This is a genomic window from Agromyces chromiiresistens (assembly GCF_029167465.1).
GTDB lineage: Bacteria > Actinomycetota > Actinomycetes > Actinomycetales > Microbacteriaceae > Agromyces > Agromyces chromiiresistens.
The window spans coordinates 1,368,152-1,481,872 of record NZ_JARFNL010000004.1 but is presented as its reverse complement, the minus strand read 5'-3'; the positions used below and the strand labels follow the sequence as shown (position 1 = coordinate 1,481,872).

The window sequence follows — 113,721 nt, the reverse complement described above, 5'->3', positions numbered from 1 at the left end:
CGTTCGGCTCCTCCCCCGTCGTCGACGAGGCGGGGGTGCTCGGCGGCGACCTCGACGACGTCGAGCGCGCGCTCGGCGACCTCGCGGACCGCAGCGGTCGCCAGCTCTTCGTCGCCTACGTGGGCGAGTTCACGAATCCCGCGACGGCCGAGGCGTGGGCCGAGCAGACGGCGATCGACAACGGCCTCGGCACCGAGGACTACCTGCTCGCGGTCGCGGTCGACGGCCGGCAGTACTACCTCTCGGCCTCGAGCGACGCCGCACTGAGCGACGCCGAGCTGCAGCGCATCTCGACGCAGGTCATCGAACCCGAGCTCCGCGCAGAGGACTGGGCCGGCGCCGCGATCGCCGGCGCGTCGGCGATCGCCGACGCGAACGCCGACGGCGGTCCGGTCGCGCCCGGAGCCGATCCCGGTGACGAGCCGTCGACGGGACAGGGCGGGGGCACGGGCGCGATCTGGTTGCTCGTGATCGCCGGCGCCGCAGTCCTCATCGTCTGGTTCGTCCTCGCCCGTCGCAAGCGGCGCGCTGCGGCCGGCTCCGGGAAGCCCGGAACCCCGTCGGCACCGCCGGCACCGCCGGCACCGTCGATCGACGAGCTGCGGCGCCAGGCCGGCACCGCGCTCGTCGAGGCCGACGACGCCGTGCGGACGAGCGAGGAGGAGCTCGGCTTCGCCGTCGCGTCGTTCGGCGAGCAGGCGACGGCCGACTTCCGCACCGCGCTCGACCAGGCGAAGGCGAAGCTCGGCGAGGCGTTCGCACTGCAGCAGCGACTCGACGACGCCGAGCCCGACACCGACGACGAACGTCGCGGCTGGTATCAGGACATCGCCCGACTCGCCGGCGAGGCCGACGGCATCCTCGACGCGCAGGTCGAGCAGTTCGACGCCCTGCGCGACGTCGAGCGCAACGCCCCGGAGGCGCTCGCCCGCGTCGACGCCCTCGCCGGCACGGTCGAAGCCGGCATCGCACCCGCCGGGCAGCGGCTCGCCGAGCTGCAGGGCGTCTACGCCGCCTCGGCGCTCGCGCCGGTCGCGGACAACCCGGCACAGGCCGAGGCGCGCATGGCCTTCGCCCGCACGACGCTGGCCGAGGCGACGGCGGCGCTCTCCCGTGGCGAGTCCGGCCCCGCCGCACTCGGCATCCGGACCGCCGAGGCGGCAGTCGACCAGGCGAAGCTCCTCGCCGCAGCGGTCCACCGGCTCGCCGACGAGCTCGCCGCGGCCGACCGGACGGTCGCGGCGGGCGTCGACGAGCTCGATGCCGACGTCGAGACGGCCCGCTCGCTCGGCGCCGACGCGGCTGCGGTCGCCGAACGGGTCGCCGCCGAGGCATCCGCCCTGCGAACCGCGGTCGCCGCGACCGGGCGAGACCCGATCGAGCTCCAGGCGCGGTTCACCAAGGCCGATGCCGAGATCGACGGTGCGATCCAGGGTGCCCGCGACGCCGCCGCTGCAGCGGCGAAGCTCGGGACGCAGCTCCAGCGGACGCTGCAGGCCGCGAGGGCCCAGGCGCAGTCGGCCGAGGACTACATGGTCGCCCGGCGCGGCGCCGTCGGCGCCGACGCGCGCACCCGCCTCGCCGAGGCCGGCCGCCTCATCGTGCAGGCCGAACAGACCGCACCGACCGACCCCGCCGCCGCACTCGCCACCGCCGAGCGCGCCCAGCAGCTCGCCGCCTCGGCGTTGGCCATCGCCCAGCAGGACGTCGGCGGCTTCGACCAGGGCGGGGCCGGCGACTTCGGCGTCGACGGCGGTGAACTGCTCGCCGCCGTGATCGGCGGCATCATCGGCGGCTCGATGGGCGGCGGCTCACGCGGCTCCCGCAGCTCGGGCGGGTTCGGCGGGTTCACGGGATCGGGCGGGTTCGGCGGCTTCGGCGGCTCGGGCCGATCGCGCGGATTCGGCGGCGGCTTCGGCGGCTCGGGCTCGAGCGGCCGCCGCGGAAGCGGAGGCCGATTCTGAACCGCCACGCATCGCCGAGCACGGCATCACCCCACGGCCGCCCAGGCCGCCCGACGACCGAAACCAGCCAACGAACGAGGGAGTAACCATGACCAAGCAGTCCATCTTCGGACGGATCTCGCAGCTTGTGCGAGCCAACATCAACGCGCTCATCGACCAGGCGGAAGACCCGCAGCTGATGCTCGACCAGATGGTGCGCGACTACACCAACTCGATCGCCGACGCCGAAGCCGCCATCGCCGAGACGATCGGCAACCTGCGCCTCCTCGAGGACGACCACCGCGAAGACGTCGAGGCCGCCCGCGAATGGGGCGAGAAGGCGGTCGCCGCGAGCCGCAAGGGCGACGAGCTGCGCGCCGCTGGCGATGCCGCGGGCGCCGACAAGTTCGACAACCTCGCGAAGGTGGCGCTCAGTCGCCAGATCTCGTCGGAGAACGAGGCGAGGGCCGCCGAACCGCAGATCGCCGCGCAGACCGACGTCGTCGACAAGCTCAAGGCGGGCCTCAACGGCATGAAGGAGAAGCTCGTCCAGCTGCAGAACAAGCGATCGGAGCTCGTCGCCCGGGCGAAGACCGCGCAGGCGCAGAAGCAGGTGCATGACGCCGTCAAGTCGATCGACATCCTCGACCCGACGAGCGAGATCGGCCGCTTCGAGGACAAGATCCGGCGCGAGGAGGCCGTCGTTCGCGGACAGGCCGAGCTCGCTGCGTCGAGCCTCGACGCCCAGTTCAACGAGCTCGACGACCTCGGCGAGCTCACCGAGGTCGACGCGCGGCTCGCCGCGCTGAAGGCGGGCGGCTCGCAGGGCGCCATCGGCGGCTGACGCACGACGAGCGACGGGGCGGATGCCTCGGGGTCGGCCCCGAGGCATCCGCCCCGTCGTCGGAGCCGTCGGCCGCCGATGCGATCGTGTGGCCCGCCCCCGATGGTCGGCGACATCGGCCGTCGCGCTGGTCGTGCGGCGCCAGGCGGCGCGATACTGGAAGGCATGCCAGCAACCTTCGTCGTCGTCCCGCTCTGGCAGGGCTCGGTGTCGTCCCGTGCGATGAGCCTCGCCGACGGCGCGGCCGCGATCCTCGGCGACCTGCCGAGCTCCGCGACCGTCACCGTCGACGTGCCGGTCGAAGCGGGTGAATCGCTCGGCACCGGGGTTCGTCGCTACAGCACCATCCGGCGGGTCCGGGATGCGGCGGCCGAGGCGCTCGCGCTCGTGCCCGACTGGGCCCTGACGATCGGCGGGGACTGCGGCACCTCGCTCGCCGCCGTCGCCCACGCCGTCGAACGCACCGGTGGCGACCTCGCCGTGCTCTGGCTCGACGCGCACCCCGACCTCAACACGCCGGAGAGCTCGCCGTCGGGCGGCTTCGGCGGCATGGCGCTCCGCGCCATCACCGGCGAGGGCGCCGACGGACTCGCGCTCGACGAGGCGACCCGGGTGCCCCCCGCACGGCTCGTGCTCGGCGGCGTGCGCGCCATCGACGACGAGGAGCGCCGGTTCATCGACGAGCACGAGATCCCCGTGCTCACGGTCGAGGACCTCTCCGACCCGACCGTCGTGATCGGCGAGCTCGAGGCGACGGGGGCCTCGCACGTCTTCGTCCACGTCGACCTCGACGTGCTCGACCCGTCGGCGCTCGCGGGACTCTCGTACCCGATGCCGTTCGGTGTCGGAGCCGCGGAGCTCGCGACCCTCCTGCGCGAGGTGGCCGGCCGGTTCCCGCTCGCGGGTGCCGCCATCGCGGGCTTCACCCCTGCGAGTCCGGAGACGGCGGTCGACGACCTGCCGACGATCCTGCGCCTCGTCGGGGCGTTGACGTCGGGCAGCCGTCAGGGTTCCTGATCCGCGGCGACCTGCCCCCGGGCGGGCCTAGGCTGGGGTTCGTCGGCCGTGGCGAAGGACGACTGCGGCCGCGACGGGAGGCGCCGATGACGGGGATGCAGCGCGAGACGGATGTCGTCGTGATCGGCGGCGGGCCGGTCGGCGAGAACGTCGCCGACCGGGCGAGGGCGGCCGGACTCGAGGTGGTCCTCGTCGAACACGAACTCGTCGGCGGCGAATGCTCGTATTGGGCGTGCATCCCGTCGAAGACCCTGCTGCGGAGTGCCGCGGCGCTGCGGGCGGCGCAACGGGTCCCCGGCGCGGCCGAGGCCGTGACCGGCGCGCTCGACGTGCCGGCGGTGCTGCGCCGGCGCGACGAGTGGGTCTCGGACTGGGACGACCACGGCGCCGTCGGGTGGCTCGAGAGCGTCGGCATCGCGCTCGAACGCGGACACGGCAGGCTCGACGGGCCGCGCCGGGTCGTCGTCGAGCGCCCCGACGGTTCGGACCTCGCCCTCGTGGCCCGACATGCGGTGGTGGTCGCGACCGGGTCGGATCCCCTGATCCCGGAGGTCGACGGACTCGTCGAGGCCGCGCCGTGGGCGAGCCGGGAGGCGACGTCGGTCGAGCGTCCGCCGCGCCGCCTGGCGATCATCGGCGGCGGCGCCGTCGCGGTCGAGGCGGCCACGGCCTTCGCCGGCTTCGGCACGGAGGTCGTGCTGCTCGCCCGCCACCGGCTGCTCGGTGCGATGGAGCCCTTCGTGGGCGAGGCGGTGGCCGAGGGGCTGCGCGGACTGGGGGCGACGGTGCGTCTCGGCGTCGAACCCGTGCGCGTCGCCCGCGACGAGCAGGGGGCGGTCCGCATCACGACCGACGACGGCGACGAGCTCGTCGCCGATGAGGTGCTCGTCGCCACCGGCCGACGCCCTCGAACCGGCTCGCTCGGGCTCGAGACCGTCGGGCTCGAGCCGGGCGCCTGGCTCGATGTCGACGACAGCCTGCTCGTGCTGGCGGCCGTCAACGACGAGACGCCGTGGCTGTACGCGGTCGGCGACGTCAATCACCGTGCGCTCCTGACGCACCAGGGCAAGTACCAGGCCCGCGCCGTCGGCGACCTCATCGGCGCACGCGCCACCGGTCGCCCGCTCGACCTCGCGCCGTGGGGCGCGCACACCGCGACCGCCGACCACTCGGCCGTTCCCGAGATCGTCTTCGCCGAGCCCGAGTGCGCGGCCGTGGGCATGACCGCCGAGGCCGCCCGTCGCACCGGACGGGACGTCCGCGTCGCGGACGTCGACTTCGCCGCCGTGAGCGGCGCGGGCATCCACGCCGACGGCTTCACCGGTCGGGCGCGGCTCGTCGTCGACGGCGAGCTCGGCACGGTGATCGGCGCCACGTTCGTCGGGCCCGACGTCGCGGAGCTCGTGCATCCGGCGACGATCGCGATCGTCGGCGAGGTGCCGGTCGACCGGCTGTGGCACGCCGTTCCCGCGTTCCCGACGATGAGCGAGGTCTGGCTTCGGCTCCTCGAGGCCCTCGGCCGTCCGGAGGCGGCCGAACAGGGCGTCGCGGCCGCAGCGGGAGGGGAACCGCGGGGTTCACGACGCACCCGGACGACCGACGAGGAGCCCGCCGCATGACCGCACCCGCATCGAGTCGCACCCTCCGCGTGCGACTCACCGACTCGCGGATCAGCCGCCTCGGCTACTGGTGGGCGACCGCGGTCGGCTTCACGTGGGGCTTCCTCTGGAGCACCGGCCCCGTGACCGTCCGCAACGGCCTCGTCGTGTTCACCGGCATGCCGAAGTGGACCTACGGTCGCGGCGGGTCGTGCGTCGGCGGGTGCTACCTCACGGGGTCGAACGACGGCGACCGGGTGCTCAGCCACGAGGCGGTGCACCAGGCCCAGTGGCGCAAGTACGGCATGCTGCTGCCCGTGCTCTACCTCATCGCCGGGCGCGATCCGCTGCGCAACCGCTTCGAGATCGAAGCCGGGCTCGAGGCGGGCGGCTACCTGCGCGCTACCCCTCGGCGCGGCCGAGCTTCCAGTACCCCATGAAGGCCACGCGCCGGCGGTCGACGCCGAGGCCCTTGACGAGATGGCGGCGGAGCGTCGTGATCGCCGTCGCCTCGCCGGCGAGCCAGGCGTAGACGCCGTCGTCGGCCGTGGCCTCGGGCACCTCCCAGAGGATCTCGTCGTCGGCGAGTGCGGGCAGCTCGGCATCGGCGGGGGCGGCGGCCTCCGCCCGGGCGGCGCCCCGAGCGCCGAGCTCGTCGTCGGCCCAGGCTCGGACCGCCTCGACGAGCCGGGCACCGTAGGTCGCTTCAGCGTGCTCGTCGCCACCGCGGTGCAACCACTGCACGACGACCCCGGGCGGCGCCTCGATGTCGAGCACGTCGCCCGCGGCGGGCACTTCGAGGAACGCGGCGCCGCGCGCGGATGCCGGAAGCTGCGCGAGGATGGCGCTCATCGCCGGCACCGCCGTCTCGTCGCCGGCGATGAGCAGCGTGCCGGCCGTGCCGGGGTGCCACTCCCACCCGCCGGGCGGCTCGTCGCTCGTCGCATCGGGCGCGACGAACAGCATCCGCTCCCCCGGCTCAGCACGTGCGATCCAGCGCGATGCCGGCCCCGAGTCGCCATGCGCGACGAAGTCGACGTCGAGCTCACCGGTCTCGGGGCGCGCGTCGCGGATCGTGTACGTGCGGATCGGGTTGCGCCGTTCGTCTGGCAGCGCGCGCCAGTCGCCGAACCAGTCGTCGCCCCTCGGGAAGCAGCCGAACCCGTCGTCCCCCTCCGGGACGCCTTCGAGCGGGAGGACGACCTTGATGCGCTGGTCGGGTCCGTCCCAGCCGACGTCGTTGAGATCATCGCCGCGGAAGGTCACCCGCACGAAGTGCGGCGACATCCTTCGGATCTCGCCGACGACGGTCTCGAAGACGCGGTATCCGGGCTTGGCCATGGAGCTGGCTCCTGTCGTGGGGTCGGGGTCGGATCGAGCGGGAGCGGGTCGCGCAGCGGCCCGCCGGTTCGTCAGGCGGTACGGCGCGAGCGCCAGAGCAGCCACACGAAGTACGGCGCGCCGACGACGGCCGTCACGAGTCCCGCGGGCAGCTGCCCGGGCGCGATGACGGTGCGGCCGATCGTGTCGGCGACGGTCACGAGCAGTGCGCCGAGGAGCGCCGCGAGCGGCAGCACGAGCGCATGGCGGGCGCCCACGAGGGCTCGTGCGGCGTGCGGCGCGACGAGCCCGACGAAGCCGATGACGCCGACCGCCGAGACGGCGGTCGCGGTCAGCGCGACCGCGATCGCGAGCAGGCCGAGCCGTGCGTTGCCGAGTCGCACGCCGAGCACCCGAGGGGTGTCGTCGTCGAACGCGAGCAGGTCGAGTTCGCGCCGGGTCGCGACCAGCAGGGGCAGCGCGACGGCGAGCACGACGACGAGCGGGATGAGCTGCGGGAACGTCCGCCCGTAGGTCGACCCCGAGAGCCAGGTCAGCGCCTTCGCGGCGTTGTACGGGTCGGTCGCGATGATGAGCATCGCGACCATCGCCGAGGCCGCAGCCGAGACGCCGAGCCCGACCAGGATGAGCCGGCTCGTCGCGAGCCCGCCGCGAAGCGACAGGCCGAACACGATGAGGGCCGCGGCCGCCGCGCCGACGAATCCGCCGGTCGTGACCGCGACGAAGCTCGCGAGCGGCCAGAAGGTGATGACGAGCACCGCGCCGACGCCCGCGCCGCCCGTCACGCCGAGGATCGCGGGTTCGGCCAGCGGGTTGCGCGAGACCGCCTGCACGACCGTGCCGGCGACGGCGAGGGCCGCGCCCGCGAGGATCGCGGCGGCGACGCGCGGGGCGCGCGTGTTCATGACGAACTCGACGAGCGGGCCCGCCTGCCCGGTGGCCCAGTTGAGCACGTCGCCGCCGAGCAGCTTCGCGTCGCCGAGGAGCAGCGACACGAACGCGAGGATGACGAGGAGCACGGCGGCCCCGGCGATCACGAATGCGCGCCCCCGCCGTGAGAGCCCGGTGCCGATCACGAACCCGCTCGCGGCCTCGCTCGTCGCGCGCGACCGCAGCGCGAGCGCGATGAGGAACACCGCGCCGAAGATGGTGGTGACGACGCCCGTCGGCACTTCGACGGCCGCCTCCCCGCCGAAGGCGAGCCGGAGCAGCACGTCGGCGCCCAGCACGACGATGACGCCCATGAGCGCCGCCGCAGGGATGAGCAGGACGTGCCGCTGCATGCCCGGCACCCGCACGGCGATGAGCCGCACGATCGCGGGCGCGGCGAGGCCGACGAAGCCGATCGGACCGACGAGGGCGACGGCCGAGGCCGACAGCAGCACGGCGATGACGACGCCGACGAGGCGGGTGCGCCGCACGTCGACGCCGAGCACCGTCGCGGTGTCGTCGCCGAGCGCGACGAGGTCGAACTGGCGTGCGAGCACGAAGAGTGCCGCGACGGCGACGCCGACGACCGGCGCGAGCTGCGCGGCGGGGCCGATACCGGTCTGCGCGAGGGTGCCCTGGCTCCACGCGTAGAGCCCGGTCGTCCGCTCCGGGAAGAGCAGCAGCAGCATGGTCGTGAGCGCCGTCAGGGCGAGCGCGATGGCGGAGCCCGCCAGCACGAGGCGGACGGTGCCGCCCGATCCGCCGGAGCCGCCGGTCGCGCCGCGCGAGCCGCTCGCCGAGAGCACCAGCACGAGCCCCGCGGCGGCGAGGCCGCCGATGAAGGCCACGGCACCGCCGCCGATCACGGGCAGGGAGATGCCGAATGCGGCGACGACGACGACCGAGAGGTACGAGCCGGCGTTGACCGCGAGCGTGTCGGGCGAGGCGAGCACGTTGCGCGAGACCGACTGCAGGATGAGGCCGGCGACCCCGAGCGCGATGCCGACGACGACGCCGGCCGCGAGCCGCGGCATCCGGGAGGCGAGGAAGATCGCGGCCGACTGGTCGTCGCCGCCGGTGCCCGTGATGAGGCCGACGAGTTCGGGCAGCCCGACACCCGACGACCCCTGGGTGACGTGGACTGCGGCCAGGAGCGTCGCGACGACGACCCCGACGGCCAGCAGCAGGACCGCGCCGAGCCGGGGGCGCTCACGGCTCCCGGCCGGCGCGGCGGACGACACGGTCGTCTCAGCCCGCGAGGGTGTCGACGACCGCATCGATGTAGTCGTTCATCGACGAGGGGCCGCCGAACATCCAGATGCCGTCGGGCAGGCGGTGCACGTTGCCCGACTGCACGAACGGCAGCGACTTCCAGACCGCGTTGTCGGCCAGGTCGACCGCGTATGCGTCGGCCTCGCCGTTCGTGATGTACAGGAACTGCAGGTCGCCGAGGCCGGTGAGCCCTTCGACGTCGGTCGAGCCGAGGCCGTAGTCGGCGTCGCCCTCGCCCGTCCAGGCGTTCTCGAGGCCGAGCTCCTCGGTGACGGCGGTGAGCAGGGCGCCCTCGGTGAACGGTCGGATCGAGACCTGGCCGCCCGAGGCCCACGAGTCGCTCATCATGAACGGCGTGCCGGCGAGTCCCGCCTCCTCGATCGCGGCCTTGCCCTCGTCGATCTTGGCGTGGAAGCCGTCGAGGAGCGCCTCGCCCGCCTCCTCGGTACCGGTCGCCGTGGCGATGCGCTCGAGGTTCGACTCCATCTGGCCGATCGGGTTCGAGGCGTCGGCACCGCGCACCACGAGCACGGGAGCGAACTCCTCGACCTGCGCGATCACGGTCTCTGGCAGGTCGGTCGTGGTGACGACGAGGTCGGGGGCGAGGCCCGCGATCGCGTCGACGGAGGGCTCGCCGCGCATGCCCACGTCGGTGACGCCCTCGTCGAGCGGCTCGGACTGCACCCAGGCCGTGTAGCCGGCGACGTCGGCGACGCCCGCGGGCATGACGCCGAGGGCGACGAGGTTCTCTGCCGTGTTCCATTCGAGCGCGACGACCTTCTCCGCGGGCGCGTCGAGCGTGATCTCCTCGCCGCGGTCGTCGGTCACGGTGATCGCCGCGTCGGCGTCGGTCGCCGCTTCGGGCGCCTCGGTCGTGCCGCATCCGGTGAGGAGCAGCAGGGATGCCGCGGCGACGGCGCTGAGGGCGATGGCGGGTGTTCTCATGGCAGAGGATTCCTCATGGTCGGGCGCGCAGGCACAGCGGTGCCCGCGCATGGGGGGTGGTCGGGGATTCGGGTCAGGCGACGGCGAGGCGCGGACTGCGCTGCCTGGTGTTGTAGCGGCCGATGGGGCACGTGGTGATGCAGCCGCGTTCGTCGACGTCGACGTCGACCCGGATGCCGTAGGCCGAGCTCAGCACGTCGCTGACGAGGACCTCGGCCGGGGTGCCGACGGCACGTACGCGGCCGGACTCGAGGAGCACGATGCGGTCGGCGATCGCCGCCGCCTGGTCGAGGTCGTGCAGCACGACGCCGATCGTCACGCCGTGCTCGTCGGCGAGTTCGCGGATGAGGTCGAGGAGCTCGACCTGGTAGCGCAGGTCGAGGTAGGTGGTCGGCTCGTCGAGGAGGAGCACCCCGGTGTCCTGCGCGAGGCAGGCGGCGAGCCACACGCGCTGCAGCTGTCCGCCCGAGAGCTCGTCGACGGCGTGCGCCGCGAGGTCCGCGACGCCCGTCAACTCCATCGCCCGGTCGACGATCGCGGCACCGCCGGCATCGCCCGCGATGAAGCGGCCGCGGTGCGGGTGGCGCCCGAACTCGACGAGCTCGCGCACCGAGAGCCCGCCCGGCGTCGGGCGGCTCTGGGCGAGCAGCGTGACCCGCCGGGCGAACTCGCGCGCGCTGAGCGTTGCGGCGTCGACGCCCCGCTCGGCGAGGTCGTCGGCCGTTCCCGGCGCCCCGTCGGAGACGGTGTGCGCGTCGCCGCCGGCGAGCAGCACGCGCCCCGAGTCGGGTCGGTGCAGCCGTGCGAGCGCACGCAGCAGCGTCGACTTGCCGCTGCCGTTCGGTCCGACGAGGGCGGTGACCTTGCCCGGTTCGAGGTGGAGCTCCGCGCCGTGCACGACTGGCGTGCCGTTGTAGGAGATCGTGAGGTCGAGACCGAGCATGCCTCCACTATAGGTGAGGCTTACCTAACCTCGTCAAATCCGCTTCGTCATGATGCCCAGAGGGCGGGATGCCGCGTGCTGCGGCCGCTCCGACGCTCGAGCTGCGCGGCGATCGAGAACAGCACGCCCTCGCCGCCGGGTCGGCCGATGAGCTGCACGCCGAGCGGCACCCCGTCGTCGGTCTCCGCGACGGGCACCGTGATCGCCGGCAGCCCCGAGACGTTCACGAACGAGGTGAACGGAGTGAACTGCACCTGCTGGGCGAAGTTGCGCTCGCCGTCGACCGCGTCGTACCAGCCCACCGGCCTCGGGGTCAGCGCGAGCGCCGGGGTCACGATCGCGTCGAACGACGCGAAGCGGCGGATCACCCGCTCCTCGAATCCCGCGAGCCAGGCGAGCGCCTCGGCGAGCTGCCGGGCGGGCACCGTGCGTCCGCGCTCGACCAGCCAGCGGGTGAGCGGCTCGAGCAGCGCCTCGCGGTCGCCGTCGACCGGGATCGTCGCCGCACCCGCCTGCCAGACCGTGCGGAACGCGTCGGCGTAGCCCGGTTCCGGCGAGGCCGGCACCCGTTCGATGCCGTGGCCCATTCCGTCGAGCACGCCGATCGCCTGGTCGAGCGCGGCGATCGCCGGCGCTTCGATCGAGATCTCGACCCAGTCGTCCCACGGCGAATCGGTCATCACTCCGAGCTGGTAGCGCCCCTCGCCGCGGATCGCCGCGCCGAGGAACGGCCCGTCGTCGCCCGGCGCGCGCAGTGCGTACCGGTGCGCTGCGGGATAGCCGAGCGGCGCGATCAGCCCGTCGAGCAGCAGCGCGGCGTCGGCGACCGTGCGGGCGATCGGACCCGCGACGCCGAGGCCCGCGAGGCTCGCGAGGCCCGGCCCGGCCGGCACCCGGCCGCGCGACGGCTTGACGCCGACGAGTCCGCAGGCGGCGGCCGGGATCCGGATCGAGCCGCCGCCGTCGGAACCGGGGGCGAACGGCAGCATGCCGGCGGCGACCGCGGCCGCCGCTCCCCCGCTCGACCCGCCCGCCCCGAGCTCGAGGTTCCACGGGTTCCGCGCCGGCGGGAAGGCGAGGCCCTCGGTGTACGACGGCAGGCCGAACTCGGGCGTCGCCGTCTTGCCGAGGCTCACGGCACCCGCCGCGTCGACGGCGCGGACCAACTCGTCGGACTCGTCGGGCACGAAGTCCGCGAACGCACGCGATCCGAATTCCGCAGGCACGCCCGCGCGGAGCTGCAGGTCCTTGTCGGCGAGCGGGAGCCCCCACAGCGGTCTCGACCGCGGCACGTCGCGCTCGACGACGCCGGCTCGCGCGATGGCGAGCTCGGGCGTCACCGTCGCGAATGCGCCGACCTCGGTGTTCAGCCGTTCGACCCGCCCGAGGTAGTGAGCGGCGAGTTCCGTCGGCGACACCTCCCCCGCCTGGAGCAGCCGGTACTGGTCGAGGGCGGTGTGCTCGTGCAGCTCGGTCATGCCCCGAGCCTACGGCGGTGCCGGCCCGCCGCCGGCGGCACCGTCGACCGAGCGGTGCGGCCGCGAGGCATCCGCCTTATTTCAGCGAACGCTGCATGAGGATCGTGCCGAGCCACCGGTCGAACTTGAATCCGACCCGGCCCATCCGTCCGATCTCGGTGAATCCGAACCGCTCGTGCAGCACGAGCGAGCCCTCGGCGCCCTGGTCGGCGATGACGGCGATGATCTCCTTGATGCCGGCAGCCTTCGAGCGTTCGATGAGCTCGCCGAGCAGCACCCGACCGAGGCCCTTGCCGGTCGCCGCCGGTCCGAGGTAGATCGAGTCCTCGACGGTGAACCGGTAGGCGCGCTTCGGTTTCCACGGCGCGACGAGCGCGTAGCCGAGCAGCTGCCCCGTCGGCGACTCGGCGACGATGAACGGCATGCCGAGGTCGGCGAGCTGCACGAACTTCGCGCGCCACTCGGCGAGCGTCATCGGGTCCTCGTCGAACGTGACCGTCGAGTTCGCGACGTAGTGGTTGTAGATCTCGCGGACGCTCGGCAGGTCGGCCGGAACGGCGTCGCGCAACGAGTACTCGAACGGCGCCTCGACGGGCGCGGGCTTCCGCAGGTGATGCGGGAGCACCCGGCGTTCCTGGTATTCCTCCTCGAGCATGCCGTCAGACTACGTCGGCGAGATTGCGAGCAGGTTTCGGGATGCCTCGGCGTGAGCCGCCGCAGCCATGGCGGCGCTCATGCCGGCAGGCGCCAGTCGACCGGGTCGGCGCCCTGCGCCTCGAGCAGCGAGTTCGCCCGGCTGAACGGCCGCGATCCGAAGAAGCCGCGCGACGCCGACAACGGACTCGGATGCGCCGACTCGATCACCGGGGTGTCGCCGAGCAGCGGCTTCAGGCCCTGCGCATCGCGCCCCCAGAGGATGGCGACGAGGGGGGTGCCCCGGCCGACGAGCGACCTGATCGCGTGGTCGGTCACCTCTTCCCAGCCCTTGCCGCGGTGCGAGGCGGCCTCGCCCGGCCGTACCGTGAGCACGCGGTTCAGGAGCATCACGCCGTTCCGGCTCCAGTGCGTGAGGTCGCCGTGCGCCGGCGGTGCGACGCCGAGGTCGTCGTGCAGTTCGCGGTAGATGTTCTGGAGGCTCCGCGGCACCGGTCGCACGTGCGGGTCGACCGCGAACGAGAGCCCGACGGGATGCCCTGGGGTCGGGTACGGGTCCTGTCCGACGATGAGCACGCGCACGTCGGCGAGGGGCGCCCCGAATGCGCGCAGCACGCGGTCTCCGGACGGCAGGTAGCCGCGACCGGCCGCCGTCTCGGCACGCAGGAAGTCGCCCATCGCCGCGATGCGAGGGGCGACCGGCGCGAGGGCGCCTGCCCAGCCCGGGTCGATGAGGCCGGCTTCGGCGAGCTCGCCGAGGCTCTTCGCCGGCATCACGCGCCGACCGTCGCGACGACGACACCGTGTTCGGCGGGAAGCACCCGCCAGACGCTGCCGGAACCCTCGACCCTGAGTCCGTCCTCGCCCAGGATGAGCACCGTGCGCTCGTCGATGCCGAGCGCGCCGTCGATGAGGCCCGACTCCACCGCGGCCACGATGCGGGAGAGCATGCCGCGCTGGGCCACGTGCACCTCGACGGCGATGTCGACGAGCCCGATGCCCGCCCCGATCCCGAGCTCCGAGCCCGGCTCGTCGGGGTCCTCGGGCGAGACGATGATGCCGTCGATGCGCGAGCCGCCGTCGAGCGAGCCCTCGGCGGCGATCATCGCTCCGGCCGAGACGCCGAGGTACGGCACGCCGTCGGCGACCTGCCGTCGCAGTTCGTCGAACAGCGGCTCGAGTCCCGCGCGCACCTCTTCGACGATGCCGCCGCCGACGGCGATGCCGTCGACGTCGGCGAGCGCGGCGAGCCCGATCTCCTCGCCGCCGTGCACGGCGGTCACGTGCGGATCGAACTCGCCTGCCGCGGAGATGACGTCGACGAGCACTGCGGCCCGGCCCGGGCCGTCGGGATGCACGGAGATCACCGCGATGCGCGGGCGGGTGCGACCCATCGCTCGGCCGCGTGCGGCGGCCTCGGCGACGAACGGCGCGTACAACGGAGCATCGGCGCCGGTGAGCGCACCGCCGCCGACCAGGTGGACGTTCGCACTGCTGCCCGGCCCGGCGGCCTCGGCGCCGATCGGCCCGGCTCCGGCGAGTTCGTCGAGGCGCTTCCCGGACATCACGCGCCGATCGTCGAGACGACGACGCCGTGCTCGGCGGGCAGCACCCGCCAGACGCTGCCGCGGCCCTGCACCTCGAGGCCGCCCTCGCCGACGATGAGCACCGTCTCCTCGTCGATGCCGAGGCCGCCTTCGGCGATGCCGGCCTCGACCGCGGCGACGAGACGCGAGAGCGCACCCCACTGGGCGACGTGCACGTCGATCGCGACGTCCACGAGTCCGATGCCGGGCGCGACGGTGACCTCGTCGAGGCCCTGGTCGCCCGACTCGGGCGACACGGTCACCCCGCCGATGGCCCGGCCGCCGATCAGCGCCCGTTCCGCGGCGATCATCGCGCCCGCCGAGAATCCGAGATAGGGGGTGCCCGCGGCCACGAGCCGTCGCAGTTCGCCGAACCGCGGCTCGAGCGCGTCGCGGTACGCGGGGGTGTTGCCGCCGCCGACGATCACGCCGTCGACGTCGGCGAAGGCCGACGGCGGCACGTCGCCGCCGTGGGCGACCGCCGTCACGACCGGGACGAACGCGCCGACCGCCGCAGCGACCTCGACGAGCTTCGCCGCATGCGCCTCGGCGTCGCCGTCGCGCACCGCCACCACGGCGATGCGGGGCTCGGCGCGGCCGGCCGACGCCGCCCGGTGCGCGGCCTCGACGATGAAGCGCGAGAAGACCGCGGTGTCGCCGTCGGCGGGCCAGCCGCCGCCCACGAGGTGGACGCTCACGCGGTGCCCTCGACGGTCGGCGCGGTGACCGGCGGCAGCGCCGACCAGGGGAACACGATCCAGTCGTCGGTGTCGCGGTAGCTGTAGTCGGGCACGAGGATGGTGCGCGACTTCGTGTAGAGCGTCGCCGTGCGCACGTCGGCGCCCACCTCGGTGAGCAGTTCGAGCACCTTCGCGAGCGTGCGCCCCGAATCGGAGACGTCGTCGACGAGCAGCACCTTGAGGCCCGCGAGCGCGGGCGCGTCGAGCATCGGCGGGTGCACGATGGGCTCGGGCAGCACCTGCTCGATGTCGGTGTAGAACTCGACGTTGATCGAGCCGCACTGCTTCGTGCCGAGCGCGTACGCGATCGCACCCGCGAGCAGCAGCCCGCCGCGCGCGATCGCGATCACGACATCGGGCTTGAAGCCCGAGCCGAGCACATCGCCGGCGAGCGAGCGAGCCGCCTCGCCGAACCGGTCCCAATCGAGGATCTCGCGGCGGATCTCGGGCACTCCGAGGCCGGCGTCATTCGCATCGAACGTCATCTGGAGATCGTATCGGGCCGCCGCGGCGGGCGGGTCAGCGATCCGCTCCGTCGGCCGGCGATCCGTGCGCCGCTCCCCCGCCCGACTCGTCCCGACCGATCGGGCGATCGCGCGCGGCGGCCCGCCGCGCCGCCGCCTCGACCTCGCGGTCCGACCGCGCCTGGCCGACCCGCTCGCCGATGTACGAGATGATCGTCGCCGACGCGGTGCCCACGATCACGACGCCGCCGGCCATCAGGAAGACGGCGTAGAACCGCCCCTCGGTGGTGATGGGGTACATGTCGCCGTAGCCGACGGTCGCGACCGTGACGATCGCCCACCAGATCGCATCGCCGAACGTCGTGATCGTCGCACCCGGTGCGCCCCGTTCCGCCTGCAGGGTCGCGAGCGCGATGAAGTAGACGAAGACGATCGCATAGGTCGTGCCGTAGATGATGATGTTGGCGCGCACCGCCGCACCGCTGCGTCGCTGCAGGTACGGCACGTTGCGCAACAGGGCGAGCACGCGGAACGCGCGGAACAGCGGCACGATCGCCGACAGGACGTCGACCGGATGGGAGCGGATGAACGCCCAGCGGCCGCCGCGGGGCGTGAGCGAGATCCGCACGACCACGTCGGTCACGAAGACGAGCCAGGCGACCACGAGCGCGACGAAGAGCGGCGAACCCGGCCCGCGCGGAATCCACGGAGCGAGGACGTAGATCGTGTAGGCGACGATGAAGACGACGCCGAGAACCACGAGCGGAATCGTCGTGCGCCGTTCCCATGCATCCCGACGCGGGGCCGGCCGCTCCGCTGACGCGGCATCGGTCGTCATGAGGCATCCGTTCCACGGACGGCGAGGGGGCCCTTCGTCAGCCGGTACGGCGCGGCCTGCGCGACCGGCTTCACGACGATGAGGTCGAGGTCGACGTGCCGGGGCTTCTGCACGGCGTCGACGATCACGCCGGCGATGTCCTCGGCGACGAGCGGATCCGGCACGTTCTCGTACACGGCGTCGGCCCGGGCGCGGTCGCCCCCGAAGCGCACGAGGGCGAACTCGTCGGTCTTGACGAGGCCCGGCGCGACCTCGATCACCCGCAGCGGCTCGCCGTTGAGCTCGAGCCGCAGCACCTCGGTGAGCGCGTGCGCGGCGAACTTCGCCGCGTTGTACCCGCCGCCGCCGACGTAGGCGGTGTGCCCGGCGATCGACGTGACGTTCACGATGTCGGCGACGCCGCGCGAGATCGCGCCCTGTCGCAGCAACGGCAGCAGGGCGCTCGTGACGCGCTTGAGGGCGAGCACGTTGACCTCGAACATCCACGCCCAGTCGTCGATCTCCGAAGCCTCGACCGAGTCGAGCCCCTTCGCCCCGCCCGCGTTGTTCACGAGGGCGTGGACGGGGCCGGTCGCGGCGAGGTGGTCGCGCAACGCGTCGACGTCGGACTGCTGCGTGAGGTCGGCGACGAACACGGAGGCCCCGGTCTCGGCCTCGAGCACCCGAAGGCGCTCCTCGCGGCGGGCCACGCCCACCACGTCCCATCCGGCCGCCCGGAGCGCCCGTACCGTGGCCGCCCCGATGCCCGAACTCGCACCCGTCACGACCGCACGAAGTTTCGCCATGCGCCCATTCTGCCCGCAACCGGCCGCGGTCTTCGGGAACCGTGCGCTTGAATGGAGTGATGCACACGAGGATCGACCACCCCCGGCCGACCCGCAAGCGGGTGCCGCTGTGGGACAACGCGCGCTGGATCGCGATCACGCTCGTCGTCGTCGGGCACGGCATCCTGCCGCTCATCGCCGAGTCCGACAGCGCGTACAGCGTCTACCTGTTCATCTACTCGTTCCATGTCGCGGTCTTCGTCGTCGTGAGCGGCTACTTCGCGAAGTCGGGGCCGCCGAACGCCAGGGCGCTGCGGCAGATCCTCACCGACATCGTCTTCCCGTACTTCATCTTCGAGACGATCTGGACGGTCCTCCGCTGGCTCCTCGGCGGGGACTTCGACCTCGACTTCACGACCGCGTCGTGGACCCTGTGGTTCCTCATCGCCCTCGCCGCCTGGCGCATCGTGCTGCCGTACCTCGTGCTGCTGCGCTACCCCCTGCTGATCGCGATCGTCATCTCGATCGGCGCCGGCTACACGGAGACGATCGACTCGACCTTCGCGCTCACACGCACCTTCGGCATGCTGCCCTTCTTCGTGTTCGGCTGGAAGCTCAGGCAGTGGCAGGTCACCGGACGCTGGCTGGAGCTCCGCCCGGCCGTGACCTGGCGCTGGCGAGCGGGCGCGATCGCGCTGTTCGCCGTCGTGCTGGCCGTCATGCCGATGACGATCGAGACGCTCCGCGACCTGAAGCTCCGCCGCTTCATGCTCTACGACGAGTCCTACGAGGCGATCGGCTACGACGAGCCGTGGTCGGGCGCCATCCGCCTCGTCCTGCTCCTGTCCGCGATGGTGCTCGCCGTCGCGTTCCTCGTGCTCATGCCCCGGGGCGCCCACTGGTTCACGCCCTTCGGCCGGGCGACCATGTACATCTACCTCCTGCACCCGTTCGTGCTCTTCCCGTTCCGCGAGTCGGGCATCCTCGCGGGCGACCAGCCGTTCTGGGTGCTGCCCGCGATGATCGCGTTCTGCGTCGGCATCGCGATCGTGCTCTCCCTGAAACCGGTCCGGCGCGTCTTCCGCCCGCTCGTCGAACCGCGCGCACGGTGGCTGTTCCGCCCAGAGCCGTCGACCGCGACCGGCACGATCGTGCTGCCGCCCGACCCCGAGCGGCACTGACCCCGAGCCCGCACGGAGCGGGCGCACGCCTGCCTCGCCCGTGACGCCGTGTTGCGGGCTCCGTTGCCCGACTCCACCGCCGCGCCTAACGTGACTCGACAACGCCATCGCGACTGGCACGACCAGCTCGACCCGGCCGCGCACGACTTCCGAGGAGACATCCATGACCAGCAACGCCGACTGGCGCTTCGAGACCAAGCAGGTCCACTCGGGCGCTGCGCCCGACCCCGTCACGAAGGCCCGCGCGACGCCGATCTACCAGACCACGTCGTACGTGTTCGACAACGCCGAGCACGCGCAGAACCTGTTCGCGCTCGCCGAGTTCGGCAACATCTACACGCGCATCCAGAACCCGACCCAGGCCGTCGTCGAAGAGCGCATCGCGGCGCTCGAGGGCGGCACGGGCGCGCTGCTGCTGGCATCGGGCCAGTCGGCGTCGACGTTCGCGGTGCTGAACATCGCCGAGGCCGGCGACCACATCGTGTCGTCGTCGTCGATCTACGGCGGCACGTACAACCTCTTCAAGTACACGCTCGCGAAGCTCGGCATCGAGACCACGTTCGTCGAGAACCAGGACGACCCCGACGAGTGGCGCCGCGCCGTCCGGCCGAACACGAAGCTCTTCTTCGCCGAGACGATCGGCAACCCGAAGATCAACATCCTCGACATCGAGCTCGTGTCGGGCGTCGCGCACGAGGCCGGCCTCCCGCTCATCGTCGACAACACCATCGCGACGCCGTACCTCATCCGCCCGCTCGAGCACGGCGCCGACATCGTCATCCACTCGGCGACGAAGTTCCTCGGCGGCCACGGCACCGTGATCGGCGGCGTGATCGTCGACGGCGGCAGGTTCGAGTGGTCGAAGAACGTCGCGAAGTTCCCGGGCCTCACCGAGCCCGACCCCTCGTACCACGGCGCGAGCTACACGACCGCGGTCGGCGACGGCCTCGCCTACGTCATCAAGGCGCGCGTGCAGCTGCTCCGCGACCTCGGCGCGGCGATCGCCCCGGCGAGCGCGTGGCAGCTGATCCAGGGCATCGAGACGCTGTCGCTGCGCGTCGAGCGCCACGTGCAGAACGCGCAGGAGATCGCGGAGTGGCTCGACAACCACCCCGAGGTCGCGAGCGTCAACTACTCGGGCCTGCCCTCGAGCCCGTGGTACGCGGCGGCGAACAAGTACGCCCCGAAGGGCGTCGGGGCGGTGCTCTCGTTCGAGCTCAAGGGCGGCGTCGACGCCGGCCGCGCGCTCGTCGACGGCCTGTCGCTGTTCAGCCACCTCGCGAACATCGGCGACGTGCGCTCGCTCGTCATCCACCCGGCGTCGACGACCCACTCGCAGCTCACGCCCGAGCAGCAGCTCACGACGGGCGTGACGCCCGGCCTCGTGCGCCTCTCGCTCGGCATCGAGAATATCGACGACCTCAAGGCCGACCTCGAGGCGGGCCTCGCGGCCGCTCGCGCGGCGACCGACGCGGCTCGCGTCTGACGTCGTTCCGAGGGGCGGATGCCTCGAGCCCACGCCGGCTCGAGGCATCCGCCCTTCCGGCACCGCGTCAGTGCGGTGCCGCCGGCGCCCGGGTCGTAACAATGGACGATCGGCTCGGCCGGCGCGGGAGAATCGAAGGCATGGACTGGCAGACGACGGCCGACGTGGTTCCGGCGGGATTCGTGCCCGAGGCGGGCGCGCTCGCCCTGCTCGGGCGCGCGCCGGCGACCGGCGCCTGGCGCGAGGGCGACCCCGTCGGCGATCGTCGGTTCGTCGGCATCGGCGACCTCGGGCTCGAGTCGGGCGGGGTCCTGCCGGGGGTCCGCATCGCGTACGAGCAGTGGGGCACCCTGTCGGCCGAGCGCGACAACGCCGTGCTCGTGCTGCACGCGCTCACCGGCGACAGCCACGTCATCGGCGAGGCGGGCGCCGGGCATGCGAGCGCCGGGTGGTGGCACGGCGTCGTCGGGCCGGGGCTCGCCGTCGACACCGACCGGTGGTTCGTCGTCGCGCCGAACGTCGTGGGCGGCTGCCAGGGCTCGACCGGGCCCGCCTCGCTCGCCCCCGACCGCAGCGAGTGGGGGGCTCGCTTCCCGTTCCTCACCATTCGAGACCAGGTGCGGGCGCAGATCGCCTTCGCACGCTCGATCGGCATCGAGCGGTTCGCCGCCGTCATCGGCGGGTCGATGGGCGCCATGCACGTGCTCGAGTGGGCGATCGAGGCGCCCGACGCCGTCGAACGCATCGCCGTGCTGGCGGCTCCCGCGGCCACCACCGCCGACCAGATCGCGCTCAATTCCGTGCAGATCGAGGCGATCCGCACCGACCCCGCATTCCGCGCCGGCGCCTTCTACGACGCTCCCGACGGGGAGGGCCCGACGCGCGGGCTCGCGCTCGCGCGACGCATGGCGATGCTCAACTACCGCACGGCCGCCGAACTCAACGACCGGTTCGAGCGCAGCTGGCAGTCCGGTCTCGACCCGCTCGGCGGCGAGGGCCGCTTCGCGGTCGAGTCGTACCTCGACTTCCACGGCAACAAGTTCACCCGTCGGTTCGACGCGAACAGCTACATCGTGCTCACCGAGTCGATGAACTCGCACGACATCGGCCGAGGGCGAGGCGGCGTCGCCGCGGCCCTCGCCCGGGTGCAGGCCAAGAGCCTCGTGCTCGGCGTCGACAGCGACCGCTACTTCCCCCTCGCGGGGCAGGTCGAGATCGCCGCCGGCCTCGCCCGGAGCGTGCACGGTCCGACGCCCGTGGTCGTGGAGAGCGACTTCGGTCACGACGCGTTCCTCATCGAGCGCGACGCGGTCGGCGCCGAGCTCGCCCGCCTGCTCGCCGCGTGAGCGGAGGGGCCGCCGACCGGCGCGCCCGTCCGGTGCGGGCCGTGCCGGCCGTCGCGGATTCGCCGCGGAGCAGCCCATTTCGAGCCACTACTGGACTAGTGTTCGAGATGACGGGTGCCTGCGCGGGCGCGCTCGTCGTGCCGAGGGGGTGACATGAAGCGCATCCACAAGGAGCGCGATCGGCTCCTCCGCCGAATCGCGAGGATCGCCGGACTCTCCGGCGCGATCGGGGCGCTCGCGTGCATGCTCATCCCGAGCTCGGCCGGGCCGCTCGAGCTCGGAGTGGTGGTCCTGCTCGGCCTCGTCACCGCCGTCCTCGTCGTCGTGCACACCGCGCACGGCAGCGTCCCCGCGGCGCTCGGAGTGGTCGCGAGCTCGCTCGCGACCGTGGCCGTGCTCGGGTCGGCGGAGGTCGACCCGGTCGCGTTCGCCGCGATGTCGCTCACCGGCGCGGCCGCCGCGCCGTCGGTGGCGATCACGCTCATCGTGCGTCCGGGCGGCGTGCCGCTCGTCGTGTCGCTCGGCGCGCTCTCGGTGGTCGTCGCCGGCGTCATCGTGGTCAGCGGGCACACGAAGCCGACCATCATCGTCGCGACGATCGCCGGCTGGTCGGTCGGCTCGGCGATCGGCCTCGCCCTCGACCACGGCATCGCCGGCGCCGCGGCTCGCATCGACGAGATCGGCCGGGCCCACGAGGCCGAACGCATCGCCAGCGAGACCGAGGCCCGGCAGCGGCAGGACGCCCGCGTGCTGCACGACACGGTGCTCGCGACGCTGAGCCTCCTCGCCCACTCCGGCGTCGGCGTCGGTGCCGCCGCGCTCCGGCAGCAGGCGGGCGACGACGCACGGCTGCTGAAGCAGCTCCGCCTCGGCGCCTCCCTCGACAACACCTCGAACGCGATCTTCTCGCCCGACTCCGACGAGGACCTGCTGTCGACGACGTTCGAGTCGGTCAGGCAGCGCTTCGCCCGGATGGGCCTCGATGTCAACTGGCACGGCGTCGGACAGCTCGCGCTGCCGCGCGAGACGCTCGATGCCCTGCTCGGCGCGCTCGGCGAGTGCCTCGAGAACGTGCGCCGCCATTCCGGGGTCAACGAGGCCGACGTGACCGTCAGCGACGACGACCGCACGGTTCGGGCCATGGTGACCGACGCCGGCCACGGATTCGCGCCGGAGTCCGTCGACCCGGCCCGGCTCGGCTACGCCGAGTCGGTCGTCGGCCGACTTCACACCGTCGGCGGGCGCGCCCGCATCTTCTCGTCGCCAGGCTCGGGGACGACCGTCATGCTCGAGGTGCCGAAGCCGTGACCACGGGGACGATCGAGCAGACCGGCGCCAACGGGTTCCGGCGGCCGTCGCGCACGGCGCGGGCGGTCCGCGCCGTCGGCGACGTGCGCGACCGCCACGGCGGGCGTCGACTCGCGACCGGCATCGCGGTCGCCGGCGGCGTGGTCATCCTGTGGTTCCTGGCGCGCGCGATCATCCTCGCGCCGCTCTTCCCACCGGGGCCGGGGCCGTGGCCGGCCTGGATCGCCCTCGCCGTCATCATCGGCATCGGGGTCGTCTCGCGCATCTTCTCGCGCGACCAGCCGCTGCCCGACGTGCTCTACGTCTTCCTGCTCGTCGCACTGGCCGTACCGATCTGGCTCGACGTCTCCGCGACGTGGGGGCTGCTCCACCTCGGGGTCACGCCGACGGCCGCGGCCGCGACGGGGGCCGTCCTCATGCCGGTCGCGGCGATCCGCGGCACGCGCGTGCCGCTCGCCGTCGCGATCACCACCGGCGTGGTGCTCGCCGTTGCGGCCCTCCTGCAGGCCGCGTCGGCCGGGCCGTACACGGCCACCGGCCTCGCGGTGGCCGCGGCGGCAGTGCTGCCGCTCGTGCTCGCCGTCGTCACGATCCGAGGGTTCCGCCGGCTCGTCGTGCGCGAGCTCGATCTCTCGCTCGTGCAGAGCACCGTCGCGACGCCGCCCTCCCCCGTCGGCATGCGCGCCTCGGAGGAGCTCGCGCAGCTCGATTTCGATGCCGAGACCCTGCTCGACGACGTGGGATCGGGGCGCATCGCGATCCCGCTGCCCGCCGAGGCCGCGGAGCGGGCCGGTCAGCTCGCCGCCGCGCTTCGAGCCCGTCTCATCGAGGGTCGCACCGACACCTGGCTGCGACACGCCGTGACCGAGTCCGCGTATCTGAGCGAGCACGTCGTCGTCGACGATCCCGAGGGCGCCGCCGGTTACCTCGGCAAGACGCAGCGCGACAACCTGCTGCTCGCGCTCTGGCTGCTGGGCGGCGAGCGCAGGAAGGGCCAGACGACGCCGATCTCGGTGGTCGTCACGACGTCCGACTCCGAGGTCGACGACGAAGAGCACGCGACGTCGGAAGCGGCTCGAACGGCACCGGTCGTGCTCATCGGCATCGAGATCGACGGCGTCGCACACCGACGTCTGGACGCCGCGACGTGGGACGCTATCGGTAATGTCGGAACACACGATGTCGTCGGCGGCCCCGCTGCCTTCCGCATCGACATCGAGTGCCGGGCGGACCCGACCGTCCCGGCGAGTGCGTCGGCCGCCACCGCGGCCCGTCCGAGGGGAAGCTGAATGCCCGACACCGCTCCACCGATCCGACTCGCGATCGTCGACGACCATCGAATGCTGCTCGGTGCGCTCACCGAGTGGCTGCGCGGCGCCTCGGCCGAGATCGAGCTCGTCGCGGCCGTGCCCTCGTGGTCCGAGCTGCTCGCCCACCCCGACTTCCCGGTCGACGTGGTGCTGCTCGACCTCGACCTGCGCGACAACATCCCGATCTCGCTCAAGCTCTCGATGCTGAAGTCCGCCGAAGTGCAGACGATGCTCATGAGCAACTACTCCGAACCCGCCGTCGTTCGCGAGGCGCTCAGCGCCGGTGCGATGGGCTACCTCGTCAAGTCGGAGCCCGTCGAATCGATCATCGAGGCGATCCGGTCGGCGATGCTCGGCGAGTCGTACCTGACGCCCGAGCTCGAGGCCGCGCTGCTCGACGACGGCACGGTGCCGAAGCTCTCGGCGCAGGAGCGTCGCGTGATGGCGCTCTACGGCGCCGGCCAGCCGGTCAAGGCCGTCGCCTTCCAGCTCGGCATCTCGGAGGAGACGGCGAAGAGCTATCTCAAGCGCATCCGTGAGAAGTACCGTGCCGCCGGGTACGACGTCGGCACGAAGGTCGCGCTGCGCAAGCGCGCGATCGCCGACGGCATCCTGCTGCAGTCCGACTGACGGCGGCATCCTTCATCGGTGACCTGCCCGGTGCCGCTCACCCGTTCAGACGTCGACGGCCGGGGTGGCTCCGGTCGCGTAGGGCACGTGAACACCGCGGCCGCGCAGGGCCCGGTCCATCGCGAAGCTGCAGAGCGCGAGCCCGATGCCGGCGATCGTGAGCACGAGGCCGACCCAGATCGGTGCGACGTAGCCGAAGCCGGCGGCGATCACGGTGCCGCCGAGCAGGGCGCCGAGGCTGTTGCCGATGTTCAGCGCCGAGTGGTTCAACGCAGCTGCGATCGACTGGCTGTCGCGCGCGACATCCATCAGCCTGGTCTGGATGGTCGGCGCGAGCGCCGACGAGGTCGCCCCGATGAGGAACGCGCCGACGAAGAGCCCCGCCGCGAACTGCGCGGTGAGGGCCAGCAGCGCGAGCGAGGCCGCGAGCGCCGCGAACGACAGGTACATCGTGCGACGCACGCTCCAATCGGCGAGCCGGCCGCCGACGAGGTTGCCGACCGTCATTCCGAGGCCGGTGGCGACGAGCACGAGCGGCACGGCCGCCGTCGCGAGTCCGGTGACCTCGGTCGCGAGCGGAGCGATGTAGCTGTACATGGCGAAGAAGCCGCCGAACCCGATCGCGCCGATGGCGATCGCGAACCACACCTGCGGCCGGGTGAACGCGCCGAGCTCGCGGCGCACGCTCGCCGCCGGGTCGCCGGGCTGCCACGGCACCGCGACGGCGACCGCGACGAACGTGAGCGCGAAGATCGCGGCGACGGCGAGGTAGGCCACCCGCCAGCTCGTGGCCTGCCCGAGCCACGTGATCGCGGGGACGCCGATCACGTTCGCGATCGTGAGGCCCGACAGCACGAGCGCGACGCCGCGACCGCGCTTGCCGGGACCCATCAGGCTCGCGGCGACGAGCGAGGCGATTCCGAAGTACGCGCCGTGCGGGAGGGCCGAGAGGAATCGGGCGACGAGCACGAGCCCGAACGACGGCAGCACCGCCGACGCCACGGTGCCGATCGTGAACGCGGCGACGAGGGCCAGCAGCAGTCGCTTGCGCGGCCAGCGCGCGGCCACGGCCGCGATGGTCGGCGCGCCGACGACGACCCCGAGCGCGTACGCCGAGATGATCCAGCCGGCCGTCGCGTTCGCCGCGTCGGCCGATTCGGCGTGGATGCCGGGCAGGAGGTCGAGCGCGAGGTCGGGCAGCAGGCCCATCGCCACGAACTCGGTCGATCCGATGCCGAAGCCGCCGAGGGCGAGCGCGAGGAGCGCGAAACGAACGCGGGCCGGCGACAACGTCGTCGGCCCGGAGAGATCTGGGGTCACCGACCGATTCTCGCACGGATCGAATCGATTCGACAACCCGGCCGCACCGACTGCCCCGACCAGCACGCGCGCTGCGGGCGACCACCTGCGCCCGATCCGGCGCGGTGAGGTGGGACTCAGCCGTCGAGCTGGGCCTCGAGCCGCTCGAGCTTGCCGTCGATCTCACCCGTGAACCCCGGCCGGATGTCGGCCTTCAGCACGAGCGACACCCGCGACCCGTACGCCCCGACGGCCTCGGTGGCACGACGGACGACGTCGAAGACCTCGTCCCACTCCCCTACGAGAGTTTCTAGTGGGCACATCGCTCGATGCTGGCGCACTCCCCTCTCGTCATCGAGAAAGGACGCACATGCAGATCATCGGATACGCCAGACTGAGCCGCGCATCGCGGGAGGAGTCCACGTCCATCGCACGCCAGCGCGAAATCATCGAGCAGCGGTGCGCGCTCCACGGCTACACCCGACGGCGTCGTACGCGGCCCGGACCTCGTCGAGGTCTCAGGGCGCGATGACTGGCACCCCGACACGCTGCGGTGGTTCGACGCGTGGCGACGCTCGCCTCAGGCGCAAGCGTTCCTTGCCACCGACTGGGAGCGCCTCGTCATGGTGGCGCCGCTGCGCGACGTCATCGCCCGCAACCCGCAACGCCCGTCGGCGTCGGCGATGGCGGAACTCCGCCTCAACGAGGAGCGCCTCGGTGCCACGCTCGCCGACCGTATCCGACTTCGCATGAACATCGTCGCCGACGCCCCGCTTGCCCCGGTCAAGTCCCTTGAGCCCGCCGCGCAACGCATCGCCCGCAGGCTCGACGTCTAGCCGGGACTAGGCTCCACGTTTCGCGTCGCCGATGACCCACGCGAAGAACCGGGCCGCACGCCCCTGTGGGACCTCCCGTGGAGTGTTCGTCGGGCGACGGACGCCCCGTAGATGTGCGATGAGCGCCGGGTCGGCGGCGATGACCTGCACTCGCGACGACTCCTCGCCTGCGGGCGCTCCGGCTACCACGATGGCCTTGAACCGGTCACCTGTGTCGAGAAGCTTGGCGAGCCGCGCCGCCATCTGCTTGTTCACGTAGCCGACCTTGCCGACCCCGCTCATGACCGCGATGGCGTTGCGGTCGTGCTCGTTGTCAGGCTCACGCTCGAGCCGCACGACTGTCCCGAGTGTCAAGTCCGCCGCCTTGGCGACCTCGGGTCGATACGGGACGCCACGCACACGGAACGTCCATAGACCGAGTCGGGCAAGGTGGCGATTTCCGACCGAGATGAGTTTCCCCGTCGTGGTCTCCGACAACCACAACTCCCCCCGGTACGGCACTAACCGCAAGTTCGGCGGCGTGATGCTCGGCGCGAGCAACTCGTCCCATCGGTTGCTCGACAGATAGACCGACTCTCGTCCCTCAGGCATGCGCCAACCGTAGCGGCGCCCACCTCGACAACCGCCCCTCTGGCCCGCGCGCCACGAGGGCTCTTTCGTGCCGCGTTGCGCTCGGCATCGTCCACGGCGTCATCACCGTCGTGTCGGCGCCCCATCCGCGGCGACTGGGATGGCGCGTGGCGGCCATCGGCGCCCTCATCGCGACCGCGCGGGACGGCATCGCGTCCATCGTCGGCGCCGCCGTCGACCCCGTCGGTACGCTCATCCGGTTCCGCCCTGGCTCTCCTCGGCGACGCACTCACGACCGGCGCGGGCGCGGTCGGCGGCTGGCTCGCCGACGTCTGAGATGCCGTACTCTCGACGCTCTCGGGCTGGCTCGCTGGTCTCGTCGGCGTCGGAGTCGACATCATCCGCGGGCTCACCGACGGAGTGCGCGATGCGCTCGGCATCCGCTCCCCGTCGCGCGTCATGCGCGAGCACGGCGAGGGCCTACGACGTGCGCCGGGTCTCGGTACACGCAGTGCAACCCCTGCGCCCTTGGCCGTCGATTCAGGGAGGAGAATAGATACATGAAACTCGAGGTGCTTCACATTGACGATTGCCCGAACTGGCAAGCGGCCGGTGCTCGAGCGGAGGCAGCCTTACTTGAGCACGGGCGCTCCGACATCCGCGTCACCTATCTGCTCATCGACAGCACTCACTTGGCCGCCCAGACTGCGTTCGCTGGCTCGCCTACCTTGACACTGGATGGCGCCGACATCTTCCCGTCTGAGGGACACACGAGCGATCTCGCCTGCCGGGTCTACTTCAGTCCACAAGGCATGGCTGGGGTTCCGACACAGGAACAGATTTCCGATGCACTGGGGGCGCTCCTGTGAGTGACGTCGCGTTCCTCGCTTGTTCCTGCTGTGGTCGAACCTATCCACGCAACAGGCTCCACGCGCTCGGCTCGGAACCTGCCTACATCTGTCGACGATGCGGGCTGTGGGTCGCACTCCGCATCCGAGAGGACGCGAGCGCTCGGAGTGCGTCGGGTTAGGTCGCCCAGAACCTGAACACCACAACGCCCCCGGCCCGGTCACGTCGACCGAGTCGGGGGCTTTCGTTGTTCCGCGTTGCCGCCCGCCTGACGCGTCGCGGCGCCGATAGCATCCGGAGCATGCGCCGTACCGCTCTCGTGCCCATCTTCGCCGTTGCTCTCCTCACCCTCACCCTCGCAGGCTGCGCTCCGTCCCGCGCAGAGCCGTCCGCCCCGGCGCCCTCAGATGTCCCCGCCGAGGTGACGCCGACCGAGTCGGACCGGACCGAGGTGCCATGGGAGGACTACGCGCCTGAGGTGCGCGAGGGCATCGACGCCGCGACCGAGGCCGCGGACTGTGCCGCCCTCCAAGCGGAGTTCGACACGGCGGACGCGAACAGCGAGGCGACGATGAACCGCACCGGCCACAACAACGCGGACCTCATGGCCTACATCGATGAGGCCATGCGCACGGCAGGCTGTTACTGACGCGACGCCCTAGCGCTCCGCATCGGCTCCCGGCCTTGCCCACATGTCGAGTGCCTCGGGCGTCGGGTCGTCGCTCATGGCGATCCACAACTTGAACGCCTCGCTGACTCGCCGCTCGAGCAGCTCGCGCACTTCCCGAGTGTCCGCCACGGTGACGTCGACCTCGCGCCTCGGGCGCTTGCGCGGGCCTCGGTTCGGTCGGCGGACATGCTCCCACCGCTCGGGATCATCCTTGCTCGGTCGGAGGTAGTGCATCGAGTGGACGACCTCGTGGCGCTGTTGGAGCGCGGTGACGACGTCCAAGCACCAAGCGGCCACCTTGGACCTATCGAGTTCGACGAGGAGCGGGTCCGGCACCAGCATGCGCTTGCGAACGCGTCCGGCGATGTCTGTGGCTGGGAGGTCCCGCGAGCGACGTTGTCCGCCGTCCCCGGCTGGGAGCCACCCCAGTCCGACGTCGCCCGCGATCTTGTAGACCATCTCTTCGAGCGTGGTGCCCATGATCGTCAGGCGCCCAACCTCGACGACGAGGTCATCGCTGAGCCCCCAGAACTCCCCCTCGGCGTCAGACATGGCGCCACCCTAGCGCGGCACCCTCCCGGGTCTGTCGCAACCCGGCCCCTGGCCTCGTCACCTCGACGGGTCGGGGCTTTCGGCGTATCCCAGTCGCCGCGTCCGCCAGCGCGGTGCGGACTTCCGTTCGTACCGCCCCGGTATCCTGCCGTGATGGAGAACCGTCCGTCGAAAGTGGTGCCGTTCGACTTCGCGCTGTCTGCCGCCATCCGAGGGGTTGTAGCAGAGCGCCAGTTCACCCAGAGCTACATCGGCAAGCGCTCCAACACCACGACACGTACGCTCATCCGCTACCTCAACGGACAGAGTCCCATCCCCGTAGCGAAACTCATGGACATCGGTGAAGCCATCGGCGTCCGAGCCGAGGACCTCATCGCCCGAGCCCGCGTCATCATGGCCCAACGCGAGGCCGACTGACTGTTAGAACAAGCCCCCGCCCCTACATGAGGAGCGGGGGCTTTCGGCGTTTCTACGGCGGCCCTACGGGCGCCTACGATGGCCCCAGCGGGACCCGGGCGGCTACCATCCGTCCGGGCCTCGCCCTACGGCATCGGGATGCCGCGGTCCCGTGCGACGTACGCCACGATGTCGTGGAACTCCGTGTCGCTGACGTGCGCTCCGAGCATGCGCTCGACGTCCTCGCACAACTTGATGAACTCGGCCACTTGGCTCTCCGTTTCCGGCGCCGCCTTGGCGCCCGAGGGCGACCCTAGGGCCCGCGTGACCTCGACGTCAACCTGTGTTGACAGCCGCGAGTCGACATGCATGAGTCGCCTCGTGCACGACAGGACGCAGTCACCCGCCGCTAGTCACGTCCTCCGACGTCCGCTGCACGATGAGCGCGTGTAGGCGCCGAGCGAGGAGGCGCCGGAGTCCCCCTAGGACAACTCCTTCGATGTCACCAACTTCACTCCCCGCGCCTGACAAGAACTCGGCTCGGGTCGCCGCACGAACAACTCGCTTGCCGTCCTCCGTGAACTTCACGGAAACGGGGAACCGATCCCGCCGAGCGTCGGCGATGCCCCGCTCGGGCAACGAGAGTCGCCCTACGAGTTCGAAGGTGGACGTCGGTCGTAGAGCGGGCGCGAGTTCGTCGCGCGAAGTCACGGAGCGACCGCCTGACGCGGTCCGCGTGCGCGTGGTCCGAAGTTGTAACCGGAGCGCCTCGGAGACCTCCTCGACTCGGGACGCGAGCCGGTCCAACTCGACCACGTAGAGTTCGTCCCACGCCGCAGCGCGGAGGTCCTCTATCGACGTGACGTGCACGTTGGCGCTCTGCGCGGCCTCACGTGCCCCGGACTGGTATCCGCGCTCCGCGAGCATGATGCCGCGATCGGCGCCCGTGTCGTCGACGATTGCCCTGAGCGCCAAGACGCGATCCTTGGTCACCGGTCGCGACAAGTGCTTGCACTCGACTAACCACACATGCGTCATCCCGGCGCGCTCGTACGTCACGACGACGTCAACGTCGTGCTTCGTGCGGACGCCCTGTACGGTGACGTCGGTTTCGGCCCGCAGACCAAGCGACCGGAAGAACTCCGCCGCCTCCTCTTGGTACGCCCGCCATGGCACCGACAATCGGATCGATCCCCTCTCGCTGGCCGCCACGCGGGCCCTGCCTAGAGAGTACGACCCGGTCACCGCAGCGGGAGGGAGGCACGGCCCGCGACGGGGCCAACCCGCCTAGCGGGCGGTCGCTACGACTCGTCGCCGCGCTCGAGCGCTGCCTCGAGTCGTTCGACCTTGCCCTCGATTTCCCCGGAGTAGCCCGGTCGGATGTCGGCCTTGAGCACGAGCGAGACCCGCGAGCCGTACTCGCCAACCGCCTCGGTGGCGCGGCGCACGACGTCGAACACCTCTGTCCACTCGCCCTCGATGGTTGTAAACATCGCGTCCGTGTGGTTCGGGAGCCCCGACTCTCGAACGATGCGCACCGCGGCGGCAACAGCGTCGTGCACCGAGCCATCCGCGCGGCCCGTCCCGCTCGGCGCAACAGAGAACGCAACCAGCATGCCTAGGCTCCCTTGTTCCTTTTGTGTACCATCGCACCCTCGATCTCCGTGAACATCGACGTCGTGCGGTTCGGGAGCCCCGACTCGCGCACGATCTTCACGGCCGCCGCGACGGCGTCGTGCACCGACCCGTCTGCACGGCCCGTGCCGCTCGGCGCGACGGAGAATGCGACCAGCATGTTCGACCATCCCTCCGGCGGCACGGCCCGGCGCTCACGCGATCGTCGGCGCCCCGTCCCGCCGGGAACCAGCCTGCCACACGGCTCGCAGCGCCCAGACGAGCACGGCCACGAGCAGCACGACCTTCGCGGTGAGCAGGAAGACGAACGCGGGGTTCGCGATGAGGAGCCAGCCGTACCAGTACGGGTAGATGATCTGGGTGAACAGCGCGATCGCGGCCGCGAGCACGGCCGGCACGACGAAGCGCGACGGGCGCAGCACGAGGCCGAGCACGACGGGCGCGGCGAGCCACGTCACGAACTGCGGCGAGCCGACCTTGTTCGCGAGCATGAGCACGACCACGAACGCGAGCGAGAGCGGCGCGAGCAGGAGCCCGAGGTACGCGCCGCGACGCGCCGCGCGGATGCCGAACGCGACGACAACGAGCACCCCGACGATCATCAGCGGGGTCGTGAGCGCGGCCGCGGTCCCGGCCCCCGGGCCGGCGATCTGGAACGTCAGGATGTCACGGTCGTAGACGATCGTGACGTCCTTGGCACCGGCGACGATCCGCCACAGCCAGAACACCGCGGCGGGTGCCTCGATCTGGAGTCCGCGGCCGGCCTGCTCGGCGATGAAGCCGACGGCGTTCATGCCGGAACCGGCGAGCAGGCTCACCCCGAGGATGCCGATGCTGAGCACGACGGCGACCGTGACGACCTCGAGCCGCCGGCGCACGGCGATGACGAGCGCGGCGACGAGCGCGGCCGGCCAGACCTTCACCCAGGCGCCGATCGTGAGCAGGGTCGCCGCGACGCGCGGCCGGCCGGCGGCCCACAGCAGGCCGGTGATCGCGAACGGAACCGTCACCGCGTCGATGCGCCCGAGCGCGATGGGGCCGAGCAGCGCGATGAACGCGAGCCACCACCATGCCGCGAGCCGGCGCCGGCGCGAGAGCGCAGCGCGCCCGATCAGGATCGAGAACGCGATCGCGTCGAGCAGCACGACGATCGCGAGCCAGGTCTGCGCGACGTACGCCTCGCCGAATGCGAGCGCCGCGGACATCGGCGCGAAGGCGAGGATCGGGTAGACCCACGGGGCGTCGATGCCCATGCGCAGCCAGCCGTGCGCCGCGTTCTCCGCCCAGATCCGGTAGACGCCGGTGACGTCGCCCATCGGCAGGCCCGGCGCCTCGAGGTTCAGCCACACGACGAGGCCGTGCGCGACGATGAAGCCCACCCACAGGGCCCCGCGCCCGCCGAGCCATCGCCGGAACGCGACGCCCGTCGCCCCGCGTTCGTCCCCCGTCACGCGGAAGATCCTAGCCGAGCGTCACATTCCGCCACGCGCAGGCGTAGTGTCGGCGACATCCGCGATGCTGGATGCCACGACCACCCCGGAGGCCCCCATGACCCGACGCACCTCGTCCCGGCGCCCGTTCGCACGCACGATCGCAGCCCTGGTCGGCGCCGGCGCTGCTGCGTTCGCCCTCGTCGCCTGCGCGTCGACGGGCGCCGGCGACGACGGCACCGCCGACGACGGGCACGTCACCCCCGGCAAGCTGACGGTCGGCACCGGCGAACCGGCCTACTTCCCCTGGGTGCTCGACGACGCCCCCGAGAGCGGCAAGGGCTTCGAAGCTGCGGTCGCCTACGCCGTCGCCGACGAGCTCGGCTATGCCCGCGACGACGTCGTCTGGGTGCGCACGACCTTCGACCAGGCCATCGCGCCCGGCCCGAAGGACTTCGATCTCAACCTGCAGCAGTTCTCGATCACCGACGAGCGGGCCGAGAGCGTCGACTTCTCGTCGCCGTACTACGAGACGACCCAGGTCGTCATCACGGTCGAGGGCTCGCCCGCGTCGGGCGCGTCGTCGATCGCCGACCTCAAGCCGCTGCTCATCGGCGCGCAGACCGGCACCACGAGCTTCGACGCGATCGAGCAGGTCATCCAGCCGGCCGCCGGCGCGATGGTGTTCAACACCAACGACGACGCGAAGCTGGCGCTGCAGAGCGGCACCGTCGACGCGATCGTGGTCGACCTTCCCACCGCGTTCTACCTCACGGGGGCCGAGCTCGACGGCGGTGAGATCATCGGACAGCTGCCCGAGACCTCCGAGGGCGGCGACGAGTTCGGCATCGTGCTCGCGAAGGACTCCCCGCTCACCGCCGACGTGACGGCCGCGGTCGACGCGCTCCGCGCCGACGGCACGCTCGACGACCTCGCGGCCGAGTGGCTCGGCGGCGACGACACGGCACCGGTCCTCGAGTGAGCACGGCAGCGTGACGCGCCGCCCGGCGCGCACGGGCCGATAGCGTTGCTGTCGTGATCACCACCCCCTCCTCCGGCGACGGCGCCACCGGCGCGCCCTCCGGTACCGCCGCGGCATGGCAGCCGAGCGCGCTCGAGCTCGAGCGACGCGGGTACCGGCGCCGCCAGACGCGTCGTTCGGTGCTCATCAGCGCGCTCTCGACCGTCGTGTTCGCGGTGCTGATCGCCTGGGCGCTCATCGGCTCGCCCGGCTGGGCCGCCGTGCAGCACGCCTTCTTCGACCCCGAGGTCGCCCTCGCCTCGCTGCCGCGCATCCTCCAGGGGCTGTGGCTCAACATCCAGGTGCTCGTCGCGGCATCGATCGGCGTCATCGTCTTCGCACTGCTGCTCGCGAGCCTGCGCACCCTCCGCGGGCCGGTGTTCTTCCCGCTCCGGGCGCTCGCAGCCGGATACACCGACCTGTTCCGCGGGGTGCCGCTCATCATCGTGCTCTACCTCGTGGGCTTCGGCGTGCCGGGGCTCGACTTCTTCCCGCGCGTGCCGGTCGCGGTCTGGGGCACGATCGCGCTGATCCTCACCTACTCGGCGTACGTCTCGGAGGTGTTCCGGGCGGGCATCGAGGCCGTGCACCCCTCGCAGCGCCTCGCCGCCCGCGCCCTCGGGCTCAGCCACGGCCAGACCATGCGCCGGGTCGTGCTGCCCCAGGCCCTGCGCAAGGTGACCCCGGCGCTCATGAACGACTTCGTCGCCATGCAGAAGGACGTGGGGCTCATCTCCGTGCTCGGCGCCGTCGATGCCGTGCGCGCGGCGCAGATCGAGCAGGCGCACTACTTCAACTACACGCCGTACGTCGTGGCCGGCCTGCTCTTCGTGCTGCTCGCGTGGCCGATGATCCGGCTCACCGACTGGGTGACCGCCCGCATGCGCTCCCGCGAGCAGATCGGCAGCATCGTATGAGCGGCGGCGACCCCACGATCGTCGCCACCGACGCGACCGGCACCGTGCTGAGCCTCCGCGGCGTCCGCCGCGCCTTCGGCGAGAAGGTGGTGCTCGACGGCATCGACCTCGACGTCGCCGCGCACGAGGTCGTCGCCCTCGTGGGCGCGAGCGGCTCGGGCAAGTCGACGCTGCTCCGCACGGTCAACCTCCTCGAACCCATCGACGACGGCGTGATCCGGCTCCGCGGCGACGACGTGAGCGATCCGCGGGTCGACGCCGACGCCGTGCGGGCCCGCATCGGCGTCGTGTTCCAGCACTACAACCTGTTCCCGCACCTCAGCGTGCTCGACAACGTCGCGCTCGCCTCGCGACTGGTGCACCGGATGCCTCGCCGCGACGCCGAACGGCGCGCGCTCGAGCTGCTCGCCTCCATCGGCCTCGCCGAGCACGCCCGCGCGTTCCCCGACCGGCTCTCGGGCGGCCAGCAGCAGCGCGCCGCGATCGTGCGCGCGATCGCGACCGAACCCGAGCTGCTGCTCCTCGACGAGATCACGAGCGCGCTCGACCCCGAGCTCGTCGGCGAGGTCCTCGCGCTCGTGCGCTCGCTCGCCGATGGCGGCACGACGATCGTGATGGCGACGCACGAGATGGCCTTCGCCCGCGAGGTGGCCGATCGCGTCGTGTTCCTCGACGGCGGTCGCATCATCGAGGCCGCGCCGCCCGCCGAGTTCTTCGGAGCGCCGCGCGAGGCCCGTACGCGCGAGTTCCTCGCGCGCTACCTCACCAGCTGACCGGGCTCACCCGAGCCGAGCCTCCCCGCGCGGGGTCCCAAGCCGGTCGCCGCCCCGATTCAGCTCGCGATCAGCTCGCCCACGACGGTCGGGACGACCGCGGCGATGTCGAGCGCGGCGACCGGGCCCCCCGCGACGGCCTCGCTCGCACGTCGCGCCGCTTCGCCGTGGATCCAGGCCGCGGTCGCCGCGAGGTTCGTGATGACGCCCGCGTCGACGGCGAGCTCGGCGTGGTGCGTCGCAACGAGGGCGCCGAGCACCCCGCCGAGCACGTCGCCGGTCCCCGCGGAGGCGAGCCAGTGCGTCGGCGCCGTCACCGCGATGCGGGAACCCGCCGGGTCGGCGATGCGCGTGACCGCGCCCTTCAGCAGCACGGCGACCCCGAGTTCGTGCGCGGCGCGTTCGGCCCACCCGCCCGGGTCGGCGCGCACCGCCTCGACCGTCGTGTCGACCTCGCGCGAGGTGAGCAGGGTCGCGAGTTCACGCGCGTGGGGCGTGATGACCGTGGGTGCCGTGTGCGTCCCGACGAGGTCGAGCGCACCCGCGTCGAGCACGACGGGCAACCGCGACGCCAGCGCGTGCTGCAGGTCGCCCTGCAGCACGAACGAACGCCGCCCCGGATCGATGCCCGAGCCGATCAGCCACGCCTGCACGCGGCCGGCGACCGTCACGGTCTCGGGCCTGCGCAGCAGCACCGCGGCACGCACGCCCCTCGGCCCGGTGTAGCGCACCATGCCGACGCCGGCCCGAGTGGCCGCCTCGACACCGAGGACCGCGGCCCCCGGGTAGTCGCTCGATCCCGTGATCACGCCGAGCACCCCGCGGGAGTACTTGTCGTCGTCGATGCCGGGTGCCCGCACCCAGCGGGCCGCGTCGGCGGCCGTCCAGTCCTGCCACTCGGTGCCCATGCTCCAACGATAGGTTGGAGGGTGATGTCTCCGACAGCCCTCGCCCCGATCAGCCTGTCCCCTCGAGTCGTCGTGTTCGACTACGGCGAGGTCATCTCGCGCGAGCCGAGCGGAGCCGACCGTGCAGCCCTCCTGGCCCGGGCGGGCGTCGAACCGGGTTCGGGCACCGCGACCGGCGCGTTCTGGTCGGCGTACTGGGCGCACCGCGACGGCCTCGACCGCGGCACGACCTCGATCGCCGACTACTGGCGGGCCGTCGCCCTCGACCTCGGTGTCGAGTGGAGCGAGATCGACGTGCACGAGCTGTGGGCGATCGACCACCGCGGGTGGCTCTCGGTCGACCCGGGAACGCTCGCGGTCGTGCACGCCCTCGCTGCCGGCGGCACCCGGCTCGCCCTGCTGTCGAACGCGGGCGCCGACTACGCGGGATGGCTTCGCCACGGCTCGTTCGCGCCGCTGTTCGAGCGCGTGTTCGTGAGCGGCGAGCTGCGCCTCGTGAAACCCGACGCCGAGATCTACGAGCACGTCATCGACGAGCTCGGCATCCAGGCATCCGACCTGCTCTTCGTCGACAACAAGTCGGAGAACGTCGAGGGCGCCCGAGCTGTGGGCGGCGACGGCCACGTCTTCACGGATGCCTCGGGGCTCGAGCGCTGGCTCCGGAGCCTCGCGTGAGCGAGGGCGACCTGCCCGCGCTCTTCCGGCCCATCACGATCCGCGGGCTCGAGATCCGCAACCGGGTGTGGGTGCCGCCGCTCTGCCAGTACTCGGTCACGGGCCGCGACGGCGCGCCCGGCGACTGGCATCTCGTGCACCTCGGCGCGATGGCGGCCGGCGGCGCCGGGCTCGTCATGGCCGAGGCCACGGCGGTGAGTCCCGAGGGACGGATCTCCGATCACGACACGGGCATCTGGGGCGACGAGCACGTCGAGGCGTGGGCGCGCATCACCCGGTTCATCCGGTCGCAGGGCGCGGCTGCGGGTCTGCAGCTCGCGCACGCGGGCCGCAAGGCCTCGGTCTGGCCCGAGCCCATGCGCCGCCGGGGCTCGCAGCCGCTCGACGAGGGCGGCTGGACGACGGTGTCGGCATCGGCGATCGCCTTCGACGGGCTGCGCGAGCCGGTCGCCCTCGACGCGGCCGGCATCGCGGGCGTCGTCGACGACTTCCGTCGAGCCGCCGCGCGCGCCGTTCGCGCGGGCTTCGACCTCGTCGAGGTGCACGCCGCCCATGGCTACCTCGTGCACCAGTTCCTCTCGCCCCTGTCGAACGGGCGCACCGACGAGTGGGGCGGAACCCTCGAGAACCGCGCCCGGCTGTTGCTCGAGGTCGTGCGCGCGGTCCGCGCCGAGATCGGCGAGGCGATGCCGCTCTTCGTGCGATTCTCGGCAACCGACTGGACCCCGGGCGGCTGGGACGAGGCGCAGACCGCGCAGGTCGCCCGCTGGGCCGAGGAGGCCGGCGCCGACTTCTTCGACGTCTCGACCGGCGGCCTCGTCGCCTCGGCCGACATCCCCGTCGGCCCCGGGTACCAGGCCCGGTTCGCCGAGTACGTCGGCGAACGATCGGATGCCCCGGTGTCGGCCGTCGGCCGCATCACGAACGCCGCGCAGGCCGAGGCGCTCGTGGCGGAGGGCCGCGCCGACGCGGTGATGCTCGGCAAGGCCATGATGCGCGACCCGCATTTCGCGATGCGGGCCGCGCACGAACTCGGTGCGGGCACCTCGATGTGGCCGAGCCAGTACCTGCGGGCTCGGCCCGAGCTCAACGACGGCGAATGGTGACGGGCGCCATCACGCGCCGCGCGTCATCGCCTCCCGCAGTCGCGCCGCCGCCTCGCTCCGCTCCGGCGACATCTCGCCGAGGGCGAAGATGTTCCCCTCGCTGTCGCTGAACCAGGCGGCACGCTCGCCGTCGAGGTCGGCGACGCCGTCGACGGTCGTGAGCCCGGGAAGGTCGTAGTCGTGGAAGACGACCCCCAGCGTCCGCAGCGCCGTCATGTCGCGGTCGAGATCGTCGGTGAACAGGTTGAACGCGGTGTTCTGCGCGGTACCGGCGTAGTCGGTGCGGTAGACCATCACCACGACGCCGCCGATCTCGTAGAAGAGCGACTCGTCGTCCTCCATCAGCGGGTCGCGGCCCAGCACGTCGTGCCACCATTGCCGCGAACGGGCGATGTCCGCGGCGGGCAGCACCGCAGACGCCATGATCTTCTCGAACATGATCTTTCCTCGGGTTCCTCGGGCCGAGCCAAGTCTACGCCTCCGATCGCGATCGAGGAGGGGACGGTGCGACGTGTCGAGACGCCCGCGCCCCTATCCGCGCCGAGTCGCGTCCTGCACCTCGCCGACGAGCTCCTCGATGATGTCCTCGAGGAAGATCACGCCGCTGGTCGCGCCGTCCTCCTGGAAGGTGCGGGCGACGTGCGTGCCGAGGCGCCGCATCGTGGCGAGTGCGTCCTCGAGGTCGGTGCCGTCGAAGATCGACACGAGCCGGCGCACCCGCTTGGCCGGGATCGGATCGTCGAACTCGTCGTCGTCGAGGTCGATCACGTCTTTCAGGTGCACGTAGCCGTCGGGCTCGCCGTCGGCATCGAGGATCGGATACCGCGAGAACCCGCGGCGGGCGACCGCCCGCTCGACGTCGCCGGGCGTCGCCCCCGGCGGGAGGCTCACGAGTGCCGACACCGGCACCGCGACGTCCTTCACGCGCTTCGCGGTGAACTCGAACGCCGCAGTGAGCGTGCCGCTCGCATCGTCGAGCACGCCCTCGCGGCGCGACTGGTCGACGATCGTCTGCACCTCCTCGAGCGTGAACGTCGAGTTGGCCTCGTTCTTCGGCTGGACGCCGAACAGCCGCAGCACCCCGTTCGCCGTCGCGTTGAGCGCGACGATGATCGGCTTGAAGATGCGCGCCAGGAACACGAGCGGCGGCGCGAGCAGGAGCACCGCCTTGTCGGGCACCGAGAAGGAGAGGTTCTTCGGCACCATCTCGCCGAACACGACGTGCAGGTACGAGACGAGCACGAGCGTCACCACGAACGCGACCGTCGCCACGACCTCCTCCGACCACCCGGTGAGGTGCAGCGGCACCTCGAGCAGGTGGTGGATCGCGGGCTCCGAGACGTTCAGGATGAGCAGCGAGCAGACCGTGATGCCGAGCTGGCTCATCGCGAGCATGAGCGTCGCGTGCTCCATGGCCCAGAGCGCCGTCTTGGCGCTGCGTCGCCCCCCGTCGGCGAGCGGCTCGATCTGCGAGCGGCGCGCCGAGATGACGGCGAACTCCGCGCCGACGAAGAAGGCGTTCGCGATGAGGAGCACCACGAGCCAGACGATTCCGATCCAGTCGCTCATCGACCCGCCTCCTCGTCGTCGCCGGGCTCGGCGGGCACGGGCTTCGGCACGAACCGCAACCGGTCGATGCGCCGGCCGTCGAGCCGTTGCACGACGAGCGTGCCCTCGTCGATCGTCACCTCGTCGCCGACGACGGGCAGCCGCCCGAGCGCCGACATCACGAATCCGGCGACGGTCTCGTAGTCGCCGTTCTCGGGCACGTGGATGCCGGTGCGCTCCTCGAGCTCGTCGGGACGCAGGATGCCCGGGAAGCTCACGACGTCGCCGCGGCGCACGATGCCCGCGCGTGTGCGGTCGTGCTCGTCGGCCACCTCGCCGACGAGCTCCTCCACGAGGTCCTCGAGTGTCGCGACGCCCGCGGTCCCGCCGTACTCGTCGACCACGACCGCCATCTGGAATCCGCGTCCGCGGAGCTCGCCGAGCAGCGCGTCGAGCTTGATCGTCTCGGGCACCCGCAGCGCGTCGGACTGGAGGGCCGAGGCCGGCACGTCGCTCCGCCGCTCGCGCGGCACCGCGACGGCCTGCTTGACGTGCACCACGCCGACGATGTCGTCGAGATTCTCGTCGTAGACGGGGAAGCGCGAGAACCCGGTCTGCCGGGCCAGCTCGAGCACGGCCTCGGCGGGCTCGAGGCGCTGCACGGCGGCGACCCTGGGCCTCGGCGTCATGACGTCGGATGCGTCGTGGTCGGCGAACCTCAACGTGCGACCGAGCAGCGTGGCGGTGTCCGCTTCGAGCAGCCCGGCGCTTGCGGAGCGCCGGACGAGCGACGACAGCTCCTCGGCCGAGCGCGCCCCCGAGAGCTCCTCCTTCGGCTCGATGCCGATCGCCCGGAGGAGCGCGTTCGCGCTGCCGTTGAGCAGGACCACGGCCGGCCGGAACACCCAGGTGAACGCCGCCTGGAACGGGATCACCAGCTTCGCAGTGGCGAGCGGGAGGGCGAGCGCGAAGTTCTTCGGGACGAGCTCGCCGAGCACCATCGACAGCAGCGTCGCGACCACGACCGCGGTGGTCGCCCCGACCGGCCGGACGAGTGCCTCGGGCAGCCCGGCCGCCGTGAGCGGACCCGCGAGCAGCGACGAGATCGCAGGCTCCATCGTGTAGCCGGTGAGCAGCGTCGTGAGGGTGATGCCGAGCTGTGCGCTCGACAGGTGGGTCGAGGTGATCTTCAGCGCGGCGATCGTCATGCCGAGCCGGCTCTCGCCGCGCTCGCGGCGAGCCTCGAGGTCGGCGCGATCGAGATTGACGAGTGCGAACTCGCTCGCAACGAACAAGCCCGTGCCGATCGTGAGGAGGAATCCGATGCCGAGGAGTATCCACTCAGACAACGCGACCTCCCCGAACGGTCACGGGCGAGGGTCTATGGCCGGGCGTAGTCGCAGAGGGAGGATCGTCCATTGTCGATCCAGTATATCGGCGACGACGCGGGTATCCCGGGCGAACCGCACCGAAGCGCGGCGCAGCGGCCTACCAGCTGACCGGCAGCGCCTTGCCCTCCTCGTAGCCGGCCGCCGACTGAATGCCGACGAGCGCGCGCTCGCGGAACTCGTCGAGCGTGCGGGCGCCGGCGTAGGTGAACGAGCTGCGCACGCCCGAGGTGATCATGTCGAGCAGGTCCTCGAGCGACGGGCGCAGGGGATCGAGGTAGATCGACGACGACGAGATCCCCTCGGCGAAGAGCTCCTTGCGGGCGAGATCGTACGCGGAGAGCCGGTCGAACCGCTCGCGCACCGCCTTCGTCGACGCCATGCCCCAGCTCTCCTTGAACAGGCGACCCGACGTGTCGCGCCGGAGCGTGCCGGGCGCCTCGATCGTGCCGGCGAACCACGAGCCGATCATGACCGACGAGGCGCCCGCGGCGAGCGCGAGCGCCACGTCGCGCGGATAGCGCACGCCGCCGTCGGCCCAGACCCGCGCGCCGAGCTCGCGGGCCGCCTCGGCCGTCTCGAGCACCGCCGAGAACTGCGGGCGGCCGACGGCCGTCATCATGCGCGTCGTGCACATCGCGCCCGGTCCGACACCGACCTTCAGCACGTCGGCGCCCGCCTCGACGAGGTCGGCGACCGCGCCCTCGGTGACGATGTTGCCCGCGACGATCGGCAGCCCCAGGTCGAGATCGCGCACGATCGACACCGCGCGCACCATGCCCTCCTGGTGCCCGTGCGCGGTGTCGACGACGAGCATGTCGACCCCGGCCGCGGCGAGCGCCGTCGCCTTCGCCGCGACGTCGCCGTTGATGCCGACCGCGGCGGCGACCCGGAGCCGACCGTCGGCATCGACGTTCGGCGAGTAGATCGTTCCGCGCAGGGCGCTGCGCCGGCTCAGCGTGCCGACCACCCGGCCGTGCTGCAGCACGGGGGCGAACTCGAGGTCGGCATCGACCATGAGATCGAACGCGCGACGCGGGGTGTCGACGTCCTCGGCGTCGAGCGACGGGATGCCGCCGTGCACGAGGTCGCCGAGCCGGGCGTCGGGAAGCGCGCTCGCGAGACGCGTGGCCACGAGGCATCCCGCATAATCGCCCCTCTCGTCGTGCAGCACGATGCCGTGGCCGTCGACGGGCGGAATCGCCTCGAGCGCCTCCGCGACCGTCGTGCCCGGCGCGAACGAGTGCGGCGTGTCGAACGCCGGCGACTGCGCCTTCACCCATCGGATCGACTCCGCCAGGTCTTGCAGGTGGAGGTCCTGCGGGAGGACCCCGATGCCGCCGCGGCGGGCGAGCGTCGCGGCGAGGCGGGGCCCAGTGATGGAGTTCATGTTGGCCGACACGATCGGCACCGACGCACCGGAACCGTCGTCGGGTGCGAGCGAGACGTCGAGCCGGCTCGTGACCCCCGAGCGGCTCGGAACGAGGAACACGTCGGAGTAGGTGAGGTCGTGCGTCGGCGCGGTTCGGTAGAACTCCATGCCCCCAGCGTAGGCGGCGCGCGACGACGTGCGCCGGGCGCCGCGCGCGGGGTTTAGGCTTGTGTGGGTGATCGGCCACGTTCGCGTGCGCGGCCGGGTCGATCTCCGCAAACCAGCATCAACGGAGAGAGTGGGCGAGAGGCTGTGTCGAGCCAATTGACCGGGGCGGGAGCCGACGAGACGGCGTCGGGCGAATACGGGGCCAATGAGTGGCTCGTCGACGAGATGTACGAGAAGTACCTCGCCGACCCCGAATCGGTCGACAAGACCTGGTGGCCGGTGCTCGAGCAGTACCACCGCGTGCAGACCGACGGCGGTGCCGCGTCGAACGGCGTCGGAGCCGAAGCGCCCGCGCCGGCCGGACCGGCCGCTTCCGCGCAGCCGGATGCGCCGACCCAGACGGGCGCCGAGCCGGCGGCCCCCGCCGCCGATGCCCCTGCGCAGCCCGCGCCGGCGACCGCGCCGATCCCCGTGATCGGCCAGACCCCCGCGGCACGGACCACCTCCGTCGCGCCGCGCACCCAGCCGGTTCCGGCCGACGTGCCCGTCACGAGCCCGCAGCCGGTCGTCGCCGAGGCCCCCGAGGAAGACCAGGTCGTCACCCTCAAGGGCATGCCGAAGGCCCTCGCCGCGAACATGGACGCGTCGCTCACCGTGCCGACCGCGACGAGCGTGCGCACCGTGCCGGCGAAGCTCATGATCGACAACCGCATCGTGATCAACAACCACCTGCGGCGCACCCGCGGCGGCAAGATCAGCTTCACCCACCTCATCGGCTGGGCGCTCATCCAGGCGCTCAAGGACTTCCCGAGCCAGAACGTCTACTACTCCGAGGTCGACGGCAAGCCGAGCCTCGTGAAGCCCGCGCACATCGGCCTCGGCATCGCGATCGACGTCCCGAAGCCCGACGGCACCCGTGCGCTCCTCGTGCCCGCGATCAAGCGCGCCGAGACGATGACGTTCAACGAGTACCTGACCGCCTACGAAGACCTCGTCTCGCGGGCCCGCCAGAACAAGCTCAAGGCCGACGACTTCTCGGGCGCCACGATCTCGCTCACGAACCCCGGCGGCATCGGCACCGTGCACTCGGTGCCCCGCCTCATGAAGGGCCAGGGCTGCATCATCGGTGCGGGCGCCCTCGAGTACCCGGCCGAATTCCAGGGCGCGAGCGAGAAGACGCTCGCCAACCTCGCGATCGGCAAGACCATCACCCTCACGTCGACCTACGACCACCGGGTCATCCAGGGCGCCGGCTCGGGCGAGTTCCTGAAGAAGGTCCACGAGCTGCTGATCGGCCAGCGCGACTTCTACGAGGGCATCTTCGCCGCGCTCCGCCTCCCCTACGAGCCCATCCGATGGGCGCCCGACATCGCCGTCGACGTCGCGAGCGCGATCGACAAGACCGCCCGCGTGCAGGAGCTCATCAACTCGTTCCGCGTCCGCGGTCACATGATGGCCGACACCGACCCGCTCGAGTACGTGCAGCGCTCGCACCCCGACCTCGACATCGCGACCCACGGGCTCACCTTCTGGGACCTCGACCGCGAGTTCGTCACCGGCGGCTTCGGCGCCAAGCGCAAGGCGCTGCTGCGCGACATCCTCGGCGTCCTGCGCGACTCGTACTGCCGCACCATCGGCATCGAGTACATGCACATCCAGGACCCGGTGCAGCGCCAGTGGATCCAGAACGAGGTCGAGCGCCCGTACGAGAAGCCGACGCACGACGAGCAGATGCGCATCCTGCGCAAGCTCAACGAGGCCGAGGCGTTCGAGACCTTCCTGCAGACGAAGTACGTCGGCCAGAAGCGATTCAGCCTCGAGGGCGGCGAGTCCGTCATCGCCCTCCTCGACGAGATCCTCCAGGGTGCCGCGAAAGAGGGCCTCGACGAGGTCGCCATCGGCATGGCCCACCGCGGGCGGCTCAACGTGCTCACCAACATCGCCGGCAAGACGTACGGCCAGGTGTTCCGCGAGTTCGAGGGCACGGCGTCGGCGCACGGCTCCGGCGACGTGAAGTACCACCTCGGCACCGAGGGCACCTTCACCGCCGACGACGGACACCAGGTGCCCGTCTCGCTCGCGGCGAACCCCTCGCACCTCGAGGCCGTCGACGGCGTGCTCGAGGGCATCGTGCGCGCGAAGCAGGACCGCAAGCCGATCGGCACCTTCTCGACCCTGCCGATCCTCGTGCACGGCGACGCAGCCATGGCCGGCCAGGGCGTCGTCGTCGAGACGATGCAGATGTCGCAGCTGCGCGGCTACCGCACCGGCGGCACCATCCACGTCAACATCAACAACCAGGTCGGCTTCACGACGGTGCCGGGCGACGCCCGCTCGTCGATCTACTCGACCGACGTCGCCAAGACCATCCAGGCGCCCATCTTCCACGTGAACGGCGACGACCCCGAGGCCGTCGTGCGGGTGGCCGAGCTCGCGTTCCGATACCGCCAGGAGTTCAAGCGCGATGTCGTCATCGACCTCGTCTGCTACCGCCGCCGCGGCCACAACGAGGGCGACGACCCCTCGATGACGCAGCCGCTCATGTACAACCTGATCGAGGCCAAGCGCAGCGTCCGCAAGCTCTACACCGAGGCGCTCGTCGGTCGCGGCGACATCACCGAGGCCGAGTACGAAGAGGCGCACCGCGACTTCCAGGACCGCATGGAGCGCGCCTTCGCCGAGACGCACGCGGTGCAGACGGGCGCGATCGACGTGGTCGGCGCGACCGCACAGGTGCACCCGCCCGAGCCCGCCACCGGCGAGCTCGAGACCACCGGCGTCTCGCTCGAGGTCGTGCACGCCATCGGCGACGCCTTCAACAACAAGCCCGCCGGGTTCACGGTGCACCCGAAGATCCAGCAGCTGCTGCAGAAGCGCCACGACATGAGCCGCAACGGCAACATCGACTGGGGCTTCGGCGAGCTGCTCGCGCTCGGATCGCTGCTCGTCGAGGGCACGCCGGTGCGCTTCGCCGGCCAGGACGCCCGCCGCGGCACGTTCGTGCAGCGCCATGCGGTGCTCCACGACCGCGTGAACGGCCAGGAGTGGCTGCCGCTGCAGAACCTCGCCGAGAACCAGGCCCGCTTCTGGATCTACGACTCGCTCCTCAGCGAGTACGCGGCCATGGGCTTCGAGTACGGCTACTCGGTCGAGCGGGCCGACGCGCTCGTCCTGTGGGAGGCGCAGTTCGGCGACTTCGCGAACGGCGCGCAGACCATCATCGACGAGTTCATCTCCTCGGCCGAGCAGAAGTGGGGCCAGCGCTCGAGCGTCGTGCTGCTGCTCCCCCACGGCTACGAGGGCCAGGGCCCCGACCATTCGAGCGCCCGCATCGAGCGCTACCTGCAGCTCTGCGCCGAGAACAACATGACGGTCGCGCGCCCCTCGACGCCCGCATCATACTTCCACCTGCTGCGCCGGCAGGCGTACGCCCGTCCGCGGAAGCCTCTCGTGGTCTTCACGCCCAAGGCGATGCTGCGCCTGCGCGGTGCGACGAGCCCGGTCGACGACTTCACGCAGGGCAAGTTCGAGCCGGTGATCGACGATGCGCGCATCACCGATCGCTCGAAGGTCAAGCGCGTCGTCTTCGTCTCGGGCAAGATCTACTACGACCTGATCGCCGAGCTCGACAAGCAGCAGAACACCGAGGTCGCCGTCGTCCGCGTCGAGCAGCTCTACCCGCTGCCGGCCGTCGAGCTGAAGGCCGTCGTCGACGCCTACCCCGACGCCGAGCTCATGTGGGCGCAGGACGAGCCCGAGAACCAGGGCGCCTGGCCGTACTTCATCATCGAGACGAACAAGCTCGGGCCGCGCCCCGTCGAGGTCGTCGCCCGACAGCCCGCGGCGTCGCCCGCGACCGGGTCGGCCAAGCGCCACGCGGCCGAGCAGGCCGAGCTGGTGCGCCGGGCCACCACGCTCTAGCCGATCGGCCGGTACGACGAAGCGGGATGCCTCCACGGCATCCCGCTTCGTCGTATTCGCGTCGGATCGAGGTCAGAGCTCGCCGCGCGCGAGGCGACTCGGCCACCAGATCGCGCGACCGAGGTCGTAGGCGAGCGCCGGCACGAGCAGCGTGCGCACGAGGAACGTGTCGAGCAGCACGCCGAACGCGACGATGAACGAGATCTGCACGAGGAACAGGATCGGCAGTACCCCGAGCGCCGCGAAGGTCGCGGCGAGCACGAGCCCGGCCGAGGTGATCACGCCGCCCGTGAGCCGCAGCCCGCGGATGATGCCGGGCCGCGTGCCGAACCGCAGCGACTCCTCGCGCACGCGCGTCATCAGGAAGATGTTGTAGTCCACCCCGAGCGCGACGAGGAACACGAATCCGAAGAGCGGCACCGACGGGTCTGCGCCAGGGAAGTGGAAGACGTGCTCGAACACGAGCGCCGAGACGCCGAGCGCGGCGGCGAACGACAGCACGACGCTGCCGATGAGGATGAGCGGCGCCACGATCGAGCGCAGCAGCAGCATGAGGATCACGAGGATCGCCGCGAGCACGAGCGGGATGACGAGCGTGCGATCGGCGATCGCCGCGTCGTTCGTGTCGAGCGCGACCGCCGTCTGGCCGCCGACGAGCACGTCGGTGCCGACCTCGTCGAGCGCGTCGCGCAACGAGGCGACGGTCGCCTCGGCCTTGAGCGAGTCCGAGGCGTCCGACAGGGTGGCCTGCACGAGGACGCGGCCGTCCACGACGGTGGGCGCCGGCGCGGGGGTTCCGGGCGGGCCGAACGCCTGCACGCCGTCCCCGGTGACGGGTGCCGAGCCCGACGGCGAATCGGCGGAGACCACCGACACCGAGTCGACGCCGGGGGTCGCGAGCGCCACGTCGGCCATCGCCTGCAGCTCGTCCTCCGGTCCGATGATGACCGCCGGGGTGCCAGACCCGGCCGGGAAGTGCTCACCGATCGTCGCCTGCCCGTCGCGCGCCTGCGATTCACCGAGCACGAACTCGCTCGACGGCACGCCGTCGGCGTCGAGCTGGGCGAGGCCGAGCGACATGCCGGCGAGCGCGAGCACGGACACGATCCAGACGGTGCGCGGCCGGCGGGAGACGAGGCGGCCGACACCGGCCCACAGGCCGCGGTCGGGCAGGTCGCGCTCGTCGGGGGCGGATGCACCGTGCACGACGCCCGCCGCGTGCTTCGCGTGCGCGAGGTCGGCGTCGGGATCGCCCGCGTGCGCGACCCTGCGCGGCCAGAACGCCGCACGGCCGGCCCAGAGGAGGAGAGCCGGCAGCAGGGTGAGGGCCGACAGCAGCGCGAACACGATGCCGATCGCGGCGATGGGGCCGAGCGCCTTGTTCGAGTTCAGCTCGCTCACGAGCAGGATGAGCAGCCCGACGATGACCGTGCCGCCGCTCGCCACGATCGGCTCCCACGATCCGCGCAGCGCCGCCCACGTGGCATCCCACTTGCGCTCGTACCGGGCGAGTGTCTCGCGATACCGCGCGATGTACAGCAGCGCATAGTCGGTCGCGGCGCCGATCACGAGGATGAAGAGGATGCCCTGCGTCTGCCCCGAGAGCACGATGACGTCGGCCTTCGCGAGCGAGACGACCGTGAGCACGGCCGCGCAAAGGGCCGACATGCTCGTGAACAGCACGATGAGCGGCAGGAGCGGCGAGCGGTAGACCACGATGAGGATGACGAAGACGGCGGCGAGCGCGACCGCGAGCAACAGGCCGTCGATGCCGCTGAAGGCGCCCGCGATGTCGGCGCTGAAGCCGGCCGGCCCGGCTACGGCGACCGTCGCCCCCTCGATCGGCACGTCGTCGATGGCGGCGCGGAGCTCGCCGACGACGTCCGACGCGCGCTCGGCCCCGTCGCCCGACTCGATCGGCACGACGATCTCGACCGCCTCGCCGTCGTCTGAGGCGATCGCGGGCGATACCTCGTCATCGATGACGCCCGGCACGTCGGCGAACGCCGAGCGCAGGTCGTCGACGGCGGCGAGCTGCGCGTCGTCGAGGTCGGTGCCGTCGTCGGTCGCGACGACCACGATCGCCGGGATCGTCTCGGTGTCGCGGAACGCCTCCTGCAGCGCGTCGACCTCGGTCGCCTCGGCGGAGGACGGCAGGAACTGGCTCTGGTCGTTGACCGACAGCTTGCTCAGCGAGCCGAACGACGAGCCGCCGGCGCCGAACGCGGCGAACCAGACGAGGATGAGGACGACGGGGATGAGGACGCGCAGCCACGTGGGCACGCGACGACGGGCACGAGTTTCGATCACACCCCGACGCTACGGGCGACGAGACCCGTCGCACATCGAACGAACGGTTGAACCCGCGCTACTCGGCGACGGTCACCGTATGGGTCGACTGGTACAAGCGGATCTTCGTCAGCACCTGCACCCGCAACTCGTCGGGCGCGCTCTCGCGGCACGCGCGCTGCACGACCTCGGTGATCGCGACGCCCACGCGCAGCTCCGCCTGGCAGTCGACGCAGTTCTCGACGTGCTCGCGGATGTCCACCGCGTCGGCGGCCTGCAGCTCGTTGTGCAGGAACTCCTCGAGCTCGGCCCGGGCCTTCTCGCAACCGCAGTCGGTCATTTCGTGCTCCTCGCAGGTTTCGGCGCCTTCTCGGCCGCGGCGAATCCCTGTTCGCGGGCGTAGTCGGCGAGGGACTCGCGCAGCAGCCGCCGGCCACGGTGCAGGCGGCTCATCACGGTCCCGATGGGGGTGTTCATCATGTCGGCGATCTCCTGGTACGAGAATCCCTCGACGTCGGCGAAGTAGACGGCCAGCCGGAAGTCCTCGGGCAGGGCCTGCAGCGCGTCCTTCACGGCGCTGTCGGGCAGGTGGTCGATCGCCTCGGCCTCGGCCGAGCGGCTCGACCGCGCGGTCGTCGACTCGGCGCCGCCGAGCTGCCAGTCCTCGAGCTCGTCGATGGTGCCCTGGTAGGGCTCGCGCTGCTTCTTGCGGTAGCTGTTGATGAAGGTGTTGGTGAGGATGCGGTAGAGCCACGCCTTCAGGTTCGTGCCCTGCTTGAACTGCGCGAACGCCGCGTAGGCCTTGACGAAGGTCTCCTGCACCAGGTCCTGCGCGTCGGCCGGGTTCTTCGTCATGCGCAACGCAGCAGCGTAGAGCTGGTCGAGGAACGGCAGCGCCTGCTCTTCGAAGAGTTCGCCGAGCGGTCGGGCCTCTTCGGGGGCTTCCGAACCGCTGGGCGCCTGGTCGATCTCGTCGGCAGTCATCACGAGCAATCCTAGATCGTCGGCGACCGCCCTCGTCGGGCGCTCGAGCACGGCAAGCGACACGCGCACCATCTCCTTCCGCGTCGCGCTCCCCTGGCCCTGCGACGCTACTGTTGATAACCGATGCAGATTTCGAGGTATTCCGAACCCGAGTTCGACCCGTACGGCGACATGAAACAGACCGATGCGGATGCCTCGTGGCGCGCGCCGCGCGCGACCGCCCCGTTGACCGCGGCACTGGCGCTGCCCGGCTCGAAGTCGCTCACGAACCGCGAGCTCGTGCTCGCCGCCCTCGCCGACGGCCCGTCCACCCTGCGCGCCCCGCTCTGGTCGCGCGACAGCGAGCTCATGATCGAGGGCCTGCGCGCACTCGGCACGCGATTCGAGCGCGTTCCCGGGCACGGCGGCTTCGGCGACGACCTTCGGGTGACGCCCGCCGAGGAACTGGTCGGCTCGACGACGATCGACTGCGGCCTGGCGGGCACGGTCATGCGCTTCCTTCCGCCGGTCGCGGCGCTCGCGCTCGGCCCGACGACCTTCGACGGCGACGAGTACGCACGCAAGCGACCGATGTCGGGCGTGATCGAGGGACTCACGGGCCTCGGCGTCGATCTCGACGACGACCGTCGGGGCACCCTGCCGTTCACCGTGCACGGCACGGGCCGCGTCGCCGGGGGCTCCCTCGAGATCGACGCGTCGGCGTCCAGCCAGTTCGTCTCCGGTCTCCTGCTGTCCGCAGCGCGGTTCGACGACGGACTCGACCTGCGCCACGTCGGCGACCGCCTGCCGAGCATGCCGCACATCGAGATGACGATCGCGACCCTCGCGGCACGCGGCGTGGCGGTCGAAAGTCCCGAGACCGGCCGTTGGACCGTGACCGCCGGTCCGATCCACGCCGTCGACGTCGACATCGAGCCCGACCTCTCGAACGCCGCCCCCTTCCTGGTCGCGGCGCTCGTGGCCGGCGGTTCCGTCACGATCACGGGCTGGCCGAGCGAGACCACGCAGGTCGGTGCGCAGCTGGCCGAGCTGCTCCCCCGCTTCGGGGCTCGCGTCGAGCGCGACGGCGACCGGCTCACCGTGCACGCACCGAAGGCCGCCGACGGCGCGGGTCGCGGCATCCGCGGCGTCGATCTCGACCTCTCGGAGGCCGGCGAGCTCGTGCCCAACCTCGTCGCCCTCGCCGCCTTCGCCGGCGAGCCGTCGACGTTCACGGGCATCGGCCACATCCGCCACCACGAGACCGACCGCCTCGCGGCCCTCGCGGCGGAGCTCAACGCCCTCGGCGGGCGCGTCACCGAGCTCGACGACGGACTGCGCGTCGAGCCGGCCGAGCTCCACGGTGGAGTCTGGCACGCCTACGCCGACCACCGCATGGCGACCGCCGGCGCGATCGTCGGGCTGGCCGTCGACGATGTCGTCGTCGACGACATCGGTTCGACGTCGAAGACGCTGCCCCAGTTCACCGAGCTCTGGGAGCAGCTGCTGGCATGACGTGGTGGAGCACCGACGATGACGACGACGAGCCCGAGTTCGACGAGTCCGACGTTCGCGTGCGCCCCAACCGCCGGGGCTCGCGCCCGCGCACCAAGGTGCGACCGGAGCACGCCGACGCGGTGACCGGCACCGTGCTCGGCGTCGACCGTGGGCGCTACACCGTGCTCGTCGACGACGGCGGACCCGACGAGCACGAGCTGACGGCCGCCCGCGCATCGGAGCTCCGCCGCAAGTCGGTCGTCACGGGCGACCGGGTCGATCTCGTCGGCGATGTCTCGGGTTCCGAGGGCACGCTCGCTCGCATCGTGCGCGTGCAGGAGCGCACCACGCTGCTGCGCCGCAGCGCCGACGACACCGACGAGGTCGAGCGCGTGATCGTCGCGAACGCCGACCAGATGCTCATCGTGGTGGCCGCCGCCGACCCCGAGCCCCGTATCCGCCTCATCGACCGGTACCTCGTGGCCGCCTTCGACGCCGGCATCCGGCCGCTGCTCTGCATGACGAAGACCGACCTCGCCGATCCTGGTGCGTTCCTCGCGAACTTCGCGGGGCTCGACCTGCCCGTGTTCCGCTCGCGTGCCGACGCGATGCCGCTCGACGAGATCGCCGACGCGCTCGTCGGCCATCGCACGGTGTTCGTCGGCCACTCGGGCGTCGGCAAGTCGACCCTCGTGAACGCGCTCGTTCCGAGCGCGCACCGTGCGACGGGGCACGTGAACGTGGTGACCGGCCGCGGACGGCACACGTCGTCGTCGACGGTGTCGCTGCGCATCGAGCACGACGGTCGCACCGGCTGGGCGATCGACACCCCCGGAGTGCGCTCGTTCGGGCTCGGGCACGTCGATCCGGCGAACATCCTCGGCGCGTTCACCGACCTCGCGCGCATCGCGGAGCGCTGCCCGCGCGGCTGCACGCACCTGCCCGATGCGCCCGACTGCGCGATCGTCGAAGCCGTCGACGCCGGCGAGCTCGGCGACACGGGCCGTGCCCGCCTCGACTCGCTGCAGCGCCTGCTCGAGACCTTCGCCTGACCTGCTTCGGCGGTCGCTCGGCAGCGGCCGAGGCATCCGCACATCGAAGGCTGCCTACGATGGAAGGCATGACCGATGCACGACTTGGCCCTGGCGACCTCGCCCCCGACTTCACGCTCGACGACCAGCACGGCGACCCCGTCACGCTCTCGTCGCTGCGCGGGTCGAAGGTCGTCCTCTACTTCTACCCGGAGGCGATGACCCCCGGCTGCACGACCGAGGCGTGCGACTTCCGCGACAGCCTCAACTCCTTCAAGAGCGCCGGCATCCGGGTGATCGGCGTCTCGAAGGACGACGCCGCGAAGCTCGCCCGCTTCGCCGAGCGCGACCGCCTGAACTTCACCCTCCTCTCCGACCCCGACCTCGCGGTGCAGCAGCAGTACGGCGTGTGGGGCGAGAAGTCGCTCTACGGCAAGATCGTCGTCGGCTCGATCCGCTCGACCTTCATCATCGACGAGGACGGCCGCATCCAGCGCGCCATGTACAACGTGAAGGCGACGGGGCACGTGGCACGCGTGCGCCGCGAGCTCGGCCTCGACGGCTGAGTCCGTCGCCTGATCCGCCAGGAGCCCGGTCGCGCGTGCGACCGGGCTCCCGTGTCTCCGGGCCGGACCCACCGCGTCGGCGGCCTCCCGCGGCCTCAGGCTCCGGGTGGCGCCTCCTCGACGGGGCGGTCCTCGGGGCGCGAGTAGGCGATGCGCACGGGCGTCCACAGCAAGAGCCCGATCACGATCACGGCCGGCACGAGCAGCAGCCAGCCGACGTCGGGCCGCGCGAACAGGCCCTGGAACGCCCCCACGGCCACCGACAGCTGCAGGATCTGCCACACGATGGCCGCTGCACGCGACCACGGGGCCCGACGCAGCGACGCGACGGCGACCGCCCACACCCAGATCGCACCGATCGCGACGAGCACGATGAGCGCGATCGCCGTCGCCATCGACGACGGCTCGAGCGAGAAGAGGTCGACCACGAGCCAGCCCAGCAGGCCCGCGACGAGCAGGGCCTCGGCGAACAGCAGCGCGCTCACGACGACGAGCGCGGTGCGGGCCCCGCCGTCGGCAACGGCCGACGAGGATGCCGCGGACGGGACGCCGCCTGTCGCGTCGGGCCGGTCGTCGCGTCGATTCACAGGGTTATCCCATTCATGGCTATTGATTCGGACTCGGGGCTATGCGACCATTTACAAGGTCGAATTGATGCTCACAGGGTGGTGAGCCGATCAGTCATGATCCTACTTCCCGAGATTCGACTTTCCCCCTGCAGCAGCCCGAACGGGCACGTGCAATCACGCACGTCTGCGAACGAACACCCGCAAGGAGCATCTCCATGGATTGGCGCGACAAGGCCGCCTGCCTCACCGCAGACCCGGAACTCTTCTTCCCGGTCGGCAACACCGGCCCCGCCGTCGACCAGATCGAGAAGGCCAAGGCCGTCTGCGCCCGCTGCACCGTCACCGAGATCTGCCTGCAGTACGCCCTCGAGACCGGTCAGGACTCGGGCGTGTGGGGTGGCCTCTCCGAAGACGAGCGTCGCGCCCTCAAGCGCCGCGCCGCTCGCGCCCGCCGCGCGGGCTGAGACCCCGCGCGCTCTGCGCCGCCGAGCCGCGCGCACCCGGCGCACCATCGCTTCAGAGGCTCGGACGCCGGTCGGGCCGTTCTCCGCGAGCGCGTCCTGACCGGCGTGCGAATGCCGCGACGGTACGACGGGCCTGTCGCCGCGTCGGTGCCGCCCGCTACGCCTGGGTGATCCAGCGCAGCGGCACGTCGATCGTCACCTCGGTGCCGCGGCCGACGACCGTGTGCCAGTCGATCGTGCCGCCGAGCTCGCCCTGGATGAGCGTGCGCACGATCTGCGTGCCGAGGCCTTCGCCGACCTTGCCCTCGGGCAGGCCGGCGCCCGTGTCGCGCACCTGCACGGTGAGCATCGTGTCGGAGCGGTTCGCGATGATCTCCACATCGCCCTCCTGCCCCGCGAGTCCGTGCTCGACCGCGTTCGTGACGAGCTCGGTGAGCGCGAGCGCGAGCGGCGTCGCGTACTCGCTCGGCAGCACGCCGAACGAGCCCTGCCGCTTGGGGTGCGCGGTCGTGTTGTGCGCCGACGCGACCTCGGCGACGAGCAGCAGCGCCCGGTCGAACACCTCGTCGAAGTCGACGTTCTGGCTGAGGCCGGTCGACAGCGTGTCGTGCACGACGGCGATCGCCCCGACGCGGCGCATCGCCTGCGTGAGCGCCTCGCGCGCCTCGTCGGAGTGCGTGCGACGCGCCTGGATGCGCAGCAGCGACGCGACCGTCTGCAGGTTGTTCTTGACGCGGTGGTGGATCTCGCGGATCGTCGCGTCCTTCGTGATGAGCTCCTGCTCCTGGTGGCGCAGTTCCGTGACGTCGCGCGTGAGCACGATCGCACCGATGCGCTCGCCGCGCCGGCGGATCGGGATCGCCCGGAGCGACACCGTCACCCCGCGGGACTCGACGTCGGTGCGCCAGGGTGCGCGGCCGGTGACCACGAGCGGCAGCGACTCGTCGACCACGAGCTTGCCGCCGAGGAGTCCGGTCGTCACCTCGGCGAGCGACTCGCCCTCGAGCTCGTCGTCGAAGCCCATGCGGTTGAACGCCGAGAGCGCATTCGGGCTCGCGAACGTCGTCACGCCGTCGACGTCGAGGCGGATCAGCCCGTCGGACGCTCGCGGCGCGCCCCGTCGCGGGCCCGTGGGCGCCCCGAGGTCGGGGAAGTCGCCCGACGCGATCATCTGGAAGAGCTCTTCGGCGCACTCGTTGAACGTGAGCTCCTGCCGGCTCGGGGTGCGCGTCGCGCCGAGGTTGGTGTGCCGGGTGATGACCGCCACCGGCTCGGGGGCGATGGCGGTCCCCGTGTCGGTGAGGCGTCGCATGACGGGCACGGCCCGAACCCGGGTCGGCATCTCCTCGTACCAGTCGGGCGCTGAGGAGTCGGCGATCGTCGCGGTCGCGAACGCCGCCGTCACGAGGTCGCGCCATTGCGGCTTGATCTCCTGGCCGACGAAGTCGCGGTAGAAGAGCGTCGCCGCGCTCGACGGCCGCGAGTGCGCGACGGCGACGAAGTCGTCGTCGCCCGACGGCACCCAGAGCACGATGTCGGCGAAGGCGAGATCGGCGAGCAGCTGCAGGTCGCCGACGAGCATGTGCAGCCAGTCGACGTCGGCCTGACTGCTGCGGCCCTGGGCGAGGACGAGATCACTGAGGGTCGACACAGACCCAGCGTAGTGCGCGGATGCCTCGTCGCCACGCAGCCGGCGGAGCCGTGATCGATCGGCCTGGCCGCTCGGCGGCGGAGCTCGCGGCGCGCGACGCAGCGGGGCCGCAGGCCTCACCCGAGCTCGGCCCGGCGGAGCACCGGCAGCGCGAACCCTCGCCGACGCGGCGCCGGCTCGGGGAGGATCGCACGCAGCACGTAATCGCGGAGCGCCGCACGCAGCGGTGCCCGGCCCGCGGCGTCGCGCAGGGTGCGTGCACCGAGGATCGCCGCATCGGCGGCGCGTCCGTCATGCGGCAGCAGGGTGGCCGTGTCGATGCCGGCGAACCGCTGCAGGGTCTGCCGCACCTGGGCGTGGGCGTCGATGCCGAGGGCGCTCTGGCGGACCCGGTTCACGATCACGTCGACACGCTCGGGGTCGACGAGCGCGACCAGTTCGCCGTGGCCGCGGAGGAGTCGCGACAGGCCCACGGGATCGGCGAGGCCGACGGCGACGACACGGTCGGCCGCCTCGAGGACCGCGAACGTCGCGGCATTGCGTCGCGGCGCGAACTGGTCGCTCGTGAGCTCCTCGTCGCGTTCGAGGCTGAACCCGGTGTCGACCACGAGGTACTCGAACTGCCCGCGCATCGCCTCGAGCGCCGAGCTCACGCGCGCATGCGCGAGCTCGGGCCATCGGTTGGGCCCGACGAGTCCCGAGTACACGTCGAACGACGCGCGCGGCGAGGTGTAACGCTGCGCGACGCGCTCGAGCTCGGTCCGGTCGAGCGAACCGGCGCCGGCGAGGCGGCACGCGGCGGCGAACCCGGGTGTCTCGTCGAGGAGGCCGAGCGCGGGTGCGACCGCACCCCCGTACGGATCGGCGTCGATGAGCGCGACGCGATGGCCGGCCGCGGCGAGCTCCGCGGCGATGTTGACGGCGATCGTCGTGCGCCCGGGCGCGCCGGCCGGGCCCCACACGGCGATGACCGCAGCCTCCGGCCGTGCCGCGGAACCGGAGTCGAACCGCGACGGCAGCGGTGCCGCCCCGGCGACGAGCGGCTCGATCTCGGGCCATCCGGCGCCGCGGCCGGCGATCTCGTGCACGCCGAGGGCGGCCGCCTGCGCCCGCTCCGCGTCATCGCCCGCGACGGCGACGAGCCGGATGCCGCGCTCGTCGCAGGCACGCAGGAGCTCGGCGTTCAGCGTGCCCCGCCCGGCGCCGACGACGACCGCCTCGGGCGCGAGGACGTCGAGGCTGTCGACGAGGTCGCGCCAGCCGACGAGCCGCGCGACGACCGTGTGCCCGTGCTCGACGAGGTCGGCGAGCAGCCGTTCCTCGGTCGCGGCGTCGAGCGCGAGTGCGATCCGCGCCATCTCAGTCGCCCGAGCCGGATGCGACGAGGTCGATGGCATCGCCGGTGGCGAGCGCCTCGAGCACGGCGGCGACCCGGTCGCTCGGGACGAGGACCTCGACCGAGGCCCCGCCCGACGAGACCATGCCGTCGTCCTCGACGATGCCCGCGATCTCGGCGTCGGCGACGAGCACCTTGGGCGCCTCGAATCCGCCGCGGTCCTTCGCGCGCGCCGACCACACGTCGACCCTCGACCCTGCGTCGAGACCGCGTGCGAGGGTGCCTCGGCTCGGTACCACGACGACGGACAGCCCGGTGGCGTCGGCATCGCCGACGGCTGCGGCGGGCACGAGCTCGCCCTTGCCGACGGTGCGGGTGACGACGAGCCCGTCGTCGGTGTCGTCGACCCGGAGATAGCCTGCTTCGGCCGTGCCGAGGCGGACCGACTCGACGTCCAGCCGATCGAGCTCGAGCTCGGCGCCCGGTGTGAGGGTCTCCCGTGCCACGTAGACGTCGACGGTGTCGTCGAGGCCGTCGACGAGCGCCCAGACGCCGATGGTCGAGCCGGCGACGAGCACGATCCCGATGAGCAGCCTCGGGTCGAGTCGAACGGCGCCGCGTTCACGTCGGTTGCGACCGGTCATCTGGTCTCGCTCCTCCTCCCGGCGCGCATGCGCCGGACACCATCGTCACCCCATCCGCGAAGTTCGTCCCGAAGTTATCCACAACGGCCGCGGCGCCGCCTGCGGTCGACGCGACGGGTCGATAATCGAGACATGACCTCACCAGGTTCGGGCGACGCGATCGGCCGCTTCCTCACGATCGCCGACGCGGCAGAGATCCTCGCCGTCGACGTGGCGACGGTCGACGCGCTCATCCGCAGCGGCGAGCTCCCCGCGATCCGCGTGGGCAGCTCGGGTCCGTGGCGCATCGAGCGCGCCCAGCTCGAGGTGTGGATCGAGCTGCGGTACGAAGCGACGCGCGTCGACGTCGCGTGGAACGAGGGCGAGTTCGCCAACATCACCGAGCTCTCCGGCGTGCGAGCCGGTCGCATCCGCCCGGTCGACTGATCCGCCCGCGCCCTGCAAGGCCGGCGCGACCGCCCGCCGGCCCGGCGCGGAGCTGCCAAGGGGCGGAGCGGGCACGGGCGAGCTCCCCGCGCCGCCCGGCCGATCAGTCGAACCGGACCAGCAGCAGGCGCGCCAGGGGCACGATCCGGTAGCCGTGCACGTCGCGCTCACGACGCGGAGCGCCCGGCTCGTGGAGCGCGAGGTCGAGGTGGTCGCGTGCGACGCGGTCGATCGTGCCGTGCGCGATGCCGTCGACCGTCGTCAGCTGCACGGCCGTCCTGCGGCGCGCGAGGTCGCGCAGCACGAACGGCAGCCCGATCCGCTCGGCGAGGCGCACCGAAGCCTCCGGTACCGCAGCAAGGCTCGGCTCGAGTTGCTCGCGACCCGGAAGGATCGCGGCGATCGCCGTGAACGGCACGACCACCTGGTCGGGTACCCGGCCGTGGTGCCGGGTCTCCGCGCTCAGCCAGTCGCGCCCGAATGCGAGCGGCCGCAGGCCGACGACGCCGCCGCCCTGCAGTTCGATGCGCACGACCGACTCGGCGGCGGACTCGGACGACCGGGTGAGCGCCGCGATGCGGTCGCGCAGGGTCAGCCGGCCGAGGCGGAGCCGTTCCTCCTCGAGCTCGAGCGCGCGCTGCTCGTCGAGGTGCTCGCGATCGAGCTGACCCTCGAGGTCGGCGAACAGCTGGTCCCAGCGCATACCCGCGACGGTACCTCGACGACGACGACGGCGCGCGGAGTTCTCCACAGCCGGAGAATTCTCTTGACACCTTCGGCAGGCATGCTTACATTCGCTTCAGGAATCCACCGTGTCCCCCGAGTGGGGGTGGTTCCCGTCGCGACGCTGCGAGGCTCGCGACCGCCAGCCCTACTGGAGCGAAGATGACCGTACGCGATGCCGCCGCCCGAACGACGGCCGTGCAGGGCGCTGCAGCCCGCCACCTCGACGACGAAGACGAGTACTTCGCCCGGCAACGGGCTCGGCGCGACCAGCTGCCCGACCCCGAGCAGTTGCTGCGCAATCTCACGCACTGCGTGATCGAGTCGCTCGCCGGGGCGCGCGACCTCGAGCAGCTGGCCCGGTGGGTGACCGACGAGGTCTACCGCAACCTCTCGAAGCGCGTCGTCCTCGCAGCCAGGGCCCGCCGCGTGAAGGGCCAGTCGCCCCAGCGCCCGGCCTTCTCGGTCGGCAACGTGCACATCTGCGAACCCGCCGACGGTGTGGTCGAGGCAGTCGTGATGGTGCACCAGCGGGCGCGCTCGCGCGCCGTCGCGATCCGACTCGAAGGGCTCGACCAGCGCTGGCGCGCGAGCGCCATCGGCGTGCTCTAGCACCACCCGATCCGTCGGCCGGGGCCCAGCACGCGAGCCGGTGCCGCATGCTTCGGTGCGCCGCGCATCTCGGGTGCGCCGCAGCACCGGGTCATCGCCATGCGATCGTGCGACGCCCCGCGTGCGCGGTCGTCACGACCAGGAGGCGCGTTCGTCCTCTCGCGGAGCGAGCACGGTGCGGGTCTCCGCGTCGAAGGTGCGCACCGGCCGTTCGCGGCTCCACCGCTCCCACCCCGGGTCGCCGTCACGGCAGAACGACACCCATGCGCCGTGCATCTCGACCGCGAGGGACACCGGGGCCGCTCCCCCGGTCAGCGCCGACGCGTCGGGCGCGTCGAGCCGGTCGAACACGGCGGGCAGCTCCATGCAGTGCGCGGCGCCCAGCTCGAGTCGCGGGCTCCGCCAGCCGAACTCGTACACCCACGTCGCGGCACCGCGGTCGAGCCGGGCGTCGGCGAGCCGGTTGATCGGCAACCGCAGCAGGAGGTCGGTGGCGAGCACGCCGAACAGGTCGCCCCGTCCGATGCCGGGCCGGTTGCGACGGTAGCGGCGCATCGTGCCGGCACGGATGCGGAACGCGAGACGCGCGGCGAGCAGGTGCCGGCGGCCGATCCGCGCGACGAGCCCCGTCGGATGCAGCCACAACCGGGCCTCCTCAGCGGTGCACCCGATGAGCATCGGAACCTCGTCGGCCGAGCCGGCCACGAGCGCCTGCTCGGGATCGGGCAGCCCGTCGCCGATCGCGATCGCGAACCCGGGCCCGCCCGTGACGGGGGTCGTTCCCTGCGTCACCCGCTGCTGCGCGGCCACGAGGTCGCTCGGCGCGACCGCCGCGAACGCGTCTCGCGTCGAGGCGATGCCGAGGTCCGCGGCGATGAGCCGTGTGATGCGGCCGGCCTTCTCCCGCGGTCGCGCCGCGAGCGGCCCGCTCTGCAGGATGGCCCGGTCGACGAGGCCGGATGCCTCGGGATGGGCGAGCACGGCGGCGATGAGCGACGCACCGGCCGACTGCCCCGCGACGGTGACGCGGGCCGGGTCGCCGCCGAAGGCCGAGATCTCACGACGCACCCAGCGCAGCGCCGCGATGACGTCGAGGAGCCCGAGGTCGAGCGGTGCGCCGTCGAGCACCGAGAACCCCTCGGACCCGAGCCGGTAGTTCACCGAGACGAAGACGATGCCGTCGCGCGCGAACGGTGCTCCGTCGTAGCTGTCGAGCGCGTTCGCACCACGTGTCAGGGCGCCGCCGTGCACCCACACCATCACCGGACTCGACCCGGGCGCATCGGCGACGGCGCCCGAGCCGAAGACATCCGGCGACCACACGTTCAGGTTGAGGATCTCACTGCCGTCGACCTCGATCGAGGGCAGCACCCGCTCGAGGCCGCCGCCGTAGGGCGCCTGCGGCGCGGTGGCGCCGGGCGACGAGGCATCCCGTTCGCCCGCCCATCCCGCATGCGGCTCGGGGGCCGCGAAGCGGCGGTCGCCGAACGGCGCCGCCGCGTACGGCACGCCGAGGAAGCGCGCGACCCCGCCGGAGCGGGTGCCGCGCAGCCTCCCCGCGGAGACGACGGCGATCGGGTCGGTCACGCCGAGCTCAGCGACCCTTGCGCTCCTGCGCACGACGCTCGGCGCGGTTCTGCGGCGCCTCGCCGCCCGACCGCTGGCCGAACGCCCCGCGCTCTCCGCCCTCGACGGCCTGCTGGGGCGACTGGCTCTCGGCGACGGCGCGACGGGCGCGCTGCGTCGCCGCCTGCTGCACCTGGCCGCGCTGGTTGCGCACCTCGACGCCGCCCGAGTCGCTCGGCGCGGTGTAGCTGAGCTTCTCGTCGGGCGTCGACTCGCGCGCGAGTCCCTTGGCCTCGATCGTGGTGGCCGCGCCGGCTCCGGCCTGCGGGGCGACCTCGACCTCGAGGTTGAACAGGAAGCCGACCGTCTCCTCGCGGATCGAGCCCATCATCTGCTGGAACATCGCGTAGCCCTCGCGCTGGTACTCGACCAGCGGGTCGCGCTGGGCCATCGCACGGAGCCCGATGCCGTCCTTCAGGTAGTCCATCTCGTAGAGGTGGTCGCGCCAGCGACGGTCGATCACCGAGAGCACGACGCGGCGCTCGAGCTCGCGCATCGCGGGGCTGCCCAGCTGCTGCTCGCGGCGCTGGTAGGCGAGCTTCGCATCGGAGATGATCTCGCGACGCACGAACTCGCGGTTCACGCGGCCCTTCTCGCCGGCCTCGGCGACGACCTCGTCGATCGTGATGCCGATCGGGTAGAGCGTCTTGAGCTCGGCCCACAGCGCGTCGAAGTCCCACTCGTCGGGGTTGCCGTCGGCGGTGTGCTGGTCGAGCACCTCGTCGATGACGTCGTCGAGGAACTTCTGGGTGCGCTCGTGCAGGTCGTCGCCCTCGAGGATGTGGCGGCGGTCGGAGTAGATCGCTTCGCGCTGGCGGTTCAGCACGTCATCGTACTTGAGGACGTTCTTGCGGATCTCGGCGTTGCGCGCCTCGACCTGCGACTGCGCCGAACGGATCGCTCGCGTCACGACCTTCGACTCGATCGCGACGTCGTCGGGCACCCCGCGCGACATGAGGCTCTCTGCGGCACCCGCGTTGAAGAGGCGCATGAGGTCGTCGGTGAGCGACAGGTAGAACCGGCTCTCGCCCGGGTCGCCCTGACGGCCCGATCGACCGCGCAGCTGGTTGTCGATGCGGCGCGATTCGTGGCGCTCGGTGCCGAGCACGTAGAGACCGCCGGCGGCCAGCACCTTCTCGGCCTCGACCGCGACCTCGGCCTTCACGGCCTCGAACACGTCGTCCCAGGCGGCTTCGTACTCGTCTGGCGTCTCGGCGGGCGAGAGCCCCTTCTCGTGCATCTGCTGCACGGCGATGAACTCGGCATTGCCGCCGAGCATGATGTCGGTGCCGCGGCCGGCCATGTTCGTCGCGACGGTGACCGCACCGAGCCGGCCCGCCTGCGAGACGATCGCCGCCTCACGTGCGTGGTTCTTCGCGTTCAGCACCTCGTGCCGCACGCCCTTCTTCGCGAGCAGGCGCGAGAGGTACTCGCTCTTCTCGACGCTCGTCGTGCCGACGAGCACGGGCTGGCCCTTCTTGTGGCGCTCCACGATGTCCTCGACGACCTGCGCGAACTTCGCCTCCTCGTTCTTGTAGACGAGGTCGGGCTGGTCGATGCGCACCATCGGCTTGTTCGTCGGGATCGGCACGACCCCGAGCTTGTACGTCGACATGAACTCGGCCGCCTCGGTCTCGGCGGTACCGGTCATGCCGGAGAGCTTGTCGTACAGGCGGAAGTAGTTCTGCAGCGTGACGGTCGCGAGCGTCTGGTTCTCGGCCTTGACCTGTACGCCCTCCTTCGCCTCGATCGCCTGGTGGATGCCCTCGTTGTAGCGACGGCCGACGAGGATGCGGCCGGTGTGCTCGTCGACGATGAGCACCTCGCCGTTCATCACCACGTAGTCCTTGTCGCGCTTGAACAGCGCGTTGGCCTTGATCGAGTTGTTGAGGAACGAGATGAGCGGCGTGTTCGCCGACTCGTACAGGTTGTCGATGCCGAGGTAGTCCTCGACCTTCTCGATCCCGGGCTCGAGCACGCCGACGGTGCGCTTCTTCTCGTCGACCTCGTAGTCCTCGCCGGCGACGAGGCGGTCGGCGAGGCGCGCGAACTCCGCGAACCAGCGGTTCGCCTCGCCCGACGCGGGGCCAGAGATGATGAGCGGCGTACGCGCCTCGTCGATGAGGATCGAGTCGACCTCGTCGACGATCGCGAAGTGGTGGCCGCGCTGCACCATGTCGGAGGCCTGCCAGGCCATGTTGTCGCGCAGGTAGTCGAAGCCGAACTCGTTGTTCGTGCCGTAGGTGATGTCGGCCGCGTACTGCTCGCGTCGCACCTGCGGCGTCTGGCCGGCCACGATGCAGCCCGTCGTCATGCCGAGGGCGCGGAAGACGCGACCCATCAGCTCGGACTGGTAGCTCGCGAGGAAGTCGTTGACCGTGATGACGTGCACGCCGCGGCTGGTGAGCGCGTTGAGGTAGGCCGCGGTCGTCGCGACGAGGGTCTTGCCCTCACCGGTCTTCATCTCGGCGATGTTGCCGAGGTGCAGGGCGGCGCCGCCCATGAGCTGCACGTCGAAGTGGCGGAGGCCGAGGGTCCGCCGGCTCGCCTCGCGCACGGCTGCGAAGGCCTCGGGCAGCAGGTCGTCGAGCGACTCGCCGCTCGCGTAGCGCTCGCGCAGCTCGACCGTCTCGTGCTTCAGCTCGTCATCGCTGAGCGCCTTGAAGCCCTCTTCGAGTGCGTTGACCGCCGCCGCGTAGTTCTCGAGCCGCTTGAGGGTTCGACCCTCGCCGACGCGGAGGACCTTTTCAAGAATCGAAGCCACGAATGTTCTCCTGTTGTTTCATCGGCGCCGCATCATCGGGTGCAGGCCTCGGGTGGCCTCGGCGCCCGTTGCCGCCTGTGCAGCGGTCATCATAGCCATGCTAGTGGGCCGCGACCTGAGCGACCCCGCCACCGCATCCTCGGATGCGGTGGCGGGGTCGTCGGCGAAGCCTGTTCCGATCAGGATGCCACGGGCTCGCGCCCGCTCGTCACGGGGGTGTCGATCGCACCCTCGCCGTGCTCGTCGAGGCCGATGACGCCGTAGTCCCAGCCCTTGCGGCGGTAGACCACGCTCGGCCGGCTCGTCTCGGAGTCGATGAAGAGGTAGAAGTCGTGTCCGACGAGTTCCATGAAGTAGAGCGCCTCGTCGACGGTCATCGGTGCCGACGCGAACACCTTGCGACGGATCACGACGGGCGTGTAGACCTCGTCGTCGCCCATCTCGTCGGTCGTCTCGACCACCGGGATGCTGCCGGTGCGCACCTGTTCGAGCACCTCGACGCCGGCCGCCTGGACGCCGACCCCGTTGAAGCCGGCCTCGGCCGCCTCGCGGAGCGAGGTGTGCCGGTGGTTGCCGCCGCGATGCACCTTGCGCCGGTCCTTCGCGCGGCGGATCCGCTCGAGCAATCGCCCGAGTGCGACGTCGAACGCCGCGTACTTGTCGGTGCCGTCGGCCTCGGCCCGCACGACGGGCCCCTTGCCGAAGAGCGTGAGCTCGACGCGATCGAGCCCGGGGTTGCCGTTCTTCTCGTTGTGACGGCTGAGCTTCACGTCGAGGGAGATGGCGCGGTCGGTCAGATGCGTGACCTTCTCGGACTTCTCCGTCGCATAGGCGCGGAAACGGTCCGTGATCCCCAGGTTTCGTCCGACGATGTTCAGTTCCATGACGACCTCCGTTCACCGGCGTGTCACCCGGTTCTGAAGGGTGGATCGACCACGCCTGTCCTGCCACCGTAGCCCGCCCGCCCGGCAAAGTCACGGAGTGTTTCCGTCGAGTTCGCCGAGAGCCGAACATGGCGGAGCGGGGTCTCGGCGAGCACGGCCGCGCCGACGGTCGACGCCCCTGCCGCACGCAGCGCGCGGGCGGCCTCCGCCATGGTCGCGCCCGTCGTCAGGACGTCGTCGACGAGCAGGAACGAGCGGTCGTCGAGCGGACGGTCGGCGGTGAGGCCCCCGGCGGCGTTCGCGCGTCGCGCGTCGGCCCCGAGCGCCGCCTGGTCGGCGCGTTCGCGAGCGAGTCGCAGCACCCGGGCCGGGCGCAGGCCGCACCGGGCGAGCAGCAACTCGACCGGGGCGTAGCCGCGCTCGCGCATCGCGCGTCGCGTCGACGGGACGACGGCGATCTCGATCGGCGTGCTCGGGTCTCGACCGCTCGCCGCGGCGTGGCCGACCTCGCCGCCGGGCCGATGGGGTGCGACCGCGTCGAGCGCCGCTCGTATCGCATCGCCGAGGGCGGTCGCGAGCACGGGCGCGGCGTCGGTTCGTCCGCCGTCCTTGAAGGCGCCGATCACCGCAGCCGCGACCCCCTCGTACTCGAGCGCCGCGTGCACGGCGAACGCGCCCTCTGGGCCTTCCCGGAGGACCGCCCGCGGCGATCCGGCGAGCTGCACGCGGCATTCGCCGCAGACGCTCCGGTCGGGCCGTCCGCACCCGGCGCAGACGACGGGCACGAGCACGGCGAGCGCGTCGAGCACGGCTCCCCCGGCGGCCGCGGCGAGTGCGGTGAGCGTGCGAAGCCCGGCGTTCATGCGACCAGACTGTCCCGGATCACGAGCGTCGGGGCCGCGGGCCGAGCCGCACGCGGACGATGTCGGCAGCCGGCGCCTGGGGAGGACGGGTCGGCTCAGTCGGGCATCTGCACCGACACGAAACCGAGGTCGGTCGCCCGCTCCTGCCAGGTGACGCCGCTCGGCACCTCGAGGGCCCCGCCGGAGGTGAGTACGCGCAGGCTCCGCTCGCCGTTGCCGGCGTCGAGCGAACGGCCGTCGGCCGGACCGGCGGTGTCGTCGGGCACGCCGCCGAGGTCCTGCACGAGCACGCGGGTGTCGCCGCCCGGGAGCTCGACGAGGGCGGCGACCCGGTTCGCATCGAGCCAGGCGACGTCGCGCGGCGTGCCTGCGATGCTCGCGAGTCGCAGCACGGTCTTGCCGAGCGCGACCGGCAGGCCGTTCTCGTCGCGCTCGATCGACGCGGCGACGAACCGGGCGCGTGTGCCGTCGCCGAGCAGCGCGATGATGCGCGTGCCGTCGCGCGACACCTCGAGCGCGGCGATCGTCGAGCCGACCCACGGCACGGCGAGCGGGATCGGGTCGCCCGACGGCGGGTACGCGACCAGCTCGCCCGGCGCGGCCGCCGGCACCGACCACACGACCCCCTGCGGGTCGATCGCCGGCACGATGAGGCCGGGGCGGGGGTCGAGCTCGGCGAGTTCCTCGCCCGCCCGCACGAGGGAGACCCCCGCATCGTTCCGCACCGCGACCGACGTTCCGCCGGCGCCGACCGCGGCTCCGTCGGGTGCGAGTCCCTCGACCTGGGGCGAGACGCCGTCGATCGGCTCGATCTCGTCGTTCGACGAGGCCAGGTGGCCGAAGCTCGTGCCGTCGTACACGACGGGTCGCGGATCGACCGCGGGATTCTGGATCGGCGGATCGGCGAGCGGCGGCGGGTCCTGGGGTGCCCCGTCGATCGACAGGGCGACGTCGCTGACGTCTCGCACGCTGCCGACGAGGGTCGCGTCGAGCTGCTCCTGCATGCGCTGCACCGTGCGCGTGTCCTCGAACTGCGCCCCGGACAGGTCGACGCTCGCGGTGCCGTTCGCGATCGGCACCGAACTCTGCTCGAGCGCCGTGCCCTCCGGGAACGAGGTCTTCACTCCGGGGAGCAGCCATTCGGCCGGTCCGGCGAGCAGTGCCCGCACGACGTTCGTCTGCGCCGCATCGGTGCGTGCGAACCAGCGCAGGTCGGGCACGAGGTAGCGGAAGTCGGCCGAGTAGAAGTAGAGCTCGTAGGAGCGGTACACCTCGCTGAAGGTGAGTTCGTCGATCAGCAGGCCCTGCGGCGCCTCGGCGATGCGCCACTCGCCGTCGACGGTGACGAGACGGTACGGCAGCGTCGCCTCGGCGGTCGTCTCGGGCAGCTCGTACTGCCCGGTGGCCGTGAGCGCTGCGGCGGGCGTCGCCGTGACCGAGACCTCCGACTCGGTCGCGCCGTCGGCGACCTTCGGCGCATCGATGGTGCGGTCGGCGCGCACGTCGATCGTGGTCCCGGCGTCGGGATGCCATTCGGGATAGAACTCGTCGGTCAGGTACTGCCGCGCCACCTGATAGTTGCCCCGCGGGCTCGCCGCCGCATCGATGAAGCCCAGCACGATCTGCTCGGGCGAGGCGCCCGGCTGCGGGCCGCGCACGAAGGTGTCGAGCTCGAGCGATTCCTCCACCGGATCGGGGTGGCCGACCCCTACCGGCCCTGACGTGGGCAGGGCGACGCAACCCGTCAGCATGGTTGCGACGACGAGCAGCAGGGATGCCGCGAACGGGCGTCTACGCATCGTGCCGACCTCCGTCCGAGGCATCCAGGTCGATCGCGGTCACGACGCCCGTGGGCGGCGGTCCGGTCGCATCGACGTCGTCGGGTTCGAGCGGCAGCGGCGACACCACCGCCTCGGCGTCGCGCGTGCGGGGCAGGGTGAGCCGGAACACACTGCCGGCCCCGGGCTTCGACCAGACGTCGAGCACGCCGCCGTGGGCGACCGCGTCCTCGAGCGAGATCGCGAGCCCGAGCCCGGTGCCGCCGATCGTGCGGGTGCGACTCGGGTCGGCGCGCCAGAAGCGGTCGAACACGCGGGCGCTCTCCACCTCGGTCATTCCCAGTCCGTAGTCGCGCACCGACAACGCGACCGCCGACTCGTTGCTGTCGACGGCGACGACGATCGGCTTGCCCTCGCCGTGCTCGATCGCGTTGCCGAGCAGGTTGCGCACGATGCGCCGGATCCGGCGCGGGTCGACATCGGCGTCGAGGTGCCCGCCGGGTGCGACGAGCCGGAGCTCCGAGCCGTGCTCGCGCGCCAGCTCGTGCATCGACTCGATCGCGTCGCCTGCGAGGTGCACGAGGTTCGTCGGCTGGGTCGTGAGCTCGACCGAGCCGGCGTCGTAGCGACTGATCTCGAGTAGGTCGGCGAGGAGCGTCTCGAACCGGTCGGTCTGCGTGTGCAACAGCTCGACGGTGCGCGAGGTGGGACCTGCGAAGTCGTCGCGCTGGCCGTACAGCACGTCGCCCGCCAGCCGGATCGTCGTGAGCGGGGTCCGCAGCTCGTGCGAGACGTCGGAGACGAATCGCTGCTGCATGACCGAGAGCTCGGCGAGCTCGCGGATGCGGGCCTGCAGGCTGTCGGCCATGCCGTTGAACGAGGCGGCGAGGGTGGCCAGCTCGTCTTCGCCCTTCGACGGCATGCGCACCCCGAGGTCGCCCGCCGCGAGTCGGCGGCTCGTGGCCGCCGCGGAGCGGATCGGTTCGATCACCCAGCGGACGACCAGCAGGGTGATCGCGCTGAGCAGGGCGAGCAGCGCGATCGCCCCGATGATGCCGACGGTCTGCATGAAGGCGAGCGTCTCCTGCGCGTCGGCGAAGTTGTAGCCGATGTAGAGCCCGTAGCGGCCGGCCTGCGGCACGGTGATGCTCGACGCCACGACGACACCCGGATCGGTTCCGCCGGCGCCGTCCTCGAGCGCGACCGACTGCCAGAACTGCCCCTCCGGGTTGTCGGCGACGCGCTGCTGCAGTTCCTCGGTGATGACGCCGTCGAGCGCGGGCGCGCCGCGATCGGGCGGAGCGACCCTGTTCGGCTCCTCGTCGATGCGGAAGTACGCGATCGCGGTCGACCCCGACACGGATTGGACGGTGCGCGCGGTCGAGTTCATGAGGGCCTGGAGTGACGCACGGTCGCTCGCGTCGGACGAGTTGAGGATGCTCTGCGCCGCGGTGGTCGCGTTGTTCGATGCGCCGAGCGACTCGTCGAGCTGGTTCTGGAAGAGGTTCGAGGCGACGCTGAACGAGATGTAGAGGCCGATCACGAAGATGGCGAGGGATGAGAGGGCGAGCGTGATCGCGACCGTGCGGAACTGCAGGGAGCGTCGCCACAGTGCCGCGAGCCGCCTCGGTTGCTCTCGCCACGATCCGGCGAACGGCATCGCCGCGGCATGGGCCTCCGTCATCCGCCCGTCGCCCGGTCTCAGGTGGTGGCGCCGGCACGGTAGCCGACGCCGCGGACCGTCATCACGATCCGGGGGTTGTCGGGGTCGTGCTCGACCTTGGCGCGCAGCCGCTGCACGTGCACGTTCACGAGGCGGGTGTCGGCCTTGTAGTGGTAGCCCCACACCTGTTCGAGCAGCATCTCGCGCGTGAACACCTGCTGCGGTTTCGAGGCGAGCGTCAGCAGCAGGTCGAACTCGAGCGGGGTCAGGTTGATGCGGCTGTCGCCGCGGCGCACCTCGTGGCCGGCCGCGTCGATCACGAGGTCGCCGATCGGCAGCGTCGCCGACGCCGTCTCGGGCGTGGGCCGCAGCCGCGTGCGGATGCGGGCGACGAGCTCCTTCGGATTGAACGGCTTCACGATGTAGTCGTCGGCGCCGGTCTCGAGCCCCTTGACCACGTCGGCCGTGTCGCTCTTCGCCGTGAGCATGATGATCGGCGTGCCCGACTCCGCGCGGATCCGGCCGCAGACCTCGATCCCGTCCATGCCGGGAAGCATGAGGTCGAGCAGCACCAGGTCGGGCTTGTGCTCGCGGAACGCGGCGACCGCGGCGCCGCCGTCGGCGCAGAAGACGGGCTCGAAGCCCTCGGTGCGCAGCACGATGCCGATCATCTCGGCGAGGGCCGTGTCGTCGTCGACGACGAGTACGCGTGGAGTCATCCCGTTCGTTCCTGTCAGCAGCCGATCGCCCGGCGGAATCCGGTGTCCCCCAGCGTAACCGGTCGAGGGTGCGCATCGGCCGAATGTGCGAGCATGGGGGCACCCCGCCGGAAGGAGCGCGTAGACGTGTCGGATCACGACTGGCAGGCGCCGGGTGGCGCGAACGGTGCCCAGCCACCGGTCCCGCCCACGGCCGTGCCGCCCGCCGGGGGGAATCCGCCGCCCGGGCAGTACCCGCCGCCCGCGTACCCGCCGCCCGTCGCCCCGACCCCGCCCCGCGGCGACTACCCGCCGCCCGCGTACCCGGCTCCGGGTTCGTATCCGGCTCCGGGTTCGTACTCGGCTACCGCCCCGTACCCGCCCCACGGCGGGTTGCCGCCGGCCGGTGGATTTCCGCCGCCCGTGCCGGGGTGGGCGCCGCCGCCGAAGCCCGGGCTCCTGCCGCTGAGGCCGCTCGGGTTCGGCACCCTGCTGTGGGCGCCGTTCCAGACGTTGCGGCGCAACCCGGCCGCGACCTTCGGCTCCGGTCTCATCGTGCAGCTCATCACGGTCGTCGCGACACTCGCCGTGATCGTCCCGTTCATGATCCTGATCTTCAACCGCGTCGAGAGCGCGGCGACCTCCGACGACGCCGACGCCCTGGCGTCCGGTGCGGTCGGAGGGTTCCTGCTCCTCATGCTCGTGCCCATCGCGATCACGCTCGTCGCGAGCGCGTTCCTGCAGGGCGTCATGGTCGTCGAGGTCGCGAGCGGCACGATCGGCGAACGCCTCGCGTTCGGTGCGCTCTGGCGACGGGCCGCTCGCCGGTTCGGCCCGCTGCTCGGCTGGACGGCGATCGTCACGGGCGCGGTACTGCTGGCCGTGATCGGCTTCGTCGCCCTCATCGCGGCCGCGGCGGTCGCGGGCACCGCGATCACGGGCGGCCCGGCCGGCGCCATCGGCGGACTCGTGATCGGGCTCGTCGGCGGGCTCGGGTTCCTCGTCCTCTCAGCGTGGCTCACGACGAAGCTCGCCGTCGTGCCGAGCGCGATCGTGCTCGAGCGCGCCGGCGTCGCACAGGCCGTGCGCCGTTCGTGGCGGCTGACGACCGGCTACTTCTGGCGGACGTTCGGCACGCTGCTCCTCGTCGCGGTCATCCTCTACTTCGCGAGCCAGCTCGTCACGCAGCCGGTCTCGCTGATCGGCACGATCCTCGCGGGGGTCATCGACCCGACCGGCTCGGGCGCCTCGATCGGCATCATGATCGCGACCGTCGTCGTATCGCTCGTGCTCACGATCGTGATCAGCGCGATCACGGCCGTCGTGCAGGCGGCGCTCGTCGCGGTCATCTACATCGACCTGCGGATGCGCCGGGAGGGCCTCGACCTCGAACTCGCGCGCCACGTGGAGGACCGCGACGCGGGCCGGCCCACCGGCGATCCGTATGCCACTCCGACCATGTCCGGTCCGGCGGCGACGCATCACGACGGCCCCGTGCCCGACGCCTCGGCTGGCGAGACCTGGACCCCGCGCTGATCGTGCTCCTCGCGACCCCGCTCGATCCCGACGCGCCCGAGGCGCGCCGGTGGCTCGAGGACGAACTGCAGAAACCCGAGTACCAGAACGCGAAGCCCACGGCATTCGATCTCGCGATGCAGGCGATCCGCGACTGGATCGCCGACCTCCTCGGCGGAGCCGGCGGCGTGCCCGGGCCTGTCGTCACGCTCATCGTGGTGCTCGTGATCGTCGCGCTCGTCGTCGTCGCCTTCCTCGTGTTCGGGCTGCCGCGCCTGCGACGCGCCCGCCGAAACCCCCTGCCGCTCTTCGACGACCACGACGTGCGCGACCTCGGCGAGATCCGCGCGGCCGCCGACGCCGCGGCCCGCGCCGGCGACTGGCCGCGCGCGATCGAGGAGCGATTCCGTGCGCTCGTACGCGGCATCGTCGACCGCGATCTGGTCCAGGTCCATCCCGGCACGACGGCCGGCGCCTTCGCGGATGCCGCGGCCCGACCCTTCCCCTCCGAGGCCGGGTCCCTCGCCTCCGCGGCAGCCGCGTTCGACGACGTCCGCTACTCGGACGGCACGGGCGACGTCGTCGGCTACGACGAGCTCACCCGCCTCGAGCGCCGCATCGCCGAAACGCGCCCGGCGGGAGCGGCGGACGTCGAGGCGGAGGCGGTGCGATGAGCCCGCCCGCCACGACGTCCCTCGAGGCGCCGCCCCCCACCGCGCCGGACGACCCCGCCGCACCGGCCGGAGCCACCGCGCTCACCCCCACGATCCGCGCCACACTGCGTCGCCGGCGCATCTGGATCGTCTTCGCCGCCCTCGTCGCGCTCGGGGTGCTCGCGATCAACCTCATCGGCGGCACGGCCCGCGGCGGCGGCCCGCTCCTCGGTTCCGACAATGCGGCGCCCGGCGGCGCGAAGGCGCTCGTCGAAGTCCTGCGCGGACACGGCGTCGACGTGACTCCCGTCGAGAGCTACGACCTCGCACTGGACGCGGCGAAGTCCGGATCGACGGTGCTCGTGTACGACGAGCTCGGCGTGCTCACGGCCGACCGCTACTCGAAGCTCGGGCTGTACGCCGACCGGCTCGTCGTCGTCGCCCCCGACTTCGTCGCGCTCGAGGCGCTCGCGCCCGGCGTCCGGCTCGCGGGCTTCGCGAGCGGGCCGCTCGACGACGTCGCCTGCGACGTGCCCGCCGCGCGCCGGGCCGGTTCGCTGTCGGACGGACAGGGGCTGCTCAGGGTCGACGACGACGCGGCGGCCGACGGATGGCGGGGATGCTTCCGCGACGAGGGCGACGCATTCGCCGTCGTCACCGGTGAGGGGCGGGGCGGTGAGATCACGCTCGTCCCTGCGACGACGTCGTTCGAGAACGGCCGCATCACCGAACACGGCAATGCGGCGCTCGCGATCGGCCTGACGGGTGCGTCCGAGCGCCTCGCCTGGTACCTGCCCGGGCCGACGGACGCCGCCGCAGGCGAAGCGCCCACCATCGCCGAGCTCACGCCCGGCTGGGTCTCGCCCGTGCTCGCCCTCGCCGTCATCCTCACGATCGCCGCAGGAGTGTGGCGCGGTCGCCGGTTCGGACCGCTCGTCGCGGAGAACCTGCCCGTGCAGGTGCCCGCCGGCGAGACCAGCGAGGGCCGCGCGCGCCTGTACGCGCGGAACACGGCGCGGCTGCACGCACTCGACCAGTTGCGCATCGGCTCCATCGGCCGGCTCGCGCAGGCGTTGCGGCTCCCGCGCGCGGTCGACGTCGCGAGCCTCGCCGAGGCGGTCGCCGCATCGACGGGGCGCGACCCCGTGGCCGTGCGGCAGCTGCTCGTCGACGCGCAGCCCGTCGGCGACGCGGACCTCGTGCGCCTCGCGGGCGAGCTCGGCGAGCTCGAAGCCGACGTACGTGCGAGACTCGCACCCGAGACCGGACCAGGAAGGCGACCATGACCGACCCGATCGCGAACGACCCGATCCCGCGCGGAGCCACGGCGGCACCCGCCACCCCGGCTGCGCCGGCCGCACCCGTCGCGCCCGCCGCACCCGTCGCGCCCGCCGCACCCGTCGCGCCCGCCGCACCCGTCGCGCCCGCCGCCTCGCCCGACGCCGAGCTGCGCGCCGCCCTCAACCGGGTCCGCGTCGAGGTCGGCAAGGCCGTCGTCGGGCAGGACGGTGCGGTGACCGGCCTCATCATCGCCCTCCTCACGCGTGGGCACGTCCTCCTCGAGGGCGTGCCGGGCGTCGCGAAGACGCTGCTCGTGCGCACGCTCAGCCGCACGCTGGAGCTCGACACGCGTCGCCTGCAGTTCACGCCAGACCTCATGCCGGGCGACGTGACCGGCTCGCTCGCCTACGACCCGCGCACCGGAGAGTTCGCGTTCCGCGAGGGACCGGTGTTCACGAACATCCTGCTCGCCGACGAGATCAACCGGACGCCTCCGAAGACGCAGTCGGCGCTGCTCGAGGCGATGGAGGAGCGCCAGGTCTCGGCCGACGGCATCACCCGGCCGCTGCCCGATCCGTTCATGGTCGCCGCGACCCAGAACCCGATCGAGTACGAGGGCACGTACGCCCTCCCCGAGGCGCAGCTCGACCGCTTCCTACTGAAGCTCGTGCTCGACGTGCCCGAGCGCGACGCTGAGATCTCGCTGCTGCGCCGGCACGCCGACGGGTTCGACCCGCACGACCTCGCCGCGGCCGGCGTCGAGCCGGTGCTCGGCGCCGCCGAGCTCGCCCGTGCCCGCTCCGCCGCGGCCGCCGTGCGCGTCTCCGACGACGTGCTCGCCTACCTCGTGGACCTCGCCCGGGCGACCCGCCGAAGCCCGTCGATGCGGCTCGGCGTGAGCCCGCGCGGCACGACCGGACTGCTCGCGGCGGCGAAGGCCTGGGCCTGGCTCACCGGCCACGACTCGCTCACGCCCGATCACGTGCAGGCGATGCTGCTGCCGGTCTGGCGCCATCGTGTCCAGCTGCGCCCCGAGGCCGAGCTCGAGGGCGTGTCGGTCGACCAGGTGCTGCGCGGCATCGTGCAGCAGGTGCAGGTGCCGCTCTGAACGCGGGGCGGGTGCACCCGACGCCGATCACGACGGAGCCGTTCCGATGGCGCTGACCGGCCGCTTCGTCCTGCTCGTCGCCCTCGGGGTCGTCCCCGTGGTGATCGCTGGGCTCACCGGCGCGCCCGAGGCCTGGCTCGCGCTCGTCGGCTGGCTGTTCGTCGTGGTCGGCGCCGGCGCCGTCGACCTCTCGATCGCGGCGTCGCCGCGACGGGTGGCGTTCGCGCGCGAGCTGCCCGAGCGCGTCCGCCTCGGTGAACCGGTCGCCTCGGTGCTCGTGGTGCAGAATCTCGGCGGCCGGACCATGCGCGCCACCGTGCGCGACGGGTGGGAGCCGTCGGCCGGCGTCGACGGTGCGAACCGCACTCGCCTCGTCATCCCGCCCGCCGAGCGGCGCCGCATGACCCTGCGGCTCGTGCCGGTGCGCCGGGGCGACCGGCGGACGGCGCAGGTCACGATCCGTTCGGCCGGGCCGCTCGGGCTCTGGGCCCGCCAGGCGACCCTCGCGGCACCCGGCCGCGTGCGGGTGCTGCCGCCGTTCCATTCGCGGGTGCACCTGCCGTCGCGGCTCACGCGCCTGCGGGAGCTCGACGGTCGCACACCGCTGCTGATCCGCGGCCAGGGCACCGAGTTCGACTCGATCCGCGAGTACGTGCGCGGCGACGACGTGCGCTCGATCGACTGGCGCGCGACCGCGCGCCACATCGACCCCGAGGTGCCGGGCAACGCCCGGCTGATGGTGCGCACGTGGCGTCCCGAACGCGATCGGCGCATCGTCATCGTCGCCGACACCTCACGCACCGCCGCCGCGCGGATCGCCGACGAACCCCGCCTCGACACCGCCTACGAGGCATCCCTGCTGCTGGCCGCGCTCGCCACGCACGCGGGCGACCGCGTCGACTTCCTCGCGACCGACCGGCGTCTCCGCGGGCGCGTGCACGGCGCGACCGGACCCGACCTGCTCGCCCGCATGGTCGACACGATGGCGGGCATCGACGCCGAGTTGCTCGAGGCCGACTGGTCGCTCGTGCCGGGGCTCGTCCGCCAGGTCACGAGCCGGCGCGCGCTCGTCGTGCTGCTCACCGCCGCGGACTCCCCCGGCAGCTCACGCGCTCTGCTCTCGATGCTGCCGCAGCTCACCTCGCGGCACACGGTCGTCGTGGCGTCGGTCGCCGACCCCGCGCTCATCGAGGCCGGCCGTCAGCACGACGACCTCGAGGCCGTGTACCGGGCCGCGGCCGCCCAGCGCGGACTCGACGACGGCGAACGCGTGGCCGCCGCGATCCGCAGGCTCGGCGGGCAGACCGTGTCGGCGTCGCCGCTCGAGCTGCCGCCGGCCCTCGCCGACCGCTACCTCGACCTGAAGGCCTCCGGGCAGCTCTGAGGCGATGCGACGCACGCTGTCGCACGACGACTCGATTCGAGACATTCGCCCGAGGTTCACGCGCCGACGAGTTCGGGGTCGCTACGCTCTGGAAGGCGCCGTCGAGGCCGTGCGCCGCGTCCGCCGACCGCTCGATCCGCCGAGCCGGTCCCAACGAAAGGCACTCAGATGTCCGACACAGCACCCGCCGTCGATGCACCCTCGACCGGCAAGAAGCTCACCGCCGAGCTCCTCGGCACCTTCATCCTCGTCTTCGGCGTGATCGGCACGGCGATCTTCTCGGCGGCCGACGGCGTGGGCCTGCTCGGCGTCGCCTTCGGCCTCGGCCTCTCCGTCGTCGTGGGCATCTACGCCTTCGGCCCGATCTCGGGCGGCCACTTCAACCCGGCCGTCACGCTCGGGCTCGCGATCGCCGGCCGGTTCGCCTGGCGCGACACGCTCGGCTACATCGTCGCGCAGATCGTCGGCGGCATCCTCGGCTCGGTCGTGCTGCTCGGCATCCTCTCCACGGGGCCGAAGTTCGACATGGCGATCTTCCAGGGCGTGTCGACCGGCTACGACGAGCTCTCCCCGGGCGGGTTCGGCCTCGTGTCGTTCTTCATCGCCGAGATCGTCGCGACCGCGGTGTTCCTGTTCGTGATCCTCGGCGTCACCTCGGCCGGCCGCGCCGCGTCGAACCTCGCCCCGCTCGCGATCGGCCTCACCCTCACGGTGCTCGTGCTCGTCGCCGGGTACGTCACCAACGGCTCGTTCAACCCGGCCCGCTCGATTGCGACCGCGATCTTCGGCGGCCAGCTCGCCCTGAGCCAGCTCTGGGCGTCGATCGTCGCACCGATCGTCGGTGCGCTGCTCGCCGGCATCATCTACAAGGCGGTCTTCGACCGGCCGACGCGCCTCACGGCGTAGGTTCGCCCGGCCGTACGGCCGCGATCGCACGAAGGCGGATGCCCCGAGGCATCCGCCTTCGTCGTGTCCGCCCTCCCGACCCGATGAGGCAGCCTCCCGACCCGAGGAGGCTGAAGGAACGGACCTGGGCGGAGGTCGCGCGTCAGCCGGCGACGATGCGGGTCGCGCCCGCCTCGAAATCCACGAGGTCGCCGGTCGCGCCGGCCCGCCACGCACGGCGACCGACGACGAGCATGTAGAAGAGGAGCGCGCCGAGCGCGAGTGCGCCGATGCCGATCTTCACGGGCCACGGCCACGGCGCCGGGGTGACGAAGCCCTCGATGACGCCGGCGACGAAGAGGAAGAACACGAGCCCGATCGCGACCGTGAACAGCGCCCGCGCGTCCTCGGCGAGCGCGACGCCCCGCGGCCTCGGCCCCGGTGCGACCCACGCCCAGAAGATGCGCAGTCCCGCGGCCGCCGCGATGAACACGCACGTGAGCTCGAGCAGCCCGTGCGGCGCGATGTAGAGGAAGAACGTGTCGCCCTCGTCGTACGTGAACATGATGGCGGCGTTGATGCCGAGGTTCTGCGCGTTCTGCATGATCACCCAGGGCACCCACACCCCGAGGATGCCGAACGCGACGCACTGCGCGGCGATCCAGGCGTTGTTCGTCCATACCGATCCCGCGAACGAGCCGGCCGGGTGCTCGGAGTAGTAGGCGACGAAACCCTCCTCCGCGATCTGGCGGAGCTCGCGCTCAGAGCCGAGCGAGGCGAGCACGCGCGGATCGCCCATGATCCACCACGCGTAGAGCCCGGCGATCACGAACGTCGCGAGGGCGACCGCGAGCGTCGGCCAGCGAAGCCGGTAGAGGGCGGCAGGCAGGTCGGCCGCGACGAATCGGGCGAGCCGGCGCAGCGGATTCTCGGGCGCGGCCGTGAAGCGCAGGCGCGACCGCGAGAGGCTCAGCGAGAGACGGTCGCCGAGGGCGGTCGAGCCCGCCGTCGACTTCACGAGCGACAGGTCGGATGCCGCGGCCTGGTACCGCTCGATGAGCTCATCGGTCTCGGGGCCGGACAAGCGCCGCGATCCGCGCGCGAGCGCGTCGAGCCGCTGCCAGTCGTCGTGGCGTGCGGCGGCGAGGGCTTCGAGGTCCATCTGCTTGAATACTACCCATGGCGTCTCCCACCGGCACGGCACCCCAGGGGGCCGCCTTCGTGCGGGTCGGCCGGTTCCAGGACGACGGCGTGCTCACCGGCGAGGCGGTCTCGCTCGACGTGCGCCCCGCGAGCGTGCTCATGCGCGCCGGCGGTGCGGCGATCGACGTGCTCGTGAGCATCGCGCTCATCCTCGGGCTGCTCTGGATCGTCGCGAGCCTCGGCGCCGACGAGGCGGCGCTGCGCGCGGCGATGATCGCGGGCATCGTGACCGTCATCGTGATCGTGCCGACGGCGGTCGAGACGGCGGCCCGCGGTCGTTCGCTCGGCAAGCTCGCGCTCGGACTCCGGGTCGTCCGCGACGACGGCGGCGCGAGCGGATTCCGGCACGCGTTCATCCGCGCGCTCGTCGGCGTCGTCGAGATCTACATGACGTTCGGCGGGCTCGCGCTGCTCGTCGGCTTCCTCAATCCGTCGTCGAAGCGGCTCGGCGACATCCTCGCCGGCACCCACTCGCAGGTCGAGCGGGTGCCTGCGCCGCCGTCGAACGCCTTCGGCGTGCCGGTGCAGCTCGCGGCGTGGGCGACGACCGCCGACGTCGCACGACTGCCCGACCCGCTCGCGCGACGCGTCGCGTCGTTCTTCGCGAACGTCGAGCACCTCGTGCCCGAGAGCCGCGCACGCGTCGCCGCGTCGCTCGCCGCCGAGGTCTCCCCCTACGTGTCGCCGGTGCCGGCCGCGCCGCCCGAGCTCTTCCTCGCCGGGGTCGCCGCGCTCCGCCGCGAACGCGACGCCGCGGCGCTCTCGCTCGAAGATGCGCGCATCGCCGCACTCGCGCCCGTGCTCACGTCGCGCCCGGCCGGGTTCCCCGAGCGCTGACGTCGGCCACGAGGCATCCGCGCCGCACGCACGTCGGACTCCGGCGCGGCGCCGCACGCCGCGCACCGCCCGCCGGCTCGCCGACGAGCGGATGCACGCGCTCAGTACCGGTAGTGGTCGACCTTGTACGGGCCCTCGACCGGCACGCCGATGTAGGCGGCCTGCTCGGGGCTCAGCGTCGTGAGCTGCACGCCGAGCGAGTCGAGGTGCAGGCGGGCGACCTTCTCGTCGAGGTGCTTCGGCAGCACGTACACGCCGACCGGGTACGCGTCGGGACGGGTCCACAGTTCGATCTGGGCGAGCACCTGGTTGGCGAACGAGTTCGACATGACGAACGAGGGATGGCCGGTGGCGTTGCCGAGGTTCATGAGGCGTCCCTCGCTCAGCACGAGGATCGAGCGGCCGGTCGGCAGCCGCCACTCGTGCACCTGGGGCTTGATCTCGACCTTCTCGGCGCCCGCGAGCGACTCGAGCGCGGCCATGTCGATCTCGTTGTCGAAGTGGCCCACGTTCGCGACGATCGCGAGGTGCTTCATCGCGAGCATGTGCTCGAGGCGGATGACGTCCTTGTTGCCCGTGCACGTGACGAAGATGTCGACCTCGCCGACCGCGTCTTCGACGCGGGCGACCTGGTAGCCGTCCATCGCGGCCTGCAACGCGCAGATCGGGTCGACCTCGCTCACGATGACGCGCGCGCCCTGGCCGCGCAGCGCCTCGGCGGCGCCCTTGCCGACGTCGCCGTAGCCGACGACGAACGCGACCTTGCCGCCCATGAGCACGTCGGTGGCGCGGTTGAGCCCGTCGGGCAGCGAGTGGCGGATGCCGTACTTGTTGTCGAACTTCGACTTCGTGACCGAGTCGTTGACGTTGATCGCCGGGAAGAGCAGCCCGCCGGCGGCGTGCAGCTCGTAGAGCCGGTGCACGCCGGTCGTCGTCTCTTCGGTGACGCCCTTGAGCTCGGCGGCGATACGGGTCCAGCGGTCGGGGCTGAGCTCGAGCGAGCGGCGCAGGGTGTCGAGCACCACGCGGTACTCCGCGCTGTCGCCCGGGGATGCCTCGGGCACGGCGCCCGCGGCCTCGACGTCGCGACCGCGGTGCACGAGCAGCGTGGCGTCGCCGCCGTCGTCGAGGATCATGTTGGGCCCGATCCAGTCGGCGCCGGCCGCCGTCGCCTCGGCGCTCCAGTCGAAGATGCGGTCGGTGCACCACCAGTACTCGTCGAGGGTCTCGCCCTTCCAGGCGAACACCGGCACCCCCGCGGGCGCGTCGACGGTGCCCTCGGGACCGACGACGACCGCGGCGGCCGCCTCGTCCTGCGTCGAGAAGATGTTGCAGCTCGCCCACCGCACCTGCGCCCCGAGGGCGACGAGCGTCTCGATGAGCACCGCGGTCTGCACGGTCATGTGCAGGCTGCCGGCGATGCGGGCCCCCGCGAGCGGCTTCGCGGCGCCGAACTCGGCGCGCAGCGCCATGAGCCCCGGCATCTCGTTCTCGGCGAGCCGCAGCTGGTGTCGCCCCGCCTCGGCGAGCGAGAGGTCGGCGACCTTGAACGGGAGGGCGATGGTGGCGGGCTCGATGCTCATGCCGACCATTCTCGCAGGCCCGCTAGCCTTGCATGCGGATGCACGAGACGGCCCCCGATCGTGTGAGGACGACCCCCTGGAGGAGCCGCATGCTGAAGGTCACCGTCATCGTGCCGACGTTCCGCTCCGGGCCGGGCCTCGACCGCCTGGTCTCCTCGCTCGACGCGCAGTCGATGCCTGAGCGTGAGTTCGAGGTGATCTTCGTCGACGACGGTTCGCCCGACGACACCTGGCTCCGCCTGCAAGGCATCACCGGTGAACGCGACCACATGTCGGCATACCGCATCCCGCCGTCGGGCTGGCCGTCCCGCCCGCGCAACACGGCGCTGGAACATGCGCGCGGCGAGTACGTCCTCTTCCTCGACCACGATGACGAATTGGGACCACATGCCCTTGAGGCCGGATACGAACTCGCGAAGGCGCACGGCGCCGATGTCGTGAACGGGAAGGAATCGCGTACCCACCTCCTGGGCTGGGCGATGACGGTCTTCACCGAGAACCGCGGAAACGCGATGGACCCGCTGGTGCCGGTCGCACTGATGCCGATGACCCCGCACAAGATGTATCGGCGAGCGCTCCTCGAGGAACACCGCATCAGATTTCCCGAAGGCGGTCGGCGGATCTGGGAGGACATCCACTTCAATCTGGACGTGTATGCGAAAGCGAAGACGGTATCCGTCCTCGCCGACACCGCGTTCTATCACTGGGTCTGGACGGGCGCGAACTCCTCGGCCGATGAGTACCAGGATGACCATATCGAGTACTGGCACCGGCTCTCCGAGCTCATCGATCGAATCAGGACGACGCTTCAGGAGCCGCGGCTCCACCCGCTTCGCGACGCGCTCCTGCTCGTGCAGTACCGAGCACGCATCCTCGGCTTCGTGTTGACCAAGGTGAGCATCGACGACCCGGCCGACGTCGCGACGGCGGACGCCATGGCGAGGAGATACGTGGACTCCCTGCTCACACCGGAGCTCGAGCGCGAACTGACGGTGGATGAACGCGCGAAGACCTTCCTCATCGCCGACGGCAGGGTCGATCTTGCACGCATGTTGGCGACGGTGGATGCCGGTGTGTCCGGCCGAGCGACGATCGAACGTCTGGCGTGGCAGGACGGGAGGCTCATGCTCACCGGCAGCGCGTCGTGGGCCGGCAGAGAGCTCGCGGGCCCCCGCCTCCGGGTTGGGGCCAACGGCCGAGTCGTCCGAGATCTTCCGCCCGAACTCGAGGCCGCTCTCCCCGCCGAGCTCCGAGATGCCGAAGACGACGTCGCGCGCGCCTCCGTCGAGCTCGGTGTGCGCGACGAGGCCACGAAGGCCGTCTGGCTGCTGACGACGGAGGTCGAGCGGCTGCGTCGTGTCGACTCCGAAGGCAGGCTGACGCTCGAGTTGCGGTTCTCGTCGGCCATCGATCCGCGCAGTTCGATCCTCGGCAAGCCGATGCAGAACGGTGAGTGGAGCGTGAACGCGCGTACGTCGCTCGCAGCCCACATCAATCACAGAACCGTCGCCGGGAGCCTGAGCTCCGCGCCCGCGGTGATCGATGGCCGCGCCGCGATCGCACAATTCGACGATCGCGGTGTCCTCATGATCAGTCTTGGCGAGCCCGAGCAGATCCTCGACCATGTATCGCTGAACGCGGCTTCGGCCGACGTGACGAGAACGTTCGGTCGGTTCGATGTCGTCATACCGGTCGTTCCACCACTCGCGGTCTTCGGTGCAACGACCGTCGTCGGTGTGGCAACGGCGCAGGCGAGGCCCGACGAGGACGTTCCACGGTGGCGCCGAGCCGCGCGCGTACCTCTTATCGGGCCGATGCTCACCGCCTCCGCCTCGACCGACGTGACCGGCGAGATCGAGTTCGCCTCCGGCGAGTCCGGCGAAACCGTCCTCCGGATCGGGTTCCCGCGAATGCGGCCCGGGACATTTCGACTTACCGGGGTGATCGGTTCGCGCGAAATCGCGCTCCCGCTCCGGCTCGTCGTCGGACTGCGCGGTGCGCGCCTTGAGATCGTCGCCGACGGGACCTGAAGCGAGCGGGCACCGGCACCACGATCTGGGAACCTACTCGACGCGGATGAGCGCGAGCACCTCGTCGCGGATGGCAGCCATGGTCGGCTCGTCGCCGCCCTCGACGTTGAGGCGCAGGAGCGGCTCAGTGTTCGAGGGGCGCACGTTGAACCACCAGAACGGCTCGTCTCCCGCCGTGACGCCCGTGACGGTCAGGCCGTCGAGCTCGTCGAACTCGCCGCGGCCGGTGAACGCCTCGACCACGCGCGTGTAGGCCGAGGGCACGTCGTCGACGACCGAGTTGATCTCGCCCGAGAGCGAGTACGGCGTGAAGCGGGCGGCGACCTCCGACAGCGGTGCCGACTGCGCCCCGAACTCGGCGAGCACGTGCATCGCGGCGAGCATGCCGTTGTCGGCGCCCCAGAAGTCGCGGAAGTAGTAGTGGGCCGAGTGCTCGCCGCCGAACACCGCCCCGGTCGCCTTCATCTGGTCCTTGATGAGCGAGTGCCCGACGCGCGTACGCACGGGGATCGCCCCGGCCGCCTCGATCGTCTCGGGCACGAAGCGCGACGTGATGAGGTTGTGGATGACGTTCACCCCGGTCTCGCCCGCCGCGGTGACGCGTGCGATCTCGCGCAGTGCGACGATCGCTGCGACGGCTGAGGGACTCACCGCGCCACCCTGCTCGTCGACGACGAAGCACCGGTCGGCGTCGCCGTCGAACGCGAGTCCGAGGTCGGCGCCGTGCTCGACCACGGCGCGCTGGAGGTCGACGAGGTTCGCGGGCTCGAGCGGGTTCGCCTCGTGGTTCGGGAAGGTGCCGTCGAGCTCGAAGTACAGGGGCACGATCTCGAGCGGCAGCGCAGGCAGGCCGGCGGCCTCGCCGAGCACGGCGGGCACGGTGAGTCCGCCCATGCCGTTGCCGGCGTCGACGACGATCTTCAGCGGGCGAACACTCGACAGGTCGACGAGCGACCGCAGGTAGGCCGCGTAGTCGGCGAGCACATCGGCCTGGCTCACGACGCCGGCGGTCTCAGCCGTGGGGATGCCGCCCTCGAGGTAGTCGGCGGCGCGATCGCGGATCGCGGCGAGTCCGGTGTCGAGCGAGATGCCCTGCGCGCCGGCGCGGGAGAACTTGATGCCGTTGTAGGCGGCGGGGTTGTGGCTGGCCGTGAACATCGCAGCCGGGGCGTCGAACGAACCGGATGCGAAGTAGCTCTCGTCGGTCGAGCACAGCCCGATCGAGACGACGTCGGCTCCGCGTACCGAGGCACCCGCTGCGAACGCCGCCGCGAACCCGGGCGAGGAGTCACGCATGTCATGGCCGACGACGATCCGGCTACCTGCAGCGGCGACCTCGTCGACGAAGGCCGCGCCGAGAGCCTCGACGGTCTCTTCAGTCAGCCCCTCGCCCACGATTCCGCGGACGTCGTAGGCCTTCACGATCGCGTCGAGGCGCGCGCGAGCGCCGGAGGGTGCAGCGGGATTCATGCCTTGAAACCTACCTCACCGAGCGAGACGTGCCGCACGACCTGCCAGCCGACCGGTGCCGACGTGCGCTCGGCGTGGCGGGCGCACAGGTCGTAGCCGTGCGGCTCTGGCACGGTCGCGAGCGGCCCGAGCACGGCCATCGAATCGGCGTAGTCGAAGGTCAGGGTCGCGACCGCCTCGGCGGCGCATGCGGTGCGCGAACAACGTCTCATGGCAGATCAAGATTAGCGACGACCCCCGCCATTACGATGGAGGGTATGCCCCGCTCTCGTCGTGTCGCCGCACCGCGCTCTCCGAGGCGGCTCGCCCGCGACCGCCACGGGCGCGGCATGCGCTCACCGGTGACCGGTCCGCACCTCCCGATGCTCACGAACCGGCTCGACGAGTTCGAGCTCACGGTCGCGACGACGGTGTCGTACCTGCGGGGTCTGTGGCCCGAGCTCGAGGGGGTGGTCTTCGAGGTCGCCCAGGCGCCGGCCGAGGCCATCCACGATGATCACATCGACCGGTGGAAGGTCTACCACGACGAGCGGCGCATCGTCTTCTTCCGGTTGCCGATCGTGCGGTTCCTGCGGTTGCAGGAGGGTGAGGACAAAGACGAGAAGCTCCTCGTCGAGAGTTGCGTGTTCCGCGCGATCGCCGACTTCCTCGGGCGCGACCCGTGGGAGCTCGCCCCCGGGCGGTACCGCCACTTCTGACCTCTCGGTGGTCGAGAGGCGCGAAGCGCTGATCGAGACCCCCGTGCGGCAGCTAGTGGGGGAACACCCGCAACGGCGAGTCGAGCGGCCCCGGGGGGCGCACCGGGAACGAGGACAGCGCCCGTTCGCCCGAATACGCCACGGTCGCGTGCAATCCGGCCGTCCCGGCGAGTTCGACGACACCGCGTGCCTCGACCTCGATCGCCTCGGTCGTACCCGGGGCGATCCGCACCTCACGCTCGTCGCCGTCGACCGTGAGCATCGCCTCGACCTCGTCGTCGCCGGGGTTCGCGAGGTGCAGCACCGGGTTCGGCCCGCGCGGAACCGCGATGACCGCCGTGTCGAGCAGCGGCAGCGTCGCCGCGGTCCAGGCGAGGTCGACGGATGCCTCACGGTCGTCGCCGTCGGGATCGGTCTGCGCCTGCGGGGAGCCGGTCGTCGCGCGCGCGGCGGCGACGATCGGCCCGTCGGCCTCGAGCGCGATGGTGTACTCCCCCGCATCGAGGTCGCCGAGCGGTACGTCGCTGACGATCCCCGGCTCGAGCGTCGCATCGATGCTTCCGCCTCCACCGCCCGACTCGGGAGCGATGTCGATCGAGACCTGCACGGGATCGTCGCCGGTCGCGAGGAGCCTCACTGCCGGGAAGGCGTCGCCCTCGGCGTGGTCGTCCGTCGCGTCGACGCCGCCGTCGACCGGCACGGTGAAGCCGGGGATGATCTGGACCTCGGCGGGCGTCGCGGTCGGCCCGACGAGTTCGACGCCCGCCGGCGTGAGCCCCTCGACGACGGTGTGCTCGAGCGACGCGGCGATCCCACCGCCGGTGCTCGTGACGTGCACGACGGGCGAGGCGAGGTTCGGGGCGAGCCCGGCCAGCGAGACGACGCGCTGTTCGCCGGCCGGCACCGTGATGCCGAGACCCGACGGCGCGTCGACCGCGCCGCCCTCGCCGATCACGCGGACATCGACGGTCGACGCGACGGCGGTCGGGTTCGAGAGCAGCACGAGCCCCGAGCGCCCGACGTCGGTGGCGCCGCCGACGAGCCACGCCTCGGTGACGACTTCGTCGCAGGCGGCCACGGCGTATCCGGCGATCGTGTCGCGCGAGACCTGCTGCCCCTGCGCACCGGCGAGCATGCCCGCCTCGACCGCACCGGCCTCGGTGGTCAGCGCGAGCGGGGTGCCGTCGCGGTCGGCACGGGGATTCTCGGGGGCGGCGAGTGGGGTCTCGGCGACCTCGGCATCGTCGGGGACGGCGCCGTGCGTCACGGAGGTCGTCCCGACCGAGCTCGCGGTCGTCGCCTCATCGGGGTCGTCGCCGAGCGAGAGCAGCGGGCCGGGGCACACCCGCAGCTGTCCCGTCTCGGCAGGCTTCACGACGAGCGACGGCGGCGTGATGCGGTGCTCCGGCCACGGCACCAGCGCGGCCGCCGCGAGAGCGCCGACGGCGACGCCGGCCGCGATCACGAGGGCGAGGCCGCGTGCGCCGATCCGGGCGAGCCGGCGGCTGAAGTAGCGCTCAGCGGCCATCGTCGTCTCCTTCGGTCACGTCGGGCTCGGATTCGGTTCGCGGCGGTTCGGATGCCTCGGACTCGCCGCCGTCGGTCGCCCCGGCGGGCGGCTCGACCTCGTCGGTTGCCGTCGTGGGATGCTCGTCGTCGAAGGCCGCTGCCTGCGGCTCGTCGTCGACGGGCTCGGTCTTCGGGGCCGGCTCGAGCGATCCGCTCCCCGGTGGCGACGTCATCTCGTCGTCGGATCCGGCGGCGACGATGCCGCTCGCATCTTCCGCCCCGCCCGCTGCCGCGACCGGCTTCGGCTTGCGTGCACGGATCAGCGGGCGCCGCGCGGGTCGACGCTGCGTACTCCGGTCGGCTTCGCGGCCGGCACCCGTCGGAATCGAGAGCAGCAGCGTCGCTCCGAGCACGATGAGCTGCACGACGGCGACCGCGCCGACCAGCCAGCTGCTCGCCTCCGGCGGGATCTGCGCCGCCGAGGCATCCGGTTCTGCCGACGTGAACCGCCAGAGCGTGCCGAAGTCGGTCTCGCCCACGGCCACGAGCGCCGCGTTGCCGTCGAGCGCGGTACGCGCTCGCTCGGCGGTGGCGACCGCGGCGCGGTCGTCGACCTCGGGGTCGTCGAGCAGCACGAACGAAGCGCCGAACTCGCGCACCGCGGCCTCTGGGTCGAAGCCACTCCGCGACGCGAGGTTGCCCGCGATCTCGGCGAGCTGCTCCTCATCGGCCGAGAGCGTCAGTGCGGTGGCGTCGAGGGTCGACTGCTCGTCGAGCGTGGTGCCCGCGCCGCGCTCGAGCGTCGCGCGGAGGCTGCCGTCGGCGTCGGGCGTCATGCGGAGCGTCGTGACGCGGGAGTCGTTCTCGGCTTCGGCACCGACGAACGCCGGCAGCGTGCGCACCGCGGCGGGCCGTACGGCGACCGTGCCCGTGGCGAGGTCGATCGCCGTCGGCACGACGGCGGCGACGACGGCGGCGAGCACGACCCATGCAACGAGCGCACGGCCTCGTCGCAGCGCGTCGAGCGCGACGACGGCGGCGAGCACGAGCCCGATCCAGGCGAGGCTGAGGCCGGCACCCGACCACAGCGGCACAGCGGTCGCACCCGAGCTCGACAGTGCGAGGTGCGTCGCGAGCAGGGCGGTCGCGAAGCCGAGCAGCGCCGTCCCGAGCGCGAGCACGGCGGAGCGGAGGGCCGGCGCGAGCACCGCGGTGAGCGCGACGATCACGAGCGGCAGCACGAGCGCGCTGACGGCGATGCGGAAATCGACGCTCGTGGTCGCGAAGAAGCTGTTCCAGCCTCCCCACGAGCCGTCGGGCAGGCCGAGGGCGAGCTGCCACACCGACGGCACGGTGCTCTCGGTCGGCAGCCCGGGGTCGGCGAGCAGGCCGAGCGGATTGCCCCGGTCGATCTGCCCGATCACGAGCGGCGCGGCGAGCACGATCGCGGGGATGGGCAGGCCCACGAGCCGGACGGCGGCCCGCCCGCTCACGGCGAGCGCGACGATCCAGGCGATGAGCAGCGCCGGCGCGAGGCTCGGCGCCGCGGCGATGACCGCGGCGAACAGGAGCGATGCGGTCGCGGCAGCCGCCCACGAGGTCGCGGCGCCGAACGCCGCGAACGCGAGCCATGCCAGCAGCACGTGTGCGAGGACGGCCCCGGGGCGCCCGTCGCCGAGGGCGATCAGGAACGGCGGGGCGAACGCCCACATCAATGCGGCGACCGCCCGGAGCGACCCGCGCTCGGTCAGTCGCGATGCCGCGAACCAGGCGCCGAGCGCCGCCGCCGGGATCGCGAGGAGCCACAGCAACAGGAGCGCGGTCGACGGCGCCCAGAAGGTCACGGATCCGAGCACGGCGAGCGCCCCGGCGAACGGGTCGGCGCCGCCCATGAATCCGGGGCCGATGTCGCGCCAGCCGTAGGCGGCGTTGCGCCAGAGTGCGTCGAGGCCGTTCGAGAGCGGCTCGAGGCCGCCTCCGCTCACGCCGCCCGCGCCGAAGAGCCAGGAGAACAGCGCGATCGACGCGACGATCGAGGCGAGCAGGACCCAACCACCGCCCGTGCCGAGGAACTGGAGCTCGTGCTTGCGCCCGCGCGCGCGTTCGCGGCGGGCCTCCGCGGCGTGCTGCCGGCGGCGGCGCATCTCGTCGGGCTGCATGCGCAGCGGCGCGATCGCCGACCAGCCGACCGTGCGGGCGGACTTCAGCCTGCGGCGGGCACGCGGCACGCGGGCGCCCGAGAACATCGTCGTCACCGCAGCCGCGAACTCGCCGGGGATGGCGCCGGGCGCCTTCACGAGGAGCAGCCGGATCGAGCGGAGCACCGCAAGCGGCAGGAAGGTCAGCCAGTGCAGCGGAGCGAGGAGGAGGGGCGCGTAGACGAGCCGCCGGTGCAGTTGCGCCGCGCGGGTGTTGCGGACGCGCCGGCGCGTCGTCCGCGCCTTCGGGCCCGTCTCGGGCCCGGCGACGCCGGCGCCCGCGAATCGCACCTTCGCCTCGGGTACGACCTCGACGCGATGCCCGGCGAGGCGGGCCCGGATCGACAGGTCGAGCGCGTCGTCGACGGTGGGCAGGCCCGGGTCGAAGCCGCCGAGCGTGCGCCACACCGAGTGCCGCACGAGGATCGCCGCCGGGTCGAGCCCGAGCACGTCGCTCATGCCGTCGTGCTGCCCCTGGTCGAGTTCGTCGGCGACGAGGGTGACGCTGCGACCGAGGCGCGTGATGGAGCGGCCGAAGCGGGCGATGCGGTCGGGCTCGTGCCATTCGACGAGCTTGGGCCCGGCGATCGCCACCGACTTGGCCGTCTCGAGGGTCGCCACGAGGCGGGCCAGGGCATCTGGCGCGGGCGCGCTGTCCTCGGCGAGCAGCCAGAGGGCGTCGCCATCGGAGTCGGGCTCGTCGAGCACGCGATCGGCAGCGCGCACTGCTTCGCCGAAGGAGAGACGCTGGGAGAGGTCGACGAGGTGGGTGGGCGAGATCTTCGCGATCTGCTCGCGCGCGACGGTGTCGGCCTCGGTGAGTACGACGACGAGCGCGTCGGGGCCGCGCTCCTGGGAGCGGATCGCCTCGAGCGTCTGACGGAGGTGGTCGCCGCCGTGGTGCACGACGAGGACGGCGGTGACTCTGGGGAACATCGCAGTCAGCCTAAGCGGCGCACGCCGCTCGTCGGGAGACTCCCCCGGGCGCGCCTCGAAACCGGCGAAGACGAGTGCGGGGCCTGCCGAAGCAGGCCCCGCGACTCACACCGCTCGCTTGCGCAGCTTGCGCCGCTCGCGCTCGGAGAGCCCGCCCCAGATGCCGAACCGCTCATCGTTGCCGAGCGCGTATTCAAGGCATTCGGCGCGGACCTCGCAGCCGGTGCAGATCTTCTTCGCGTCCCTCGTCGATCCGCCCTTCTCAGGGAAGAACGCCTCGGGATCGGTCTGCGCGCACAATGCGTCGCTCTGCCACGCCAACGGATTGTCGTCATCGACCGCCGGGCGCACACCGGGTACTCCCAGCCTGACCGGATCGACGAACCAATCGTCAGGTACTCCAGAACGATATTCAGGACTCGCCATATCGTCTCCCACCCAGTTGTACCGACCACCCGAAGGGTGTGTCATGAACAATTACACCCATGTAATTCCCGCGAGTCAAGTCGCAGATGGTAAACCCTCAATCACCTGTCGAGGCTTCACGCGGCACGCGACACGCCGGTGTGTTGGGGAGACGTTATGAATCGTCGGCTCACGCAGCGGCGCGGCGAGCCTCCCACGCCGTGCGCACCATCTCGGCGAGCGTGTGGCGCATCCTCCAGTCGAGGTCGCGGGCGGCGAGCTCGCCCGAGGCGACGATGCGGGCCGGGTCGCCGGCGCGGCGCGGCGCGATCTCGGGCGCGAACTCGATGCCGGTCACGTCGGCGACGGTGCGCATGATCTCCCCGACCGAGACGCCGTCGCCCGAGCCCAGGTTGTAGACCGGCTCGATCGACTCGCCGGCGTCGAGCCGCTGTGCGGCCGCGACGTGCGCCTCGGCGAGGTCGGCGACGTGGATGTAGTCGCGCACGCATGTTCCGTCGGGCGTCGGGTAGTCGTCGCCGTTGATGCGGGGCGTACGACCGTCGAGCAGCGCGTCGAACACCAGCGGGAAGAGGTTGTGCGGGCTCGGGTCGAAGATCTCGGGGGTGCCCGAGCCGACGACGTTGAAGTAGCGCAGGCTCGTGTGCGCGAGCCCCGCCGCGCGGCCCTGGTCGGCGAGGAGCCACTCGCCGATGAGCTTGGACTCGCCATAGGGCGATTCGGGATGCTTCGGGGTCGACTCCGTGACGAGGTCGACGTCGGGCGTGCCGTAGACGGCCGCGCTCGACGAGAACACGATCCGCGAGACGTCCTTCGACTCCATTGCCGCCAGCAGGGTGGACGTGCCCGTGACGTTCTGCTGGTACGTGTGAAGGGGGCGCTGCACCGAGACGCCGGCGTACTTGAAGCCGGCGAGGTGCACGACGCCGCGCACGTCGTAGCGCTCGAGGGTGGACTCGAGGAGGCGTCCGTCGAGGATCGAGCCCTGCACGAAGGGCGTGCCGTCGGCGACGAAGCCGCGCCGGCCCGACGACAGGTCGTCGACGACCACCGTGTCGATGCCCTTCGCCGCGAACGCCCGCACGACGTGCGCACCGATGTAGCCTGCTCCCCCGGTGACCAGCCAGCTCATGTTCCGCCTCTCCGGCGGCGGTGTCTCCGGCGCCCACACGATCCTAACGGGGGCGTCGAGCGGGCCGAGGAGCGAGCGCGGCGAGCGCCTCGAGACCCCGGCAGGCCAGGGCCGAGGGGTGGCGGCTGGACGGCTCGAGGCCCCGGGTCATCCGAGCCGCTCGACGTGCCGTACCCGGTCCCGGATCTCGGGCCTGCCGTAGCCGTCGCGGCCGAGCCCCGCGACGGTGGCGACGACACCCCACACGGCGAGCGCGACGAGGACGGCGATGAGGAGGATCATGATGATGGACATGGCAGTTAATGTATGGATTGCAAGATCCTGCCGACAGTGGCAGAGTTGACACAGATCATCCCATTCCTGCCATCGGCTCGCCGACAACCGGAGGTCAGCATGCTCCGCTCCATCGCCTGTCTCGCCGTTCCCCAGATGGCGCCGTTCGAGTTCGGCGTGATCTGCGAGGTGTTCGGCATCGACCGATCCGAGCACGGCGGACCGGTCTTCGACTTCCACGTCGTCGCCGCCGACCCCGGCACGGTGTCGACGAAGCTCGGCTTCGACCTCGTGGTGCACGAGGGCCTCGACTTCGCTCGCACCGCCGACCTCGTCGCGGTGCCGGCCGCGCTCATCGACCAGCCGGTCGACGAGCGCATCGCCGAGGTGCTCCGCGACGCCGTCGCCCGCGGCGCCTGGGTGCTGAGCGTCTGCTCGGGCGCCTTCATGCTCGGCAAGGCGGGCGTGCTCGCCGGCCGCCGCGCCACGACCCACTGGATGTACTCCGACCGCCTCGCCGCCGACTTCCCCGACACCGAGGTCGACCCCGACGTGCTCTTCGTGCAAGACGGCAAGGTCGTCACCGGCGCTGGAACGGCCGCCGGCATCGATGCCGCGCTGCACGTCGTGCGCACCGAGCTCGGGGCGAGCGCCGCGAACATCATCGCCCGCCGCATGGTGGTGCCACCGCAGCGCGACGGCGGCCAGTCGCAGTTCATCCAGACGCCGGTGGTCGAGTGCCGCAGCGACTCGTTCGCCACGATCACCGCGTGGATGCTCGAGCACCTCGATGAGGACCTCACCGTCGACCTGCTCGCGCGCAGGGCGCTGATGTCGCCCCGCACGTTCGCCCGCCGATTCCGGGCCGAGACCGGCACGACGCCGAACGCATGGCTCAACCGTCAGCGACTGCTGCGGGCGCAGCAGTTGCTCGAAGAGAGCGATCTCAACCTCGAGGAGATCGCCCGCGAGACCGGCTTCGGCACCGCTGCCGTCATGCGACACCATTTCGTCAAGGTGCTGCAGACCACCCCGACGGCCTACCGACGCCTGTTCGGCATGCGCGTCGCGAGCTGAGTCCGAGGGGTCGCCGCGGGGTCCTGCGGCTCGCGTCACGGCGTTCGGCCCTCGCCGAGGTACTCGCGCAACGCCTTTCTCGCATCACGCACGCGGAACCCCGTCGCCTCGATCTTCGCGAGGTCGAGCGTGCTGTGCCGGGGGCGGGGTGCTGCGGCGAGTCCGCGCCCGTACTCTTCGCCCGAGACGGGCCGCACGCGGTCCGGGTCGTGGCCGAGCATCTCGAACACCGCGCGCGCGATCTCGAACCAGCTCTGCGGCGCGCCCCCGTTGCTCAGCTGGTAGGTGCCGTACGGCGCCCGCGTCTGGAGCAGGTGCCGGATGCCGCCGGCGAGGTCCCCCGCGAACGTGAGCCGTCCGAACTGGTCGTCGACGACCGAGGGATCGACGCCCCGTTCCGCGAGCGACGCCATCGTGCGCACGAAGTTCGCCCCCTCGCCGACGACCCAGCTCGTCCGCACGATGTAGTGACGTGCGCAGCGGCGGGCGGCGAACTCGCCGGCCGCCTTCGTCTGCCCGTACACACCGAGCGGAGCCACGCCCTCATCGACGTCGTGCCGTGTCCGCACTCCATCGAAGACGTAGTCGCTCGAGACAGTGACCAGCGGCACTCGCAGCCGTTCGGCGACGTCGGCGGCCTCCGCAACGGCCTCGGCGTTGATCCGCCAGGCGGCGCGCCGCCCATCCGGCGTCTCCGCCTCGTCGACGGCCGTGTACGCCGCGGCGACGACGATGGCCGCAGCATCCGACCAGTCGTGGGCCTCGATCGCACCGGGCACCCCGAGGTCGAGTTCGCGCCGCGTGACGAAGCGCGCCCCGGGCAGCTCGATCCGCAGCGCACGTCCGAGTTGCCCGTCGCCGCCGATCACGACGACGCGGCGCGCCGGCAGCGGATCGACGTCTCGGAGGGCGGGGTGACCGCGATCGGCGGGTGAGAGCTCGACCTCGTCGAGCGGGAAGGGCCAGTCGATCGCAAGCGACTCGTCGGCGAGGTTCACGAAGGTGTACGCGGCGTCGGGGCGCCAGTGCTCGTTGACGAGGTAGCTGTACGCGGTATCGGGCACGAGCGTCTGGTAGGAGTTGCCGACGCCTCGCGGCACGAACACCGCACGCTCGGGTCCGAGCTCGAGTGCGACCCTACGCCCGAAGGTCGGACCCTCGCGCAGGTCGACCCAGACGCAGTACGCCCGGCCCGAGGCGATCGAGACGAGCTTGTCCCACGGTTCGGCATGGATGCCGCGGGTGGTGCCCGCCGCGACGTTGTACGACACGTTCTGCTGCACCGGTCGGAAGTCTGGCAGCCCGAGGGCGAGCATCTTCTCGCGCTGCCAGTTCTCCTTGAACCAGCCTCTGGCGTCGGCGTGCACGGGCAGGTCGAGCACGAGCAGCCCGGGGATCTCGGTCTCCGCGACGCGGAGCGCGTCGCCGCTCAACGGCCGACTTTCGCGTACGCGGCCTCGGTGCGCTCCTTCTGGGGGCCCCACCACGTCTCGTGCGCCCGATACCATTCGACGGTCGCGTGCAGCCCCTTCTCGAAGTCGACCCGCGCGGGCCGCCAGTCGAGCTCCTCGCGCAGCTTGGTCGAGTCGATCGCGTAGCGGAGGTCGTGCCCGGGCCGCTCACCGACGAAGTCGAACTCGTCGGGCCGGCGCCCGAACGCCGTCAGCAGCAACTCGACGACCTCGCGGTTCGAACGCTCGCCGTCGGCACCGATGAGGTAGGTCTCGCCGATCGCCCCGCGCTCGAGGATCGCGAGCACCGCTGACGAATGGTCGTCGGTGTGGATCCAGTCGCGCACGTTCTCACCCGAGCCGTAGACCTTCGGCCGATCGCCGCGCAGCAGGTTGGTGATCTGGCGCGGGATGAACTTCTCGACGTGCTGGTAGGGCCCGTAGTTGTTCGAGCAGTTGCTGATCGTGGCCCGGAGCCCGAAACTGCGCACCCACGCGCGCACGAGCAGGTCGGAGGCGGCCTTCGTCGATGAGTAGGGACTCGAGGGGTTGTACGGCGTCGCCTCGGTGAAGCGGCCCGGTGCGTCGAGCTCGAGGTCGCCGTAGACCTCGTCGGTGCTCACGTGATGGAACCGGAGTCCGCGGCGACGGGCCGCCTCGATCAGCGTGTAGGTGCCGACGACGTTCGTCTCGAGGAAGGGTGCCGGGTCGGCCAGCGAGTTGTCGTTGTGCGACTCCGCGGCGAAATGCACGATGGCGTCATCGGCGCCGAGCCGATCGGCCAGTCCGTCGACGAGTGCCGCATCGGCGATATCGCCCCGCACGAACTCGTACCGGTCGGACGGCAGGCCGTCGAGCGCGCCGAGATCGCCCGCGTAGGTGAGCTTGTCGAGCACGATCACCGATCGGTCGGTGCTCTCGAGCACGTGGCGCACGAAGTTCGATCCGATGAAGCCGGCGCCGCCGGTCACGAGGAGGATCGACATCTCAGCGCCCCCGTTCGAGCACGTCGAGCAAGTAGGCGCCGTACCCCGACTTCACGAGTGGCTCGGCGCGCTCGCGCAGCCCATCGTCCGAGAGGAATCCGCGCCGCCAGGCGACCTCCTCGGGCACGCCCACCTTCAGCCCCTGCCGCCGTTCGATCGTGCGCACGAAGTCGCTCGCGTCGTTCAGCGAGTCGGGCGTGCCGGTGTCGAGCCAGGCCGTGCCGCGCGGCAGCACCTCGACGGCGAGGCGCCCCTGGCGAAGATAATGCGCGTTGACGTCGGTGATCTCGAGCTCCCCCCTGGCCGAGGGCACGAGCCCCGCGGCGACCTCGACGACCGAGCTGTCGAAGAAGTAGAGACCCGGAACCGCGTAGTTGCTCTTGGGCACCACAGGCTTCTCCTCGAGCGAGATGGCGCGACCGTCGGCGTCGAACTCGACGACGCCGTACGCCGTGGGGTCGGCAACCCAGTAGGCGAAGACCGCGCCGCCGTCGAGGCCGGCGAACCGTGCGAGCTGCGAGCCCAGGCCGGGGCCGTAGAAGATATTGTCGCCGAGTACGAGGGCGACGTCGTCGTCGCCGATGAAGTCGGCCCCGATCGTGAACGCCTGCGCGAGGCCTCGCGGTTCGTCCTGCACGGCATACTCGATCGAGATGCCGAACTGCGACCCGTCGGCCAGCAGGCGGTGGAACTGGGCGGCATCGTGCGGCGTGGTGATGACCAGCACCTCGCGGATGCCCGCGAGGATCAGGGTCGACAGTGGGTAGTACACCATCGGCTTGTCGTAGACCGGCACGAGCTGTTTCGAGACGCCGAGCGTGATCGGGTGAAGACGACTGCCCGATCCTCCGGCGAGGATGATTCCCTTCACCCGTCCATGATGGCCCATCGCTGCCCGCCATCGTCGACGTGGTTCGCGGGGTCAGGCGTCCGACGGCGCGGATCGCCCGACTGTGGCGACCCAGGCAACCCCGGCACCCGAGATGCGCAGCGCGACCTCGTCGGGGGTTGCGTAGAGAGCCCGACCGCGCTCGAGCGGCGTCCGGCTCCGCGCTCCCGCGAGGTCGAGCGCCCCTGCCTCCGCGAGCACGATGGCAGGGCCGTGCAGCTCGATCGTCGATGCGCCCGCGCCCGGCTCCGCGCGGTACAGCTCGAAATCGGCAACGCCGGGGCGGTACGCGCTCACGCCGGCCGAGACGTCGACGGCGGCGAGCCGGGGCGGCGCCATCGGCGTGAAGTCGAGCACGTCGACGAGCTCGGCGACGTCGATGTGCTTGGGCGTGAGCCCACCGCGCAGCACGTTGTCGCTCGCGGCCATGAGCTCGATGCCGAGGCCGTCGAGGTAGGCATGGATGTTGCCGGCGGCGAGGTACAGCGACTCTCCGGCCCGCAACCGCACGCGGTTGAGCAACAGCGAGATGACGATGCCGGGGTCGCCCGGGTAAGCTTCGGCGAGCACGCCGACCGTCTCGAAGGACCGGGCATACGGTGACGCCGCCGCCTCGGTCGATGCGGCGAGCGCGACGACGCGCTCGATCACCCAGCTCGCCTCGCCCGAGTCGCCGCCGCGGCCGTCGCGAAGCAGCCATTCGACGGTCGCCCGCAGCGGCTCGGGTTCGGCGAGGTGCGCTGCGAGCAGGTCGAGCGCGCCCGGCTGCGGGTCGGCCGATGCGGCGTCGGCGGCACGCAGCACCGCGAGCACGCCCTGCACCTCTTCGAGCGGACGGAAGCCCGAGAGGGCGTCGAACGTCTCGCTCACCGCGACGATGAGCTCGGGCTTGTGGAACCCGTCCTTGTAGTTGCGGTCGTAGGCGTCGATCGCGACGCCCTCGGCCTCCTCCCGCGCGAAGCCGGCACGCGCCTGCGCAGGCGTCGGGTGCGCCTGCAGCGACAGCGGTGCACCCGCGGCAAGCACCTTGAGCAGGAACGGCAGTCTCGCACCCTGAGCGGCGAGCTCGGGCCCCAGCGCGGTCACCGGGTCGGCGGCGATCCAGTCGGCGAGGTCGGCGTGGCCGACGGATGCCGCATCGACGATCTTCGACGGCGAGCCGGCGTGCGCACCGAGCCAGAGCTCGGCCTCGGGGTCACCCGACGCAGCGCGCCCGCGGTATTCGGCGATCGCGGTGCGCGAGCCCCAGGCGTAGTCGCGCGGGGTGTTGTCGATCGTCACGAACATCCGTGCGTGGTCCTCTCGTCGGCGTGGTCCCACACTATCGAGGGGTCGGCCGGTCGGTGGGCCGCCTCGGCCCGCGGTGTCGGTTCCTCCCGCTGGTCGAGCGCACTCCGATCAGCTCTTAGACTCGATTGCCCCCGATTCCAAGACCGAGGATCACACGACCCAGATGTCCAACACCGCCCATCGCCGCATCGACGAAATCGAAGGCATCCGCGGCCTCGCCCTCATCCTCGTCGTGCTCTTCCATCTCTTTGGTCGGGGACGCGTGTCGGGCGGCGTCGATGTCTTCCTCTTCGTCTCGGGGTTCCTCCTGACGCTCGCGATGCTGAGGAGTCATGTCTCCGGGCGTCCTCAGAACCTCCGGCGCCGATACGAGCGAATGGTCATGCGGTTGACTCCGCCGGCTCTGCTGGTGCTCACCGCGACGGTCGTGATGACCCTCGCCGTCCTCCCCGCATCGACTTGGACGCAGACGGGACACGAGATCGTGGCCTCGGCCCTGTACTACGAGAACTGGGAACTGATCTCCTCGCAGCTCGCCTACGGGGCGGCCGGGCCGTCGACGAGTCCCGTCCAGCACTTCTGGTCGCTGTCGGTGCAGGGTCAGTTCTTCCTCGTCTGGCCACTGCTCCTCGCTCTCGTTCTCCGTGTCGGCGGCCGGCGGTCGTGGACGACGCATCTCGTCGCGGGGATCGTGTTGCTGATGACGGTCGCCTCCTTCATTTACGCGTGGTCCCTCAACGCGTCGGAACCCGCTGTCGCCTATTTCGACTCATTCACGAGGTTCTGGGAACTCGGTGCTGGCGCGTTGCTCGCGATCGCCTTCAGCCACGTGAACCGGTTCTCGACCGCTTGGCGGGTCGCACTCGGTTGGACCGGGGCCGCTCTGATCATCGCTTCGGGCTTCGTGCTGGACGGTGCGCAGCAATTCCCGGGCCCGGCCGCACTCATCCCGGTCGCCGGAGCCGCACTCATCATCGTCTGCTCGGGCAGCCCGACGCGCCTTGGCGTCGATCGCGCGCTCGCCACTCCGCCGGTCCGCTGGCTCGCGCGGATCTCGTACCCGCTCTATCTCTGGCACTGGCCGATCCTCATCGCGTACCTCGCGGTCCGTGGCTACGACGGCGTCGGCATCCTCGGGGGCGCGTTCGTGCTCGCTGCCGCGATCCTGCTCGCCTGGCTGACCCAGCGATTCGTCTCCGAACCGGTGCTCGAGGTCGCGAACCGGCGGCCTCGGAAGCGTTATCCGATTCTCGCGCTCGGGGCCGCAGCGACCCTCACGCTCATCGTCACGACCGGTGCCGCCGCTGTTCAGCAGTCGCAGAGCGAGACCCTCACCGCCGTCTCCGAAACCGGCTCGGACTATCCCGGAGCGCTCGTACTCACGGACGGCGCCTCGACCCCCGAGAAGGTCGACCCCGCGCCCGATGCGTCGATCGCCTTCGACGATCTCCCCGAGGTGTACCAGGAGAAGTGCATCCAGAACTACCGCGACACGGCCGAATTCGCCATCGTGAAGACGTGCGCACCACGAGGTGACGCCGACTCACCGCTCGAGATCGTCATGGCAGGCGGATCCCACACGCAGCAATGGGCGGACGCGATGACCACGCTCGCGGAGCGCCACCACTGGCGGTTGACGATCATTGACAAGGACGGATGCCGTCTCAGTCTCGATGAGAAGAATCCGAACGCGAGCTGCGTGGCATGGAACAAGGCGGCGATCGACGAGATCATCCGGCTGCAGCCCGACGCCGTGTTCACCGTCTCCACGAAGACGTACCTCGATCAGGCCGAACTTGTCATCGCGGGGCAGGTCGAGGCGTGGAAGGCGCTCGATCACGCCGGGATCCGCGTCGTGGGTGTGCGCGACACGCCACGGTTCCCATGGCGTATTCCCGAGTGCCTCGAGCAGCACGCAGCAGCGCCTGCGGAGTGTGGACTCGAGCGGAGCAGGGTGTATGCGGCCGAATCTCCGTCACGTTCGATGCCGGATCTGCCGGAATCGTTCGTCGAGGTCGACGTCGCGGACGGCTTCTGCTCGTCCCGCTGCGAACCGATCGTCGGAAACGTCACGGCGTATCGCGACGACGACCACATGACCGCCTCGTACTCGACTACGCTCGTACCGCTGTTGGAACGCGAGTTGGAGAAGTCGGCAGACTTCCTCTTCGGCTGAACTTCTGCGCCCGATCGCGGATGCTTGGGGTTCGAGTCAACTGGCCGGCGTCCCACGCCATCCGGCGTCAGCGTATTCGAACTGGAGCCTCGAGCGACGACATGACAGATTCCGTTCGGCGGAGCCGAGGTGGCTACGTCATCCGCCTCCCGGAGCGCCTGAAGCGTGCGTCGCGTCTGCGAACGTTGCGGGTCGCCGCCACACTGCTCGCCGGCGTCTCCGCCGTCGCCGCGCTGAGTTCCTCCCGGCTCCATCCTTCGGTCACCGGGGCCGCGCTGGTCGGGCTGGTCACCTGCAGCACGATCCTGGCGATCGGCGGCTTCCTCTCGGAGCTGGAGCTCCGCAGCATGACGGTCCCGCGCATCGTCGTCCTCGCTGGCGTGCTCGGCGTGGCATCGACGCGACCGGAGCTCACCTCGATCGCGGTAGCCGTCCTCGCGCTGGCGCTCGAAACGGCCGCGTTCCGGAGCGCCGCGAGCCTGCGCCCGTTCGCGGCCGGACTCGATGGCTGCAGCACACCCCGCCCCCGGACGTGGCCCGTCATCGCCTCGGCTCGAGTCGGACTGCTGTGCGCCCTCGCGACCATCCTCGGGGTGAGCTGGCCGATGGTCGCGGTGCTCGCGCTGGTGCTCGGCGGTGCGAGCCTGCTGCTGTCCGCCGGCCAACTGGGCGCCGCATTCCTCGCCCGTCGACGCCAGGCCGAGGCTCGCGAGCGCTTCCGCCCCGAGCTGCAACGGCTCGCCCCGAAGTTCGCGGTGCACTGGGACGCGCCGACGGGTACCGCCTACCAGCTGACGATGTGGATGGATGAACTGGTGGGCATCGGCGAACCGTTCGTCATCGTCGTTCGCAATCAGGAGGGATTCGACGATGCGGCGACCGCCGCCGGCCCCGGCGGTCCACCGGTCGTCCTGCTGGAGCGACATGATGAATTGGACGATCTCATCGTGCCGTCACTGATCGCGATCTTCTATGTGAACAATGCTCCGAGCAACACCAATTGCACTCGATTCTCGAATCTGTGGCACGTCCAGCTCAACCACGGCGACAGTGACAAGGCCCCCAGTTACGCCCCATCCCTACGTCAGTACGATCGCAACTTCGTCGCCGGACCAGCTGCTGCTCGCCGATTCGCCGATCACGCCGTGGAGACGACGACGGACTACTTCCGGATCGTCGGGCGTCCGCAGCTCGCCGACGTCGTGCGCGTCGAGGAGGCGCGCGATCATCCGACGGTCGTGCTGTACGCGCCGACGTGGGCCGGATTCAACGCCGACACGGCCGTTTCGTCGTTGGGGTATGGGCGGGCGATCGTGGAGGAACTGCTTGCTGCCGGCGTGACGGTGCATTTCCGCCCTCACCCGCACGCGCTTCGCGTGGCGAAGACGGCGGAGGACGTCCGCACCATCGACGGACTCCTCCGGAACCATCGGGACCGCACCGGCACGGGTCACCGCCTCTCGGTGGAGTCCGCACGACTTGACCTCGTGGAGTGCTTCAACGACGCCGATGCGCTGATCACCGACGTATCGAGTGTGCTCACCGACTTCCTCGCGTCCGCGAAGCCGTACGCCATCGCGATGTCAGCATCGGACAGTGACGCGCAGACACTTCCGCTCGCTACCGGAGGCGTCGTCCTGAGCTCCGGCCACCCTGGCCTTCATGCCGGAATCGAAGCACTCCTCGGGCCGGACCGCCATTTCGCCGCACGCGAGCGCCTCTGTCGCGACTATCTGGGGCCCGACCCCGGGTCCGCCGCGTCGATCCTCCGAGATGAGGTTCGCACACTGCTCGCAGGTCCGAAGCGACCGGCGAACATGCGTTAGCATCACTGCGGCCCCGATGATTCGGTGTCGACAGCTTAGGAGCCGAATGTCCCCGAAATTCTCACTGGTCAGCGCCGTGTACAACGTCGAACCCTATCTGCAGGAGTTCTTCGAATCGCTCGTTGACCAGTCGATCGGGTTCAGCGGCATCGACGTCGTCCTCGTCGACGACGGATCCACCGATGGGTCTCTCGCGGCCTGTCGCCGCTTCGCGCAGCTCCATTCGAATGTCACCGTCCTGACGCAGCCCAATCAAGGTCAGGGGGCGGCCCGCAATGCCGGCATTGAGATCGCCTCGGGCGAATGGGTGACATTCGTCGACCCCGATGACGTGCTGGATCAGGCATACTTCGAGCAGATCGCCGCAGTCATAGCCCGAGAAGACGCCCATGACTGCGAATTCTTCGCCGGCCACACCATCATGTGGCACGAGGCCGCCGGAACGCGCGTGGACAACCACCCCAATGCGTTCCGATTCATGATCGGCGACTCGATCACCGATCTCGAGACGCAGCCGAACTTCATCCACGGACAGGCGCCGCTCAGCTTCTTCCGGTTGGAACGGATTCGGCGACACGAGTTGTCATTCGACGACCGGCTGCGCACCCGATTCGAGGACGGGAAGTTCGTCGCGGAGTACCTCCTCACACTCGACAGACCACTGGTCGGACTCGCTGCAGGCGCGCACTACCACTATCGCCGACGGGCGGACGGCAGCTCGAGCGTCCAGGGGGCGAGCAGCGACGAGCGGACATACGCGACGGTAGCGCGGTTCGGCTATCTGCCCCTCGTGCGCGAGGCCGTTCGCACGAATGGACGAGTGCCGAGGTGGCTCCAGACGCTCATCGTCTACGATCTGCTCTGGCTCACGAAGGTGGAAGCCGCCGAGCATGCCGCGTCGCGTGCAACATCGACGGCCGTGCTCGAGCAGTTCCTCCTCGATGTTGCCGAGACGATGGCGAACGTCGAGCAGGAGACCGTGCTCGGCTTCGATCTGATGCACTTCGATCCCGAAATCAAGTGGGCGCTGGCGCACGGATTCGACGCGGCTGCCGTCTCACCCATCTACGCGGACGCGGCGGATGACGCTCGCGGGCTCGTCCGCCTGCGCTACCGCTACCGCGGTGACCGACCCTCGGAGCTCGTCCGGATCCAGCGAACGATCGTTCACCCGCGGCACGCGACTGAGCGTCGCGTCGTCCTCTTCGGCCGCGAGTTCTTCACTGAGCGGGTCCTCTGGGTCAGTGCGCACGACGTCATCCGGATCGACCTGGACGGTCGAACCCGGCCCATCTTCTCGTTCGAATCCCCGGGATCGCTCTTCAAGCTTCGCAACGACGCGATCATCGCGTTGCGGCGCCGGCGTATCAACCGTACGCCGAAGAAGTTCCGCGTCGAATCATCGGCGAGCCGACTCGTCGCCCGCTCCATCCGTGACGGACTCCGGCGCATACGTCACGCGCTCCGGAAGCGCTCACTCAGCGACACGCTGGTATCGCTCGAACTCCGCGCGCCGTGGAACAGACGCAGGTTCTACGATGCGTGGGCACTCATGGATCGCGAGTGGGATGCCAATGACAGCGCCGAGGAGTTCTACCGATGGCTGCGCGTCGAACACCCTGAGATCAACGCCTGGTTCGTCGTGAGCCGAGACACGACGACGTGGTCCCGCCTGAAGGACGACGGCTTCCGGCTCGTCCCGTACGGGAGCCGACGATATCGGATACTCATGCTCATGGCCTCGGAGCTCATATCGAGTCATGCCGATGCGCCGATCGTCAGTCCGTTCGGAACCCGATACGGACCGCCACGGTGGCGATTCACCTTCCTTCAGCACGGCGTCATCAAGGGAGACCTCTCGAACTGGTTGAACCCGAAGCCGATCGATACGTTCGTCGCCTCGACTCCGGACGAGTACGGCGCCTTGACCGGGGTGGGGCCATACCGCTATTCGACCCGTGAGGTACGCCTCACGGGGCTGCCGCGATTCGATGCGCTGAAGCGGCGGAGCGAGGCTCTGCTCGAGTCGGAGATTCGCAACCTGCTCATCGCGCCGACCTGGCGGAAGTACCTCTCCCGCCCGCTCGACGTCCGGTCGCAACGCCACCAGCGCGTAGACGGATTCATGCAAAGCGAGTTCGCACGAGCCTGGACGGCTCTCCTGCATGATCCTGCGCTCCACGAGTTCGCTGAGTCCAGGAAGCTGGGCATCGTCTTCCTTCCGCATCCCAACCTCTCGGAGTACATCTCGGAATTCGACCTTCCGGAGGTCATCAGCACCAAGAGCTATGAGGCGGACGATGTCCAGGATCTCGTCACGCGGTCGGCGGCGCTCATCACCGATTACTCGTCGATCGCCTTCAACTTCGCCTTCCTCGGCCGGCCCACGCTCTACTTCCAGTTCGATGAGGCGCGCTATTGGAACGAGCACACCGAGCGCCGTGGATACTTCGATTATCGTGAGCACGGCTTCGGCCCGGTCATCGCCAGTCCGACAGAGGCCGCAGGTGGGCTGGCCTCCATGTTCGAAGGCCCGCTGGCGCACCGTTTCGCCGACCGAATCGAGCGTGCGTTCCCATTCCGAGACGGCCGGAACAGCGAGCGAGTCTACGATGCCGTCATCGACGCCGGTCGACCGCTCACCTTCACGCAGTCGACGCAGCCGTTCCGGCCGGATACATCGGGGTGATATCGAATCGAACGGGGACGAACCGGTTCGGATGACGTCGTACCGTGACACGGTGGTCTCCGGCGGTCAACTCCATGCTCGTCGGCTCGACCCAACTCGGCTCAGCCAGTTCGATGGCGTAATCGATCGGCCCGACGCTGCCGCGTGCAGCGAGGATGAACGTGCCGATCTCGAGGTCGTCGATCGGGAGTCGAGCCCTGAACCCGCCATCCGGGGTCCGAATCAGCGCCACCGGTGTTGATCGAGGCTCAACGGCTTCGTCGACGTCCTCGCGCATCAGAATCTCGAGGTTCATCGGCGTGTCCGCAGGGGTGTCGTGCAACCAGATCCGTCCGGAGACGATGATCGCGCCATCCGCGGCGTGGATCGTGTCGAGGACGTGGTCCACCCTGACGCCTGCAGGCTCAGTCGTCCGCGATCGCTCGGGGAGGTCGATCGGAAAGTCGTAGACCAGGCCGGCTGTCGTGGGGCCACTGAAATAGCGGGCTGGCTCGTATCCGCCGGCATCGCGGAACGCAAGAAGGTCGGCATGACGGTCCTCCGCGAGCAGGGCCAGTGCGGCGCGTCGTGAGGCCGTCACCTCGGTCCACACGCCCGTCGGTTCTCGGTCGCGAAGGTGGAGGAGCGCGCCCCGCAACAATCGCCAGTACTCGGCATCGGCGATCGCGTCATTGTCGAGGTACCAGTGCATGTGCGTCTGGTAGACGGTCCAGTACCACCCGCGAATGACGGCTTCGGAAGTCCGTCCGGCTTCGAACGCAGCGAGCGTCCGCATCCACGCGGCGACCCGCTGGCGGAGATCGACGAGCTCTTCGGGACGCTGGCTGATCGACGATCGATCGCTTCTCCGACGGTAGTCGTACGTCACCGTGTCCAGCACGTCGATCGACGTCGCGGCCAGCATCAACTGGGCGATGAGGGGCTGATCCTCGTAGATCGCGTCGCTTCGGAACCCGAGTCCCGACTCGTCCCAGAAATCGCGACGGAACACCTTTCCGCAAGGGTAGTTGTTTCGGAGGAGCTTCGGCACCGACTCCAGCGTCGTTCCGCTGAGGGGCCGGGCGTTCACCTCGCCCACCCATTCCGGCACCCATGCATCGTTCTCGTCGAACCGTCGGAATGCCCCGACGGCCACCTGCGATCCAGTCCGCTCGGCGGACTCGATCAGACTCGACAAGGAATCCGCGGGCAGCACGTCGTCCGAGTCGAGGAAGGCGAGATACCGCCCTCTCGCCCGACCGATCCCACGGTTCCGTGCCGGTCCCGCACCGGCCGCTCGCTGGCGGAGGACGCGGATCCTCGGGTCGCCGACCGCTTTGCGGAGCGCTCGCCAGTACGTGCGATCCGTGGACCCGTCGTCCACGACAATCACCTCGAGATCGCGGAACTCTTGCGCGAGCACCGAATCGAGGGCATCGTCGATGTACTCGGCGGTGTTGTGCGCAGGAACGACAACGCTCACGATCGGGTGCGTCGGCCGGAACACCGCAGCGCACCGTACGACGATCGAGGAGGCGGCCCGCCCCACACGGGATACCGTCGCGCGCCCCGTCACCGCGACGGCCATTGCTTCGAACGCATCCCCCAAGGCTACCGGCCCGTCAGAACCCGTCGCCGCCTCGGCTGCGACGGAACCGCCGCCTAACCGGGTGCCCGATCACTCACGCCTGCCGACGATCCGGATCGCACCACGGCACGAAGCGCCGCTGCAATTCGGCGGACGCCGCCCCTTCGACGCGACGTCTGCGGCAGGTCGACGGTCGGCGCCCAGTAGTCCGATCGTTTGACCGTCGACGCATCCAACTTGTAGTACGGCTTCACCAGCGAGAGGTGGGGGCGTTCCCATGCCGTGTTCCGCTTCACGACGCGAGCGGGGTTTCCAGCCGCGACGCAATTGTTCGGGAGGGACTTCGTGACGATGCTCCCGAACCCCACCACCGTCCCGGAACCGACCTGCGCACCGCCGAGCACCGTCGAGTTCACGGCGAGCCAGACGTGGTCGCCGATCGTGATGTCCTTCGAGCGATTCACCCGCCTACCACTGGCGACATCGAAGATCGGGTGTCCGTCATCGGCCCGCAGCTGCACCCCGCTCGCGATCATGGTGTCCGCGCCGATCGAGACCGTCGTGCCTTCGGTCGCGGAGATACCGCACGTCGCCGTCGTCGACACGTTGTCGCCGATCAGGACGCGCGAGTCCTCGCCGACGCGAACGGTCGCACTGAACGCGGGAACCCCGCGGCTCGATCCGACCTCCACGATGCCGTTACTGCAATTGAACTCGACAACGAATCTTCCGAGGCTCGCCGTCCGTGCGACCGTGAGGATGTTGTTCGAACCGGAGAACACGATCTTCACGTTCTCGAGCGAGGGACCGGCGTAGTCGATCCGGTTCCCGTCGGAGTCGCTATAGGGCTCAAGCTTCGTAAGTACGACCATGTAGCCAGATTAGGCGGTCGAACGATGCCACCCGCTCGCTCCCGGCAAGAGGCGCCGGCGGAACTTGTACGCTGTCCCCATGACTCACGCACGCCGCAACGCGCTTACGAGCGCATACGCGACGTTCGCGATCTTCACCCTGCTCGCCGGGCAATTCTGGCGCAACCTGCTGGGCTGGTGGGGCTTCGGCATCGTCGCCGCGCTCGTCATCATCGGCGCGGTCTGGCTCATCATCGCCGTGAAGCCCGATTGGACCTGGCGACGGGTGCCCAAGTCGACCCTCGTCTTCCTCGTCATCGCGACACTCTCGATCGCGTGGTCGTACTACCCCGGCGCATCCGCGCTGGGCGTTGCGCTCACCCTCGCGACGACCTTCGTCGGCGTCGCGCTCGCGCTCTGCCTCCCGTGGCCACGACTCATGCGCTCGTTGGGCTCGGCGCTGAAATGGCTGCTCGCTCTTTCGCTGCTCTTCGAGTTCTGGGTCGCGGCGTTCGTACGCCAGCCGCTGCTGCCGAACTTCCCCGACTTCGATGCGAGCACCGAGAAGCTGCCGATGGCGTTCTACTGGTCGCGCGCGCTGCTGTTCCACGGCGGCCCCGTCGAGGGCATCGTCGCGAGCCGCAACCTGCTGGCGATGGCGTCCCTGCTGGCCATCATCGCGTTCGGGACGATGCTCGCCTCCGGCGCCATGCGGCGCGGGAGCGGCATCTTCTGGCTCATCGTGGCGGGCGCGACCTTCGCCCTCACCCGGTCGGCCACCGTCATCCTCGTCGCCGTCGTCGTGGCCGTCGCGCTCGGGTTCGCGCTGTGGGCGCGGCGCGCCGGACCCGACCGTCGGCGCGGCGTCTACTGGGCGGCCGGCGGCGCGCTGGTGGCATCCGTCACGGTGCTCGTGGTGTTCTGGAGCCGGTTGCTCGAACTGTTCGGCAAGGGAGAAGACCTCACCGGCCGACTCGACATCTGGAACTCGGTGATCGGCATGATCACCGAACGGCCGTGGTTCGGGTGGGGCTGGGTCGGCTACTGGAACCCGTTCGTCGAGCCGTTCACGGACCTCGCGGTACGTAAGGGCGTGACGTACCTGCAGGCGCACAACGCGTGGCTCGACGTGTGGATGCAGATCGGCATCGTCGGGCTGCTGGCGTTCGCCGCCATCGTGATCGGCGCACTCTGGCGATCGTGGTTCCTCGCGGTCGACCGGCCCATGGATGCCTCGGGGCGGGCGCGCCCCTATTCGGCTGCCGCGCTGCTGCCGGTGCTCCTGATGGTCGCGCTCCTCGGGCAGAGCCTCGCGGAGAGCCGGCTGCTCGTCGAAAGCGGATGGGCGCTGCTCATCGCGATCGCCTGGGCGACGAAGCAGCGGCAGTGGAAGCCGGAGCCGCTCGAGGCGGGGGTCGACCGACGACGCCTGCCGAGTGGGATGGGTTTCGAGACGTCGCTCCGCTCCTCCTCGACCAGCTCGTCGGAGGGCGACGCTTGAACTGGGCCGCGGTTCGCGAGTTCGTCGGATCGGCGCGGTTCGCCCAGGCGCTCGCGCTCATCGCGATCGGCCTCGCGTTCTCCACTCACGCAGTGCGCTCGCTCATCGGTTGGCCCGGCCTCCTCGCCGCGCTCGGCGGGCTGCTCATGCTGTGCGCGGCCTCGCTCGTGACTCGATGGCGGGCGATCGAGTGGTACGGCATCCTGCCGCTCACGATCCTCGTCTTCGTCGGCTGGAGCGCGGCGTCGGTGCTGTGGAGCAATGCCCCGCTCGCCTCCGGCGTACGGGTCGCCTATCTCGTCGCGTATGCGGTACTCGGTGTCTACGTCGCGCTCATGCGCGACACGATCCAGATCGTGCGTGCATTCGGCGATACGTTCCGGCTGCTGCTCGGCGCGTCGCTCGCGCTCGAGGTGTTCGCCGGCGTCCTCGTCGATCAGCCGATCCGGTTCCTCGGCGTCGAGGGGAACATCGCCGCCCTGGGACCGATCCAGGGAATCTTCGGATCGCGCAACCTGCTCGGCTTCGTCGCACTCATCGCGCTCATCACGTTCATCGTCGAGTGGCGAACGCACATCGTGTCGCGCACCCGCACGATCTTCTCGATCGTGCTCGGGGCGCTGTGCATCGTGTTCGCCGGCTCGCCGACCACGTGGATCGCGCTCGGAGCGGCACTGGTCGCCCTCGCCGCACTCTACGGTCTCCGCCGTGTGCCCGAACAGAGCCGCTGGCGATGGCAGCTCGGACTGCTCGTACTCGTCGCCGCGACACTCGTCACGGGCTGGATCCTGCGAATCCGCATCATCGAGCTGCTCGACGCGCGCGCCGAGTTCGATGTGCGGCTCGACCTCTGGCGCGAGCTCTCGCGCTACTTGAGCCTGAACCCGCTGCAGGGTTGGGGCTGGGTCGGAAAGTGGCCCGATGCCCCGCCGTACACCTGGCTCGAAGCCGGTGTCGGTCGGCCGCACGAATCGGCACTCAACGCCTACTTCGACGCGTATTTCCAAGTCGGCGTCATCGGCGCGCTCGCATTCGCCGCGCTCATCGGCGTCGCGCTCGTGCGCTCGTGGCTGCTGGCCTCGAACCGTCGCAGCGTCGTCTACCTGTGGCCGGCACTGGTCCTCGTCGCGATCGCGGTGACGAGCGCCGCGGAGAGCTTCGCGCTCTACGAGGGCGGCTGGATGCTCGTCGTGATCTGCGCGGTCAAGGCCGCCCGCGACATGAGCTGGCGCGACGCGCTCAAGCGAAGCTGAACGACCGCTGCGAGAGTTCGGCGTTCTCGCGGTCTCGAGGCGAATAGAATCGTCGAGATGTCCAAGACCGATCCCGTCGACCTCTCGGCGTTCTCCGTACCCGGGTCGGGGCGCGGCATACTCGACGTCTTCGGCTACCGCTACCTGCTCCGGCTGCTCGTACGCAAGGGAATCCTGACGCGCTACCACGGCTCGGTGCTCGGCTGGGCATGGTCGTACGTGAAGCCGACCGCTCAGTTCTTCATCTACTACATGGTGATGGGCGTCTTCCTCGGCCTGAATCGCGGCATCGAGGGCTTCCCGATCTACCTGTTCTCGGGCATCGTCGTCGTCAATCTCTTCAACGAGGCGTTCGGCAATGCGACGAAGTCGATCGTCAACAACAAGGCGCTCGTCAAGAAGATCTACCTGCCGCGCGAGCTCTTCCCGATCGCCGACGTGTTCATCGCGTTCGTGCACTTCCTGCCGCAACTGACGATCCTCGTGATGGTCTGTCTCATCGCCGGCTGGGTACCGACCGTGGTGCAGCTCGGCGGAGCAATCCTCGCGATGCTGATCGTGCTACTCATCGCCACCGGACTGGGGCTGTTCTTCGGCTCGATCAACGTGTCGTACCGCGACTCGCAGAACCTCGTCGAACTCATCCTGATGTTCGCGACGTACACGTCGCCGGTGCTCTATTCGTACGAGATGGTGGAGGCGAAGCTGCCGCCCCTGGTCTACGACATCTACATGCTGAATCCGCTCACGTCGGCGGTGGAACTCTTCCACTCGGCGTTCTGGTTCCCGACGACCTCCGAGACCGCCAATCGGCCCGAGCATCTCTGGCTGTTCGCCGGCATCTCGATCGTCGTCGCGCTCGTCATGCTGCTCGTCGGGCAGTTCGTCTTCCGCAGGCTGGAGGGTCGCTTTGCCCAAGACCTCTGAGCTCGAACCGCCGCGCATCATCGTCGAAGGCGTTCGCAAGACGTATACGCTCCGGCACACGCACTCCTTCAAGGAGACGTTCGTCGCGTGGCTCAAGCGCAAGAAGACGTCGACCTCGTTCGAGGCGCTCAACGGCATCGACTTCACGGTCGGCGAAAGCGAGGCTGTCGCCTTGATGGGCTACAACGGCTCGGGCAAGTCGACCCTGCTCAAGCTGGTCTCCGGCGTCCTGCGTCCCGATGCCGGCCGTATCCTCACCCGCGGCCGCGTCGCCGGGCTCATCGAAGTGGGCGCGGGCTTCCACCCCGATCTCTCGGGTCGCGAGAACGTCTACCTCAACGCGGCCATCCTCGGCATGTCGAAGGAGGAGATCGAGGCGCGCTTCGACCAGATCGTCGAGTTCAGCGAGATCGGCGAGTTCATCGATACGGAGGTCAAACACTATTCCTCCGGCATGTTCGTACGCCTCGCGTTCTCGGTCGCCATCCACACCGAACTCGACATCCTGCTCGTCGACGAGGTGCTCGCCGTCGGTGACGCCCCATTTCGCGAGAAGTGCAAGGCGAAGATCCGCGAACTCGTCGCGGCGGGCAAGACGCTGTTCATCGTGAGCCACGATCTCGGAATGATCGCCGACATCTGCTCGCGCGGCATCGTCATCCGTCGAGGCGAGATGATGTACGACGGCCCGGTCGCCGAAGCCATCACCACCCTCAAGGGCAGCAGCCGTTGAGGCGGGCGAAGACGCACGCGGTCGTGCTCGCCGGCGGCGTCGGCGTGCGCGTCGGGCTCGGCATGCCGAAGCAGCTCATTCGAATCGCCGGCAAGGCGATCGTCGAGCACACGCTCGAGGCGCTCGAGGCGAGCCCGCTCATCGACGAGGTGCTCGTCATGATGAACGCGGGGTCCATCCATGAGCTCGACCACCTCAAGTCCGACCCCCGGTTCACGAAGCTCACCGCGGTGCTGCCCGGCGGTGAGACGCGGAACGATACGACGAAGCTCGCCCTGGACGCCCTGCCTGCAGACGGCGACGCAAAGGTCCTGTTCCACGACGCTGTGCGCCCGTTCGTCGACGAGCGCATCATCGAGGACTGCGTCGCGGCGCTCGACGAGTACGACGCGGTCGACACCGCGATCGCCTCAGCCGATACCATCATCGAGGTCGACGAGCATTCGATCATCACGGGCATCCCGGCGCGCTCGCGCCTGCGCCGCGGGCAGACCCCGCAGGCGTTCCGACTCTCGACGATCCGTCGGGCGTACGAGCTCGCCGCGGGCGACCCCGACTTCGCCGCCACCGACGATTGCGGCGTGATCTTCAACTACCTGCCCGACGTCCCGATCAAGGTCGTCGCGGGCACTGCCGAGAACATGAAGGTCACCGAGCCGCTCGACATCCACATCGCCGACAAGATCTTCCAGCTGCAGACCACCTCATTGACCGCATACGCAGCCGATGGAGCCACATCGCTCGATCTCGCCGGGAAGGCTCTCGTCGTGTTCGGTGGCAGCTACGGCATCGGCGCGAGCATCGCCGAGCGTGCGAAGGCTGCGGGTGCCCGAGTGCATTCGTTCAGCCGGTCGGCCACCGGCACCGACGTCACCTCGCGCAAGCAGGTTCGCCGCGCGCTGAAAGCCGCGGCCGCCGAGGGGCCGATCGATTACATCGTGATCACGGCAGGGGTCCTCTCGATCGCGAACCTCACCGATACATCGAAGAAGCGGCTCCGGAACACGCTCGAGACGAACCTGCTCGCCCCGGCGAAGATCGCCCAGGAGGCGTACCCGTACCTCGAGGCGACGAAGGGCCAACTGCTGCTCTTCACCTCGAGCTCCTACACTCGCGGCCGTGCCGGCTACAGCATGTACTCGGCGACGAAGGCGGGCGTCGTGAACCTCACGCAGGCCCTCGCCGACGAGTGGGCAGAGTCGGGCGTGCGCGTGAACTGCCTCAACCCGCAGCGCACCCGCACACCGATGCGGATCAACGCGTTCGGCGAGGAACCGACGCACACACTGCTCGACCCCGAGCACGTCGCCGTCGTATCGCTCCGCCTCCTCGACTCAGAACTCACCGGCCAGATCGTCGACGTTCGGGTGTCCGCGGCGAAGCACTGACGTGGTCTGCCTCGTCTCGATGCGCGGGACTACTCGACCGACGGGAAGGGTCGACCCTCCGTCTTCGCATCACCTTGCGCACGCAACCGCTCGAACACGAGGTCGTAGAGCTCGGCGATCCGCCGCGAGTCGACGCGCAGTTCGTCGATCTCGGCGCGCAGTGCGTCGATCTCGCCGTGCAGCCGAGCGATCTCGGCCGACTCGGGCACGGCCGGGCCGCGGCGCTTGAGCTTGCGCAGTGCCGCTTCGAACCGGTTCACCGTGCCTCCTCCCGGACCGCCGATGCGGCCACCTTCGTACTGTAGAGCCTGACGGTTGCGACCGTGCGCGGTCCGGCCGCCGTCTTCCGCATCTGCCTGGCCTCGACTGCGCACCCGAGTCCGAACGCGGATGCCTCGTCGCGGAGCCATCTCAACGGCAGGTGCCACGTGTCGGGCCGGTCGTGGTCGTAGACGAACGATGCGTTCACGGAGAACGAGGCGAGCGCGACCGAGCCGGCGTCGATCAGGGCGCGCAGCAGGAGGAACGTGTTCGCGCGGGCCTCTCGGGTGAGGGTGTGCAGCACGTTCGACAGCAGGAAGTGCCGAGTGCCGCCGACGGCGAGCTCGTCGGCGATGAAGTCGAGCACTGCCCGCCGGTCGGCGAGGTTGAGGCGATGCACGGCGAGGTCCGCGCGCGACGACGCGGCGGCGAGTGCCGCGCGGGCGTAGTCGACCGCGACGACCCGGCGGCCCGCGGCCGCGAGCGATTCCGCGAGCTCGCCGTCGCCGCAGCCGAGATCGATGACCCGGTCGCCGGGCTTCGTCGCCGCGAGCAGCCGCTCGACGTCGCCGTACCAGTGGCGAGAACGCCCGAGCCTGATGTGACGCTCCCAGAAGTCGCGGTTCAGGTCGTAAACGCCGAACCAGTTCTCGAAGCGCCGCCGAGTGGACGACGGGGTGCGGAAGCGGAACGACGGGTCGGGCGTTCGCCACCCCTTGCCGTAGCAGAGCGCGAGCCAGGCGTCGCCGTCGGCGACCGACGGCACCGGCACGCCCTCGAGCGTCACCTCGCCGAGCGGCAGGAGCGACGCCGGTGCGAAGGTACCGCGCACGGCGATCGGCTGGTTGTAGACGCCTCGGTCGTGGAAGCCGAGGAAGAGGTCGACGTGGACCGCCGATCCGACCTCGTCCTGCAGGCGAGCGTCGCCGGCCGCCTCATCGGCGAAGAGGACCTGGAGGTGCGCGTCGCTGTGCCGGATCACCTCGTGACCGCGGGCGCGGATGCGGCGCTCGAGCTCGTACGACGCGATCGAGACGTCGGGCGGAGCGACCTCGCCGAGGTAGACGAGCAGGTCGATGTCGTCGTCGTGCGCGAGGATGCGCCCCTCGCGCACGGCACCGAGCAGCGTGCCGCCCGTGATGGCCGCGGTATAGCCGAGGTCGGCGAGGTCGGCGAGCACCGTCTGCATCGATCGCGTGAGCCGTCGGTGCAGTTCGTCGGAGGGGGCGTCGGTCAGCTTGCCCCACTTGTCGATGACCTGCCCGGCCGCGACGAGCTGGGCGAGGCCGACCGCCCCGGGCTTCGCCGGCCACGAGTAGCGGCCCTCGGCGAGCGCGAGGCCGTTGCGCTGGTCTCGCAGCACGACCGTGCCCGCTCCGTTGATGTGGTTGTGCAGCACCGTGGGCCAGCGCACGTGCGCGGCGCGGCCGGCTGCCTCGGGCACCTGCGTGGTCCACAGCTTCCGGCCGTTGACCTCGACGTCGACCATGCGGCCGATCGCGGGCGAGTCGAAACGCACCACGAGGCCTCGTCGACCTGCCCTGAGCGATGCGCGCCGGGCACCGCGTCGGAAGAGGGTCACGAACACGCTTCCTTCGGGTCGGCGGACAGTTGGCCAGGGGATGTCCCGAGTCTATGCGAACGCGTGCGATCCACCCATCCGCGATCCGTTCGCGACGCCGCCCTCTTCTGGGGGAGAATAGCCGGGAACGCGCACGACACACCCGGGCGCCGACTGCCCGAACCCGATCGCAAGGAGGTCGCGCGCGTGAAGACGAAGACCGCGCTGCGCTACGCCGGCGGCTACGGCCTGTCAGTGGCGATCAGCGGCGTGGTGAGCCTTGCGGTCATCCCGGCGATCATCGTCGCCGCGGGAGCCGATTCGTGGGCGACGATCGCCGTCGCCCAGGCCGTCGCGGGCTTCGCCTTCGTCTTCGCCGTCTATGGATGGGGTGTCGTCGGCCCGACCGAAGTCGCCGCCCGCCCCGACGTCGAACGAGGCGCGTACTACTTCGACTCCCTGCTCAGCCGCGTCT

Annotated in this window: 103 protein-coding genes and 1 pseudogene (2 of these 104 only partly in view); 46 read left to right on the top strand and 58 right to left on the bottom strand. The window is 71.1% G+C overall.

The window, feature by feature from the left end; translation table 11 throughout:
• The 5 genes from PX701_RS14045 to PX701_RS14025 all read left to right on the top strand — a co-directional run.
• Positions 1-1,964, top strand: the 3' portion of a protein-coding gene (locus PX701_RS14045; protein ID WP_275506651.1) for a TPM domain-containing protein. Its footprint begins 100 nt before the window's first position; 1,964 of the gene's 2,064 nt are visible here — the last part of the coding sequence; the start codon falls outside the window, past its left edge; its stop codon occupies positions 1,962-1,964.
• 88 nt (positions 1,965-2,052) lie between these two features.
• A complete protein-coding gene (locus PX701_RS14040) occupies positions 2,053-2,787 on the top strand; it encodes a PspA/IM30 family protein (RefSeq protein WP_275506650.1) in 735 nt (244 codons plus the stop codon).
• A gap of 165 nt (positions 2,788-2,952) precedes the next feature.
• Positions 2,953-3,804 carry an arginase family protein gene (locus PX701_RS14035; protein WP_275506649.1) on the top strand — a complete coding sequence of 284 codons (852 nt, stop codon included), beginning with the start codon at positions 2,953-2,955 and terminating at the stop codon, positions 3,802-3,804.
• Positions 3,805-3,899: 95 nt separating this feature from the next.
• A complete protein-coding gene (locus tag PX701_RS14030) occupies positions 3,900-5,423 on the top strand; it encodes a dihydrolipoyl dehydrogenase family protein (RefSeq protein WP_275506802.1) in 1,524 nt (507 codons plus the stop codon).
• Positions 5,420-5,842 (top strand): Fe-S oxidoreductase, encoded by a 423-nt coding sequence (locus PX701_RS14025; RefSeq protein ID WP_275506648.1) that lies wholly within the window; start codon positions 5,420-5,422, stop codon positions 5,840-5,842. Before PX701_RS14030 ends, PX701_RS14025 begins: the two co-directional genes overlap by 4 nt.
• On the opposite strand, the gene PX701_RS14020 is transcribed toward PX701_RS14025, so the two are convergent.
• From PX701_RS14020 to PX701_RS13965, 12 genes are all read right to left on the bottom strand, one after another.
• Positions 5,805-6,743, bottom strand: a complete 939-nt coding sequence (locus PX701_RS14020; RefSeq protein WP_275506647.1) for a siderophore-interacting protein — start codon at positions 6,741-6,743, stop codon at positions 5,805-5,807. The two genes, PX701_RS14025 and PX701_RS14020, sit on opposite strands and share 38 nt — an antisense overlap.
• A gap of 71 nt (positions 6,744-6,814) precedes the next feature.
• Positions 6,815-8,950, bottom strand: a complete 2,136-nt coding sequence (locus tag PX701_RS14015; RefSeq protein ID WP_420831078.1) for an iron ABC transporter permease — start codon at positions 8,948-8,950, stop codon at positions 6,815-6,817.
• Complete coding sequence (locus PX701_RS14010) at positions 8,922-9,890, bottom strand: iron-siderophore ABC transporter substrate-binding protein (RefSeq protein WP_275506645.1); 969 nt, start codon at positions 9,888-9,890, stop codon at positions 8,922-8,924. The genes PX701_RS14015 and PX701_RS14010 overlap by 29 nt, the downstream gene beginning before the upstream one ends.
• A gap of 73 nt (positions 9,891-9,963) precedes the next feature.
• Positions 9,964-10,833, bottom strand: coding sequence for an ABC transporter ATP-binding protein (locus PX701_RS14005; protein ID WP_231431507.1), 870 nt, complete (start codon positions 10,831-10,833; stop codon positions 9,964-9,966).
• A gap of 47 nt (positions 10,834-10,880) precedes the next feature.
• Positions 10,881-12,311 (bottom strand): amidase, encoded by a 1,431-nt coding sequence (locus tag PX701_RS14000; RefSeq protein ID WP_275506644.1) that lies wholly within the window; start codon positions 12,309-12,311, stop codon positions 10,881-10,883.
• Between the two features lie 76 nt (positions 12,312-12,387).
• Positions 12,388-12,966 carry a GNAT family N-acetyltransferase gene (locus tag PX701_RS13995; protein ID WP_231431509.1) on the bottom strand — a complete coding sequence of 193 codons (579 nt, stop codon included), beginning with the start codon at positions 12,964-12,966 and terminating at the stop codon, positions 12,388-12,390.
• A gap of 77 nt (positions 12,967-13,043) precedes the next feature.
• Positions 13,044-13,739, bottom strand: coding sequence for a uracil-DNA glycosylase (locus PX701_RS13990; RefSeq protein ID WP_275506643.1), 696 nt, complete (start codon positions 13,737-13,739; stop codon positions 13,044-13,046).
• On the bottom strand, positions 13,739-14,530 hold the full coding sequence (locus tag PX701_RS13985) for a Type 1 glutamine amidotransferase-like domain-containing protein (protein WP_275506642.1): 792 nt from the start codon (positions 14,528-14,530) through the stop codon (positions 13,739-13,741). The genes PX701_RS13990 and PX701_RS13985 overlap by 1 nt, the downstream gene beginning before the upstream one ends.
• Positions 14,530-15,249 carry a Type 1 glutamine amidotransferase-like domain-containing protein gene (locus PX701_RS13980; protein WP_231431511.1) on the bottom strand — a complete coding sequence of 240 codons (720 nt, stop codon included), beginning with the start codon at positions 15,247-15,249 and terminating at the stop codon, positions 14,530-14,532. Before PX701_RS13980 ends, PX701_RS13985 begins: the two co-directional genes overlap by 1 nt.
• The gene (locus PX701_RS13975) at positions 15,246-15,776 is read right to left on the bottom strand and encodes a phosphoribosyltransferase (RefSeq protein WP_275506641.1); all 531 of its coding nucleotides are present in this window, start codon (positions 15,774-15,776) and stop codon (positions 15,246-15,248) included. Before PX701_RS13975 ends, PX701_RS13980 begins: the two co-directional genes overlap by 4 nt.
• Before the next feature lie 34 nt (positions 15,777-15,810).
• Positions 15,811-16,593 carry a potassium channel family protein gene (locus PX701_RS13970; protein WP_231431513.1) on the bottom strand — a complete coding sequence of 261 codons (783 nt, stop codon included), beginning with the start codon at positions 16,591-16,593 and terminating at the stop codon, positions 15,811-15,813.
• Positions 16,590-17,378, bottom strand: a complete 789-nt coding sequence (locus PX701_RS13965; protein ID WP_275506640.1) for an SDR family NAD(P)-dependent oxidoreductase — start codon at positions 17,376-17,378, stop codon at positions 16,590-16,592. The genes PX701_RS13970 and PX701_RS13965 overlap by 4 nt, the downstream gene beginning before the upstream one ends.
• A 59-nt stretch (positions 17,379-17,437) precedes the next feature.
• On the opposite strand from PX701_RS13965, the gene PX701_RS13960 reads away from it, so the two are divergent.
• From PX701_RS13960 to PX701_RS13935, 6 genes are all read left to right on the top strand, one after another.
• Entirely contained in the window at positions 17,438-18,538 is a 1,101-nt protein-coding gene (locus PX701_RS13960) for an acyltransferase family protein (protein WP_231431515.1), read from the top strand.
• A gap of 106 nt (positions 18,539-18,644) precedes the next feature.
• Positions 18,645-20,024, top strand: coding sequence for a bifunctional o-acetylhomoserine/o-acetylserine sulfhydrylase (locus PX701_RS13955; RefSeq protein WP_275506801.1), 1,380 nt, complete (start codon positions 18,645-18,647; stop codon positions 20,022-20,024).
• A 140-nt stretch (positions 20,025-20,164) separates the two neighbouring features.
• Entirely contained in the window at positions 20,165-21,370 is a 1,206-nt protein-coding gene (metX, locus tag PX701_RS13950) for a homoserine O-acetyltransferase MetX (RefSeq protein ID WP_231431517.1), read from the top strand.
• Between the two features lie 153 nt (positions 21,371-21,523).
• Positions 21,524-22,678, top strand: a complete 1,155-nt coding sequence (locus PX701_RS13945) for a sensor histidine kinase (RefSeq protein WP_231431518.1) — start codon at positions 21,524-21,526, stop codon at positions 22,676-22,678.
• The gene (locus PX701_RS13940; RefSeq protein ID WP_231431519.1) at positions 22,675-23,967 is read left to right on the top strand and encodes a hypothetical protein; all 1,293 of its coding nucleotides are present in this window, start codon (positions 22,675-22,677) and stop codon (positions 23,965-23,967) included. Before PX701_RS13945 ends, PX701_RS13940 begins: the two co-directional genes overlap by 4 nt.
• A complete protein-coding gene (locus PX701_RS13935; protein ID WP_231431520.1) occupies positions 23,968-24,618 on the top strand; it encodes a response regulator transcription factor in 651 nt (216 codons plus the stop codon). It abuts the gene before it with no gap.
• 45 nt (positions 24,619-24,663) lie between these two features.
• Here PX701_RS13935 and PX701_RS13930 read toward each other — a convergent pair whose 3' ends face one another.
• The gene (locus PX701_RS13930) at positions 24,664-25,938 is read right to left on the bottom strand and encodes an MFS transporter (RefSeq protein WP_231431521.1); all 1,275 of its coding nucleotides are present in this window, start codon (positions 25,936-25,938) and stop codon (positions 24,664-24,666) included.
• Positions 25,939-26,054: 116 nt separating this feature from the next.
• On the bottom strand, positions 26,055-26,240 hold the full coding sequence (locus tag PX701_RS13925) for a thiamine-binding protein (protein WP_275506639.1): 186 nt from the start codon (positions 26,238-26,240) through the stop codon (positions 26,055-26,057).
• 96 nt (positions 26,241-26,336) lie between these two features.
• On the opposite strand from PX701_RS13925, the pseudogene PX701_RS18575 reads away from it, so the two are divergent.
• Positions 26,337-26,753 (top strand): annotated as a pseudogene (locus PX701_RS18575) (phage terminase small subunit); the annotation flags it as partial.
• A gap of 6 nt (positions 26,754-26,759) precedes the next feature.
• Here the strand turns inward: PX701_RS18575 and PX701_RS13915 are convergent.
• The gene (locus PX701_RS13915; protein ID WP_275506637.1) at positions 26,760-27,344 is read right to left on the bottom strand and encodes an HIRAN domain-containing protein; all 585 of its coding nucleotides are present in this window, start codon (positions 27,342-27,344) and stop codon (positions 26,760-26,762) included.
• Between the two features lie 539 nt (positions 27,345-27,883).
• Between PX701_RS13915 and PX701_RS13910 the strand changes: the two genes are divergently transcribed.
• Positions 27,884-28,192 (top strand): hypothetical protein, encoded by a 309-nt coding sequence (locus PX701_RS13910; RefSeq protein WP_275506636.1) that lies wholly within the window; start codon positions 27,884-27,886, stop codon positions 28,190-28,192.
• A gap of 281 nt (positions 28,193-28,473) precedes the next feature.
• Entirely contained in the window at positions 28,474-28,821 is a 348-nt protein-coding gene (locus PX701_RS13905; protein WP_275506635.1) for a hypothetical protein, read from the top strand.
• Between the two features lie 9 nt (positions 28,822-28,830).
• On the opposite strand, the gene PX701_RS13900 is transcribed toward PX701_RS13905, so the two are convergent.
• Positions 28,831-29,394: a hypothetical protein gene (locus PX701_RS13900; protein ID WP_275506634.1), complete on the bottom strand. Its 564-nt coding sequence runs from the start codon at positions 29,392-29,394 to the stop codon at positions 28,831-28,833.
• A gap of 153 nt (positions 29,395-29,547) precedes the next feature.
• On the opposite strand from PX701_RS13900, the gene PX701_RS13895 reads away from it, so the two are divergent.
• Positions 29,548-29,811, top strand: a complete 264-nt coding sequence (locus tag PX701_RS13895) for a helix-turn-helix domain-containing protein (RefSeq protein ID WP_275506633.1) — start codon at positions 29,548-29,550, stop codon at positions 29,809-29,811.
• 125 nt (positions 29,812-29,936) lie between these two features.
• On the opposite strand, the gene PX701_RS13890 is transcribed toward PX701_RS13895, so the two are convergent.
• The 5 genes from PX701_RS13890 to PX701_RS13870 form a co-directional block, all read right to left on the bottom strand.
• The gene (locus PX701_RS13890) at positions 29,937-30,059 is read right to left on the bottom strand and encodes a hypothetical protein (protein ID WP_275506632.1); all 123 of its coding nucleotides are present in this window, start codon (positions 30,057-30,059) and stop codon (positions 29,937-29,939) included.
• Positions 30,060-30,189: 130 nt separating this feature from the next.
• Positions 30,190-31,002 (bottom strand): restriction endonuclease, encoded by an 813-nt coding sequence (locus PX701_RS13885; protein ID WP_275506631.1) that lies wholly within the window; start codon positions 31,000-31,002, stop codon positions 30,190-30,192.
• An 89-nt stretch (positions 31,003-31,091) separates the two neighbouring features.
• The gene (locus PX701_RS13880; RefSeq protein ID WP_275506630.1) at positions 31,092-31,406 is read right to left on the bottom strand and encodes a thiamine-binding protein; all 315 of its coding nucleotides are present in this window, start codon (positions 31,404-31,406) and stop codon (positions 31,092-31,094) included.
• Between the two features lie 2 nt (positions 31,407-31,408).
• Complete coding sequence (locus tag PX701_RS13875; protein ID WP_420831077.1) at positions 31,409-31,585, bottom strand: thiamine-binding protein; 177 nt, start codon at positions 31,583-31,585, stop codon at positions 31,409-31,411.
• Positions 31,586-31,619: 34 nt separating this feature from the next.
• Positions 31,620-32,876 (bottom strand): glycosyltransferase 87 family protein, encoded by a 1,257-nt coding sequence (locus PX701_RS13870; RefSeq protein WP_275506629.1) that lies wholly within the window; start codon positions 32,874-32,876, stop codon positions 31,620-31,622.
• Positions 32,877-32,973: 97 nt separating this feature from the next.
• Here PX701_RS13870 and PX701_RS13865 point away from each other — a divergent pair, with 97 nt between their 5' ends.
• From PX701_RS13865 to PX701_RS13855, 3 genes are read left to right on the top strand one after another with little or no spacing between them, the layout of a single operon-like run.
• Positions 32,974-33,837 carry an ABC transporter substrate-binding protein gene (locus tag PX701_RS13865; RefSeq protein ID WP_275506628.1) on the top strand — a complete coding sequence of 288 codons (864 nt, stop codon included), beginning with the start codon at positions 32,974-32,976 and terminating at the stop codon, positions 33,835-33,837.
• A 53-nt stretch (positions 33,838-33,890) separates the two neighbouring features.
• Positions 33,891-34,793 (top strand): amino acid ABC transporter permease, encoded by a 903-nt coding sequence (locus tag PX701_RS13860; protein WP_376931135.1) that lies wholly within the window; start codon positions 33,891-33,893, stop codon positions 34,791-34,793.
• Positions 34,790-35,566 carry an amino acid ABC transporter ATP-binding protein gene (locus PX701_RS13855; RefSeq protein WP_275506627.1) on the top strand — a complete coding sequence of 259 codons (777 nt, stop codon included), beginning with the start codon at positions 34,790-34,792 and terminating at the stop codon, positions 35,564-35,566. The genes PX701_RS13860 and PX701_RS13855 overlap by 4 nt, the downstream gene beginning before the upstream one ends.
• Positions 35,567-35,625: 59 nt before the next feature.
• Here the strand turns inward: PX701_RS13855 and PX701_RS13850 are convergent, their stop codons facing one another.
• Positions 35,626-36,474, bottom strand: coding sequence for an ADP-dependent NAD(P)H-hydrate dehydratase (locus PX701_RS13850; protein WP_231431526.1), 849 nt, complete (start codon positions 36,472-36,474; stop codon positions 35,626-35,628).
• 24 nt (positions 36,475-36,498) lie between these two features.
• Here PX701_RS13850 and PX701_RS13845 point away from each other — a divergent pair, with 24 nt between their 5' ends.
• Both PX701_RS13845 and PX701_RS13840 read left to right on the top strand, forming a co-directional pair.
• Positions 36,499-37,149, top strand: a complete 651-nt coding sequence (locus PX701_RS13845; RefSeq protein WP_275506626.1) for an HAD family hydrolase — start codon at positions 36,499-36,501, stop codon at positions 37,147-37,149.
• An 11-nt stretch (positions 37,150-37,160) separates the two neighbouring features.
• Positions 37,161-38,255: an NADH:flavin oxidoreductase/NADH oxidase gene (locus PX701_RS13840; RefSeq protein WP_231432366.1), complete on the top strand. Its 1,095-nt coding sequence runs from the start codon at positions 37,161-37,163 to the stop codon at positions 38,253-38,255.
• A gap of 9 nt (positions 38,256-38,264) precedes the next feature.
• Here PX701_RS13840 and PX701_RS13835 read toward each other — a convergent pair whose 3' ends face one another.
• The 4 genes from PX701_RS13835 to guaB1 all read right to left on the bottom strand — a co-directional run bounded on the left by PX701_RS13835 (position 38,265) and on the right by guaB1 (position 42,731).
• Entirely contained in the window at positions 38,265-38,693 is a 429-nt protein-coding gene (locus PX701_RS13835) for a VOC family protein (RefSeq protein ID WP_231431528.1), read from the bottom strand.
• A 93-nt stretch (positions 38,694-38,786) separates the two neighbouring features.
• Positions 38,787-39,824: a hemolysin family protein gene (locus PX701_RS13830; RefSeq protein WP_275506625.1), complete on the bottom strand. Its 1,038-nt coding sequence runs from the start codon at positions 39,822-39,824 to the stop codon at positions 38,787-38,789.
• Positions 39,821-41,152 carry a hemolysin family protein gene (locus PX701_RS13825; protein WP_231431530.1) on the bottom strand — a complete coding sequence of 444 codons (1,332 nt, stop codon included), beginning with the start codon at positions 41,150-41,152 and terminating at the stop codon, positions 39,821-39,823. The genes PX701_RS13830 and PX701_RS13825 overlap by 4 nt, the downstream gene beginning before the upstream one ends.
• A 139-nt stretch (positions 41,153-41,291) precedes the next feature.
• A complete protein-coding gene (gene guaB1, locus PX701_RS13820) occupies positions 41,292-42,731 on the bottom strand; it encodes a GMP reductase (RefSeq protein WP_231431531.1) in 1,440 nt (479 codons plus the stop codon).
• A 144-nt stretch (positions 42,732-42,875) separates the two neighbouring features.
• On the opposite strand from guaB1, the gene PX701_RS13815 reads away from it, so the two are divergent.
• Complete coding sequence (locus PX701_RS13815) at positions 42,876-46,652, top strand: multifunctional oxoglutarate decarboxylase/oxoglutarate dehydrogenase thiamine pyrophosphate-binding subunit/dihydrolipoyllysine-residue succinyltransferase subunit (RefSeq protein WP_275506624.1); 3,777 nt, start codon at positions 42,876-42,878, stop codon at positions 46,650-46,652.
• Positions 46,653-46,724: 72 nt separating this feature from the next.
• On the opposite strand, the gene PX701_RS13810 is transcribed toward PX701_RS13815, so the two are convergent.
• Genes PX701_RS13810 through PX701_RS13800 form a run of 3 tightly spaced genes read right to left on the bottom strand, consistent with a single transcriptional unit; the run spans position 46,725 to position 49,997 of the window.
• On the bottom strand, positions 46,725-48,962 hold the full coding sequence (locus PX701_RS13810; protein WP_275506623.1) for an MMPL family transporter: 2,238 nt from the start codon (positions 48,960-48,962) through the stop codon (positions 46,725-46,727).
• A gap of 58 nt (positions 48,963-49,020) precedes the next feature.
• A complete protein-coding gene (locus tag PX701_RS13805; protein ID WP_231431534.1) occupies positions 49,021-49,281 on the bottom strand; it encodes a zf-HC2 domain-containing protein in 261 nt (86 codons plus the stop codon).
• Positions 49,278-49,997 (bottom strand): sigma-70 family RNA polymerase sigma factor, encoded by a 720-nt coding sequence (locus PX701_RS13800; RefSeq protein WP_374201136.1) that lies wholly within the window; start codon positions 49,995-49,997, stop codon positions 49,278-49,280. Before PX701_RS13800 ends, PX701_RS13805 begins: the two co-directional genes overlap by 4 nt.
• A gap of 51 nt (positions 49,998-50,048) precedes the next feature.
• On the opposite strand from PX701_RS13800, the gene aroA reads away from it, so the two are divergent.
• From aroA to bcp, 3 genes are all read left to right on the top strand, one after another.
• Positions 50,049-51,419 carry a 3-phosphoshikimate 1-carboxyvinyltransferase gene (gene aroA / locus PX701_RS13795; RefSeq protein WP_275506622.1) on the top strand — a complete coding sequence of 457 codons (1,371 nt, stop codon included), beginning with the start codon at positions 50,049-50,051 and terminating at the stop codon, positions 51,417-51,419.
• Positions 51,416-52,453 (top strand): ribosome small subunit-dependent GTPase A, encoded by a 1,038-nt coding sequence (rsgA, locus tag PX701_RS13790; RefSeq protein ID WP_231431536.1) that lies wholly within the window; start codon positions 51,416-51,418, stop codon positions 52,451-52,453. Before aroA ends, rsgA begins: the two co-directional genes overlap by 4 nt.
• Positions 52,454-52,521: 68 nt before the next feature.
• Entirely contained in the window at positions 52,522-52,998 is a 477-nt protein-coding gene (bcp, locus tag PX701_RS13785) for a thioredoxin-dependent thiol peroxidase (RefSeq protein ID WP_231431537.1), read from the top strand.
• Between the two features lie 95 nt (positions 52,999-53,093).
• Here bcp and PX701_RS13780 read toward each other — a convergent pair whose 3' ends face one another.
• Positions 53,094-53,585, bottom strand: coding sequence for a hypothetical protein (locus PX701_RS13780; RefSeq protein WP_275506621.1), 492 nt, complete (start codon positions 53,583-53,585; stop codon positions 53,094-53,096).
• A 197-nt stretch (positions 53,586-53,782) separates the two neighbouring features.
• Here PX701_RS13780 and PX701_RS13775 point away from each other — a divergent pair, with 197 nt between their 5' ends.
• Positions 53,783-54,031, top strand: coding sequence for a WhiB family transcriptional regulator (locus PX701_RS13775; RefSeq protein ID WP_055859573.1), 249 nt, complete (start codon positions 53,783-53,785; stop codon positions 54,029-54,031).
• A 157-nt stretch (positions 54,032-54,188) separates the two neighbouring features.
• Here the strand turns inward: PX701_RS13775 and PX701_RS13770 are convergent, their stop codons facing one another.
• The 3 genes from PX701_RS13770 to PX701_RS13760 all read right to left on the bottom strand — a co-directional run bounded on the left by PX701_RS13770 (position 54,189) and on the right by PX701_RS13760 (position 57,662).
• Complete coding sequence (locus PX701_RS13770; protein ID WP_231431539.1) at positions 54,189-55,682, bottom strand: sensor histidine kinase; 1,494 nt, start codon at positions 55,680-55,682, stop codon at positions 54,189-54,191.
• A 116-nt stretch (positions 55,683-55,798) separates the two neighbouring features.
• Positions 55,799-57,040, bottom strand: a complete 1,242-nt coding sequence (locus tag PX701_RS13765; RefSeq protein WP_231431540.1) for a CpaE/TadZ family protein — start codon at positions 57,038-57,040, stop codon at positions 55,799-55,801.
• Between the two features lies 1 nt (position 57,041).
• Complete coding sequence (locus PX701_RS13760; protein ID WP_231431541.1) at positions 57,042-57,662, bottom strand: CpaB family protein; 621 nt, start codon at positions 57,660-57,662, stop codon at positions 57,042-57,044.
• A gap of 132 nt (positions 57,663-57,794) precedes the next feature.
• Here PX701_RS13760 and PX701_RS13755 point away from each other — a divergent pair, with 132 nt between their 5' ends.
• On the top strand, positions 57,795-58,088 hold the full coding sequence (locus PX701_RS13755) for a helix-turn-helix domain-containing protein (protein WP_275506620.1): 294 nt from the start codon (positions 57,795-57,797) through the stop codon (positions 58,086-58,088).
• Positions 58,089-58,191: 103 nt separating this feature from the next.
• Here PX701_RS13755 and PX701_RS13750 read toward each other — a convergent pair whose 3' ends face one another.
• On the bottom strand, positions 58,192-58,791 hold the full coding sequence (locus tag PX701_RS13750) for a hypothetical protein (RefSeq protein ID WP_275506619.1): 600 nt from the start codon (positions 58,789-58,791) through the stop codon (positions 58,192-58,194).
• A 182-nt stretch (positions 58,792-58,973) separates the two neighbouring features.
• Here PX701_RS13750 and PX701_RS13745 point away from each other — a divergent pair, with 182 nt between their 5' ends.
• The gene (locus tag PX701_RS13745; RefSeq protein WP_231431544.1) at positions 58,974-59,423 is read left to right on the top strand and encodes an Rv3235 family protein; all 450 of its coding nucleotides are present in this window, start codon (positions 58,974-58,976) and stop codon (positions 59,421-59,423) included.
• Positions 59,424-59,555: 132 nt separating this feature from the next.
• Here the strand turns inward: PX701_RS13745 and PX701_RS13740 are convergent, their stop codons facing one another.
• The 7 genes from PX701_RS13740 to mtrA form a co-directional block, all read right to left on the bottom strand.
• Positions 59,556-61,010, bottom strand: coding sequence for a carboxylesterase/lipase family protein (locus PX701_RS13740; RefSeq protein WP_231431545.1), 1,455 nt, complete (start codon positions 61,008-61,010; stop codon positions 59,556-59,558).
• Positions 61,011-61,017: 7 nt separating this feature from the next.
• The gene (gene secA / locus PX701_RS13735) at positions 61,018-63,813 is read right to left on the bottom strand and encodes a preprotein translocase subunit SecA (protein ID WP_231431546.1); all 2,796 of its coding nucleotides are present in this window, start codon (positions 63,811-63,813) and stop codon (positions 61,018-61,020) included.
• A gap of 179 nt (positions 63,814-63,992) precedes the next feature.
• Positions 63,993-64,697, bottom strand: coding sequence for a ribosome hibernation-promoting factor, HPF/YfiA family (gene hpf, locus PX701_RS13730; RefSeq protein WP_231431547.1), 705 nt, complete (start codon positions 64,695-64,697; stop codon positions 63,993-63,995).
• A gap of 23 nt (positions 64,698-64,720) precedes the next feature.
• On the bottom strand, positions 64,721-65,560 hold the full coding sequence (locus PX701_RS13725; RefSeq protein ID WP_275506618.1) for a ComF family protein: 840 nt from the start codon (positions 65,558-65,560) through the stop codon (positions 64,721-64,723).
• Positions 65,561-65,655: 95 nt separating this feature from the next.
• Positions 65,656-67,359: an LpqB family beta-propeller domain-containing protein gene (locus tag PX701_RS13720; protein WP_231431549.1), complete on the bottom strand. Its 1,704-nt coding sequence runs from the start codon at positions 67,357-67,359 to the stop codon at positions 65,656-65,658.
• Positions 67,352-69,022, bottom strand: coding sequence for an MtrAB system histidine kinase MtrB (gene mtrB, locus PX701_RS13715; protein ID WP_231431550.1), 1,671 nt, complete (start codon positions 69,020-69,022; stop codon positions 67,352-67,354). The genes PX701_RS13720 and mtrB overlap by 8 nt, the downstream gene beginning before the upstream one ends.
• A 17-nt stretch (positions 69,023-69,039) precedes the next feature.
• The gene (mtrA, locus tag PX701_RS13710) at positions 69,040-69,720 is read right to left on the bottom strand and encodes an MtrAB system response regulator MtrA (protein WP_231431551.1); all 681 of its coding nucleotides are present in this window, start codon (positions 69,718-69,720) and stop codon (positions 69,040-69,042) included.
• A 402-nt stretch (positions 69,721-70,122) separates the two neighbouring features.
• On the opposite strand from mtrA, the gene PX701_RS13705 reads away from it, so the two are divergent.
• From PX701_RS13705 to PX701_RS13680, 6 genes are all read left to right on the top strand, one after another.
• Positions 70,123-71,235, top strand: a complete 1,113-nt coding sequence (locus PX701_RS13705; protein ID WP_231431552.1) for a DUF7847 domain-containing protein — start codon at positions 70,123-70,125, stop codon at positions 71,233-71,235.
• 2 nt (positions 71,236-71,237) lie between these two features.
• Positions 71,238-71,888 (top strand): DUF4129 domain-containing protein, encoded by a 651-nt coding sequence (locus PX701_RS13700; protein WP_275506617.1) that lies wholly within the window; start codon positions 71,238-71,240, stop codon positions 71,886-71,888.
• Entirely contained in the window at positions 71,885-73,153 is a 1,269-nt protein-coding gene (locus PX701_RS13695; RefSeq protein WP_275506616.1) for a DUF4350 domain-containing protein, read from the top strand. The genes PX701_RS13700 and PX701_RS13695 overlap by 4 nt, the downstream gene beginning before the upstream one ends.
• Positions 73,150-74,256 (top strand): AAA family ATPase, encoded by a 1,107-nt coding sequence (locus PX701_RS13690; protein ID WP_275506615.1) that lies wholly within the window; start codon positions 73,150-73,152, stop codon positions 74,254-74,256. The genes PX701_RS13695 and PX701_RS13690 overlap by 4 nt, the downstream gene beginning before the upstream one ends.
• Positions 74,257-74,302: 46 nt before the next feature.
• Positions 74,303-75,640, top strand: coding sequence for a DUF58 domain-containing protein (locus PX701_RS13685; protein WP_275506614.1), 1,338 nt, complete (start codon positions 74,303-74,305; stop codon positions 75,638-75,640).
• 168 nt (positions 75,641-75,808) lie between these two features.
• On the top strand, positions 75,809-76,546 hold the full coding sequence (locus tag PX701_RS13680; RefSeq protein ID WP_275506613.1) for an aquaporin: 738 nt from the start codon (positions 75,809-75,811) through the stop codon (positions 76,544-76,546).
• 142 nt (positions 76,547-76,688) lie between these two features.
• On the opposite strand, the gene PX701_RS13675 is transcribed toward PX701_RS13680, so the two are convergent.
• Positions 76,689-77,687 carry a stage II sporulation protein M gene (locus PX701_RS13675; protein WP_275506612.1) on the bottom strand — a complete coding sequence of 333 codons (999 nt, stop codon included), beginning with the start codon at positions 77,685-77,687 and terminating at the stop codon, positions 76,689-76,691.
• 17 nt (positions 77,688-77,704) lie between these two features.
• Between PX701_RS13675 and PX701_RS13670 the strand changes: the two genes are divergently transcribed.
• Positions 77,705-78,565 (top strand): RDD family protein, encoded by an 861-nt coding sequence (locus PX701_RS13670; protein ID WP_275506611.1) that lies wholly within the window; start codon positions 77,705-77,707, stop codon positions 78,563-78,565.
• 101 nt (positions 78,566-78,666) lie between these two features.
• On the opposite strand, the gene ahcY is transcribed toward PX701_RS13670, so the two are convergent.
• The gene (gene ahcY / locus PX701_RS13665) at positions 78,667-80,148 is read right to left on the bottom strand and encodes an adenosylhomocysteinase (protein WP_231431560.1); all 1,482 of its coding nucleotides are present in this window, start codon (positions 80,146-80,148) and stop codon (positions 78,667-78,669) included.
• Between the two features lie 89 nt (positions 80,149-80,237).
• On the opposite strand from ahcY, the gene PX701_RS13660 reads away from it, so the two are divergent.
• A complete protein-coding gene (locus tag PX701_RS13660; RefSeq protein WP_275506610.1) occupies positions 80,238-82,178 on the top strand; it encodes a glycosyltransferase family 2 protein in 1,941 nt (646 codons plus the stop codon).
• Positions 82,179-82,211: 33 nt separating this feature from the next.
• On the opposite strand, the gene PX701_RS13655 is transcribed toward PX701_RS13660, so the two are convergent.
• Both PX701_RS13655 and PX701_RS13650 read right to left on the bottom strand, forming a co-directional pair.
• Positions 82,212-83,648 carry a phosphomannomutase/phosphoglucomutase gene (locus PX701_RS13655; RefSeq protein ID WP_275506609.1) on the bottom strand — a complete coding sequence of 479 codons (1,437 nt, stop codon included), beginning with the start codon at positions 83,646-83,648 and terminating at the stop codon, positions 82,212-82,214.
• Complete coding sequence (locus PX701_RS13650; protein ID WP_231431562.1) at positions 83,645-83,860, bottom strand: DUF3499 family protein; 216 nt, start codon at positions 83,858-83,860, stop codon at positions 83,645-83,647. The genes PX701_RS13655 and PX701_RS13650 overlap by 4 nt, the downstream gene beginning before the upstream one ends.
• Before the next feature lie 45 nt (positions 83,861-83,905).
• Here PX701_RS13650 and PX701_RS13645 point away from each other — a divergent pair, with 45 nt between their 5' ends.
• The gene (locus PX701_RS13645) at positions 83,906-84,346 is read left to right on the top strand and encodes a hypothetical protein (protein WP_275506608.1); all 441 of its coding nucleotides are present in this window, start codon (positions 83,906-83,908) and stop codon (positions 84,344-84,346) included.
• Between the two features lie 52 nt (positions 84,347-84,398).
• Here PX701_RS13645 and PX701_RS13640 read toward each other — a convergent pair whose 3' ends face one another.
• The 5 genes from PX701_RS13640 to PX701_RS13620 all read right to left on the bottom strand — a co-directional run bounded on the left by PX701_RS13640 (position 84,399) and on the right by PX701_RS13620 (position 90,841).
• On the bottom strand, positions 84,399-85,874 hold the full coding sequence (locus PX701_RS13640; RefSeq protein WP_275506607.1) for a DUF5719 family protein: 1,476 nt from the start codon (positions 85,872-85,874) through the stop codon (positions 84,399-84,401).
• Positions 85,864-88,989, bottom strand: a complete 3,126-nt coding sequence (locus PX701_RS13635; protein ID WP_275506606.1) for a glycosyltransferase — start codon at positions 88,987-88,989, stop codon at positions 85,864-85,866. The genes PX701_RS13640 and PX701_RS13635 overlap by 11 nt, the downstream gene beginning before the upstream one ends.
• A gap of 105 nt (positions 88,990-89,094) precedes the next feature.
• The gene (locus PX701_RS13630) at positions 89,095-89,415 is read right to left on the bottom strand and encodes a WhiB family transcriptional regulator (protein WP_231431566.1); all 321 of its coding nucleotides are present in this window, start codon (positions 89,413-89,415) and stop codon (positions 89,095-89,097) included.
• A 169-nt stretch (positions 89,416-89,584) separates the two neighbouring features.
• Entirely contained in the window at positions 89,585-90,547 is a 963-nt protein-coding gene (gene galE / locus PX701_RS13625) for a UDP-glucose 4-epimerase GalE (protein WP_275506605.1), read from the bottom strand.
• Between the two features lie 147 nt (positions 90,548-90,694).
• Complete coding sequence (locus PX701_RS13620) at positions 90,695-90,841, bottom strand: hypothetical protein (RefSeq protein WP_275506604.1); 147 nt, start codon at positions 90,839-90,841, stop codon at positions 90,695-90,697.
• Positions 90,842-90,940: 99 nt separating this feature from the next.
• Between PX701_RS13620 and PX701_RS13615 the strand changes: the two genes are divergently transcribed.
• On the top strand, positions 90,941-91,897 hold the full coding sequence (locus tag PX701_RS13615; RefSeq protein WP_231431569.1) for a GlxA family transcriptional regulator: 957 nt from the start codon (positions 90,941-90,943) through the stop codon (positions 91,895-91,897).
• A 35-nt stretch (positions 91,898-91,932) separates the two neighbouring features.
• Here PX701_RS13615 and PX701_RS13610 read toward each other — a convergent pair whose 3' ends face one another.
• The 4 genes from PX701_RS13610 to manA are packed head-to-tail and all read right to left on the bottom strand — an operon-like array spanning position 91,933 to position 96,510.
• On the bottom strand, positions 91,933-93,330 hold the full coding sequence (locus PX701_RS13610; protein WP_275506603.1) for a bifunctional dTDP-4-dehydrorhamnose 3,5-epimerase family protein/NAD(P)-dependent oxidoreductase: 1,398 nt from the start codon (positions 93,328-93,330) through the stop codon (positions 91,933-91,935).
• Positions 93,327-94,334: a dTDP-glucose 4,6-dehydratase gene (gene rfbB, locus PX701_RS13605; protein ID WP_275506602.1), complete on the bottom strand. Its 1,008-nt coding sequence runs from the start codon at positions 94,332-94,334 to the stop codon at positions 93,327-93,329. The genes PX701_RS13610 and rfbB overlap by 4 nt, the downstream gene beginning before the upstream one ends.
• Position 94,335: 1 nt before the next feature.
• A complete protein-coding gene (rfbA, locus tag PX701_RS13600; RefSeq protein WP_275506601.1) occupies positions 94,336-95,205 on the bottom strand; it encodes a glucose-1-phosphate thymidylyltransferase RfbA in 870 nt (289 codons plus the stop codon).
• A gap of 51 nt (positions 95,206-95,256) precedes the next feature.
• On the bottom strand, positions 95,257-96,510 hold the full coding sequence (gene manA, locus PX701_RS13595) for a mannose-6-phosphate isomerase, class I (RefSeq protein ID WP_275506600.1): 1,254 nt from the start codon (positions 96,508-96,510) through the stop codon (positions 95,257-95,259).
• On the opposite strand from manA, the gene PX701_RS13590 reads away from it, so the two are divergent.
• The 3 genes from PX701_RS13590 (at position 96,488) to PX701_RS13580 (ending at position 103,204) form a co-directional block, all read left to right on the top strand.
• Positions 96,488-98,689, top strand: coding sequence for an acyltransferase family protein (locus tag PX701_RS13590; RefSeq protein ID WP_275506599.1), 2,202 nt, complete (start codon positions 96,488-96,490; stop codon positions 98,687-98,689). The two genes, manA and PX701_RS13590, sit on opposite strands and share 23 nt — an antisense overlap.
• A gap of 101 nt (positions 98,690-98,790) precedes the next feature.
• Complete coding sequence (locus tag PX701_RS13585; RefSeq protein WP_275506598.1) at positions 98,791-100,515, top strand: CDP-glycerol glycerophosphotransferase family protein; 1,725 nt, start codon at positions 98,791-98,793, stop codon at positions 100,513-100,515.
• A gap of 46 nt (positions 100,516-100,561) precedes the next feature.
• Positions 100,562-103,204, top strand: coding sequence for a bifunctional glycosyltransferase/CDP-glycerol:glycerophosphate glycerophosphotransferase (locus PX701_RS13580; protein ID WP_275506597.1), 2,643 nt, complete (start codon positions 100,562-100,564; stop codon positions 103,202-103,204).
• Here the strand turns inward: PX701_RS13580 and PX701_RS13575 are convergent.
• Together PX701_RS13575 and PX701_RS13570 are read right to left on the bottom strand one after the other, a co-directional pair.
• Complete coding sequence (locus PX701_RS13575) at positions 103,161-104,771, bottom strand: glycosyltransferase family 2 protein (protein ID WP_275506596.1); 1,611 nt, start codon at positions 104,769-104,771, stop codon at positions 103,161-103,163. The two genes, PX701_RS13580 and PX701_RS13575, sit on opposite strands and share 44 nt — an antisense overlap.
• A 74-nt stretch (positions 104,772-104,845) precedes the next feature.
• Entirely contained in the window at positions 104,846-105,643 is a 798-nt protein-coding gene (locus PX701_RS13570; RefSeq protein ID WP_275506595.1) for an acyltransferase, read from the bottom strand.
• A 79-nt stretch (positions 105,644-105,722) separates the two neighbouring features.
• On the opposite strand from PX701_RS13570, the gene PX701_RS13565 reads away from it, so the two are divergent.
• The 5 genes from PX701_RS13565 to PX701_RS13545 are packed head-to-tail and all read left to right on the top strand — an operon-like array spanning position 105,723 to position 111,424.
• Positions 105,723-107,123, top strand: coding sequence for an O-antigen ligase family protein (locus PX701_RS13565; protein WP_275506594.1), 1,401 nt, complete (start codon positions 105,723-105,725; stop codon positions 107,121-107,123).
• A complete protein-coding gene (locus PX701_RS13560; protein WP_275506593.1) occupies positions 107,120-108,376 on the top strand; it encodes an O-antigen ligase family protein in 1,257 nt (418 codons plus the stop codon). The genes PX701_RS13565 and PX701_RS13560 overlap by 4 nt, the downstream gene beginning before the upstream one ends.
• A 57-nt stretch (positions 108,377-108,433) precedes the next feature.
• A complete protein-coding gene (locus PX701_RS13555; protein ID WP_275506592.1) occupies positions 108,434-109,303 on the top strand; it encodes an ABC transporter permease in 870 nt (289 codons plus the stop codon).
• Positions 109,287-110,036 carry an ABC transporter ATP-binding protein gene (locus PX701_RS13550; protein ID WP_275506591.1) on the top strand — a complete coding sequence of 250 codons (750 nt, stop codon included), beginning with the start codon at positions 109,287-109,289 and terminating at the stop codon, positions 110,034-110,036. Before PX701_RS13555 ends, PX701_RS13550 begins: the two co-directional genes overlap by 17 nt.
• Positions 110,033-111,424 (top strand): bifunctional cytidylyltransferase/SDR family oxidoreductase, encoded by a 1,392-nt coding sequence (locus PX701_RS13545; protein WP_275506590.1) that lies wholly within the window; start codon positions 110,033-110,035, stop codon positions 111,422-111,424. Before PX701_RS13550 ends, PX701_RS13545 begins: the two co-directional genes overlap by 4 nt.
• Positions 111,425-111,453: 29 nt before the next feature.
• On the opposite strand, the gene PX701_RS13540 is transcribed toward PX701_RS13545, so the two are convergent.
• Together PX701_RS13540 and PX701_RS13535 are read right to left on the bottom strand one after the other, a co-directional pair.
• Positions 111,454-111,684, bottom strand: a complete 231-nt coding sequence (locus PX701_RS13540; protein WP_275506589.1) for a hypothetical protein — start codon at positions 111,682-111,684, stop codon at positions 111,454-111,456.
• Positions 111,681-113,207: a methyltransferase domain-containing protein gene (locus PX701_RS13535; protein ID WP_275506588.1), complete on the bottom strand. Its 1,527-nt coding sequence runs from the start codon at positions 113,205-113,207 to the stop codon at positions 111,681-111,683. Before PX701_RS13535 ends, PX701_RS13540 begins: the two co-directional genes overlap by 4 nt.
• 246 nt (positions 113,208-113,453) lie before the next feature.
• Here PX701_RS13535 and PX701_RS13530 point away from each other — a divergent pair, with 246 nt between their 5' ends.
• A protein-coding gene (locus tag PX701_RS13530) for a lipopolysaccharide biosynthesis protein (protein ID WP_275506587.1) crosses the window boundary here: on the top strand, positions 113,454-113,721 show its beginning. 962 nt of this gene lie beyond the right edge of the window; 268 of the gene's 1,230 nt are visible here — the first part of the coding sequence; it begins with the start codon at positions 113,454-113,456; its stop codon lies off the right edge, out of view.

What these genes read in the sequence shown, in the direction of transcription:
- PX701_RS13680 (WP_275506613.1), top strand. Translation starts at nt 75,809, where the DNA reads ATGTCCGACACAGCACCCGCCGTCGATGCACCCTCGACCGGCAAGAAG.
- PX701_RS13615 (WP_231431569.1), top strand. Translation starts at nt 90,941, where the DNA reads ATGCTCCGCTCCATCGCCTGTCTCGCCGTTCCCCAGATGGCGCCGTTC.
- PX701_RS13990 (WP_275506643.1), bottom strand. Translation starts at nt 13,739, where the DNA reads ATGCCGGCGAAGAGCCTCGGCGAGCTCGCCGAAGCCGGCCTCATCGAC.
- PX701_RS13760 (WP_231431541.1), bottom strand. Translation starts at nt 57,662, where the DNA reads ATGACCGGTCGCAACCGACGTGAACGCGGCGCCGTTCGACTCGACCCG.
- PX701_RS14040 (WP_275506650.1), top strand. Translation starts at nt 2,053, where the DNA reads ATGACCAAGCAGTCCATCTTCGGACGGATCTCGCAGCTTGTGCGAGCC.
- hpf (WP_231431547.1), bottom strand. Translation starts at nt 64,697, where the DNA reads ATGGAACTGAACATCGTCGGACGAAACCTGGGGATCACGGACCGTTTC.
- PX701_RS13900 (WP_275506634.1), bottom strand. Translation starts at nt 29,394, where the DNA reads ATGTCTGACGCCGAGGGGGAGTTCTGGGGGCTCAGCGATGACCTCGTC.
- PX701_RS13620 (WP_275506604.1), bottom strand. Translation starts at nt 90,841, where the DNA reads ATGTCCATCATCATGATCCTCCTCATCGCCGTCCTCGTCGCGCTCGCC.
- PX701_RS13850 (WP_231431526.1), bottom strand. Translation starts at nt 36,474, where the DNA reads ATGGGCACCGAGTGGCAGGACTGGACGGCCGCCGACGCGGCCCGCTGG.
- PX701_RS13985 (WP_275506642.1), bottom strand. Translation starts at nt 14,530, where the DNA reads ATGTCCGGGAAGCGCCTCGACGAACTCGCCGGAGCCGGGCCGATCGGC.
- PX701_RS14020 (WP_275506647.1), bottom strand. Translation starts at nt 6,743, where the DNA reads ATGGCCAAGCCCGGATACCGCGTCTTCGAGACCGTCGTCGGCGAGATC.
- PX701_RS13925 (WP_275506639.1), bottom strand. Translation starts at nt 26,240, where the DNA reads ATGTGCCCACTAGAAACTCTCGTAGGGGAGTGGGACGAGGTCTTCGAC.
- rfbB (WP_275506602.1), bottom strand. Translation starts at nt 94,334, where the DNA reads ATGTCGATCCTCCTCGTGACCGGCGGCGCCGGCTTCATCGGATCGAAC.
- PX701_RS14010 (WP_275506645.1), bottom strand. Translation starts at nt 9,890, where the DNA reads ATGAGAACACCCGCCATCGCCCTCAGCGCCGTCGCCGCGGCATCCCTG.
- PX701_RS13830 (WP_275506625.1), bottom strand. Translation starts at nt 39,824, where the DNA reads ATGAGCGACTGGATCGGAATCGTCTGGCTCGTGGTGCTCCTCATCGCG.
- galE (WP_275506605.1), bottom strand. Translation starts at nt 90,547, where the DNA reads ATGAGCTGGCTGGTCACCGGGGGAGCAGGCTACATCGGTGCGCACGTC.
- mtrB (WP_231431550.1), bottom strand. Translation starts at nt 69,022, where the DNA reads ATGACGGAGGCCCATGCCGCGGCGATGCCGTTCGCCGGATCGTGGCGA.
- PX701_RS13910 (WP_275506636.1), top strand. Translation starts at nt 27,884, where the DNA reads ATGAAACTCGAGGTGCTTCACATTGACGATTGCCCGAACTGGCAAGCG.
- PX701_RS13915 (WP_275506637.1), bottom strand. Translation starts at nt 27,344, where the DNA reads ATGCCTGAGGGACGAGAGTCGGTCTATCTGTCGAGCAACCGATGGGAC.
- PX701_RS14000 (WP_275506644.1), bottom strand. Translation starts at nt 12,311, where the DNA reads ATGACCGAGCTGCACGAGCACACCGCCCTCGACCAGTACCGGCTGCTC.
- PX701_RS13690 (WP_275506615.1), top strand. Translation starts at nt 73,150, where the DNA reads ATGACCGACCCGATCGCGAACGACCCGATCCCGCGCGGAGCCACGGCG.
- PX701_RS13750 (WP_275506619.1), bottom strand. Translation starts at nt 58,791, where the DNA reads ATGCGCTGGGACCAGCTGTTCGCCGACCTCGAGGGTCAGCTCGATCGC.
- mtrA (WP_231431551.1), bottom strand. Translation starts at nt 69,720, where the DNA reads ATGACTCCACGCGTACTCGTCGTCGACGACGACACGGCCCTCGCCGAG.
- PX701_RS13675 (WP_275506612.1), bottom strand. Translation starts at nt 77,687, where the DNA reads ATGGACCTCGAAGCCCTCGCCGCCGCACGCCACGACGACTGGCAGCGG.
- PX701_RS13575 (WP_275506596.1), bottom strand. Translation starts at nt 104,771, where the DNA reads ATGGCCGTCGCGGTGACGGGGCGCGCGACGGTATCCCGTGTGGGGCGG.
- PX701_RS13580 (WP_275506597.1), top strand. Translation starts at nt 100,562, where the DNA reads ATGTCCCCGAAATTCTCACTGGTCAGCGCCGTGTACAACGTCGAACCC.
- metX (WP_231431517.1), top strand. Translation starts at nt 20,165, where the DNA reads ATGGACTGGCAGACGACGGCCGACGTGGTTCCGGCGGGATTCGTGCCC.
- PX701_RS13585 (WP_275506598.1), top strand. Translation starts at nt 98,791, where the DNA reads ATGACAGATTCCGTTCGGCGGAGCCGAGGTGGCTACGTCATCCGCCTC.
- manA (WP_275506600.1), bottom strand. Translation starts at nt 96,510, where the DNA reads ATGTTCGTGACGATCGACAACACCCCGCGCGACTACGCCTGGGGCTCG.
- PX701_RS14025 (WP_275506648.1), top strand. Translation starts at nt 5,420, where the DNA reads ATGACCGCACCCGCATCGAGTCGCACCCTCCGCGTGCGACTCACCGAC.
- PX701_RS13965 (WP_275506640.1), bottom strand. Translation starts at nt 17,378, where the DNA reads ATGGCGAAACTTCGTGCGGTCGTGACGGGTGCGAGTTCGGGCATCGGG.
- rsgA (WP_231431536.1), top strand. Translation starts at nt 51,416, where the DNA reads ATGACGTGGTGGAGCACCGACGATGACGACGACGAGCCCGAGTTCGAC.
- PX701_RS13720 (WP_231431549.1), bottom strand. Translation starts at nt 67,359, where the DNA reads ATGCGTAGACGCCCGTTCGCGGCATCCCTGCTGCTCGTCGTCGCAACC.
- PX701_RS13875 (WP_420831077.1), bottom strand. Translation starts at nt 31,585, where the DNA reads ATGCTGGTCGCATTCTCCGTCGCGCCGAGCGGCACGGGCCGTGCAGAC.
- PX701_RS14015 (WP_420831078.1), bottom strand. Translation starts at nt 8,950, where the DNA reads ATGCGGTCGTCGACACCCTCGCGGGCTGAGACGACCGTGTCGTCCGCC.
- PX701_RS13800 (WP_374201136.1), bottom strand. Translation starts at nt 49,997, where the DNA reads ATGGTGCGCGTGTCGCTTGCCGTGCTCGAGCGCCCGACGAGGGCGGTC.
- PX701_RS13565 (WP_275506594.1), top strand. Translation starts at nt 105,723, where the DNA reads ATGACTCACGCACGCCGCAACGCGCTTACGAGCGCATACGCGACGTTC.
- PX701_RS13960 (WP_231431515.1), top strand. Translation starts at nt 17,438, where the DNA reads ATGCACACGAGGATCGACCACCCCCGGCCGACCCGCAAGCGGGTGCCG.
- PX701_RS13640 (WP_275506607.1), bottom strand. Translation starts at nt 85,874, where the DNA reads ATGGCCGCTGAGCGCTACTTCAGCCGCCGGCTCGCCCGGATCGGCGCA.
- PX701_RS14005 (WP_231431507.1), bottom strand. Translation starts at nt 10,833, where the DNA reads ATGCTCGGTCTCGACCTCACGATCTCCTACAACGGCACGCCAGTCGTG.
- PX701_RS13685 (WP_275506614.1), top strand. Translation starts at nt 74,303, where the DNA reads ATGGCGCTGACCGGCCGCTTCGTCCTGCTCGTCGCCCTCGGGGTCGTC.
- PX701_RS13935 (WP_231431520.1), top strand. Translation starts at nt 23,968, where the DNA reads ATGCCCGACACCGCTCCACCGATCCGACTCGCGATCGTCGACGACCAT.
- PX701_RS13555 (WP_275506592.1), top strand. Translation starts at nt 108,434, where the DNA reads ATGTCCAAGACCGATCCCGTCGACCTCTCGGCGTTCTCCGTACCCGGG.
- PX701_RS13995 (WP_231431509.1), bottom strand. Translation starts at nt 12,966, where the DNA reads ATGCTCGAGGAGGAATACCAGGAACGCCGGGTGCTCCCGCATCACCTG.
- PX701_RS13845 (WP_275506626.1), top strand. Translation starts at nt 36,499, where the DNA reads ATGTCTCCGACAGCCCTCGCCCCGATCAGCCTGTCCCCTCGAGTCGTC.
- PX701_RS13745 (WP_231431544.1), top strand. Translation starts at nt 58,974, where the DNA reads ATGACCGTACGCGATGCCGCCGCCCGAACGACGGCCGTGCAGGGCGCT.
- PX701_RS13765 (WP_231431540.1), bottom strand. Translation starts at nt 57,040, where the DNA reads ATGGCGCGGATCGCACTCGCGCTCGACGCCGCGACCGAGGAACGGCTG.
- aroA (WP_275506622.1), top strand. Translation starts at nt 50,049, where the DNA reads ATGCAGATTTCGAGGTATTCCGAACCCGAGTTCGACCCGTACGGCGAC.
- PX701_RS13755 (WP_275506620.1), top strand. Translation starts at nt 57,795, where the DNA reads ATGACCTCACCAGGTTCGGGCGACGCGATCGGCCGCTTCCTCACGATC.
- PX701_RS14035 (WP_275506649.1), top strand. Translation starts at nt 2,953, where the DNA reads ATGCCAGCAACCTTCGTCGTCGTCCCGCTCTGGCAGGGCTCGGTGTCG.
- PX701_RS13660 (WP_275506610.1), top strand. Translation starts at nt 80,238, where the DNA reads ATGCTGAAGGTCACCGTCATCGTGCCGACGTTCCGCTCCGGGCCGGGC.
- PX701_RS13635 (WP_275506606.1), bottom strand. Translation starts at nt 88,989, where the DNA reads ATGTTCCCCAGAGTCACCGCCGTCCTCGTCGTGCACCACGGCGGCGAC.
- PX701_RS13895 (WP_275506633.1), top strand. Translation starts at nt 29,548, where the DNA reads ATGGAGAACCGTCCGTCGAAAGTGGTGCCGTTCGACTTCGCGCTGTCT.
- PX701_RS13855 (WP_275506627.1), top strand. Translation starts at nt 34,790, where the DNA reads ATGAGCGGCGGCGACCCCACGATCGTCGCCACCGACGCGACCGGCACC.
- PX701_RS13670 (WP_275506611.1), top strand. Translation starts at nt 77,705, where the DNA reads ATGGCGTCTCCCACCGGCACGGCACCCCAGGGGGCCGCCTTCGTGCGG.
- PX701_RS13880 (WP_275506630.1), bottom strand. Translation starts at nt 31,406, where the DNA reads ATGCTGGTTGCGTTCTCTGTTGCGCCGAGCGGGACGGGCCGCGCGGAT.
- PX701_RS13905 (WP_275506635.1), top strand. Translation starts at nt 28,474, where the DNA reads ATGCGCCGTACCGCTCTCGTGCCCATCTTCGCCGTTGCTCTCCTCACC.
- PX701_RS13970 (WP_231431513.1), bottom strand. Translation starts at nt 16,593, where the DNA reads ATGACGACCGATGCCGCGTCAGCGGAGCGGCCGGCCCCGCGTCGGGAT.
- PX701_RS13650 (WP_231431562.1), bottom strand. Translation starts at nt 83,860, where the DNA reads ATGAGACGTTGTTCGCGCACCGCATGCGCCGCCGAGGCGGTCGCGACC.
- PX701_RS13645 (WP_275506608.1), top strand. Translation starts at nt 83,906, where the DNA reads ATGCCCCGCTCTCGTCGTGTCGCCGCACCGCGCTCTCCGAGGCGGCTC.
- PX701_RS13725 (WP_275506618.1), bottom strand. Translation starts at nt 65,560, where the DNA reads ATGAACGCCGGGCTTCGCACGCTCACCGCACTCGCCGCGGCCGCCGGG.
- guaB1 (WP_231431531.1), bottom strand. Translation starts at nt 42,731, where the DNA reads ATGGAGTTCTACCGAACCGCGCCGACGCACGACCTCACCTACTCCGAC.
- PX701_RS13655 (WP_275506609.1), bottom strand. Translation starts at nt 83,648, where the DNA reads ATGAATCCCGCTGCACCCTCCGGCGCTCGCGCGCGCCTCGACGCGATC.
- PX701_RS13835 (WP_231431528.1), bottom strand. Translation starts at nt 38,693, where the DNA reads ATGTTCGAGAAGATCATGGCGTCTGCGGTGCTGCCCGCCGCGGACATC.
- PX701_RS14030 (WP_275506802.1), top strand. Translation starts at nt 3,900, where the DNA reads ATGCAGCGCGAGACGGATGTCGTCGTGATCGGCGGCGGGCCGGTCGGC.
- PX701_RS13975 (WP_275506641.1), bottom strand. Translation starts at nt 15,776, where the DNA reads ATGACGTTCGATGCGAATGACGCCGGCCTCGGAGTGCCCGAGATCCGC.
- PX701_RS13775 (WP_055859573.1), top strand. Translation starts at nt 53,783, where the DNA reads ATGGATTGGCGCGACAAGGCCGCCTGCCTCACCGCAGACCCGGAACTC.
- PX701_RS13630 (WP_231431566.1), bottom strand. Translation starts at nt 89,415, where the DNA reads ATGGCGAGTCCTGAATATCGTTCTGGAGTACCTGACGATTGGTTCGTC.
- bcp (WP_231431537.1), top strand. Translation starts at nt 52,522, where the DNA reads ATGACCGATGCACGACTTGGCCCTGGCGACCTCGCCCCCGACTTCACG.
- PX701_RS13570 (WP_275506595.1), bottom strand. Translation starts at nt 105,643, where the DNA reads ATGGTCGTACTTACGAAGCTTGAGCCCTATAGCGACTCCGACGGGAAC.
- PX701_RS13865 (WP_275506628.1), top strand. Translation starts at nt 32,974, where the DNA reads ATGACCCGACGCACCTCGTCCCGGCGCCCGTTCGCACGCACGATCGCA.
- ahcY (WP_231431560.1), bottom strand. Translation starts at nt 80,148, where the DNA reads ATGAGCATCGAGCCCGCCACCATCGCCCTCCCGTTCAAGGTCGCCGAC.
- PX701_RS13945 (WP_231431518.1), top strand. Translation starts at nt 21,524, where the DNA reads ATGAAGCGCATCCACAAGGAGCGCGATCGGCTCCTCCGCCGAATCGCG.
- PX701_RS13695 (WP_275506616.1), top strand. Translation starts at nt 71,885, where the DNA reads ATGAGCCCGCCCGCCACGACGTCCCTCGAGGCGCCGCCCCCCACCGCG.
- PX701_RS13805 (WP_231431534.1), bottom strand. Translation starts at nt 49,281, where the DNA reads ATGACCGACTGCGGTTGCGAGAAGGCCCGGGCCGAGCTCGAGGAGTTC.